Source organism: Pseudomonas sp. TCU-HL1 (genome assembly GCF_001708505.1).
GTDB lineage: Bacteria > Pseudomonadota > Gammaproteobacteria > Pseudomonadales > Pseudomonadaceae > Metapseudomonas.
In genome coordinates, this window is sequence record NZ_CP015992.1 from 1,246,523 (window position 1) to 1,359,299 (window position 112,777).

A 112,777-nucleotide genomic window follows, 5' to 3' on the forward strand; every position below is an offset into this window, starting at 1 on the left:
GATCGAGGAACACACCAGCATGAGCATCCGCCGCCCTGCGCGAGTCTGGGCCGGTCTGCGCTCCTTCTTCCCCGATGGTGACCTGGTGTCCGGCTACGATCCGCGTACACCTGGCTTCTACTGGGTGGCGGGGCAGGGCGGCTACGGTATCCAGACGTCCGCGGCCATGGGCGAGGCCAGCGCCTGCCTGATCCTGCGCCAGCCGCTCTCGGAGCACCTGGCTCACTTCGGCCTGACCGAAGCCATGCTGTCCCCCGCGCGGCTGGGATGACGGCGCAGGCGCTTTGCGCCACACTCGCTGCGCCGGGCCTCGTGCCCGGCGCCGATTTTCCCGCTCCAGGAGCCGCTCCATGACCCCTCGCCCAGACCTCGCCCTGGACAACTATCGCGCCATCGCGGATGCCATCGCCACGTTGTTCTTTCCCCATGCCGAGGTGGTGCTGCACGACTTGCGTACACAGAAGATCGACTACATCGCCAACAACATCTCCAAGCGCTGCGTCGGCGACGACGCGGCACTCGAGGACATGCTCAGCGAGGACGTGGACGAGCGGAACATTGGTCCTTACGAGAAACTCAACTGGGACGGCCAGAAGATCCGCTCCGTGAGCACCGTGCTGCGCGATGTCCAGGGCGCACCGCTTGCCGTGCTCTGCATCAACCTGAACATCTCCATGTTCGAGGCGGCCAAGGCGGCCCTCGACCTGTTCCTGTCTTCCAGCAAGCTCATTCCCCAACCCGACGCACTGTTTCGCGACGACTGGCAGGAGCGCATCAACACCTTCCTGCACAACTGGTTACGCCAGCGCCAACTCGGCCTCAACCTGCTGACCCGCGAACACAAGCGAGAACTGGTCCTGGCGCTCCACGCCGAAGGTGCCTTCAAAGGCAAGAGCGCCGCCAACTACGTGGCCAACGTCCTCAACATGGGGCGCGCCACCGTCTACAAGCACCTCAAGGAACTCAAGGAAGAATCGGTCTGACATTCAGACGTCGACATTGTAGGAGCGAGCTCTGCTCGCGATTGCGAGGCCAATTCGCGAGCAGAGCTCGCTCCTACGACAGATTTCTCAGCGATCTTCTCGCAAGCGCCTCCTGAACGCCCTTGGCGTCTCCCCGCACAACTGCTTGAGCAACTTGGCGAAGGTCGCCAATCGCCGTCCTTCCCATTCCGGTCAATACTTCATGCCATACCGCCCTTTGCCGGAGTTGCCCATGGTTCACCCCAACGCCGAACTCATCACACGCTTCTACCAGGCCTTCCAGCGTCTCGACGCCGAAGCCATGGCCGCCTGTTACAGCCCCGACGTGCATTTCAGCGACCCGGTGTTCACCGACCTCAATGGCCGGGAAGCCGCCGACATGTGGCGTATGCTCGCCAGCCGCGCTCAGCAGTTCAGCCTGACCTTCGAGGGCGTCGAGGCCGACGACCTCACCGGTCGCGCCAATTGGGTCGCCACCTACCTGTTCAGCCAGACCGGGCGAATGGTGGAAAACCGCATCCAGGCGCGCTTCCTCTTTGCCGACGGCAAGATCATCGAGCACTACGACAGCTTCGACCTCTGGCGCTGGGCGCGGCAGGCCCTGGGTGCCAAAGGCCTGTTGCTGGGCTGGCTGCCGGCGGTACAGAACGCCATTCGCCAGCAGGCCGCACGAGGCCTGGCCGCCTACCGCACGGGGGCGTTGAAAGACTTGTCTTGATGGGCGCCGCCATTGCCTAATGCCGCGGCTTTCCTTCAGGACGCCGCAATGCCCGAACCCGTCGAAGCCATCCCCGCCGCCAAGCCCTGGTTCGTCTACCTGGTGCGTGCGGAGAACGGCGCGCTCTATTGCGGCATCAGCGACGACCCGCAGCGGCGGTTTGCCCAGCACCAGAGTGGCAAGGGCGCGCGCTTCTTCCACTCCAGCCCGGCCAAGGCGCTGGTGTTCGTCGAAGCCTGCGCCGACAAGCGCGAGGCCCTGCGCCGCGAGCGCGCGATCAAGCAATTGCGCAAGGCGGCCAAGGAGCGCTTGGTCGCCCTCCATCCAGCGGGCTGATGCCGCGCTATCAGGCACAAGGCATGGGCCGCCCCGGTTGCGCCGGGTAAGCTGCGTTATCCACAGACCTGACGCGGAGACCGTCATGCATGAGCTGATCCTGCACCACTACCCGACCTCGCCCTTTGCCGAGAAGGCCCGCCTGATGCTGGGCTTCAAGCAGTTGTCCTGGCGCTCGGTGATGATTCCGCCGGTAATGCCCAAGCCCGACCTCGTCGCGCTGACCGGTGGATACCGCAAGACGCCGGTGTTGCAGGTCGGGGCCGATGTCTATTGCGATACCGCGCTGATCGCTCGCCGGCTGGAAGCGGAAAAGGCGACGCCGGCGTTCTTCCCGGAAGGCCAGGAACTCAACGTTGCCAGCTTTGCCCTGTGGGTGGACTCGGTGGTGTTCCAGCACGCCGTGTCCCTGGTGTTCCAGCCGGAATCGGCGGCGGTACGTTTTGGCAGGCTGCCACCGGAAGCCGTAAAAGCCTTCATGGCCGACCGCGCCGGGTTGTTCAGTGGCGGCAGCCTGACGCGCCTGCCGTTGGAGCAGGCCAGGCACAACTGGCCGGCCATCATGGCGCGTGCCGAACAGCAACTGGCGCGCAGCGAGGGCGATTTCCTCTTCGGTGAAGCGTCCATCGCCGACTTTTCCCTGGCGCACTGTCTGTGGTTCCTCAAGGGCACCCCGGTGACCGCACCGCTGGTGGACAACTACCCGGAGGTGACCGCCTGGCTGGGACGCGTGCTGGGCTTCGGTCATGGTGCACCGTGCGAGCTGGCTTCCAGCGAAGCGGTGGAGATCGCGCGCAACTCCGCTCCGGCGGCGCTGCCCGTTGAAGACTTCGTCGACCCCAACGGCTTCGCGCCTGGCCAGAAGGTGGCGGTGGCGGCCACGGACTATGGCGTCGATCCGGTGGAAGGTGAGCTGGTGTTCGTTGGTTGCGAGGAGATCATCCTGTGCCGCCAGGACGAGCGCGTCGGCGTGGTGCATGTGCACTTCCCGCGACTGGGATTCCGCATCGAAGCGCGTTGAGAGACGCCCACACGAAAAACAAAACCCGGCATCTGCCGGGTATTGCCATTCTCAGTCCTTGCGCCGTTTCAGCTGATCCTTCAGCTGGGTCGGCAACTGGCGGATGATCAGCATGTCGCGGCTTTCGTCGTACTCGATCTTCGAGCCCAGCAGGTGCGCCTCGAAGCTGATCGACAGGCCTTCGGCTCGGCCGGTGAAACGCTGGAACTGGCTGAGGGTGCGCTTGTCCGGCGGAATTTCCGGAGACAGGCCGTAATCCTTGTTGCGGATGTGTTCGTAGAAGGCGCGCGGACGGTCTTCGTCGATCAGGCCAGACAGCTCGTCCAGGGTAATCGGCTCGCCCATCTTGGCCTGGGTGGTGGCGTAGTCGACCAGCGTCTTGGTCTTCTCGCGGGCTTGCTCCTCGGCCAGGTCCTCGCTTTCCACGAAGTCGCTGAAGGCCTTGAGCAGGGTGCGGGTTTCGCTCGGCGGGTCGACGCCTTCCTGGCAGCCGATGAAGTCGCGGAAGTAATCCGACACCTTCTTGCCGTTCTTGCCCTTGATGAAGGAGATGTACTGCCTGGACTGCTGGTTGTTCTGCCATTCGGACAGGTTGATGCGCGCGGCCAGGTGCAGCTGACCCAGGTCCAGGTGCTTGGCCGGGGCTACTTCCAGCGAGTCGGTCACGGCGACGCCTTCGCTATGGTGCAGCAGGGCAATGGCCAGGTAATCGGTCATACCTTGCTGGTAGTGGGCGAGGAGCACATGGCCGCCTGTGGAGAGGTTGGACTCTTCCATCAGTTTCTGCAGGTGCTCGACGGCCTGACGGCTGAAGGCGGTGAAGTCGCGGGCGCCATCCTGGTATTCCTTCAACCAGCCGCTGAAGGGATAGGCGCCGGATTCTTCATGGAAGAAACCCCAGGCCTTGCCTTGCTTGGCGTTGTAGCTGTCGTTGAGGTCGGCCAGGAGGTTTTCCATGGCCTGGGACTCGCCCAGTTCGCTATCCCGGGCATGCAGCGCGGCGGCGCTGCCGTCGGGCTTCTTGTCGATGAAGTGAACGATGCAGTGGCGGATGGGCATGGATCTTCGCTCTCAGGGGCACATCCGGCGCGTGGCGCGCCGGCAGGAAAAGTGCGCCAGTTTACCCGACCTGCTCCTCGGCTGCCTGCCGTCTCTGTACCGCCTGCAGCCGTTCGATCACATAACGCAGGTGCATATGCAGGTCGTACAGCTCGTTGGAGTAAGAGAGCGGCACCTCCACCCTGGCCAGGCGCTGCTCGAGTTTCTCCAGTTGCTCGATCTCGGCGGCGAGTTGCTCCGGCGGAGTGTCCTTGCCCAGCTTGCGATCGATCTCGCGCAGGTCTTTGTACCAGCGGTAGATGCGCGCGCGGATGCGCCAGCGGTAGATGGGGCCCACCGCCTTGGACAGCGGAATCATGATCACCAGCAGCGGGATCAGCAGGATGATGTAACGGTCCGCCAGGGAGGCGATGCGGAAGGGCAGGTAGCGCTGCAGGATCGGCAGGCCCTTCTCGTAGTAGTAGTCGGCTTCGTCCAGGGTCGAGAGGGTTTGCGGCTTGGCGCTGGGGTAGATGCCGGGTGGGTCGAGCAGTGTGCCGTTCTTCATCACCTCGCGGGCGGCTTCGAGTATCAGCGGCGTGAGCGAGGGGTGGAATTCGTCATTGGCCACCAGGGTCGCCACCGGCGCCAGGGTGCGGATGTCCTGGGAGGGGCTGTTGCTGGCCAGGTTGAGCAAGCCTTCGCCGACTTCGAGTCTGGTCAGATAGGGCAGGCGCGCACGGTAGGCCGCACTGCGGCGCAGGCTGAACAGGTCCAGTTCGGGGCTGGCCGCCAGGCGTTGCACGACGGCACTTTCCGCTGGCCCGAGGAAGAATCCCGCATCCAGTTCGCCGGTCAGCAGGGCGCTGGCGGCCGGGGTGCCGCTCACGGGTTGCCATTGCGGCGGGTAGCGTTCGGAGGTGATCTGGTTGGCGCCGAGGATCGCATCGCTGACCGAGCGGGTGCCGCTGTTTTCCGCGCCGATGGCCACTCGCAGCGGCAGCAGGTCGGCCATGCTGTCGATCTGCAGTTCCTTGCGTTTGAACAACCAGAGCGGCTCCTGATACATGACGCCCAGGCCATGCAGTCGCTCGCGTGCCTTCTGGTTCAGGGTGAGTTCCTGGCCGCTCTGCACCAGGGCGATTTCCACCGTGCCGCTCTGCAGCTTGGCCAGGTTGTCCCGAGAGCCAGTGCTGCGCACCAGCTCCAGCTCGAACCCCCGCTTGGCCAGTTCCGCCTTGAGCTTCTCGCCGAAGGCGTGGTAACCGCCGGACGGGCTGCCGGTGGCCAGCCGCGCGTGCATGGGCGGCGGCGGGGCGACGAAGTAGAAGAGGGCGCCCACCAGGGCCGCCATCACCGGGATCAGCCAGAGGTTGGCCAGCAGCATGATCTTGATGTCGCGAAAGAGGCGTTGCATGTCAGTCCTTGTCTGCAGCGAATGCTGGGAAGGATAGCGGCTCTGCGGTTGCCAGGCCGTCCAGGAAATGACAGGGTTGCCGGCATTTCCGTTCCGCCGATGTGGTTCCCGATGCGCATTCTCCATACCTCCGACTGGCACCTGGGCCAGCACTTCATGGGCAAGACCCGCCAGGCCGAGCACCAGGCCTTCTGCCGCTGGCTGATCGAACAGGTGCGCGAGCGGCAGATCGATGCGGTGCTGATCGCCGGCGACGTGTTCGACACCGGGGCGCCGCCCAGCTACGCCCGTGAGCAATACAACCAGTTCATCGTCGAACTGCGCGATACCGGCGCCAGCCTGGTGGTACTGGGCGGCAACCATGACTCGGTGGCTATGCTCGGCGAAAGCCGTACCCTGCTGGCGCAACTGGATACGCGAGTGGTGCCGTCGGTGGGGACTGACTTGGACGAACAATTGCTGGTGCTGAAGCGCCGTTCGGGTGAGCCGGGCGCCATTCTCTGTGCCATTCCCTTCATCCGCCCGCGCGACGTGCTGCAGAGCCAGGCCGGGCAGAGCGCGGCGGACAAGCAGCTGTCCCTGCAGCAGGCGATCCAGGATCACTACCAGCAGCTCTTCGCCCTGGCCGGGCAGCGACGCGTCGAACTGGGCGGCGGCCTGCCCATCGTCGCCACCGGCCACCTGACCACCGTGGGCGCCAGTGCCAGCGAGTCGGTACGGGAAATCTACGTCGGTGCGCTGGAAGCCTTCCCCACCAGCGCTTTCCCCGCGGCGGACTACATTGCCCTCGGACATATCCACAGGCCGCAGAAGGTCGGTGGCCTGGAACACATCCGCTACTGCGGTTCGCCCATTCCGCTGTCCTTCGACGAGGCGCTGCAGCAGAAGGAAGTGCTGCTGGTGGAGTTGGACAGCATCGGTCTGCACAAGATCGAGGCGCTGCCGGTACCGCGCTTTCAAGCCTTGCACTCACTGCGTGGAAGCCTGGCGGACCTGCCTGAGCAACTGGCCCGGGTGGCGCGTGAGGGAACTCCGGAGCGGCCGGTCTGGCTGGAAGTGCAGATCAGCACGGACGATTACCTCAACGACCTGCAGACGCGCCTGGTAGCCCTCTGTAAGGGGTTACCGGTGGAGGTCTTGCGCATCCGCCGCGAGCGCGGCAATACCCAGCCGGGCTTGCAGAGCGAGGCACGGGAGACGCTGGATGAGCTGAACCCGGAAGAGGTGCTGGACAAGCGCCTGGAGGGCGAGGAGCTGGATGACACCTTGCGCAAGCATCTCCAGGGGTTGCACCGTGAGGTGCTGGCCGGGCTGCAGGAGGAACAGGCATGAAAATCCTCAGCCTGCGCCTGAAGAACCTCAACTCGCTCAAGGGCGAGTGGATGATCGACTTCACCGGCGAACCTTTCGCCAGCAGCGGTCTGTTCGCCATCACTGGCCCTACCGGTGCCGGCAAGACCACGCTGCTCGATGCCATCTGCCTGGCTCTCTACCACCGCACGCCGCGCATGGGCACGGTGTCCGCCAGCATCAACGAGCTGATGACCCGCCACACCGCCGACTGCCTGGCGGAGGTGGAGTTCGAGGTGAAGGGCGTGGCCTACCGCGCCTTCTGGAGCCAGCGTCGGGCTCGCGACAAGGCCGATGGCGGCCTGCAGCCCCCCAAGGTGGAACTGGCGCGAGTGCTGGATGGCGAAATCCTCACCGACAAGATCAACGACAAGCTCAAGCTGACCGAGAGCCTGACCGGGCTCGACTTCGAGCGCTTCACCAAATCCATGCTGCTGGCCCAGGGGGGGTTCGCCGCTTTCCTGGAGGCCAATGCCAACCAGCGCGCCGAGCTGCTGGAAGAACTGACGGGCACCGAAATCTACGGGCGCATCTCCCAGCGGGTGTTCGAGCGGACCCGCGAAGTGAAGGCCGGGCTGGACCAGTTGCGCGCCCGCGCAGACGGCGTGGAGCTGCTGGGCGACGAGGCCCGCGCGGTCTTGCAGCAGGAGGCTGAAACCCTGGCCGGCGACGCGCAGCAGCTGCATGTGCGTCAGGCTGACGTGCAACGCCAGCGCCAGTGGCGCGATGAGCTGGATGCCGCCCTGGCCCGCCAAAAAGGCGCTGAGCAGCAGGGCCTGGCTGCCCGTGCAGCGCTGGAGCAGGCCCAGCCGCAGCTGGCGCGCCTCGCCGCAAGCGAGCCGGCCACCCAGTTGGTGCCGTTGCACCGCGATTGGCAACGGGCCCAGCAGCAGTTGAACCAGGGCGAAAGCGAGTTGCGGGTGACCCGCCATGAGCTGCAGACCCTGGCCGAACGCATCCTGGACCAGCTTTGGCAGGGCGCTCAACTGGGCGAGCAGTGGGTGCAGGCCCGGCATCAGGCCCTTGAAGGCCTTCAGGCCGAGCAACAAGCCCTGCAGCAGCGCCTGGCTGCCCATCCGCAGAGGTCCCGTCTGGGCGAGCACCTGGGGGGCTGGAAGGCCGAAATTTCTGCCCAGACCCGACGCCTGCGCGACCTGGCTGAGTTGCAACGTGGCCAGAGCGAGCTGAAACGCCAGGGAGAACTGCTGGAGGCACGTCTGGAGCAGGCCCGAGCGACCCAGGGCATCGCCCAGTCCGAGCAGGGCCAGGCTCAGCAAGCCGAGATCGAAGCGCAACGACTGCTGGACGACCTGCTCGCCGGGCAGGACGATGCCGCCCTGCGTGCCCAGTGGCAACAGCTTCTGGAGCGGGGCGGGCATCTGGAGCGCCTAGAGCAGTTGTCCCAGCAGCGTCGGCAGTTGGCCGAGCGACAGGCTCGCGCCCGTGAGCAACGTCAACCCCTGCTGGATGAGCACGGGTCCCTTTCCGAGCAGCGCGACGCCCTGCGTCGTCGCTTCGCCGAGCTCAAGCAACAGATCGCCGACAAGGAAAAGCTGCTCGAGCAGGAGCAGCGCATCCAGCAACTGGAGGCCTATCGCGTCGCACTGCAGCCGGGCGAAGCCTGCCCGTTGTGTGGTTCCCACGAGCACCCGGCCATTGCCGAATACCAGGTACTCAATCTCTCGGCTACCCAGCAGGCACTGCAAGGCTGCAAGGTGGCGCAGGACGAAGTACGCCAGCAGGGTGAAACCCTGAGCCAGCGCCTGGCTACACTGGATGCCCAGATCGCCCAGCTCGGTGAAACCCTGCAAGGCACCGAGGTCGAGCAGCGCGAGTGCGTCGAGCGTTGGCGCCAGGTGTGCCAAGCGCTCGACTTGCAATTGCCGGACCTGGTCGCCTTGCAGGCTGAGCGGCAGACGCATGCCGAACAGCTGGAGGCCTTGCAGGCGCGCCTGGCGCGCCTGGACCAGTTCAAGGCGGCGCTGAGCAGTGCTCGTGAGCAGCGCCAGCAGCGCGACCAGTCGCTGCAGGAGCGTGGCAGTCAGTTGGCCCTGCTGGAGCAGGAGCAGGCCGGCTTGCGTCAGCAGGAGGCGTCCAGCGCCCAGCGTCTGGAGCAATTGGACAACCAGCAGCGCGAAGCTCGCGACCACCTGGCGGCCAGTTTGGCGCTAATGGGCTACAGCTTGCCGGAGGCCGGGGAAGCCTGGCTGGCCGAGCGCGAGGCCGAATGGTTGCAGTGGCAGCAGGACCAGGCCGCCAGCCAGCAATTGGACGGTCAACTTCGCGACCAGCAACACGCCTTTGGCATCGCCCGCGAGCAGGCACGTCTCTGGCTGGGACGCTGGCAGGCTTCCGGGCAGCCCGCGCAGGCGCCACTGGCACCGGCGGACGATCCTCAGGCCGCGCTGACCGCGGTGCAGGCCGAACTGGAGAGCACCCAGCAACGCCTCAACCAGCTGAAAGGCACCGAGCAGAGCCAGAGCCAGCGGGCCCAGGAGGCTCGCCACCAGCTTCAGTTGCAACTGGACGCCTGGCGCCAGGGGTTGTCCGTCAGCCCCTTCGCTGACGAAGCGGCCTTCCTTGCGGCGCTGCTGGACGATGCCGAACGCACCGCATTGCAGGACCTGCAGCAGCGGCTCAAGCGCGATCTCAGCGATGCCGAGGCCCTGTTGGCTGACGCCGGCAAGCAGGCTGAGCGCTTACAGGCTGCGCCCCAGAGCGAGCTGGACCGCGAGCGGCTGGAGGCCGAATGGCAGGTGTTGGGCGAGCGGATGCGTGAGCTCAGCCAACGGCAGGGCGAACTGCGTGCCCAACTCAGCGGCGACGAGCAGCGGCGGCAGAGTCAGCAGGCGTTGTTCGCTGAAATCACCCGCCAGGAGGCCGAGTACGACCTCTGGCAACGCTTCAATGGATTGGTGGGGTCGGCTGACGGTGCCAAGTACCGCAAATTCGCCCAGGGGCTGACCCTCGACCATTTGGTGCACCTGGCCAACCTCCAGCTGCAACGCCTGCATGGGCGCTACCAATTGGCGCGGCGCCAGGGCGGCGAACTGGAACTGGAAGTGGTGGACACCTGGCAGGCCGACATCGTCCGTGACTGCAAGACCCTCTCCGGCGGCGAGAGCTTCCTGGTCAGCCTGGCGCTGGCGCTGGCCCTGTCGGACTTGGTCAGCCACAAGACCAGCATCGACTCGCTGTTCCTCGACGAAGGCTTCGGCACCCTCGACGGCGAGACGCTGGAAGTCGCCCTCGATGCCCTGGATGCGTTGAATGCCAGCGGCAAGATGATCGGGGTGATCAGCCACGTGGAGGCACTGAAGGAGCGTATCCCGGTGCAGCTCAAGGTGCACAAGGGTGTGGGCATGGGTTACAGCCGGCTGGATGCCTGCTTCGCGGTGGGGGCGTAGATCGGGCAATCACTGTGGGAGCGAATTCATTCGCGATTGAAATTGCTCCCACAACGGACGCCGAGGCTTGGTGCAGGGTGGGCTTCAGCCCACCTCCATCACTACCAGCGTTCCTTGCGCCAGGCTTCGCGCTGCGCGGCATCGAGGAAGGTCCAGGCGACGAAGCGGCTCTGCTTCTGGCCCTGGGCCATCTCCAGCACGCGGATTTCCATGGCGTCGCTGCGGCGCAGGCGGGCTTCCATGCCGGGCAGGTTGCCGCCCTTGGAGACCAGGCTGCTGAACCACAGCACCTGCTCCTTGAACTGCACGCTCTCGTCCACCATTCGTTGCAGGAAGCCGACCTCGCCACCGTCGCACCAGAGCTCAGCGTTCTGGCCACCGAAGTTCAGCACCGGCAGCTTGCGCTTGGGATCGAGCTTGCCGAGGTTCTTCCATTTGCGCTGGCTGCCACGGGTGGCTTCCTCTAGCGAGCTGTGGAAGGGCGGGTTGCACAGCGTCAGGTCGAAGCGCTCGCCGGGCGCGACCAGACCCTTGAAGATGTGCTTCGGCTGGGGCTGATGGCGCAGGTCGATGGCACCGTCCAACTGGTTGGACTGGATGATCGCGCGCGCCGAACCAAGGGCTGTCTGGTCGATGTCGGCACCGGTGAAGTGCCAGCCGTATTCGCTATGGCCGATCAGCGGGTAGATGCAGTTGGCGCCGACACCGATATCCAGCGCCTGGATGCCCTTGCCGTGCGGAATCTGCCCGCCGTTATCCCCGGCCAGCAGGTCGGCCAGGCCGTGCAGGTAGTCGGCGCGACCGGGTATGGGCGGGCAGAGGTAGCCAGCGGGAATGTCCCAATGCTGGATGCCGTAGAACTGCCGCAGCAGGGCCCGGTTGAACACCTTGACCGCCTCCGGGTCGGCGAAGTCGATGCTCTCCTTGCCGTAGGGGTTGGTGATGACGAAGCGCGCCAGCTCCGGGCTGCCCTGGATCAGCTGGGGAAAGTCATAGCGGCCCTGATGGCGATTGCGTGGGTGCAATTGCCCCTTGGTTGGCGCAGCGGGCGGCTTGGCGTTGGCAGGGCGGGGGCGCTTGGATGGTTGCGGCATGTTGGCAGAGTCGGCAAGGGAAACGCGGCATTTTCCCACAGGCGATGCCATCCAGTCAGGTGAGGTTCAGGACTCGCCCCAGGTAGTCGAAAAACAGGCAGTAGACGGCGATGGGGAGCGGCAGGCCGAGCAAGGTCCCCACAAGGTAGTAGCGAAACCGCACGCCGCTGAGGCTGAGCGCGTAGTTGAGGGCCGGAACGGTCTGGAACAGGACCCGCAGCAGCGCAATGACGGTCACCGGGCGTTCGTGGAGGTGGGCGATGATGCGCTGTGCCAATCGGTTATCCAGATTGCGCAGGGCATTGCCGCCCAGCAAGCGGATCAGCAGGAAGGTACAGCAGCAGGAAAAGGTCGCGGCCAGGTAGGTGGTCAGGCCGCCCCAGAGGCGTCCCAGGGCGAGCACCGCGGCGGCGAGGAAGATCCAGCCCGGAATCTGGATCAGGTTACCCACCGCGAACAGCAAGGCGAAGAGCAGCAGGCCCCAGCCCTTGTGGGCCAGCAGGGTGTCATGCAGGTACTGCAGGCTCAGGTTGTCGCGCAGCCCACTTAGCTGGAAGGCGGCCAGCAACAGGCCCAGGAACAGGGCCACCAGCAGCAGGCGGCGGTACTTGTACATGGTAAGGGCTCCAGCGTTGTCCCTTACATTGAAGCCCAATGGGGTAGGGTGCGCCGTGCGCACCGGGTAACGGCGTTGGTTACGTGAATGTCTCGGTTTAGAGCGGGAACAGCAGCGGCACAAACAGCACGCTGACGATCATCACCAGCAGGGTAAAGGGCACGCCTACCTTTACGAAGTCGCCGAAGCGGTACTGTCCGGGGCCCAGCACCAGGGTATTCACAGGCGACGAGATGGGCGTCATGAAGGCGGCGGAAGCAGCCAGGGCGACGATCATCGCGAAGGGGCAGGGCGACATCCCCAATTGCTGGGCCGTGGCAATGGCCACCGGCGCCATGAGTACGGCGGTGGCCGTGTTGGAGATGAACAGGCCGATCACCGCCGTGACGATGAACAGGCAGGCGAGCATGGCGTAGGGCCCGGCATTGCCGAGCAGGGCGACCAGCCCCTTCACGGCCAGGTCGATACCGCCGGTCTGTTGCAGGGCCTGGGCGAAGGGCAGCATGCCGACGATGAGGATCAGCGTGGGCCAGTGGATGGCGCGATAGGCGCTGTCCAGGTCGATGCAGCGGAAGGCGCCCATCAGCAGGCAGCCGATCAGCGCGGCCATCACGTTGGGTACCAGGCCGCTGACCATCAGGAAGATCATCACCGCCAGGCTCAGCAGGGCGTAGGGTGCCTTGCGCGCGGTGGGCGCCACCTCATCCACAGGGCGACTATGACCAGCAGGGCAACCACGTCCATGCGTGGCTTGTTGAGGACGAACAGGGTGATGGCGGCCACGAGCAGGCCCAGCACCATCAGCAGATCGAGGTTCAAACAGGAGCTCCCAGTGACTGGCGGGGGCGGCAGTTTGTCAGGGGTAACCCAGGATGGCCTTGATCTGATGCAAGTTAGCGGCGATCCAGCGCTTGTCGATGGCGCCCCAGTCGCGAATCAGGTAATGCCCGGCATTATTGCGCTCGCCGGCTTCCTGCTCGAAGTGGCAATCGATATCCAGCTCGGCCAGGGCCAGCAGGGTGTCCTGGGCAGTGCGGCGGGGCATGCCGGTGGCGTCCATGATGGCCGGGACGCTGGTGGCGGTGCCGCTGTCGATCAGCCAGGCGACGTAGAGGCGACGGTAGTAGCTGGTCTTGGTTTTGCTGATTTCCATGGGCGGTCCTTGCGCTGCTGGCGATGCAATGAACGAGGCCCGCAATAGCGGGCCTCGTTGGGGGTTACAGGCTGGCGATTCGCGCGCGCTGTTCGGTCAGGTTGGCCAGGGCCTGTTCGGCTTCGGCCAGCTTGGCGCGCTCCTTCTCGATCACGTCGGCCGGCGCCTTGGCGACGAAGCCTTCGTTGCCCAGCTTACCGCCGACACGCTTCACCTCGCCGTCCAGGCGCTGGATTTCCTTGTCCAGGCGGGCGAGCTCGGCGCCCTTGTCGATCAGGCCGGCCATGGGCACCAGCACCTGCATGTCGCCTACCAGGGCGGTGGCGGACATCGGGGCTTCTTCACCGGCGGCCAGGATGCGGATGGACTCCAGCTTGGCCAGCTTCTTCAGCAGCGGCTCGTTGTCGGCCAGGCGGCGACGGTCTTCATCGTTGGCATTGGCGAGCAGCAGGTCGATGCGCTTGGCCATGGAGATGTTCATCTCGCCACGGATCTGCCGCACGCCGAGCATCAACGCCTTGACCCATTCGATGTCGCCTTCGGCGGCGTCGTCGATGCGTGCCTCGTTAGCTACCGGCCAGGGCTCCAGCATCAGGGTGGCGCCGTTCTTGCCGGCCTGGGCCTTGATGCGCTGCCAGATTTCTTCGGTGATGAAGGGCATGAAGGGGTGTGCCAGGCGCAGCGCCACTTCGAGCACGCGGATCAGGGTGCGGCGGGTGCCGCGCTGGCGCTCGATCGGGGCGTTTTCGTCCCACAGCACCGGCTTGACCAGTTCGAGGTACCAGGCGCAGTACTGGTCCCAGATGAACTCGTAGAGGGTCTGGGCGGCCAGGTCGAAGCGGAACTGGTCGAGATGGCGGGTGACCTCGGCCTCGGTGCGCTGCAGGGCGGAGATGATCCAGCGGTCGACGGAGGACAGTTCCACCGGCTCGTCGTTGACGCCGCAGTCCTGGCCATCGGTGTTCTCGATGACGAAGTTGGCGGCGTTCCACAGCTTGTTGCAGAAGTTGCGGTAGCCCTCGACGCGGCCCATGTCGAACTTCACATCACGGCCGGTCGAGGCCAGCGAGCAGAACGTGAAGCGCAGGGCGTCGGTGCCGTAGCTGTTGATGCCCTCGGGGAACTCCGCCCGGGTCTGCTTGGCGATCTTCTCGGCCAGCTTGGGCTGCATCATGCCGCTGGTGCGTTTTTCGAGCAGGGTGTCGAGGTCGATGCCGTCGACGATGTCCAGCGGGTCCAGGACGTTGCCCTTGGACTTGGACATCTTGTGGCCCTGGGAGTCGCGGACCAGGCCGTGCACGTACACGGTCTTGAACGGAACCTGCGCGGTGCCGTCCTCGTTCTTCACCAGGTGCATGGTCAGCATGATCATGCGCGCGACCCAGAAGAAGATGATGTCGAAGCCGGTGACAAGCACGTCGGTGGGGTGGAAGGTCTTGAGGAACTCAGTCTGTTCCGGCCAGCCCAGGGTGGAGAAGGTCCACAGGCCGGAGCTGAACCAGGTGTCCAGCACGTCCTCGTCCTGCTCCAGGGCGATGTCGCCCAGGTTGTGCTTGGCGCGCACTTCGGCCTCGTCGCGGCCGACGTAGACGTTGCCTTCCTCGTCGTACCAGGCCGGGATGCGGTGGCCCCACCAGAGCTGGCGACTGATGCACCAGTCCTGGATGTCGCGCATCCAGGAGAAGTACATGTTCTCGTACTGCTTGGGCACGAACTGGATGCGGCCGTCTTCCACGGCGGCGATGGCGGGTTCGGCCAGGGGTTTGGTGGAGACGTACCACTGGTCGGTCAGCCAGGGTTCGATGACGGTGCCGGAGCGGTCGCCCTTGGGCACTTTCAGCGCGTGGTCTTCGATCTTCTCCAGCAGGCCGAGCTGTTCGAAGGCGGCGACGATTCGCGCGCGCGCCTCGAAGCGGTCGAGACCGGCGTACTCGGCCGGTAGGCTGCCATCGACTTCGTGGTTGACGTTGCCGTCCAGGTTGAACACGTGGGCGTGGGCCAGTACCGCGGCGTTCTTGTCGAAGATGTTGATCAGCGGCAAGTTGTGGCGCTTGCCGACTTCATAGTCGTTGAAGTCGTGGGCCGGGGTGATCTTCACGCAGCCGGTGCCGAACTCGGGGTCGCAGTACTCGTCCGCGATGATCGGGATGCGGCGGCCCACCAGGGGCAGCTCGACGAAGGTGCCGATCAGGTTCTTGTAGCGCTCGTCTTCCGGGTGCACGGCGACGGCGCTGTCACCCAGCATGGTTTCCGGACGGGTGGTGGCGACGATCAGGTAGTCCTTCCCGTCGGCGGTCTTGTGGCCGTCGGCCAGCGGATAGCGCAGGTTCCACAGGCTGCCTTTCTCGTCGTGATTTTCCACTTCGAGGTCGGAGATGGCGGTGTGGAACTTGGTGTCCCAGTTGACCAGGCGCTTGCCGCGGTAGATCAGGCCGTCTTCATGCAGGCGCACGAAGGCTTCCTTGACCGCTTCGGAGAGGCCGTCGTCCATGGTGAAGCGCTCGCGCGACCAGTCCACGGAGGAGCCGAGGCGGCGGATCTGGCGGGTGATGGTGCCGCCGGACTGTTCCTTCCATTCCCAGACCTTGTCGAGGAACTTCTCGCGGCCGAGGTCGTGGCGGCTGACACCCTGGGCGGCCAGTTGGCGCTCCACCACCATCTGGGTGGCGATGCCGGCGTGGTCGGTACCCGGCTGCCACAGGGTGTTGCGACCCTGCATGCGGCGGAAGCGGATCAGCGCGTCCATGATGGCATTGTTGAAGCCATGACCCATGTGCAGGCTGCCGGTCACGTTCGGCGGCGGGATCATGATGGTGTACGGGTCGCCGGAACCTTGCGGGGCGAAGTAGTGGTTCTTCTCCCAGGTCTGGTACCAGGAGGTTTCGATGGCGTGGGGCTGGTAGGTCTTGTCCATGGTTCGGCGGGGACCCTAGAGGCGTCTGAACGGGAAAACGAAAGAGTATAACGGCAACGGACCGTCGAAAGCATTGGCGCGCGTTGCAGGCGGTGCCCGGTGGTTACCGGGCGGGGTGGATCACTGCCGGCGCGGAGGCAGAAGGCGGGTCAGGCGGGCCTCGAGGCGTCGCTTGAGTTCGGCTTCGATCTGCGGCACGAAGTCGTCGATCACGTCTTGCAGGATCAGCTGCGCGGCGGCGCGCAGCTCGCTGTCCAGGCGCACCAGTTCGGGGTTGCCGGCGGCCGTCATGCGCTGGCGAATGGCATCGGCCAGCGGCTGCGTGGACGCCAGGGGCGGCGCGTCCGGTTCCGGTGACGGGACGGTGGCAGCCTGAAGCGGGGCGGGCGGTGGGGTGGCCAGGACAGGCGCTGCCTGTGGTGCCGGGGGCGGCTCGACGATTTCAGACAGCAGCGGAATGCCGTCGGCATCCAGACTGTCGGTCAGCAGAGGCGGCTCATTGCCGCTGGGCTCATCGCCAAGCAGTGCGCGGATGGATTCGAGGTCGTCCAGCAGGTGCGCTGGCTCAGGGGGGATCTTCGGGGTGTCCATGGGGCGGTTACGACTAGAGTTCGACTCGTTTCGGATCATAGCCCCGCTGCCGGTAGGCGCGGAAATTCTCCCGGCAGGCGGCGAGCAGGTCGGGTTCCTGGTTGACGATCTCGATGACCCGGCTGAAACGCTCGACGTGAGGCGAAATGCTCGAAGCGAGGTTGATCAGCAGGCCTTGCGGGACCGCGGGCTCTTCGTCCAGGGCCAGCACTACCGGAGCGTTGGCGTCGTCGTCGATGAGGCTGTGAGGAATGAAGCTTTCGGCGCGAAAGCGCCAGAGCAGCTGGTCCAGCTCGTCGCGCTGGGCGGCATCGCTGCAGCGCAGCAGGACCGGCAGTCCGTGCCGCCAGCCCTTGGCCGCCAACTGGCAGGCCGCGCGAAGGCGGTCCGCCGGGTTGGTCGAGGAGAGTACGTAGAACTCTATCCTCACTTGATACGGTCCAGCAGGAACTGCGTGAGCAGGGGTACCGGGCGGCCGGTGGCGCCTTTATCCTTTCCGCCGCTGATCCAGGCGGTACCGGCGATGTCCAGATGCGCCCAGTGGAACTTCTTCGCGAAGCGCGACAGGAAACAGCCAGCGGTGATGGTGCCGGCCTTCGGACCACCGATGTTGGCGATGTCGGCGAAGGGGCTGTCCAGTTGCTCCTGGTACTCGTCGAACAGCGGCAACTGCCAGGCGCGGTCATCGGCGTATTCGCCGGCCTGGAGAATCTGCTTCACCAGGCCGTCGTTGTTGCCCATCAGGCCCGAGGTGTTGCTACCCAGGGCGACGATGCAGGCGCCGGTAAGGGTGGCGATGTCGATCACTGCTTGCGGCTTGAAGCGCTCGGCGTAGGTCAGGGTGTCGCACAGCACCAGACGGCCTTCGGCGTCGGTGTTGAGGATTTCCACCGTCTGCCCGCTCATGGTGGTGACGATGTCGCCCGGACGGGTAGCGCCGCCGCTGGGCATGTTCTCGGCGCAGGCCAGCAGGCCTACCAGGTTGATCGGCAGTTGCAGCTCCAGCACGGAGCGGAAGGTACCGAGCACGCTGGCGGCGCCGCACATGTCGTACTTCATCTCGTCCATGCCGGCCGCCGGCTTGATGCTGATGCCGCCGGTATCGAAGGTGATGCCCTTGCCAACCAAGGCGAAGGGTTTGTCGTCCTTCTTGCCGCCCTGGTAGTTGAGCACGATCATCCGCGGCGGTTGCTCGCTGCCCTGGGCCACGGCGAGGAAGGCACCGGCGCCGAGCTCCTTGAGCTTCTTCTCGTCGAGCACTTCGACCTTGAGATTCTTGTGCGCCTTGGCGAGGGTCTTGGCTTCCTCGGCGATGAAGCTGGGGTGGCAGAGGTTCGGCGGCAGGTTGCCGAGATCGCGGGTGAAGGCCATGCCATTGGCGATGGCCTGGGCGTGCAGGCTGCCACGCTCGACATCGGCCTGGTGGGCCTTGTCCACCAGCAGGGTGACTTTCTTCAGCGCGTTGGGGTCGGCTTTCTGGCTCTTGAAGCGGTCGAAGACGTAGGCGCCATCAGCAAGGGTTTCCACCATCAGGCGGGCCTTGCCATAGGCGTCGCGGCCTTTCACGGACAATTCGTCCAGGGCCAGGGTGGCGTCGCTGCCGCCAAGACCTTTCAGCACGCCGTTCACGGCGGCGATCATTTTGCGGAACTGGCGGTCAGAGAGTTCGCGCTCCTTGCCGGTGCCCACCAGCAGCACGCGTTCGGCCTTGAGGTTGGGGAGGCTGTGCAGAAGCAGGGTCTGGCCCACTTTGCCGGCCAGGTCGCCACGCTTGAGCAGGGTGGAGATGGCGCCGCCAGCGGCAGCGTCAAGGGCCTTGGCCGCATCGCCGAGCTTGCGCCCTTCGCCGACCGCGACGACCAGCGTGGCGGTTTTCAGGGTTTCCAGACGGGCGCTTTTGACGAGGAATTCCATGACATGTGTCCCCAAGACAAAGAACCGGGATTAACGGATAATGCCGGCTATTTTTTCAGTGGCCCGTCAGATCGGCGGGCTGGCCATAAAGCGGCTAGTTTGAGCGTAGCCGCCCGAGCCTGACAACCCTGGAGTGTCTGGTTTTGATTGTCTTCCGTTATCTCTCCCGCGAGGTCCTGGTTACTCTGAGTGCGGTCAGTGCCGTGCTGCTGGTAATCATCATGAGCGGCCGTTTCATCAAGTACCTGGCGCAGGCCGCACAGGGTGCGTTGGACCCCGGTGTGCTGTTCCTGATCATGGGGTTCCGGATTCCCGGTTTCCTCCAGTTGATCCTGCCCCTGGGGCTGTTCCTTGGTTTCCTGCTGGCCTATGGCCGTCTCTATCTCGAAAGTGAAATGACTGTGCTCAGTGCTACCGGCATGAGTCAGCAGCGGCTGATGGCCTACAGCCTGGCACCGGCTTTGCTGGTCGCCTTGCTGGTGGCCTGGCTGAGCCTGGGCCTGGCGCCACAGGGTGTGAGTCAGGTGGCGCGCATCCTGAATGAGCAGGATGCGCTGACCGAACTCGATACGCTGGTGCCCGGGCGTTTCCAGGCGCTCAAGGGCGGCGGCCGGGTGACCTACACCGAGACGCTCTCCGCTGACCGGGGCGAGCTGGGAGGCGTGTTCATCTCCGAGAAGCGCTTGTCGCGCCAGGATGGCAAGGACCGTGGCATCGGCGTTCTGGTGGCGGAGAAGGGCCACCAGGAGATCCAGCCGGATGGCAGCCGCTATCTGATCCTCAAGAATGGCTACCGTTACGACGGCAATCCCGGCAAGGCCGACTACCGCATCATCCAGTACGAAACCTACGGCGTGCTGTTGCCCAAGCCGGAAATCACCTCCGAAATTGGCGAGCGTGAGGCGGTGCCCACGTCATCGCTGATCGGCAGCGACGATCCACGTTACCAGGCCGAGTTGCAGTGGCGCCTGTCCATTCCGCTGCTGGTGTTCGTGGTCACCCTGCTGGCGGTGCCGCTGTCCAGGGTCAACCCGCGCCAGGGCCGCTTCCTCAAGCTGCTGCCGGCGATCCTGCTGTATATGGCGTACCTGGCCCTCCTGATCGCCGCTCGCGGCCAGTTGGACAAGGGTCGGATTCCCATGGCGCTCGGCTTGTGGTGGGTGCATGGGCTGTTCATCGCGGTCGGCCTGCTGTTGTTGTACTGGGAGCCTCTGCGCCTGAAGTGGGCGGCTCGTCGTGATGCCCGTGAGGTGGCCCATGGTTAGGTTGGATCGTTACATCGGTACCAGTGTGTTCTTCGGCATCCTCGCGGTGCTGGGGGTCATCGTCAGCCTGGCGGCGCTGTTCGCGTTCATCGATGAGCTGGGCGACCTCGGCGGCGATTATGATGTGTTCGCGGCGGCCTGGTACGTGTTCCTGACCCTGCCGCGCCGGATCTACGACATGCTGCCCATGGCGGCGCTGATCGGTAGCCTGATCGGCCTCGGCACTCTGGCGAGCAGCAGTGAACTGACCGTGATGCGCGCTGCTGGCGTTTCTATCGGCCGTATCGTCTGGGCGGTTATGAAGCCCATGCTGGTGCTGATGCTGGCAGGGGTGCTGATCGGCGAGTACGTGGCTCCGTGGAGCGAAAACCTCGCCCAGGCAAGCCGCTCCCTGGCCCAGGGCGGAGGTGAAGCGCAAAGCTCCAAGCGCGGCCTGTGGCATCGTCAGGGCGAAGAGTTCGTGCACATCAACGCCGTGCAGCCCAATGGCGTGCTCTACGGCGTGACCCGCTACCGTTTCGATGGCGAGCGTCACATGCAGTCCGCCAGCTTCGCCAAGCGTGCCCTGTACCAGGGCGACCACTGGCAACTGGAAGATGTCGCCACCACCCACTTCCGTGGGGACCACACCGAGGTGGTCAGCAACGTCACCGAGCGCTGGGATGTCCAGCTCAATCCGCAGCTGCTGGGTACGGTGGTGATGGAGCCCGAGGCGCTGTCCATCACAGGGCTTTGGCGTTATACCCACTACCTGGCCGAGCAGGGCCTGAACAACGGCCGCTACTGGCTGGCCTTCTGGACCAAGGTGTTGCAGCCTCTGGTGACGGGGGCGCTGGTGCTGATGGCGATCTCCTTCATCTTCGGCCCTCTGCGCTCGGTTACGCTTGGGCAGCGGGTATTCACCGGTGTGGTGATCGGATTCGTGGTGCGCATCAGTCAGGACTTGCTTGGGCCGTCGAGTCTGGTGTTCGGCTTCTCGCCGTTGTTCGCGGTGCTGGTGCCTGCAGGTATCTGTGCCCTGGCGGGTCTGTGGTTGCTGAGGCGCGCGGGCTGATCCGCGATCGCGCTATGAAAAAGCCGGCATTTCGCCGGCTTTTTCATGGGTTCATTTCTTGTGCGCCGCCTTGGGGAGGTGGACTACCTGAGTATCGGAGTAGATGTCGTGCCAGGTGCGTTTCTCCTTGTCCCACAGGCTCCAGAAGAAGCCCAGGCCCAGGGTCAGCCAGGAGCCGATGGCGATCACGAAGCGCAATAGCGCCTGCCACAGGCTGATGGCCGAGCCATCCTTGTTCTGTACGCGAATGCCCCAGACCTGCATGCCGAGGGTTTGGCCGTTGTGGGTCCAGAACTTGGCAAAGAAACCGAACAGGGCGAACACCAGCAGGGTGGAGAGTACTGGGTCGCCGGAGAGGGCACCCTGGTCGGCCAGCTGGCGCAGGCGCTCGCTGCCGTAGATCAGGCGCAACACGACCTGCTGGTAGAAAAGCGTGACCACCATGAGCAGGGCGACGCAGAGCAGGAAGTCGTAGAAGATCGCGGCGAAGCGGCGAATGAGCCCGGCGGTGGGGAAGTCGCCCTGGGGGCGCAGCTGATGTTTCGGCATTGCAGGCTCTTGGCGTGTGGGAAGCGCGCCATTCTAGCAGCCGATCAGCAGACACAAAAAAGCCCCTGATGTTTCCATCAGAGGCTTTCGGCGAAGCTCAGGATCAGTTAACGACCTGAACCTTGTCAGCCTGCATGCCTTTCTGGCCTTGTACGGCTTCGAAGGTAACCTTCTGGCCTTCTTTCAGGCTACGGAAGCCGGAGCCTTCGATAGCGCGGAAGTGAACGAACAGATCCGGGCCGCTTTCCGGGGTGATGAAACCAAAACCTTTCTCGTCGTTGAACCATTTGACGGTGCCGGTTTGACGATTCGACATATCTTTAATCCTTGAAACTGAAGTTGATGACAGCCTGCTGTTCACTGGTGCGCCAGAAGGGCTGGAACTGGTTGCAAAGAGGTAAGAGAAGTCGAGCGGGATGTAGCGGATCTGGTGATCTACCGCATCAGGTCACGATTCAACAGCGACCCATGCAAACACAGTTGACCAACTCTACGCTAAGTCCTGCGCTAATGCCAAGCCCCGAAGGGGCAAACTTTACAGGCGGGAGAAAAGGCCCGGACGGGCGGGAAAACAAGGGGAGGAGCCTGAAAAAGGCTGAGGATATCGTGGTGCCCCGGGAGAGACTCGAACTCTCACTCTGTCGCCAGAAACGGATTTTGAATCCGCCGCGTCTACCATTCCGCCACCGAGGCACGATGGCGGCGCAGTATAGGGAGGCGCTCTGGCCCGGTCAATCCGTCTTCGTGGTCAGGAACGGCCATTTCCTGTACTATCTGCGCCCCTGCGATACGACCCCCCACCATGCGTGTAGCCGACTTTCACTTCGAGCTCCCTGAAGCTCTCATTGCCCGTCATCCTCTGGCCGAGCGCCGCGCCAGCCGCCTTCTCGTACTGGAAGGTGAAACGGGTGCCCTGAACCATCGGCACTTCGCTGATCTGCTGGAATACCTGCGCCCTGGTGATCTGATGGTGTTCAACAACACCCGTGTGATCCCCGCCCGACTGTTCGGCCAGAAAGCTTCCGGCGGCAAGCTGGAGATCCTTGTCGAGCGCGTGCTGGACAGCCATCGCGTGCTGGCCCACGTCCGCTCCAGCAAGTCTCCCAAGCCGGGTTCGACGCTGCTGATCGATGGTGGTGGCGAGGCCGAGATGGTCGCCCGTCACGATGCGCTGTTCGAGCTCAGGTTCGCCGAAGAAGTGCTTCCGCTGCTGGAGCGGGTCGGCCACATGCCGTTGCCACCTTATATCGATCGGCCGGACGACGCGGATGACCGTGAGCGATACCAGACGGTTTATGCCCGCCATGCCGGTGCTGTCGCGGCGCCCACCGCCGGGTTGCACTTCGACCAGGGGCTGCTGGACGCCATTGCCGCCAAGGGCGTGGAGAGCGCCTTCGTCACCCTGCACGTGGGTGCTGGTACCTTCCAGCCGGTGCGGGTGGAGCGTATCGAAGACCACCACATGCACCGTGAGTGGCTAGAGGTAGGTCAGGATGTGGTGGGTGCCGTCGCTGCCTGCCGCGCTCGTGGCGGTCGGGTGATCGCCGTTGGCACCACCAGCGTGCGCTCCCTGGAGAGCGCCGCGCGCGATGGCCAGCTCAAGGCATTCAGCGGCGATACCGACATTTTCTTGTACCCGGGTCGGCCCTTCCATGTGGTCGATGCGCTGGTCACCAACTTCCACCTGCCCGAATCCACCCTGTTGATGTTGGTTTCGGCCTTCGCCGGTTACCCGGAGACGATGGCCGCCTACGCCGCTGCGGTAGAGCAGGGGTACCGATTCTTCAGTTACGGTGATGCCATGTTCATCACCCGCAATCCCGCCCCGCGCGGACCCGAGGACCAAGCATGACGCGCACCTGCCGGATGAACTTCGAGCTGCTGGCCACCGACGGCAAGGCCCGTCGCGGCCGCCTGACCTTCCCTCGGGGTGTCGTCGAAACGCCTGCCTTCATGCCTGTAGGCACTTACGGAACCGTGAAGGGGATGTTGCCGCGCGACATCGAAGGCATCGGCGCGCAGATCATCCTGGGCAACACCTTCCACCTCTGGCTGCGGCCGGGCATGGAGGTGATCAAGCGTCATGGCGATCTGCACGACTTCATGCAGTGGCAGGGTCCGATCCTCACCGATTCCGGCGGCTTCCAGGTGTTCAGTTTGGGGGCCATGCGCAAGATCAAGGAAGAGGGCGTGACCTTCGCCTCCCCGGTGGACGGCGCCAAGGTGTTCATGGGGCCCGAGGAGTCCATGCAGGTCCAGCGCGACCTGGGCTCCGATATCGTGATGATCTTCGACGAGTGCACGCCTTATCCGGCTGACTTCGACACCGCCAAGCGCTCGATGGAGCTGTCCCTGCGCTGGGCCAAGCGTTCCAGCGTGGCTCACGGTGAGAGCACTGCGGCACTGTTCGGTATCGTCCAGGGCGGCATGCACGAAGAGCTCCGCATGCGCTCCCTTGAGGGGCTCAGCGAGATTGGCTTCGATGGTCTGGCCATCGGCGGCCTGTCAGTCGGCGAACCGAAGGAAGAGATGATCCGTGTGCTGGACTACCTGCCTGGCCAGATGCCGACGGACAAGCCGCGCTACCTGATGGGCGTCGGCAAGCCGGAGGATCTGGTGGAGGGTGTGCGACGTGGTGTGGATATGTTCGACTGTGTGATGCCGACCCGCAACGCGCGAAATGGTCACCTGTTCATCGATACCGGCGTGCTGAAAATCCGCAACTCGGTGCATAAGCATGACGATGCTCCGCTGGATCCGACCTGCGACTGTTACACCTGCAAACACTTCTCCCGCGCCTATCTGCATCATCTGGACAAATGCGGCGAAATGCTCGGCAGCATGTTGAATACAATCCACAACTTGCGGCATTACCAGCGCCTGATGGCTGGTTTGCGCGAGGCAATCCAACAGGGTAAATTGGCCGCCTTTGTCGATGCCTTCTATGCCAAGCGCGGACTACCGACTCCGCCCCTGGACTGATAAAGCCGCATATTTTCCGAGTCGATTTTTCAAATTTCCGCAACAGGAGTGCTAAATGAGCTTTCTGATTCCCGCCGCCTATGCCGACGCCGCCGCACCGGCCGCCGCTGCTGGTCCCGCTGGTACTGGTTTCGAGTGGGTTTTCCTGATCGGCTTCCTGGTCATCTTCTACCTGATGATCTGGCGTCCCCAGGCCAAGCGCGCCAAGGAGCACAAGACCCTGCTCTCCGGCCTGCAGAAGGGCGACGAAGTGGTCACCTCCGGCGGTATCGCCGGCAAGGTCACCAAGGTCACCGATGACTTCGTGGTCATCGAAGTGTCCGACAGTGTCGAGCTGAAGTTCCAGAAAGGCGCGATCGCAGCGACCCTGCCGAAGGGCACTCTGAAAGCGATCTAACGGATCCATGGATCAACACCGACGGGGCGCCATCAGGCGCCCCGCGTCATAACGGGCGGAGTCATGCTCAACAAGTACCCACTGTGGAAATATCTGCTGATCCTGGCGGTGCTGGCGATCGGCCTGGTCTATTCCGCACCCAATCTTTATCCGGATGACCCGGCTATCCAGATCAGCGGCACCAGCACTGCGCTGAAGATCCAGCAGTCCGACCTGGACAAGGCTACCGAGGCGCTGAAGCAAGCCGGTATCGAACTCAAGGCAGCCAGCGTCAGCGAGCGCGGTGGTCTGCTGCGCCTGACCGCGCTGGGCGACCAGCTGCCGGCCAAGGACGTGGTGCGCAAGGCGCTCGGTGACGACTACGTCGTCGCCCTGAACCTCGCTCCGACTACTCCGGACTGGCTGCGCAAACTCGGCGCCGCGCCGATGAAACTCGGTCTCGACCTCTCCGGTGGTGTGCACTTCCTGCTGGAAGTGGACATGGAGAAGGCCGTCGATGCGCGCCTGAAGATCTATGAGGGCGAGGTCCGTTCCCTGCTGCGCAAGGAGCGTGTGCGTTATCGCAGCCTGCCGTCTGTTGAGCACGGTTTCCAGCTCGGATTTACCGACAGCGAATCCCTGGACAAGGCCCAGGCGCTGATCCGCAAGAGCTTCACCGACTTCGACATGAGCACCAGCGAACGGGGTGGTCAGCAGGTCCTGCAGCTGGTTCTGACCCAGGCCAAGCTGGCCGAGATCCGCGAATACTCCATCAAGCAGAACCTGACCACCGTTCGTAACCGCGTCAACGAACTGGGCGTGGCTGAACCGATCGTCCAGCGCCAGGGCGCCAATCGTATCGTGGTTGAGCTGCCGGGCGTTCAGGACACTGCTGAAGCCAAGCGTATCCTTGGCAAGACCGCCAACCTCGAGTTCCGCCTGGCTGCTGAGGCAACTGCGAGCAAGGCCACCACTGAGTCCTTCGAGTTCCGCGAGCCGGGCCGTCCGCCAGTGCCGCTGGAGCGCAGTCTGATCATCACCGGTGACCAGGTAACTGACGCTCAGGCCAGCTACGACGAAAATGGTCGCCCGCAGGTGAACATCCGCCTCGATGGCCATGGCGGCGAGCTGATGAGCCGTGCTACCCGCAACAATGTCGGGCGCAGCATGGCGGTGATCTTCATCGAGCAGCGCCCGGTTACCCGCTACGTGATGCAGGACGTCGATGGCGTCCAGCAGGAAGTGGCGGTACAGAGCTTCAAGGAAGAAAAGAAGATCATCAGCCTGGCGACCATCCAGTCGCCGTTGGGCAGCCAGTTCCGTATCACCGGCCTGAACGGCCAGGGTGAGTCGTCCGAACTGGCCCTGCTGCTGCGTGCGGGTGGTCTGGCCGCTCCGATGTATTTCGCTGAAGAGCGCACCATTGGCCCGAGCCTGGGTGCCGAGAACATCGTCAAGGGCATCGAGTCCACCGAGTGGGCGATGATCTTCGTGTCGCTGTTCATCGTGGCGATCTATCGCTTCTTCGGCGTCCTGGCCACCGTCGCGTTGGCATTCAACCTGGTGCTGCTGGTCGGCCTGATGTCGGTGATCGGCGCCACCCTGACCCTGCCGGGTATCGCGGGTATAGTGCTGACGCTCGGCATGGCGGTGGACGCCAACGTGCTGATCTACTCGCGGATTCGCGAAGAGTTGAACAATGGCCTTTCGGTGCAGCGGGCGATCCATGAAGGTTTCGATCGAGCCTATTCCGCGATCGTCGACAGTAACCTCACCACCCTGCTGGTGGGCGGCATTCTGTTTGCCCTTGGCACCGGTCCGATCAAGGGCTTCGCCGTGACCATGTCGCTGGGGATCATCACGTCGATGTTCACTGCGATCATGTTCACCCGCGGCATGGTCAATCTGATCTTCGGTGGCCGCAACTTCAAGAAACTGTGGATTTGAGGCCTGCCATGATCAAGTCAACCATCCGTTTCATGGCGATACGCAACGTTGCGTTCGCCATTACCGTGATCATCAGCCTGATCGGTATCGGCAGCCTGTTCGCCAAGGGGCTGAACTTCGGCCTGGACTTCACCGGCGGTACCCTGATCGAGCTGTCGTACGAGAAGCCCGCCAACCTCGAGCTGATCAAGCAGGAGCTGGGTCAGGTGGGTTACGAGGACGCCGTGGTGCAGAGCTTCGGCGCGTCGACCGATGTGCTGGTGCGTCTCGCCGGCGAAGACCCGCAGCTCGGCAATAAGGTTGCCGAGGCCCTGCGCAAGGTGGATGCCGAGAGCAGGTTCGAGCTCAAGCGCGTGGAATTCGTGGGCCCGCAGGTCGGCGAGGAACTGCGCGACCAGGGTGGCCTGGCCATGTTGCTGGCCCTTGGCGGCATCCTGCTTTACCTGGCCTTCCGCTTCCAGTGGAAGTTCGGCGTGGGCGCCGTGGCCTCGCTGGTCCATGACGTGATCGTCACCCTGGGTATCCTGGCGTTCTTCCAGGTGCCTTTCGACCTCACCGTGCTGGCTGCGGTCCTGGCGATGATCGGTTACTCGCTGAACGACACCATCATCATCTTCGACCGTATCCGCGAGAACTTCCGCGTGCTGCGTCGTGCAGACCTGATCGAGAACATTGACGTGTCCTGCACCCAGACGCTGCTGCGGACCATTGCGACCTCGGTGTCTACCGCTCTGGCGCTGTTCGCGCTGCTGGTGTTCGGTGGTGATAGCCTGCATGGCTTTGCGCTGTCGCTGTTGGTGGGTGTGGTAGTGGGTACCTACTCCTCCATCTACATCAGCGCACCGGTGCTGATCTGGTTGAAACTGTCCTCCGAGGACCTGATTCCGCCGGCTAACACCGCTGAGGTGGATGAGCGTCCCTGAGGCGTTCGCGCGTCAGGCACGAGGCCCGGCAATTGCCGGGCCTCGTCGTTTCTGGCGAATGAGACTGCCGTCCCATTTATCGGATTATTCCGACGGGTTTGGGAACTTGACCATTTTCCCTTCATCCAAGGCAGGGAGTAGGGCATGAACGCCCGCGAAAGGAAGAGTCAGGAGGTTCGCGTGAACAAGTCGATGCTCGTCGGTGCTGTGCTGGGTGCGGTTGGTGTGACTGCCGGCGGCGCCGTCGCCACCTACAACCTGGTAGGCAATAGCGGCCCGGAGTATGCGGAAGTGCTCGCTGTCCAGCCGATCAATGAAACGGTGAAGACGCCCCGTGAGGTCTGCAATGATGTGGCGGTGACTCGTCAGCGTCCGGTCAAGGACCAGCATCAGATCGCGGGTACCGTTCTTGGTGCGGTGGCTGGTGGTCTGCTGGGTAACCAGGTGGGTGGCGGCACCGGCAAGAAGATCGCGACCGTCGCGGGTGCGGTAGGGGGTGGTTACGCCGGCAACAAGGTGCAGGAGCGCATGCAGGAGAGCGACACCTACACCACCACCGAAACCCGCTGCAAGACCGTCACCGACACCAGCGAGAAACTGGTGGGCTATGACGTGAGGTACCAGCTGGATGGCAAGGTCGGCCAGGTGCGCATGGACCATGATCCGGGTCGGCAGATCCCGGTCAGCGAGGACGGCCAGCTGATCATCACTCAGCAGCAGGCCGGTATCCAGGGGCAGCCCCAGGGTGGTGGTGCCGGAGTCCAGCAGTAAGCTGCATCAGCCAGGCAATAAAAAACCCGGCCGAGGCCGGGTTTTTTATGGTCGTGTGGAGTGCGATCAGCGCTTCAGCGACGGCGGCAGGTGCGGCTGGATGGCGGTGAGGACCGCCTTGAAGCACTTGGTGTTGCCGGCTACGACGTGACCCTTCTCGAGGAAGTCGTGGCCGCCGGTGAAGTCGCTGACCAGGCCGCCGGCTTCCTGCACCAGCAGGGCGCCCGCTGCCATGTCCCATTCGGACAGGCCGAACTCCCAGAATGCGTCGAAGCGGCCAGCTGCAACGTAGGCCAGGTCGAGGCTGGCGGAGCCGGCGCGGCGAATGCCGGCGGTCTGGCCGACCAGGCTGCGGAACATGCCCAGGTAGTTGTCGAGGTTGTCCAGCTGGCTGTCGCGGAAGGGGAAGCCGGTGCCCAGCAGTGCACCTTCCAGGCTTTTGCGCGGGCTGACGCGCAGGCGGCGGCCGTTGAGGGCGGCGCCACGGCCACGGCTGGCGGTGAATTCTTCCTGGCGGACCGGGTCCAGGACCACGGCGTGTTCCAGGCGGCCCTTGTACTTGCAGGCGATGCTGACGGCGTAGTGCGGAACGCCGCGGATGAAGTTGGTGGTGCCATCCAGCGGGTCGATGATCCACAGGTAGTCGGCGCCTTCTCCCTTGCCTTCCAGTAGACCGCCTTCCTCGCCGAGGATGCCGTGATTCGGGTACGCCTTGCGCAGTGCCTGGACGATGCACAGTTCGGCGGCGCGGTCGACCTCGGTGACGTAGTCTTTCGCATCCTTCTCGTTGATGGAAATAACGTCCAGGCGCTCGATCGAGCGGAAAATCAGTTCACCGGCGCTGCGAGCGGCGCGCAGGGCGATATTCAGCATAGGCTGCATGGGGGGATTCACCTGGGTCGTTAAAGAAGAAAGCCGCACATGGTATCAGAAAAAGCCGGACGCATGCAGGGTAGGCAGCCTGATTCGTGGCGTTGCGTCGGGGCCTCCGGTAATATTCCGTTCCCTTGAGGTTCCGCTGAGAGACTAGAGCGTTGCTGCAGAACATTCGCGTGGTACTGGTCAATACCAGTCACCCGGGCAATATCGGTGGTGCGGCCCGCGCCATGAAAAACATGGGTCTGTCGAAGCTGGTGCTGGTCGATCCTGAAGACTTCCCCAGTCCGGAGGCTCGCGCTCGTGCTTCGGGTGCCGACGACATCCTGGGCAGTGCGCAAGTGGTCAGCACCCTGGAAGAGGCGCTCGTGGGTTGCAGCCTGGCGATCGGGACCAGTGCGCGTGATCGCCGTATTCCCTGGCCGCTGCTAGATCCGCGCGAATGTGGCAAGACGTCCGTGCAGCAGGTGCAGGCCGGCGGCGAGGTGGCCCTGGTATTCGGTCGTGAGTACGCGGGGCTGACCAACGAAGAGCTGCAACGTTGCCAGTTCCATGTGCACATACCGTCGAATCCCGAGTTCTCCTCCCTGAACCTGGCGGCTGCCGTCCAGGTGCTGGTGTACGAGGTGCGGATGGCCTGGCTGGCGGCTGAGGGGCTGCCCAGCAAGGTCGAGAAGGTGGAAACCACTGCGATGCTCAACGCTCAGCCCGTGACCACTGATGAGTTGGAGCGCTTCTATGGACACCTGGAAAGCACGCTGGTGGAGATCGGCTTCCTTGATCCGGAGAAGCCCCGGCATCTGATGTCCCGTCTGCGTCGGCTCTACGGTCGCAGCGGTATCAGCAAGCTGGAAATGAACATCCTGCGTGGCATCCTGACGGAAACTCAGAAGGCGGCGCGGGGCGAAGTAAGCAAGCGGAGTGACACGTGATGTTCGAGCGCATTCGAGAAGACATTCAAAGCGTATTTCACCGTGATCCGGCTGCGCGAAATGCCTTCGAGGTGCTCACTTGCTATCCGGGCCTGCATGCTGTCTGGTTGCACCGCGTGGCTCATGCGCTCTGGATTGCCGGTTGGAAATGGCTTGCGCGCCTGGTGTCGAACTTCAGTCGCTGGCTGACCGGCATCGAGATTCATCCGGGGGCGAAGATCGGTCGGCGCTTCTTCATCGACCACGGTATGGGTATCGTCATCGGCGAAACCGCCGAGATCGGGAATGACGTCACCCTCTACCAGGGCGTCACTCTGGGTGGTACCAGTTGGAATCAGGGCAAGCGCCACCCGACGCTGGAAGATGGCGTGGTGGTGGGGGCGGGCGCCAAGGTGCTTGGGCCGTTCACGGTTGGTGCTGGTGCCAAGATCGGCTCGAACGCCGTGGTGACCAAGCCGGTGCCTGCAGGCGCAACGGCGGTGGGTATTCCTGGCCGGATCATCGTCAAGGCTGATCCTGAGCAGGAGGCCAAGCGTCAGGCCATTGCCGAACGATTCGGCTTCGATGCCTATGGTGTCGGCCAGGAAATGCCGGACCCGGTGGCGCGCGCCATTGGCCAGTTGCTGGATCATGTGCAGGCTGTGGATGAGCGTCTGGATGGTATGTGTAAGGCGCTTACCGCTCTGGGCAGTGACTATTGCGCCAAGGCGTTGCCGGAGCTGCGCGACGAGGACTTCGCGGGCGTCAAGGACGAAGAATCGAAGCCGGTTGCCTGAGTCTGTTCGTCCGGCCTTGGTCGAGGGTCATGGCTGGATTATTAGGATGCTAGCGGGATGTGCCTCTGATATCATGCTCGCCCCTGCAAAGTGCAATCCCGACTGTTTTAATCGGACTTATAGTTGACTTAAATAGTCGGGAATCGCATACTCGCTGCATTCCAGCGATCCCGTGGTACTCACCATGCGACTGACCACCAAAGGCCGATACGCCGTCACCGCCATGCTCGACCTGGCGCTGCATGCGCAGCAAGGTCCGGTGTCCCTGGCAGATATTTCCGAGCGTCAGGGGATTTCCCTGTCCTACCTCGAACAGCTTTTCGCCAAGCTGCGCCGCGGCAACCTTGTCAGTAGCGTGCGCGGCCCTGGCGGCGGCTACCAGCTGTCCCGTGATATGCACGGCATTCATGTCGCTCAGGTAATCGATGCGGTCAACGAGTCGGTGGATGCCACCCGTTGCCAGGGCCTGGGTGATTGCCATTCCGGTGATACCTGCCTGACGCATCACCTGTGGTGCGATCTGAGTTTGCAGATCCATGAATTCCTCAGTGGCATCAGTCTGGCCGATCTGGTCAACCGTCGCGAGGTTCAGGAGGTCGCTCAGCGGCAGGATCAACGCCGCTGTGGAAGCAATGGCAGGATGCCCCACCTCGATAAGATTGAAGCGTCTGCCATTGATTGAGCAGGGCGCCGGCCCGTGATTGGCCCTGATACCTGATAGGAGAGCTCCGATGAAATTGCCGATTTACCTCGACTACTCCGCCACTACGCCGGTGGACCCGCGCGTCGCTCAGAAGATGAGCGACTGCCTGCTGGTGGACGGCAACTTCGGTAACCCGGCGTCGCGTTCCCACGTGTTCGGCTGGAAGGCTGAAGAGGCGGTGGAGAATGCTCGTCGTCAGGTGGCAGAACTGGTCAACGCCGACCCGCGTGAAATCGTCTGGACTTCCGGTGCAACCGAATCCGACAACCTCGCCATCAAGGGCGTGGCGCATTTCTACAGCGGCAAGGGTAAGCACATCATCACTTCGAAGATCGAGCACAAGGCGGTGCTGGATACCACCCGCCAGCTGGAACGCGAAGGCTTCGAGGTCACCTACTTGGAGCCGGGCGAAGACGGCCTGATCACTCCGGCCATGGTCGAGGCCGCACTGCGTGAGGACACCATCCTGGTGTCGGTCATGCACGTGAATAACGAAATCGGCACCGTCAACGACATCGCCGCCATTGGCGAGCTGACTCGCGCCCGCGGAATTCTCTTCCACGTCGACGCCGCCCAGTCCACTGGCAAGGTAGAGATCGACCTGGAGAAGCTGAAGGTCGACCTGATGTCCTTCTCCGCCCACAAGACCTACGGCCCGAAAGGCATCGGCGCGCTCTACGTGCGTCGCAAGCCGCGCGTGCGCCTGGAAGCCATGATGCACGGCGGCGGCCACGAGCGCGGCATGCGCTCCGGCACCCTGGCCACCCACCAGATTGTCGGCATGGGTGAGGCTTTCCACATCGCCAAGCAGGAAATGGCCACCGAGCGCGTGCGCATCAAGGCCCTGGCCGAGCGTTTCTGGGCGCAGATCGATGGCATGGAAGAGCTCTACCTGAACGGTAGCGCCACCTCCCGCGTGCCGCACAACCTGAATGTCAGCTTCAACTACGTCGAAGGCGAGTCGCTGATCATGGCTCTGAAGGACCTCGCGGTGTCCTCGGGCTCCGCCTGCACCTCGGCTTCCCTGGAGCCTTCGTACGTGCTGCGCGCCCTGGGTCGTAACGACGAGCTGGCGCACAGTTCCATCCGCTTCACCTTCGGCCGATTCACTACTGCGGAAGAAGTGGATTACGCCGCCGGCAAGGTCCGCGAAGCGGTGAGCAAGCTCCGTGAACTGTCCCCGTTGTGGGATATGTATAAAGAGGGCGTCGACCTTTCCCAGGTCGAATGGCAGGCGCACTGACGCTCCCCTGATGAGTGAGGAATAGAAATCATGTCGTACAGCGAAAAGGTCATCGACCACTACGAAAATCCGCGTAACGTCGGCAAGCTCGACGCCGAGGACCCCAACGTGGGCACTGGCATGGTCGGCGCCCCGGCCTGCGGTGACGTGATGCGCCTGCAGATCAAGGTCAACGAACAGGGTGTCATCGAAGACGCCAAGTTCAAGACCTACGGCTGCGGCTCCGCCATCGCCTCCAGCTCCCTGGCCACCGAGTGGATGAAGGGCAAGACTCTGGACGAAGCGGCTTCCATCAAGAACACCACCATCGCCGAAGAACTGGCTCTTCCGCCGGTGAAGATCCACTGCTCGGTCCTGGCCGAGGACGCCATCAAGGCGGCCGTCCACGACTACAAGCAGAAGAAGGGTCTGCTCTAAGCGCTCGAACGAGTAAGGAATTGCAATGGCCATCAGCATGACCGAATCCGCCGCCCGTCACGTGCAGCGCTCCCTTGAAGGGCGCGGCAAGGGCGAAGGTATCCGTCTGGGGGTGCGTACGACTGGCTGCTCCGGTCTCGCCTATGTGCTGGAGTTCGTCGACGAGGTGACCTCGGATGACTTGGTCTTCGAGAGCTACGGCGTGAAGGTGATCATCGATCCCAAGAGTCTGAGCTACCTCGACGGCACCGAGTTGGACTTCGTTCGCGAAGGACTCAACGAGGGCTTCAAGTTCAATAACCCGAACGTGCGCGGCGAATGCGGCTGCGGCGAGAGCTTCAACGTCTGAGGCGTGTGTGGGAACTCCCTGTCATTTCGCCCTGTTCGACCTGAAGCCGGGTTATCGGCTGGATCTCGATCAGCTCGCGATGCGTTACCGCGAGCTGGCGCGTACCGTCCATCCCGACCGTTTCGCCGATGCCTCCGAACGTGAGCAGCGTCTGGCGCTGGAGCGTGCGGCGCAGCTGAACGATGCCTACCAGACGCTGAAATGCGCACCGCGGCGGGCGCTGTACCTGCTGGCCCTGAAAGGGCGGGAGTTGCCGCTCGAGGCGACGGTGCAGGATCCGCAGTTCCTGCTGCAGCAGATGCAGTGGCGCGAAGAGTTGGAAGAGTTGCACGACAGCGCCGACCTGGCTGGTGTCGACGTATTCAAGCGTCGGCTCAAGGGAGCCCAGGCCGAGCTGGATGGTGATTTCGCCGAGTGCTGGGACGACCCCGAGCGCCGGGAGGAAGCCGAGCGCCTGGTGCGCCGCATGCAGTTCATTGACAAGCTGACCCACGAAGTGCGCCAACTGGAAGAGCGCCTCGACGATTAACCCGCGATGCCGACCTGGTTGCCGGTACGCCTGATAAATAGACAAGCATGGCCTTACTGCAGATCGCTGAACCCGGGCAGAGCCCCCAGCCGCACCAGCGCCGTCTGGCGGTGGGTATCGACCTGGGTACCACCAATTCGCTGGTCGCCGCCGTACGTAGCGGCGTATCCGAACCCCTGCCGGACGCAGAGGGCCAGGTCATTCTGCCTTCCGTCGTGCGCTATCACGCCGATCGCGTTGAAGTCGGTCGCGGCGCCAAACAGGCCGCATCCAGTGACCCGCTGAATACCATTCTCTCGGTCAAGCGCTTCATGGGTCGTGGCCTGGAAGACGTAAAACTGCTGGGCGAGCAGTTGCCGTACCGCTTTGTCGGCGGCGAATCGCACATGCCGTTCATCGAGACCGTGCAGGGTGCCAAGAGTCCGGTGGAAGTCTCCGCCGACATCCTCAAGGCCCTGCGCCAGCGTGCCGAGGAATCCCTTGGTGGTGAGCTTGTCGGTGCAGTCATCACGGTCCCGGCCTATTTTGACGAAGCCCAGCGTCAGGCCACCAAAGATGCTGCGCGTCTGGCCGGGCTGAACGTCCTGCGTCTGCTGAATGAGCCTACCGCTGCGGCGGTTGCCTATGGCCTGGATAAGCAGGCCGAAGGCGTGGTCGCCATCTATGACCTGGGTGGTGGCACATTCGATATCTCCATCCTGCGGCTGACGCGTGGTGTCTTCGAAGTCATGGCCACCGGCGGCGACAGCGCCCTGGGTGGTGACGATTTCGATCATGCGATCGCGGGTTGGATGGTCGAGCAGGCCGGCCTTTCGGCGAACCTCGATCCGGGCGCCCAGCGCAGTCTGTTGCGCGCCGCCTGTGATGCCAAGGAAGCCCTTACCAATGCCGACAGTGTTGAGCTGGTCTATGGCAACTGGCGTGGCGTGCTGACCCGCGATCGGTTCGACGCCCTGATCGAGCCGATGGTGGTTCGCAGCCTCAAGGCCTGCCGTCGCGCCGTGCGTGACGCCAGCATTGAGCTGGATGAAGTTGAGGCTGTGGTCATGGTCGGTGGTTCCACGCGCGTGCCGCGAGTGCGCGAGGCCGTGGCCGAGATGTTCGGCCGTGAGCCGTTGACCGATATCGACCCTGATCAGGTCGTGGCCATCGGTGCCGCCGTGCAGGCCGATACCCTGGCGGGCAACAAGCGCGGCGAAGAGTTGCTGCTGCTGGACGTGATTCCCCTGTCGCTCGGCCTGGAAACCATGGGTGGGCTGATGGAGCGAGTGATTCCGCGCAATACCACCATTCCCGTGGCCCGCGCCCAGGATTTCACCACCTACAAGGATGGCCAGACGGCCATGATGATCCACGTGCTCCAGGGCGAGCGCGAGCTGATCAAGGATTGCCGCTCCCTGGCACGTTTCGAGTTGCGTGGCATTCCGCCCATGGTGGCGGGCGCGGCGAAGATCCGTGTGACCTTCCAAGTGGACGCCGACGGCCTGCTGGGCGTGACCGCCCGTGAACTGGCTTCCGGTGTCGAGGCGAGCATCCAGGTCAAGCCGTCCTACGGCCTGACCGATGGTGAAATCTCGCGCATGCTGCGGGATTCGTTCCAGTACGCAGGCGAAGACAAGAACGCCCGTGCCCTGCGCGAACAGCAGGTCGAGGCCGAGCGGCTGCTGGAGGCCGTGCAGGCCGCGCTGGAGGCGGATGGCGAACGTCTGCTGGACGACACCGAGCGCGCCGCCATCGCAGATAGCATGCAAACCCTGCGCGAACTGGCTGCCGGCAACGATGTCGCCGCCATCGAGACGCAGATCAAGCGCCTGTCCCAGGTGACCGATGCCTTTGCCGCGCGTCGAATGGATGCTGCTGTGAAAGCGGCCCTGTCCGGCCGCCGACTCAACGAAATCGAGGATTGACCCCAACATGCCGCAGATCATCTTCCTGCCCCACGCCGAGCATTGCCCCGAGGGTGCCGTGATCGAAGCAAAGCCGGGCGAAAGTATCCTGGACGCTGCCCTGCGCAGTGGCATCGACATCGAGCACGCCTGCGAGAAGTCCTGTGCTTGCACCACTTGCCACGTCGTGGTGCGCGAGGGCTTCAATTCCATGGACGCTTCCGACGAACTGGAAGACGACATGCTCGACAAGGCCTGGGGGTTGGAGCCGCACTCGCGGCTGTCCTGCCAGGCGCTGGTGGCTGACGAAGACCTGGTCGTTGAGATTCCGAAGTACACCATCAACCAGGTTTCCGAGGGGCATTGAGCATGAGCCTGAAATGGACCGACGTGCTGGAAATCGCCATTCAGCTGGCTGAATCCAAACCTGAAGTCGACCCGCGCTACGTCAACTTTGTCGATCTGCACAACTGGATCCTGTCCCTGCCGGAGTTTTCCGACGACCCGCAGCGCGGCGGCGAGAAGGTCCTGGAAGCCATTCAGGCCGCCTGGATCGAAGAAGCCGACTGACCGGCGAGCAGCCCCAGGGCTGCGGCCCTACGCATTTCCTCCTAACCCGCGTATAATTCGCGGGTTTAATTTTTCGCTTTAATCCTTGTTTCTGGAGTTTTCCATGTCTGTTGAACGTACTCTTTCCATCATCAAGCCCGATGCCGTTGCCAAGAACGTAGTAGGTGAGATCGTCACCCGCTTCGAAAAAGCCGGCCTGCGCGTCGTTGCTGCCAAGATGGTGCAACTGTCCGAGCGCGAAGCGGGTGGTTTCTACGCCGAGCACAAAGAGCGTCCCTTCTTCAAGGACCTGGTTTCCTTCATGACCTCCGGCCCGGTAGTGATCCAGGTTCTGGAAGGTGAGAACGCCATCGCCAAGAACCGTGAGCTGATGGGCGCCACCGACCCGAAGAAAGCCGACGCTGGCACCATCCGCGCCGACTTCGCCGTTTCCATCGACGAAAACGCCGTACACGGCTCCGACTCCGAGGCCTCCGCTGCTCGCGAGATCTCCTACTTCTTCGCCGCCACCGAGGTGTGCGCTCGCATTCGCTAATCGCGAATGGGAGAGGGTGAAGCCATGACTGAATCGACCGGTAAAGTGAACCTGCTGGGCCTGACCCAGCCGCAACTGGAAAGCTTCTTCGAGTCCATCGGGGAGAAACGCTTTCGCGCCGGCCAGGTGATGAAATGGATTCACCACTTCGGCGTCGATGATTTCGATGCCATGAGCAATATCGGCAAGGCCTTGCGCGACAAGCTCAAGGCCTCTGCCGAGATTCGCGGTCCGGAAGTGGTCAGTCAGGACATCTCCACCGATGGCACCCGCAAATGGGTGGTCCGTGTGGCTTCCGGCAGCTGCGTCGAGACCGTGTACATCCCGCAAGGCGGCCGCGGCACCCTCTGTGTCTCGTCCCAGGCCGGCTGCGCGCTGGACTGCAGCTTCTGCTCCACGGGCAAGCAGGGTTTCAACAGCGACCTCACCTCCGCCGAAGTGATCGGCCAGGTGTGGATCGCCAACAAGTCCTTCGGAACCGTTCCCGCGAAGATCGATCGTGCCATCACCAACGTCGTGATGATGGGCATGGGCGAACCGCTGCTGAATTTCGACAACGTGGTTTCCGCCATGAACATCATGATGGATGACCTCGGATACGGCATTTCCAAGCGCAAGGTGACGCTGTCCACCTCCGGCGTGGCGCCGATGATCGACAAGCTGGGCGAGGTGATCGACGTCTCCCTGGCGCTGTCGTTGCACGCGCCCAACGATCCGCTGCGCAACCAGTTGGTGCCGATCAACAAGAAGTACCCCCTGGCCGTGGTGCTGGATGCCTGCCGCCGCTATATCTCCCGTCTGGGCGAAAAGCGCGTGCTGACCGTCGAGTACACGCTGCTCAAGGACGTCAACGACCAGCCCGAACACGCCACTCAGATGATCGAGCTGCTCAAGGACTTCCCCTGCAAGATCAACCTGATTCCGTTCAACCCCTTCCCGCACTCCGGATACGAGCGGCCGAGCAACAATGCCATCCGCCGTTTCCAGGACCTGTTGCACAAGGCCGGGCACAATGTCACCGTCCGCACCACTCGCGGCGACGACATCGATGCAGCCTGCGGCCAATTGGTCGGCCAGGTCATGGACCGTACCCGCCGCAGCGAACGCTACATTGCCGTGCGCCAGCTGAACGCCGATTCGGAGGCGTCCGGCAACGCCGCGAACCGGAACTAGAGAAGGACAACCCATGACCCTGCGCGCTGCGCTGCTCCTCGTTTCCTCCGCATTGCTCGCGGCTTGCGTATCGACCGGCCAGGTCGATCCAATGAAGACCGACAAGGGCCGCGACGCAGCGCGTGACGCCTATATCGAGCTGGGCATCGGTTATCTCAAGCAGGGCGCCACCGAACGCGCCAAGGTGCCGCTGAAAAAGGCCCTGCAACTGGATTCCTCCAACGCCTATGCCAACGCAGCCCTGGCCCTGGTGTTCCAGACCGAGATGGAACCCGAACTGGCTGACCAGCATTACCGCAAGGCGCTGTCCTCCAACAATGATTCACGCATCCTCAACAACTACGGCAGCTTCCTGTTCGAACAGGGGCGCTACAAGGACGCGTACGAACGCTTCCAGCAGGCTGCCGACGACAACCTCTACCCCGAGCGTTCGCGTGTATTCGAGAACCTGGGGCTGACAGCCCTGAAGATGAACAACGTGGATCTGGCCAAGCAGCATTTCGACAAGGCGCTGCGCCTGAATCGCCAGCAGCCGATGGCGCTGCTTGAAATGGCGCAACTGTCGTTCGACGAGAAGCAGTACGTCCCGGCTCGCGATTACTACCAGCGGTATTCGCAGATCGCCCCGCAAACTGCCCGCAGCCTGCTGCTGGGGTCGCGTTTGGCCACCCTATTCGATGATCGCGACCAGGCCGCCAGCCTCGGTCTGCAACTCAAGCGACTTTATCCCGGCACGCCGGAATATCAGCAATACCTGTCGGAGCAAAGATGAAAGCGTCGCATCCCGAAGCTGTAGCGGCGACCCGCGCCAACCCGGGTGAAACCCTGCGTCAGGCACGTGAGAGCAAGGATTGGAGCCTGGGCGAGGTCGCCCGTAACCTCAACCTTACCGAGCACGCCTTGCGGCAGCTCGAGGCGGGTGATTTCGAGCAGTTGCCGGGCCATACCTTTGCCCGTGGTTATGTGCGTGCCTACGCCAAGCTGCTGGGCATGGAGCAGGCTGCCCTGGTTGCCGAGTTCGATCATTACACTGGTACCGATGCCAAGGGCAGCAGCGTTCACAGCCTGGGGCGCATCGAGGAGCCGGTGCGCCTGTCCCAGAGCGTGCTGCGTATCGTCAGCTTTGTGATCCTGCTGGCCCTTGGCGCCGTTGGTTTCTTCTGGTGGCAGGAGCATTCCAGCCGCAACAACGAAGAAGCTGCCAGCGTGAACATGGAACATGTGGAAGTGGAGAGTGCCGATGGCACTACCCAGATCCACCCGCTGGACGAGCCAGAAGATCAGGCTGTCGCTGAAGCGCAGGAAGGCCAGGCTCCGCTACCGGCCCAGGTACCGCCGGAAGCGGCTGCCCAGCCTGAGCAGCAGCCTGTCGAAGGCGCCCCCGCGGCTCCGGCTGCCGAGGCTGTGCCTGTTGCGCCGACAGTTCCGTCCCAGGCTCCGGCCGTTGCTGTCCAGCCTTCCGCACCCGCCGCGACCCCCAATGCGCCCACGGCCGTTACCCCGAACACTGTAGCTACTCCGACCGCGCCCGCCGCCGAGGCTCCTGCTCCGGTCGTGGCTCAGCAAGGCCAGGGCGTGGTGCGTCTCCAGTTCACCGCCAATTGCTGGACCCAGGTCACCGACGCCGACGGCAAGGTGCTGGTCAGTGGTCTTAAGCGCGCCGGCGAAAGCCTCGAGCTGGCCGGCAAGGCGCCGCTGGAAGTTCGCCTGGGCTTCGCTCGTGGCGTCCAGCTCAGCTACAACGGCCAGTCGGTCGATGTGGCGCCTTATGTCCGTGGCGAAACCGCTCGCCTGAAGTTGGGGCAATAAGCCATGCATTGCGAATCCCCGATCAAACGCCGCGTTTCGCGGAAAATCTGGGTCGGCTCCGTGCCGGTGGGTGGTGATGCGCCCATCGCCGTGCAGAGCATGACCAACACCGACACCTGCGACGTCGCCGCTACCGTGGGCCAGATCCAGCGCCTGGTGGATGCCGGCGTCGATATCGTTCGCATCTCCGTACCGGACATGGACGCTGCCGAAGCCTTCGGCCGCATCAAGCAGCAGGTCCAGGTTCCACTGGTCGCGGACATTCACTTCGACTACAAGATCGCCCTGCGCGTCGCCGAACTGGGCGTCGACTGCCTGCGCATCAATCCGGGCAACATCGGCCGTGAAGACCGCGTGAAGGCCGTGGTCGATGCCGCCCGCGACAAGGGCATCCCGATCCGTATCGGCGTCAACGCCGGTTCCCTGGAGAAGGACCTGCAGAAGAAGTACGGCGAGCCGACTCCGCAGGCCCTGGTGGAATCCGCCCTGCGTCATGTCGAACACCTCGACAAGCTCGATTTCCAGGACTTCAAGGTCAGCGTCAAGGCGTCCGACGTGTTCATGGCTGTCGAAGCCTATCGCCTGCTGGCCAAGCAGATCGTCCAGCCGCTGCACCTGGGCATCACCGAGGCCGGCGGCCTGCGCTCCGGTACCGTCAAGTCCGCCGTGGGCCTGGGCATGCTGCTGGCTGACGGCATTGGCGACACCATCCGCATTTCCCTGGCCGCGGACCCGGTGGAAGAGGTCAAGGTCGGCTTCGACATCCTCAAGTCGCTGCACCTGCGTTCCCGTGGCATCAACTTCATCGCCTGCCCGAGCTGCTCGCGGCAGAACTTCGATGTGGTCAAGACCATGAACGAACTGGAAGGCCGTCTCGAAGACCTGCTGATACCGATGGACGTGGCCGTGATCGGCTGCGTGGTCAACGGGCCGGGCGAAGCCAAGGAGGCCCACATCGGCCTGACCGGCGGTACCCCGAACAACCTGGTCTACATCGACGGCAAGCCAGCGCAGAAGCTGAACAACGACAACCTGGTGGACGAGCTGGAACGGCTCATCCGCGAAAAGGCGGCCGCCAAGGCCGAAGCTGACGCGGCGCTGATCGCCCGTAGCTGAAACAAGGAACCTACGTGAGCAAGACCCTGCAAGCCATTCGTGGCATGAACGACATCCTGCCGGAGCAGACGCCCGCCTGGCGTTACCTGGAAAATACCGTAGCCGATCTGCTGGATGTCTACGGTTACAAGGAAATCCGCCTGCCGATCCTCGAGTTCACCGAGCTGTTCGCCCGCGGTATCGGCGAAGGCACCGATGTGGTCGACAAGGAGATGTACACCTTCCTCGATCGCAACGAAGAATCGCTGACCATGCGCCCGGAAGGCACCGCGGGTTGCGTACGCGCCGTGCTCGAGCATGGCCTGACCGGCGGTGGCCAGGTCCAGAAACTCTGGTACGCCGGCCCCATGTTCCGCTACGAGAAGCCGCAGAAGGGCCGCTATCGCCAGTTCCACCAGATGGGTGTGGAAGTGTTCAACCTGCCTGGCCCGGACATCGACGCCGAACTGATCGTGCTGACCTGGCGCCTGTGGAAAAAGCTCGGCCTGGCCGACGCCGTGACCCTGCAACTGAACAGCCTGGGTTCGAGCGAAGCTCGCGCCCGTTACCGTGATGCCCTGGTGGCCTACCTGCAGGAGCGCTACGACCTGCTGGACGAAGACAGCCAGCGCCGTCTGACCACCAACCCGCTGCGCATCCTCGACAGCAAGAATGGCGGCACTCAGGCCCTGCTGGTGGACGCACCGACCCTTCACGATTACCTCGACGAAGAGTCCCTGGCCCACTTCGAGGGGCTCAAGGCGCGCCTGGATGCCGTGGGCATTCGCTACGAAATCAACCAGAAGCTGGTGCGTGGCCTGGACTATTACAGCCGCACCGTCTTCGAGTGGGTGACCGACAAGCTGGGTTCCCAGGGCACAGTTTGTGCCGGCGGCCGTTATGACGGCCTGGTCACCCAGTTCGGCGGCAAGCCGACCCCGGGCGTCGGCTACGCGATGGGCGTCGAGCGTCTGGTACTGCTGTTGGAAACGCTTGGCCTGGTGCCGGAAGAGCTGAACAGCCCTGCTGATGTTTACCTCTGCGCCTTCGGCGAGCCCGCTGAGCTGGCCGCCCTGGAGCTGGCCGAGCGACTGCGCGATGCCCTGCCGGGCGTTCGCCTGCTGGTCAACGCCGGTGCTGGCAGCTTCAAGAGCCAGTTCAAGAAAGCCGACAAGAGTGGTGCCCGTTATGCACTGATCCTGGGGGACGACGAACTGGCCAAGCGCGTGGTAGGTTGCAAGCCGCTTCGCGACGAGAGCGAACAACAAAGCATTGCCTGGGATGCTCTGGCCGAGCATCTCGCTGCCTGCCTGAAGCAGGCTTGAGCATTCAAAGATCAGGAGTACGGGGTTAAGCATGCAGACTGAAGAAGAACAGATTGCGCAGTTCAGGGACTGGTGGCAGCGCAACGGCAAACCCATGCTCACTGGCGGCGCGCTGGCGCTGGCAGTGGTCTTTGGTTGGCAGGCCTGGCAGAAGTACGAAACCAATCAGGCCCAGGGCGCTTCGATCGTTTACCAGCAACTGCTGGAAACTGCTCTGAATCCGAGCGGTACCCCGGATTCGGCCAAGGTGGCCGAGCTCGCGGGCAAGCTGAAGAGCGATTTCAGCGGCACCCACTACGCCCAGTACGGCAGCCTGTTCGTGGCCAAGGTCGCGGTCGAGTCCGGCAAGCTGGACGATGCTGTCGCCGAACTGAAGTCCGTGCTCGACAAGCCCGCCGACGCCACCTTGGGTGAACTGGCTCGCCAGCGCCTGGCGCGCGTGCTCGCTGCGCAGGGCAAGGCCGAGGATGCCCTCAAGCTGCTGGACGGTGATGCCGACAAGGCTTTCCTCGCCAGCCGCGAAGAACTCAAGGGCGACCTGCTGGTTCAGTTGGGTCGCACCGACGACGCGCACTCCGCCTACCAGAAGGCCAAGGACGCGCTACCGGAAGACGCCGCTGTGGGCGGTCTGCAGATGAAGCTCGACGACCTGGCAAAAGGGGACGCTTGACGTGATGCGCTGGAAGAATGCCGCAGTGCTGGCCCTGGCCGTCCTGGCCGTGGGCTGCAGCAGCAACAGCAAGAAGGAACTGCCGCCGGCAGACCTGCCCGACATCACTGAAGAAGTGAAGCTGGACAAGGGGTGGAGCCGCTCCGTTGGCGATGGCCAGGGCGAGACCTACAACCTGCTGGTGCCCGCCGTCGATGGCGACACCATCTATGCTGCCGACGTCAATGGCGAAGTCATGGCGATCAATCGCTTCAATGGCGACGTGATCTGGAAGCAGGATCTCGAACTGCCGGTTTCCGGCGCCGTGAGCGTTGGTTACGGCCTGGTCATGCTCGGCACCCTCAAGGGTGAAGTGGTCGCCCTCGACGCCACCAATGGTGAAGAGAAATGGCGCGCCCGCGTCAATGGCGAGGTGCTGGCTCCGCCGGCCAACAACGGTGATGTGGTCGTCGTGCAGACCCAGAACGACACCCTGTTCGGTTTCGACGCCGCCACCGGCAACCAGCGCTGGATCTACGAGAACACCCCGGCCGTGCTGACCCTGCGTGGTACCGGTGCGCCGATCGTGACCAACAACCTGGCCGTTGCCGGTCTTTCCACTGGCAAGGTGCTTGCCCTGGACATCCAGCGTGGCATCCCGATCTGGGAACAGCGCGTAGCCATTCCGCAGGGCCGTTCCGAACTGGATCGCGTGGTCGACATCGACGGTGGCCTGCTGTTGTCCGGCGGTACGCTCTACTCCGTGACCTACCAGGGCCGGGTTGCGGCGCTGGACCTGGAAAGCGGTCGCGTGCTCTGGCAGCGCGAAGCATCCAGCTACGTCGGCGTGGCCCAGGGCTTTGGTAACGTCTACGTGAGCCTGGCCAACGGCACCGTCGAGGGTGTGGACGAGCGTTCGGCGTCTGCCCTGTGGAGCAACGACGCCCTGGCTCGTCGCCAGCTGTCGGCCCCGGAGGTCTTCTCCAGCTATGTGGCTGTGGGTGACTTCGAAGGCTACCTGCACCTGCTGAGCCAGGTGGACGGTCATTTCGTCGGCCGCGTGAAAGTCGACGGCGACGGCCTGCGGGCTCGCCCGCTGGTGGTGGGTGACTGGATGTACGCATTTGGCAACGGCGGCAAGCTGGTCGGCCTGACCATCCGCTAAGCTGAAGCCTGATATCCGGCCGCTGCCGTCAAACGGCAGCGGCCTTTGTGTTTTCTGAAATAACGAGTGGAGAGCCTCATGGTTCCCGTAATTGCCCTGGTGGGGCGGCCCAACGTCGGCAAGTCCACCCTGTTCAACCGCCTGACCAAGACCCGCAATGCGATCGTCGCCGAATACGCAGGTCTCACCCGTGACCGCCAGTACGGCGAGGCGAAGTGGCAGGGGCGCACCTACATCGTCATCGACACCGGTGGTATTTCCGGCGATGAAGAAGGTATCGACGCGAAAATGGCCGAGCAGTCGCTGCAAGCCATCGAAGAAGCCGATGCGGTGCTCTTCATGGTCGATTCCCGCGCCGGTATGACCGCGTCCGACCAGATGATTGCCGAGCACCTGCGCAAGCGGAACAAGCGCAGCTTCCTGGTGGCCAACAAGGTCGACACCGTCGATCCGGACATCGCCCGTGCCGAGTTCAGCCCTCTGGGCCTGGGCGACGCCCTGCCGATCGCCGCCGCCCACGGCCGCGGCATCACCCAGATGCTCCAGGCTGCCCTGGGTGAGTTCCCGCGTGACGATGGCGCCGACGAAGAAGAAGGGGCCGAAGCCGAAGTGGTCGCCGAAGGCGAGGAAGCCAAGCGCATTCCCGGCCCGAGCGAGAAGGATGGCATCAAGATCGCCATCATCGGACGCCCGAACGTTGGCAAGTCCACCCTGGTCAACCGTATGCTCGGCGAAGAGCGGGTGATCGTGTATGACCAGGCGGGTACCACGCGCGACAGCATCTACATTCCCTTCGAGCGCAATGAAGAGAAGTACACCCTGATTGACACCGCCGGCGTGCGCCGTCGCGGCAAGATCTTCGAAGCGGTGGAAAAGTTCTCGGTGGTGAAGACCCTGCAGGCCATCCAGGACGCCAACGTGGTGATCTTCGTGATGGACGCCCGCGAAGGTGTGGTCGAGCACGACCTCAACCTGCTCGGCTTCGTGCTGGAAACCGGCCGTGCGCTGGTCATCGCCCTGAACAAGTGGGACGGCATGGAGCCCAGCGAGCGCGACTATGTGAAGACCGAGCTGGAGCGCCGGCTGTTCTTCGTCGACTTCGCCGATATCCACTTCATCTCCGCGTTGCACGGTACCGGCGTCGGTCACCTGTACAAATCGGTGCAGGAGTCCTTCCGCTCGGCCATCACCCGCTGGCCCACCAGTCGCCTGACACAGATCCTTGAAGACGCGGTGCAGGAGCACCAGCCGCCGCTGGTCAACGGTCGTCGCATCAAGCTGCGCTACGCTCACCTGGGTGGTGCCAACCCGCCGCTTATCGTGATCCACGGCAACCAGGTCGAGTCGGTGCCCAAGTCCTACTCGCGTTATCTGGAGAACACCTACCGACGCGTGCTCAAACTGGTCGGTACGCCAATCCGCATCGAGTACAAGGGGGGCGAGAACCCCTACGAGGGCAAGAAGAACACCTTGACCGAGCGGCAGGTGAACAAGAAGCGCCGCCTCATGTCGCACCACAAGAAGGCCGATAAGAAGCGTCGCGACAAGAAGCGCTGATTGACCGGTACGAAAGAGGGCGCCCTGAGCGCCCTTTTTCTTTTCCAGGGCCACACTTTCGGGGGAGTGCGTCTTTCGTAGGAGCGAGCTCTGCTCGCCAATCGGGCAGGCACAATGTTTCGCGAGCAGAGCTCGCTCCTACAGGGGCATCCCTGTGGTCGCGAAACCCCTCAGGGCTTAAGCTATGACCCACTTCCCAGTCGCCAACAGCCGGATTGCAATGATCACCAGCAAGCTGCCCAACGTCGGCACCACCATCTTCACCCGCATGTCCCAGCTCGCCGCTGAAGTCGGCGCTATCAACCTGTCCCAGGGTTTTCCGGATTTCTCCGCGCCAGCCGCCCTGTGCGATGCGGTAGGCCGGCACATCGCCGCCGGACACAATCAGTACGCCCCCATGACCGGCTTGCCGGCCCTGCGCGAGCAGGTCGCGGCCAAGGTCGCGACCTTCTATGGTCGCCAGGTCAGCGCCGACAGCGAGGTGACCATCACCCCCGGAGCCACCGAAGCGATCTTCTGCGCCATCCAGGCGGTAGTTCGCGCGGGTGACGAAGTGATCGTCCTCGATCCCTGCTACGACAGCTACGAACCTTCGGTGGAGCTGGCCGGCGGCCGCTGCGTGCATGTGCCCCTGGCGCTGCCGGGCTTCTCCATCGATTGGCAGCGCATGCGCGAGGCGCTCAGTCCGCGTACCCGCATGATCATTATCAACAGTCCGCACAACCCCACCGGCGCGCTGATTTCCCGCGCCGAACTGGATCAGTTGGCCGAGCTGATCCGGGGCCGCGACATCTACCTGGTGTCGGATGAAGTCTACGAGCACCTGGTGTTCGGCGGCGTCAGCCACGTCAGCGTGCTAGCCCACGACGAACTCTACGCCCGCGCCTTCGTGGTCAGCTCCTTCGGCAAGACCTATCACGTCACCGGCTGGAAGACCGGCTACGTGGTGGCGCCGCCGGCGCTGTCCGCCGAACTGCGCAAGGTTCACCAGTACGTGAACTTCTGCGGTGTCACTCCGCTGCAGTGGGCGCTGGCGGACTTCATGGCCGCGCACCCGGAGCACCTGGCCGAGCTGCCGGCTTTCTACCAGGGCAAGCGTGACCTGTTCTGCGACCTGCTGGCCGGCTCGCGATTCCGTTTCACCCGCGCCGCCGGTACCTACTTCCAGTTGGTGGACTACAGCGCCATCCGCGACGACCTGGACGATGTGGCCATGTCCGAGTGGCTGACCCGCGAACACGGCGTGGCCGCCATTCCGGTCTCGGTGTTCTACCAGCAGCCGCCCAAGGACCTGCGGCTGGTGCGCTTCTGCTTCGCCAAACGTGAGGAGACGCTGCGCCAGGCGGCGGAAAAACTATGCGCGATCTGACCACCTTGCCCGACCTCAAGCTGGCCCTGGTGCAGACCACCCTGGCCTGGCACGACTGCGCTGCCAACCATGCCCACTTCGAAGCGCTGCTGGAGCAGGCGAAGGGGGCTGACCTGATCGTTCTGCCGGAGATGTTCACCACCGGCTTCTCCATGGACTCCGCGGCGCTGGCAGAGCCCGAACTGGGCCCGACCCATGCCTGGTTGTGCGAGCAGGCCAGGCGCCTGGATGCCGTCGTCATCGGCAGCCTCATCATCCAGGCCGCCGACAGCAGCCATCGCAACCGTCTGCTCTGGGCTCGCCCGGACGGCGAGGTCCTGCATTACGACAAGCGCCACCTGTTCCGCATGGCCGGTGAGCACAAGCACTACACTCCCGGCGAAACCCAGGCGCTGTTCGAGCTCAAGGGCTGGCGGGTGCGTCCGCTGATCTGCTACGACCTGCGCTTCCCGGTGTGGAGCCGCGACCCGCACGATACCGATCTACTGCTCTACACGGCCAACTGGCCAGCGGCTCGTCGCCATCACTGGAATCGTCTGCTGCCGGCGCGGGCCATCGAGAACCTTTGCTACGTGGCGGCGGTGAATCGCGTTGGCACCGACGGCAAGGGCCATGGTTACAGTGGCGATAGCCAGGTTCTGGATTTCCAGGGCGAACACCTGCTGGATGCCGCAGACGCCGATGGCGTGTTCATCGCCAGTCTGTCCGCGTCACAACTGGCGGCCTACCGCGAGCGCTTTCCTGCGATGCGTGACGCGGACGGTTTCGACCTGCACCTCTGACAGCGGAGAAGGCCATGAGCGAACACAAGCCGCTTCCTGCCGAGGGCAACCTGCTAGTGGCGGGGGAGCGGGTCTACAACACGCCAGTGGAAGTCACCCTGGCGGTGATCGGCGGCAAGTGGAAGTCGCTGCTGGTCTACCACCTGATCCCGGAGGCGCGGCGTTTCTCCGAGCTCAAGCGGCTTGTGCCGGGCATCACCGAGAAGATGCTGACCCAGCAGCTGCGCGAACTGGAGCGAGACGGCATTGTCTCGCGCACCGTCTATGCCGAAGTGCCTCCGCGGGTCGAGTATCGCCTGACCGAGCATGGCTTGAGCCTGAAGCCGGTGCTGGACTCCATGTGTGCCTGGGGCAAGTGCCACTGGCAGCAACAGGGATAGCCGGACTGGTCCGGATGGCGGTGCGCACGGCGCACCCTACCGGCACGGCTTCTGCGTAGGGTGCTCTGTGCGCACCAGCGTTTTCCCCATAAAAGAAAACCCCGCCGGATGGCGGGGTTTTTCATTGCAGCATCAGCCTCAGGCCGCTTCGGCCTCGGCCTGGCTCATGGCGCGGTTGAGGGCGCTGAACAGGGCGCGGAAGCTCGCCGTGGTGAGGTTCTCGTCGACCCCGATACCGTGCAGGGCGCGGCCGCCGTTGACCCGCAGCTCGATGTAGGCCGCAGCCTTGGCGTTGGTCCCGGAGCCAATGGCGTGCTCGGAGTAATCCATGATCTCGACCTTCACCGGCAGGCTGGCCACCAAGGCTTCCAGTGGGCCCTTGCCCATGCCGCGCAGGTGTTGGGTTTCGCCCTTGACCTGGACTTCGATATCCACGGCGCTGGTGCCGTTTTCTTCCTGCAGGCGATGGCCCTTCAGGGTGAACGGGGTAGTCGCTTGCAGGTATTCGGCGTCCAGCAGCTTGTAGATCTGCTCGGCGGTCATTTCCAGGCCCAGGCGATCAGTTTCCTTCTGCACCACCTGGCTGAACTCGATCTGCATGCGGCGCGGCAGGCTGATGCCGTATTCCTGCTCCAGCAGGAAGGTGATGCCACCCTTGCCGGACTGGCTGTTCACGCGGATCACCGCCTCGTAGCTGCGGCCGATGTCGGCCGGGTCGATCGGCAGGTAGGGCACTTCCCAGAGGGCGCCTTCCTCCTGCTGGGCGAAGCCCTTGCGGATGGCGTCCTGGTGGGAGCCGGAGAATGCGGTGTGGACCAGGTCGCCCACGTAGGGGTGACGCGGGTGGACTGGCAGCTGGTTGCACTCCTCGACCACCTTGCGCACGGCATCGATGTCGGAGAAGTCCAGTTGCGGGTGCAGGCCCTGGGTGTACATGTTCAGCGCCAGGGTCACCAGGTCGACGTTGCCGGTGCGCTCGCCGTTGCCGAAGAGGCAGCCTTCCACGCGGTCGGCGCCGGCCATCAGGCCCAGCTCGGTGGCGGCAACGCCGGTGCCGCGGTCGTTGTGGGTGTGCAGGCTGATGATCACCGAGTCACGACGGCTGACATGGCGACCGAACCATTCGATCTGGTCGGCGTACACGTTCGGCGTGGCGCATTCCACGGTGGCCGGCAGGTTGAGGATGATCTTCTTCTCGGGAGTCGGTTGCCAGACGTCGATTACCGCATCGCAGACTTCGACGGCGAACTCCAGCTCGGTGGAGCTGAAGATTTCCGGTGAGTACTGGAAGGTCCAGTCCGTGCCCGGTTGCTCGGCGGCCAGCTTCTTGATCAGCTTGGCGGCGCTGGTGGCGATGTCGACCACGCCGGCCTTGTCCTGGTTGAAGACGATGCGGCGGAACGACGGCGCGGTGGCGTTGTAGACGTGGACGATGGCCTTCTTCGCGCCACGCAGGGACTCGAAGGTACGGGTGATCAGGTCTTCGCGGGCCTGGGTCAGTACCTGGATGGTCACGTCATCCGGAATGTGGCCGCCTTCGATCAGCTCGCGGACGAAGTTGAAGTCGGTATCCGAAGCGGAGGGGAAGGCCACCTCGATTTCCTTCAGGCCCACCTGCACCAGGGTCTTGAAGAAGCGCATCTTCTTCTGCGCATCCATCGGCTCGATCAGCGATTGGTTGCCGTCACGCAGGTCGGAGCTGCACCAGATCGGCACTTCGGTGATGGTCTTCGACGGCCAGGTGCGATTCGGCAGGTTGATGGCGGGGAAGGCGCGGTACTTGCGGGACGGGTCTTTCAGCATGCTCATGGGCAAATCCTTTTTACTGCGGGCCGTGGTGGAGCGGCCAGGCATAGAAGTCGGCGGATGCAGCGGAGGTGGGATTCAGCCACGCAGTCGTGGGCTGACCAGTCGCAGGCAGGCGTGTTGACGCAGAAGGATGAGGGTGTGTGCAGTTTTCATAAGGGCTAACCCTATTCATCGTGAGTGAATATGGCAAGCATCGTTAATAAAATGGTGAAAAAAAGCGCAAGATTTTGCAGTTGGGGAAATTATTGCGTAATTGGTGACATTTTCTAGGGATGATTGCGCGCCTGCTCTGGGGTGGGGTGGCCAGCCCGCGAAATGCCCTTTGCCGGGCAGTTCGCGGGCAGCTGCGTTGTCATTGCTGGGGCGGCAGGCGCAGCGCTCGCATGTCCGCGCCGCTGGGGTGCTGGAACACGCGCAGGCCGAACTCCGGAAGTATCGCCAGCAGGTGATCGAAGATGTCGGACTGGATGGCCTCGTAGCGGGCCCAGGCCGTGGTGTTGGTGAAGCAGTAGAGCTCCAGTGGCAGACCATCGGCGGTCGGGGCCATCTGCCGCACCAGCAGGGTCATGTCCTTGCGGATGTCCTGGTTCTCGCGCAGGTAGTGCTCCACATAGGCGCGGAAGGTACCAATGTTGGTCAGTTGGCGGCTATTGACCGGCAGGCGCTCGTCTTCCTCCAGCTGGCTGTTCCAGGAAAGCAGCTCGCTCTGCTTGACCGTGAGGTAGCTGTCGAGCAGGCGGAAGTCATGGAGGCGGCTGACGTCTTCCGACGCCAGGAAGCGCACGCTGTTCTGGTCCAGGTAGAGGCAGCGTTTGATCCGGCGGCCACCGGACTCCTGCATGCCGCGCCAGTTCTTGAACGAATCGGTGATGAAGCGTTTTGTGGGAATGGTGGTGATGGTCTTGTCCCAGTTCTGCACCTTCACGGTGTGCAGGGCGATGTCGATCACGTCGCCATCGGCGTTCAGTTGCGGCATCTCCACCCAGTCGCCGACGCGGATGATGTCGCTGGAGGTGATCTGCACGCTGGCCACCAGGGACAGCAGGGTGTCCTGGAATATCAGTAGCAGGACCGCGGCCATGGCGCCGAGCCCCGACAGCAGGATCAGCGGCGAGCGGTCGATCAGGCCGGCGATCATCAGGATGGTGGCGATGGCGAAGATGGCGATCTTCAGCACCTGCACATAGCCCTTGATGGGGCGCAGGTGGGCATCCGCGCGTCGCTGGTAGAGGCTGCTGACGATGTTCAGCGCGGCGCTCAGGGCCAGGGCGACGGTGAGGATGATGAACGCGGCGCAAACGTTGGTGACCACTTCCACCAAGGGCCCTGGCAGGTTCGGCACCACCTGTACGCCGCCGGCCAGCACCAGGGCGGGTACCACGTTGGCCAGGCGCTTGATCAGGCCGTGGTCCTGAACCTGTGCACCGGTGAGGCGGAACAGGCCGCGCAGGAGGATGCGCCGGACTATCCAGTTCGACACCCAGGCCAGGAGGATGAGGACGCTGGTGGAGACGACTGTGTGCAGTTCGTCGTGCTGCCGTAGCCAGGTCAGCCAGTGGCTCAGTTCGCTTTGCATGGGCTGCTCCCTTGATCTATCCAGTGAGCGGGGCGGGCCCCGGAAAGCGCCGGACCATAACAAATCTACCTTTCTGGTCCAAACCCAGGCTGTAAGCGCGGATGTATCTCAGGGCTTGTAGGCACCGATGAAAATGGCCGGGTCGACGCGTACGTCGTTGAGGCTGACGTTCCAGTGCATGTGCGGCCCGGTGGCGCGGCCGGTGGCGCCGACGCGTCCGACCACGCCGCCGCGGGGCAGTTGCTGGCCGGGTTTTACGTCAACTTTCGACATGTGACAGAACATGCTGATCAGGCCCTGGCCGTGATCGACGAATACCGTCCTGCCGTTGAAGAAGTAGTCGCCGATCAGGATCACCTTGCCCGCAGCCGGAGCCTTGATCGGCGTGCCGGCGCCCACGGCGAAGTCCAGTCCGGAGTGCGGGTTGCGCTCCTCTCCATTGAAGAAGCGGCGCAGGCCGAAGGGGCTCGAGAGCGGACCGTTCACCGGCTTGTCGAACAGCAGGTTGCTTGGTGTGCCGGGGCTGAAGCGGCGGTAGGCAGCGGTTTGCTCGGCCAGTTCGCGGTCGATGCGCTTGAGGTCTTCGGGCAGCGGGTTCACCTGGCGGGTGTTGGCCAGCTTGATGCGCTGCTCACGGTAGGTGCGCGGACCGACGCTGAAAGCCAGCTTGCGTCCGTCATTTACCTCGATCTGCTGTTTGCCGGCCTTGGCGCCCAGTGGAATGCCGACTATGGCGATCCAGTCGCGGCCGTCCTCCTTGACCACCAGCACGGGCTTGCCCTGATAGCGCGCCGTGGGTGCTTCGGCGCCGTTGCCAAGTTGGACCACCGCCACGCCGCCCGGTACCGGCTTGTTCAACAGACGGGTGATGAAGCCTTCGGCATGGGCGGGGAGGGCGAGGCAGAAGAGCAGGGCGGCAAACAGGCGCATGGTCAGTCCAGCAGGGAGAGGTTTACGGGGGTGAGGTGGTTGTCCTCGACGCGCACGTCCAGTTCACCCTCACCGAGTCGTGCCTTGAGGCGCTGGCCGGGGCGGGTCTGGCTGGCGGAGCGGACGGCTTGGCCGCGTTCGTCGAGCAGGATGCTGTAGCCGCGTCCGAGGGTGGCCAGGGGGCTGACCACGTGCAGGGTCTGGGCCAGCGCGTCAAGGCGCTGGCGACGGTCCTTGAGGGCGTCGCGGGCGGCGCGGCGCAGGCGATCGGCCAGGCTGTCGAGCTTTTGCCGCAGCAGGGCCAGAGTGCGGCCGGGGTGTTGCGCGGCCAGGCGGGTGTCCAGGCGTGCCAGGCGCTCGTGGCGTATCTGCTGCTGGCGCTCGAAGGCACGGCGCAGGCGCATGTCCAGGTCATCCAGACGCTGGGCCTGCTGGCGCAAGCGTTCGCCGGGGTGGCGCAGGCGCCGGAACAGCCCGTCCAGACGCAGGCGTTCGCGGGTCAGGTGTTCGCGCAGACGCAGGATCAGGCGGCGGTGAAGGCCATCGAGACGCTGCTGCAGGTCACTGGCGTCGGGGGCGAGCAGCTCGGCCGCGGCGGAGGGCGTCGGGGCGCGTACGTCGGCGACGAAGTCACTGATGGATACATCTGTTTCATGGCCAACGGCGCTGACGATGGGCGTCTGGCAGGCGGCTACGGCGCGGGCCACGGCTTCTTCGTTGAAGCACCAGAGGTCTTCCAGGGAACCGCCGCCCCGGGCCAGGATCAGCGCGTCGAATCCCTGGGCGTCGGCCAGGGCCAGCGCACGGACGATCTGCGCGGTGGCCTCGCGGCCCTGCACGGCGGTGGGGACCAGGGTCAGCTGTACGTGCGGCGCGCGGCGGCGGAACACGCTGATGATGTCGCGGATCACTGCGCCGGTGGGCGAGCTGATGATGCCGATGCGTTGTGGATGGCCGGGCAAGGGGCGCTTACGCTCGGCGGCAAACAGGCCTTCGGCGGCGAGCTTTTCCTTCAGCGCCTCGAAGGCTAGGCGCAGGGCGCCGTCGCCGGCTGGTTCGACGGCATCGGCGATCAACTGGTAATCGCCTCGACCCTCGAACAGCGAGACCTTGCCGCGTACGCGCACGGCCATGCCGTCGCGCAGGGCCTGGCGCACGCGCTGGGCGTTCTGCCGGAACAGGGCGCAGCGGACCTGCGCCTGGGCATCCTTGAGGGTGAAATACAGGTGGCCGGAGGCGGGACGGGCAAGGTTGGAAATCTCGCCCTCCACCCAGACCTGCGGGAACACGTCCTCCAATAGATGGCGGGCGCGCTGGTTGAGCTGGCTGACGGTCAGCACCTCGCGGTCGAGGCCGAGCCGTTGGAAGGGATCGTTGATCATGGGCGGAAATGATAATGGCTTTGTCGCCATGCGCCATAGTTGACGAGTGGGGTGCGACAGTTAAGCTGCGCGCCGTTTTCACCGTTGCAGGAGGCCAGAGATGGAATCGAGCCAGTTGATCATCGTGCCGCAGGTTTCCAGCGTGCCCGGCCACCAGGCCCTGGCCGGACGCATGTTGCGCTGGCTGGCGCAGCGCGAGGTGGTCGAGCCGCTGCCGAGCACGTGCGGCCTGCGTGGCAATCGCATGGCCTACGCCATCGCCCCCGGTGCGCGGAACGTGGTGGAGCATCCGGATCGCCTGCCGTTCGGCCTGCCGGTACGTGGGCTGGAGCTGGTGGACAAGCGCTGCATCTATACGCCTACCCGCAATTTTCTCAACGAAGCGGGTTGCCCTGAGTGCCGCAAGGAGGTTGGCGAGCCTCTTTTCGAAAGCCTGGAAGACTGGTGGCCGGGGCGCACGGATAACTTCAGTTGCCCGGAGTGCGGCTTCGAGGACGACATCAACGGCTTTCTGTTCTTGCAGCCTTGCGGCTTTTCCAACCTCGGCTTCATCTTCAACGGCTGGGGCGAGACCGCCTTTACCCGGGCATTTCTCGATGCGTTCGCCGAGCGGCTGGGGTTCGCCGTGCGTCAGGTGCGGACGGACGGCTGACTGGTGGGAGCGATTTCAATCGCGAAACGGGTCGGGGACCTGCCCCCTCGTCCCTTTTGGGACGGTGGTACGGCCCTTTCGCGAATAAATTCGCTCCTACCACAAGAAACCCGATCTGCAGCCCATCGGCTGCGTTGAGCGGAGGCCCAGGCCTCGTTATAATGGCGCGCTTCCAATTTTCCCGCCTGGGAGCCCCCGCCATGCTGCGCATCAGCCAAGAAGCCCTGACCTTCGACGACGTTCTCCTGATCCCGGGTTATTCCGAGATTCTGCCCAAGGATGTCAGCCTCAAGACCCGCCTGACCCGCGGCATCGAACTGAACATCCCGCTGGTTTCCGCGGCGATGGACACCGTGACCGAAGCCCGCCTGGCCATCGCCATGGCCCAGGAAGGCGGCATTGGCATCATCCACAAGAACATGACCATCGAGCAGCAGGCTGCCGAGGTGCGCAAGGTCAAGCGTCACGAGACTGCTATCGTCCGTGACCCGGTGACCGTCACCCCCTCCACCAAGATCATCGAGCTGCTGCAGATTGCCCGTGAATACGGCTTCTCCGGCTTCCCGGTCGTGGATGAAGGCGAGCTGGTGGGCATCGTGACCGGCCGCGATCTGCGCTTCAAGCCGAACGTCGGTGACACTGTCGCCGCGATCATGACGCCGAAAGACAAGCTGGTCACCGCCCGTGAAGGCACCCCGCTGGAAGAGATGAAGGTCAAGCTCTACGAGAACCGCATCGAGAAGATGCTGGTGGTCGATGAGAACTTCTACCTGCGCGGCCTGGTGACCTTCCGCGATATCGAGAAGGCCAAGACCTACCCGCTGGCGTCCAAGGATGACCTGGGCCGTCTGCGCGTAGGCGCTGCAGTGGGCACCGGCGCCGACACCGGCGAACGCGTTTCCGCACTGGTTGCCGCTGGCGTCGACGTGGTGGTGGTAGACACCGCCCATGGCCACTCCAGGGGCGTGATCGAGCGCGTACGCTGGGTCAAGGACACCTACCCGCACGTACAGGTGATCGGCGGCAACATCGCCACCGGCGACGCCGCCAAGGCCCTTGCCGAGGCTGGTGCTGACGCGGTCAAGGTCGGCATCGGCCCGGGCTCCATCTGCACCACCCGTATCGTTGCCGGCGTTGGTGTGCCGCAAATCTCCGCCATCGCCAACGTCGCTGCCGCGCTGGCCGGTTCCGGTATCCCGCTGATCGCCGACGGCGGTATCCGCTTCTCCGGTGACCTGTCCAAAGCCATCGTGGCCGGTGCTTCCTGCGTGATGATGGGCTCCATGTTCGCCGGTACCGAAGAGGCTCCGGGCGAAGTCGAGCTGTTCCAGGGGCGTTCCTACAAGGCTTACCGCGGCATGGGCTCGCTGGGCGCCATGGCGCAGTCCCAGGGCTCGTCCGACCGTTACTTCCAGGACTCCTCGGCCGGTGCCGAGAAGCTGGTTCCGGAAGGTATCGAAGGCCGCGTTCCCTACAAGGGCACCCTGACCGCCATCGTTCACCAACTGATGGGCGGCCTGCGTGCCTCCATGGGCTACACCGGTTGCTCTACTGTCGAAGAGATGCGTACCAAGCCGCAGTTCGTGCGCATCACCGGCGCCGGCATGGCCGAGTCCCACGTCCATGACGTGCAGATCACCAAGGAAGCCCCGAACTACCGCGTCGGTTGAGGCTGACTGAATAAGGGTCTGTTGACGTTTCGCTCGCGGCTGCGCCGAAACGTCAACAGACCCTAACGTGTCACGGGGCTGTTCGATTCAGCCCCGTGTCGTTTGTGAATTCCGTAACGAGAGATGGCCATGTCCCAAGACATTCACGCCCACCGGATCCTGATCCTCGACTTCGGTTCCCAGTACACCCAGCTGATCGCCCGCCGCGTGCGCGAGATCGGCGTGTACTGCGAGATCCACCCGTTCGACATGAGCAACGAGGCGATCCGCGCCTTCGCCCCGCGCGGCATCATCCTCGCCGGTGGCCCCGAGTCGGTGCACGAAGCCGACAGCCCGCGCGCGCCGCAGGCCGTGTTCGACCTCAATGTGCCGTTGTTCGGCATCTGCTACGGCATGCAGACCATGGCTGAGCAACTGGGCGGCAAGGTGCAGGGTTCCGACCTGCGCGAATTCGGTTACGCCCGTGTTGACGTGGTGGGCAAGGCCCGCCTGCTGAACGGCATCGAAGACCATGTCGATGACGACGGCGTACTCGGCCTCGATGTGTGGATGAGCCACGGCGACAAGGTCACCGACATGCCGGCCGGCTTCCACATCCTGGCCAGCACCCCGAGTTGCCCGATCGCCGCCATGGCCGACGATCATCGTGCCTACTACGGCGTGCAGTTCCACCCGGAAGTGACCCACACCAAGCAGGGCGGTCGCATCCTCTCCCGCTTCGTGCTGGACATCTGCGGCTGCGCCGCCCTCTGGACCCCGTCCAACATCGTCGAAGACGCCATCGCCACCGTGCGTGCCCAGGTGGGCTCGTCCAAGGTGCTGCTGGGCCTGTCCGGCGGCGTGGACTCCTCCGTGGTGGCGGCCCTGTTGCACCGCGCCATCGGCGATCAGTTGACCTGCGTCTTTGTCGACAACGGCCTGCTGCGCCTGCACGAGGGCGATCACGTGATGGCCATGTTCGCCGAGAACATGGGCGTACGCGTGATTCGCGCCAACGCTGAAGAGAAGTTCCTCTCCCGCCTGGCTGGCGTTGCCGACCCGGAAGAGAAGCGCAAGATCATCGGTCGTACCTTCATCGAAGTGTTCGATGAGGAAGCCACCAGGCTGCAGGGCATCAAGTTCCTCGCCCAGGGCACCATCTACCCCGACGTGATCGAGTCGGCCGGCGCCAAGACCGGCAAGGCCCACGTGATCAAGTCCCACCACAACGTCGGTGGCCTGCCGGAAGACATGCAGTTCGAACTGGTCGAGCCGCTGCGCGAGCTGTTCAAGGACGAAGTGCGCAAGATCGGCCTGGAGCTGGGCCTGCCCTACAGCATGGTCTATCGCCACCCGTTCCCCGGCCCGGGCCTGGGCGTGCGTATCCTCGGCGAAGTGAAGAAGGAATATGCCGACCTGCTGCGTCGCGCCGACCACATCTTCATCGAAGAACTGCACAAGGCAGACTGGTACCAAAAGACCAGCCAGGCCTTCGTCGTGTTCCAGCCGGTGAAGTCCGTCGGCGTGGTCGGTGACGGCCGTCGCTACGCCTGGGTCGTCGCCCTGCGTGCGGTGGAAACCATCGACTTCATGACCGCTCGCTGGGCGCACCTGCCCTACGAGCTGCTGGAGACCGTCTCCAACCGCATCATCAACGAGATCGAAGGCATCTCCCGCGTCACCTACGACGTGTCGAGCAAGCCGCCGGCGACCATCGAGTGGGAGTGATGTAGGGTCCTTCTGGGCTCATTGAGATGTATCGATAGCCAGTTGCAACGTGTTGATTTAAAAGAAAATTCGTTGCAATGGTTATCGAGGCCTATCGCCGACTAGCAGAACGGATTGGCGGTAGCGGGGACGGTAGTAAACAGCGGTCGGATTGAGACCGTTCTGTTTACTATCCGGACAAAACCGGTCTTTGACGGTAAATCGCTCCTTGGGAAAGCTTGCCCCGTGCGGCTTTCCCGGCATCAACAGGTCTCCTGACCCTTGACGGTAAAAGCCGTCATGAACAGGAGTAAAAACCTCGATGCTTACTGATACCAAACTGCGCAATCTCAAGCCCAAGTCCAAGCTGTACAAGGCTTTCGACCGCGATGGTATGTACGTGACGGTATCGCCTACCGGTACCGTCACCTTTCGCTACGACTACCGTCTCAATGGGCGCCGAGAAACGCTGACCATCGGCCGCTATGGGCCAACTGGCATTTCCCTGGCCATGGCGCGCGAGAAGCTGCTCGATGCCAAGCGCATGGTCGCCCTGGGCAAGTCTCCCTCCCTGGAGAAGCAGCGCGCTAAGCGGCGCCTGAACGCCGCCAAGAATTTCGGTGAAACGCTGACGAAGTGGTTGGCCGGTGCGCGCATGGCCGACAGCACGCGTGCGATGCGTAAAAGCATCATCGACCGCGACATCCTGCCGGTCTTCGAGAACCGGCTGCTGACCGAAATCACCCCTGACGATCTGCGAGCCCTGTGTGCCAAGGTAAAGGCTCGAGGGGCGCCGGCAACTGCGGTCCATATTCGCGACATCGTGAAACAGGTCTACGCGTTCGCGATCTTGCATGGCGAGAAGGTCGAGAATCCGGCTGACGACGTTAAGGCGTCTTCCATCGCTATTTTCGCGCCGAAGGACCGGGCGCTGAGCCCGACCGAAATTCGGCTGGCCTTCCATCAACTGGAGACAATCGCCGCGTATCCCACGATCAAGCTGGCCTTGCGGCTGGTGCTGCTGACCTTGGTACGCAAGAGCGAGCTGATCGAGGCAACCTGGGACGAGGTGGACTTCGAGAACGCCACCTGGACGATCTCCAAGGAGCGGATGAAGGGGCGTAACCCGCATGTTGTCTACCTGTCGCGCCAGGCCCTGGACATCTTCGTGGCCCTGCACACCTGTGCGGCCGGTTCCCGGTATGTGTTGCCCTCGCGCTATGACATCTACCGTTGCATGTCGCACGCCACCCTGAACCGCATCACCCAGCTCATTGCCTCCCGTGCGAAGGAAGCAGGCCTGCCGTTGGAGCCGTTCACCGTCCACGACCTTCGCAGGACTGGCTCCACGCTGCTCAACGAGGTGGGCTTCAACGGCGACTGGATCGAGAAATGCCTGGCTCACGAAGATGGCCGCTCCTCGCGCTCGGTCTACAACAAGGCCGAGTACGCGGAGCAGCGCCGGCACATGCTGCAGGAGTGGGCGGACATGATCGACGCTTGGATCGATGGCCGCACTCATGTTCCCCAACTGCTGCCGGACAGCGTTGTAGTGCCGGTGTTGAGTGCCACGGTTTAAGGAAAGCGAAAGGTTGTCAGTTGACAACCTTGCCCGTCATGCGAATACTGGAGATCACTGATGACCCGTCCTTCTCACTCGAAGAAAGAGGTCGAAGAAGCACTCAAACATGCCGAAGAGCAGGGCTGGCGCATAGAGCTGGGTGGTAGTCACGCGTGGGGACGAATCTACTGCCCCTACAACGATGAAGAGTGTCGCTGCGGCGAGTTCTGCATCACCAGCGTGTGGAGCACACCGAAGAACCCAGGCAACCATGCGCGTGCCCTTCGGCGCGTCGTCGACAACTGCACCACGCACCGTAAACAGCGGCAGATCGCTGAGGGTGCAGAGGAGTAGCGCTATGGAATATATCTTCACCCTGAAATACCAACTGACCGACGATGACCGTGACCCGGAAGCGTTGGTAGAGCGCCTCGGCGAGGCCGGCTGCGACGATGCCCTGATCGGCATTGGCCAGCCAGGCCGGCTGGCGCTGGAGTTCACCCGTGAAGCGGAGAGCGCTGAGGCTGCTGTACGCAGTGCCCTTGCCGACGTGCGGAGTGCCGTACCGTCGGCAAGGCTGATCGAGGTGGCACCGGATTTGGTCGGTCTCACCGATGTGGCGGAGATCGTCGGCGTGTCGCGCCAGAATATGCGCAAGCTGATGTTAGCTTATCCGAGCAGCTTCCCTACGCCGGTGCATGAGGGCAGTGCGTCGATCTGGCACCTGGCGGACGTGCTGACCTGGCTGCAGGCCAAAGGTAGCTATTTGCTGCCTAGCGGTGTCTTGGATGTGGCTCAGGTAGCCCTGCAGGTCAACCTGGCCAAGGAAGAACGACGGCTCACTCGCCCGGCCTTCAAGGAACTGCAAGCCCTTGTCGGATGAGGTCGGCGCCGACTTCATGCTTGGTTTGAGCCCGCCCGGACTGGGCGGGTTTTCCTTAGATAAACATCCGGCTTGCTGATATTGCCCCGAGGCGCCCGCTTGCGTTCCTCGATCCAGGCCTCCACCTCGGCCAGATCCCAGACCACACAACGCGTTGTCAGGTTGAAGCGCCGGGGGAACTCACCGCGACGTTCCATTTCGTAGATCGTGGATTCAGCCAGGGGGACGATCTGTCTCAGCTCATGCTTGCGAATTGTGCGCCGGAAGGGCAGGGGACTGCCCTTCGGGAACTGCGGAAGCGACTCGTAGTCTTCCGTGCCCGGTAAGGGGAGGGAATGGTCAGAGGCGGTATCGAGAGCCTCGGTAGTACGCGAAGAAGTATCCATCTCTATCTCCATGATTACGCTCCACGGGGAGATAGTGGGTTTCAATACCAGGTGAGGCAACTTGCTGTGGCGTAGCCTGGTGTATGGGCTGCTTCCGGCCCAGGCAGTGTTGTAGCTCCCGCTCCGTTCTGGGGGGCGCGTTGCGAACTTTGGCCCAGAGGTCATTAGCCCGCATAAGTACGGCTTGCCCTTTGAGAAAACTGCCTGGCAGCCAACTTCGGCCAGTTTGGCGGGTCTACTTGGTCGTTTAAAAAAGGGCTTGAGCCGTACCTTTTCATGTTGCTAGGATATTTAGGCGCCCCGGCAGGCGTATGACACCCGTCTTTAAAGCTGGAAACGGCACTGCCTTGTAGAAGCATGACCGACTATGAAATCTTCGGTCTTAGGCTTGCGGAGACGGGTGACGCTGCGACAAAGGCCGGGAGAATTTCATGGTTACCATCGTCACCCCTCCGTCTACCGTAGACGGTATCAAGCGCCTTGCTAAAGCAATCAAGCGCGAATTCGGTATTCCTCATACTCAGGCACTTGAAGAGGCGGCTCAAAAGGCGGGCTTCCAAAACTTCATTCATGCCAAACGGGCTATTGCTCAGACCTCATCGCTCAGCTACGTCGTCTACATCAGCGCTTACTGGCGGGACCGTCAAAGTACGCCCGTGAATGCTGGGCGTGAAACGATGCAGGTGGTTCTGTCCAAGCCGCTGACTGACCTCGTGACCTCTCGCCAGGTGCATTACTGTCGTAACCTGAAAGGATTTAAGCTTGAGGCTGCAGATCACCTTGAGCGAATTCAGGATACTGGCAGCAAGGAAAGGGCTGTCGAAGAGCTCCATCGCGCTGCAGACACCCTCAGCTTTCTCCAGACCACCGGATTGATTCCGGCCCATCTGAAGCCGCATTTCGAGAAAATGGAATTAATGCACCGCTTGCCCGGTGCTGACCATGCGTCATGGTGGATTGATCCGCAATCCACTGAGTGGGTTGTCCTAGACGAGCCTTACTTACATCGCTCCAGCCAGGCGCGTACGGACTGGTTTGTTGAACACAATCTTAAGGTGGTTCAGCCGGCTTGGCCGGGGCTTTATTATCCTGGTCAGTCCATCCCTTATCTCATCTCTCAGAGCTCAGCATTGCTCGAGAGACTGCAGCACCAACTGATGGATTTCACTGAAAATAATCTTCTGCCTCGCAAGCTTCATTCAGATAACTACTTCAGCCAGTTCATCAGCCCCACCCGGGCCGTCAGCGGCAAAAAGAGGAAGTCCAGGCCGTTCCCGGCATACGGTGACCGTAATGGAGCGACTCCTTACGGTGGCGCACCTGGTGTGCCTTCTCTTTGGCGCCCAGCCCGGCCCATGCCGCTGGAAGTTCACTCTACGATCGGACCGATTTTTCAGAAGCTCTGCAGTAGCTCGGTCAAGAAAGCAGGCATTACTGGCAGGGTCTACGACAGGCTCAACAATGCTCGCTCACTTCTAGAAGACTGGGCTTACGCAGAGCACAAAGGGAATATCACCCGTGAGATTGAGGAGACGCTCTACTACGTCGCGGGGGTCGAAGAGTGCCAGACGCATCAGGAGGCTGTAGATGCCATTACGGCTGTGCGCATTGGTATTCTGAATGGATATCAGGAGTGCAAGCCCCGGCGCGATTTACTCGTTCTCATTGATGGCGCGTTGAAAGAAGTCATTGCGAGAGCTAGCAAGTAGCATCGAGACCACCTGCATCAGCCGGGCCTACATCACAATGTCAGGCCTGGATTGCATTCCGTCTAGCCGATGAGAGGCTAACCGTTGCCGGCATGAGTGCTTTGTTCGAGATGGCTCAGCGCAACTCCCGTCTACCTGGGGCGGAGGAGTGAAGTGTTTGGCTGGGTTGGTGCCCCATCCGGAGCTATAAGAATGCTGCTGACTAAAGACTTCGATGGATCCCCTGCATGCTAGGTGCTTGGCGCTTTGTGGTAATAGTTGGCTCCGGTCTGATACAGCATTCCATTCTCTGCGCCCTGGAATGCCCCTTACGTGAGCTCAAATGGTATGACTCAGCAGCAAATCTCTTCCCCGCTAAGCTATTTCGACGCCATCAGGGCGGTTGGCACTCCAATCCTCATAACGGGTGATGGAGCAGAGGCCGACGCTGATCGCCTGTTTGTGTCTCGGCGTTGGGCTGAGGCCAGGGAGATCTACTCGACCCTAGAGGTTGATAGTCCCGCGCGGCGGGAGAAGCTGGCGTATTGCATACTCAGTTCGGGCGACTCTCTTACCATGGACCTGATGGGGCAGGGGATTGAAGAGGCTTCCCCCAATGGCCTTCATCTGCACTTGTTAGGTGTTAGTCAAGCTGTACTGGCAGGTAATCGAACCCCTGAAACGAACAAGGCCTTGGTTGCTATTTACCTGCGTGCCAAGGAATGCAGTCTCGCTCGTCAAGAACTGGTGATGACGATTGTGGGTTGTGCCTACCTATTCCAGCGAATGAGCCCACGAGGGCTGGGCGTGGGGGAAAACGATCTCTTTGAATCGGCATGTGCTGACCTAGAGGCTCTTGATTCGTTGCATGCCTCGCCTTTGAGGCTGTACCCACTGCTGCAGGACTACTACCGCTCGCGCAACGATGCGGTTGCCGCCGCGGCCATAAAGGCCGAAATGAAAGAACGGCTGAGCGGGATTCAGCTTGATACCAGTCCCTTGCTGGCTCTCCCGTTCATAGTTGCTTATGAACTGGGCGATCCGGATGTCATGCGATCAGTCGTGGATAACCTTTGCAGGCGCTATGCAACGGATCCGCATCTTGAGGAAACCGTGTCCAATGCGGCGATCTACACCACATCGCCCATGCTTCTGGATTGTCTCCCAGCAGAGTTGAAACAGCGGAGTCTCAACCGGCCAGAAGTGAAATTGTTAATGGCATTGCACGATAAGGATTCCAGCGCAGTGCTCCTGGCTGCGGACTTTCTCGCCACCGACAAATCCTATGATTCTTTGTGCAGGTCCTATTGCGTGGCTGAACCCCTGTTCCGGTACTTAGGCTTAGACCATGAGACGGGGCATTTCATAAATGGCTGTTGGGGCAGCATGTATTTCTGGGAGGCGAGCTTTGCTGATCAACTGATCGAGTGGCTGCCAGCCGGCGCTGGCCGCAAGAAGCTTCTACTGACCTTTCTGCCTTTTGTTTGTATCGATTTGCCTGCTGATGTTGTGAAAGAGCTGGCTGAGCTCTTCGAAGAGAATCCATCCTATGACAGCTATTTAGAGCTGCCTAGCGCTGCCTTCGAGGTTCTGGACCCGCAGGTATTTGCACGGTTCCTGGTTGATGCTGGTCGGATGTCTCCCGATGAAGAATTCTACTTTGGCGGTGATGACTGGTCCTGGGATCGCTTCATCCCGGCGCTAAAGGTCGTCCTTCAAGCGATCGAGTCGGTGGAGCGGGAAGCTCTAGAGCGGCGCCTTGAGGGTTGGGGTGTTCCTGTTCATCCGACCCTTTCACAGAACCTCGCCGGCATGTATTTGCCGGACGACGTGCGCAATGCTTTGGCTGTTCTTGAAGGTAGCCTGGCCAGCCTGGAGCCAGCTCAGTTGCCTTACCTGCAACTAGCACTGACCCGAATTGCCGGTGCTGTACCGGATCTGGTGTCTCCAGCCGTGTCCCATGATGTGTCGATAGTGGCTTACAACAAACTGATCAAGCCTCGATACCTAACTAAGGTGGGTGAGGATCGCATGCAGAAGCTGGCGAAGCGATATGGTGCGGCCGGCGTTCTGCGGGGGATTGAGGCGTTAATGACAAGTTCCGGTTTCGACAGCCAGGCTGAAAACGCCTTTGATGCCCTCTCGATGAAGCTGGTCGAGCTTCAGGGGACCCTGCAGCCCCGCAGGGCCTACTTGGCGGGTGTACTCCGGAAAAGGCTTCCCAAACTAAATACTCACTGGCTCGACCAGCAGGTGGTAGAGGCGATGAGGCGGGGCGTCGACATCGAGCAGATGATCGAGCTGGCCAAAGTCGTTACTAGCTGGGATATGTGGTCCGATGGGATCGAGGATCTCAGGCCGTATTGAGGATTTAGGGAGCTGAAGAATGAAGCGGATCGAAAGGGACTTCATCGCCCTGTTCAATTGTCTCTGGTACCGGGATTTTCCGGTATCCATTGACGAACCTATAGCCAGTCGGTCCGACTGGACGATCCACCTAGGTCTTGTAGTCAGGCAATGCGCGACCCTTCTGGGCGCTAGAGCGCTCTTTGAGTTCGGCGGGCGAACTGACGCCGTCCTCCGCTATCCAGGCGGTGAGTACCTGACATTTGTTGAGTGGGAGTGGGTGCAGGCGCACAGTGGCATCAACGAATTCAAGAAGCTAACGGATCGTGCTGACCAAGCGGTTTTCCAGACCTTCATCGGATACACCAGGCTGGATACCCTCCAGAAGACCTTGTCAGTGATCGAGAGTGAATGGAGCCAACGTGTGAAGCCACTGCTTGCGTTCATGATCACCTACACAGTAGCGGGGCGAAAACGTTGCTTTGAGTCCCTCGATACCTACTACTTCGCCAGGGGGAAGTATCGCCGGGTTCGGCGCCAACCGGCCCTGCCTTGGATGGTCAATCGGCTGAACTTCATTAGCGAGGGTGACTAGCCCGCAGTGCCTTGGCCTGGGTATCAAGGTCGACCACCAAGGTGAGGTATCGGGCTGTAATCCATTTTCTTTCTTGAGCAGAGCTGCTTGATGGTTGGGCGAGCAGGTGACGGGGTGCGGTTGCTTTAGAAACCTTGGCTACGGATTGGTATTGAACCGCGCTGATACCGTCCTCGAAACTCCTTTCGCCGCCATCGAGCAGGCGGTTATTCGGCCCACGGTCTAATTCTAAAGCCGGGCTGGCCGGGGTAATGTCTGTTCCAAACTGATCGCAATGAGGAGTGTTAGGCACGCGCCAAAGCCAGAAATGGCGGGCGTTTGCGCTGTGCAAGGCACGCCTATGCATGCATTGAGTGCCGTCTCCAACCCCCGTACAGACTGCTTTTCGGGCCAACGAAGTGCCGCCACCTTTTATCTTGCCCTCCGCTTTTTCTGTGCCTTTACGCTGCTGAGTTGGGTAATCAGGAGAGGCGGGACGACGATTTCCACAGCCCTTGGTCGGCAGGCGAGGGCAGAAGTATCCGCAACCAGGTGGCCCGCCACTGCGCACGTCGCGTGCATGGAGTCGGCAGGCGGATCGACAGTGAAACGGCCAGCTCATCGACACGACTCCAGCCACAAGGGCTGCACCCGACCGATCACCGCGTCGGCAGATACAGGGCCGAAGTAGCGGCTGTCGAACGACGCCTGCCAGGCTGGTAGCGCGAGACCCTGAGGCGCTTGGCAACAAGGACGTCATCGATGCGCACCTGGCTGCCCCGTATGGACACCTGTTGTGGCGCCATCGTCGCCACGGTCTTCAACGGCGGCACGTTCGTCGGCAGTTAGCCGCGCTGCGCCGCCAGCGACCTAGCCTCCGGTGGCAGGCGAACCAGCGCCAGGTCTCCAGACGCCAACGAGTTGGCCGGTAAAATGCGGTACCAACCGACGGGCACGCTGTCGGAGACGTTGTAGATCAGCCGCGGTGGCGACGTCGCAATCGCTGCCCAACCCAGGGCAAATAAGCTGCAGGCGAGCACTCCCAGTGGCCAGTGCGCTCCGCGAGCACACAACGTCATGGCGTAGCCTCCGGAAACTGCCGCTCCAGCACTTCGCGCAGCATCTCCGCCATGGTCACGCCGCGGTCGAAGGTCGCCAGCTTGATCCGCGTGTGCAGCGCTGGCGTCACGTCCAGCGTCAGCCGGGCGCTGTAGCGCTCGGCCTTGCCGTGGTCGACGACGGCGCCCTGGAGTATCCAGGCTTCGGCCTGCGGATCGGTAAGCGGGCGTGCACCGATACCGATGCGCTTGCCACTCATGGCGACCACCTCAGCAACCCGTCCACCAGGCTGCTGACCTTGCGTGCGGGGGCGCTGTCCGGTGCCAGCTCGCGTGCCAGACGACCGGTCGCCATGCTCTCGGCGAAGACGATGCGCTGGCGTACTTCGGCCTGCAGCGCCGGTAGCGGTTGGTCGGCCAAGGCGCTGCGTGCTTCCCAACCGATCACCGTAGTGCTGACGCGGCGGTTGATGGCAAACGCCGCGCGCAGCGTGGGCCTGAACACCTGCGCTCCGCGGATCAGGTTGACCATCTCCGCGCTGGCCCACAGGTCTTAGGGGCTGGGCTGGACAGGAACCAGCACGCGATCTGCCGCCAGCAACGCCGAGCGGGCGAGGGCGGCGATGCGCGGTGGCCCGTCGATGATCACGTGATCGGCTCCACGAGCCAGCTCAGGCGCTTCCTGGTGCGGCGTCTCGCGTGCCAGGCCTACAGCGCTGAATAGCCTGGGTAAGCCCTGCTGGCTGCGCCGCTGTGTCCAGTCCAGTCCAGTGCCGAGCTTTGCGGGTAGGCATCGAGCAGGGTGACGTTCTGCCCTCGCAGGGCCAGTTCGCTGGTGATATGTGTGCAGAGGGTGGTCTTGCCCACCCCACCTTTCTGGTTGAGCAGGGCGACGATCATGGGCTGCTTCCCCGGCAAAAACACCCCGATCAGCACTTGTCCACAAACAGGCGCTACCCCAATAACAAGTTAGAGCTTTTAAGTTAGTTAAGTTAAGGGGAGCTGAAAGCCCCGTCAGCCTTGGCCTGCAGAGAATTTCGTGCGCCTGATAGCACGATGGGGATGCGCCTCATAGCACGACCCCTGTTGCGCCTGATAGCACGACTGCATTCACAGCTTGTCCGCAAGTTATCCCCGTGCCGTCTACGGCACGCGCTGGAGATCCGGTCGCCTGGGGCATGAGCTGCGATGTTTCAGCGGTTTCCTAGGCTGGGGTTAGCGCCGATGATCGCCCTCCGGGCCTGTGCGTGTTTGCCGGAAACGGTCCAGGAGCGCGTTGAGGCGCTTCAGGCGACTTGGGGCGCAAAGATGGGGTAACGCGGCTGGAGCGTTCTAAGGGCCTCTGGAGGCGTTTCTGGCTGCTGTCGTTGAGCGTGGCTTAAGGGTGAACAGGCGGGCCTGACTGGTAGACCCTGGCCTGCTCGTGTGCGAGCTCGCGTCTCGCAGTCTCGCCCAACGGGCGGCATATGGCGTGTGTGGCTGCAGTCCCCGAAGGTGCGGTTCTACGGCTTTCTGCAAACCGGACAACCGCATCGGTGGGTTTCCGTAGATCCGTGGATACGTATCGACGGATTGGGGCAAAACCGTAAGGCCGTAACGGTCTCAAGCAACTGGCAGCACAACGCGGTTGCTCCAGGCTGATCGCCGGGTGCGCGCGCGCGAGCATCAGCCTTGCGGGTGCGGCGCGCGGCCGGCAGGGCAGGGGAAAAAAGGCACCGGGTTGCCCCGGTGCCTTCCGCTCGGTCTAGCGATTCCAGGACACGTGCAACTGCTCGAAATCGTTCTCCAGGGTGAACAGGTCACCGCCGTACTCCATGTCACGAGCCATGGCGCGGTAGTCGATGTACATGGCCGCTTTGGCAAAGGAGATTTCATCTATGACGCAGCCAAGAACGAGTACCGTTGTCCTGCCGGGCAAAGCCTGATCTTGCTTTTCTCACCCGTCGAGAAAGGGCTAAAGCAGCATCGTTACTGGCGTTCGCATTGCCAGGGCTGTGCGTTGAAGGAGCGCTGCACACCCAGCACAGAGCGACGGGTGAGCCGCTGGGAGCATGAGGCGGGCTCAAGGCGATTGGACCAGACACCGAAGATGATGCGTATCCGCCGCCAGACAGTGGGGGCCTCATTCGGCACGCAGAAGGCCTGGATGGACGCCACCATTCCCTCACCCGAACGCTCGAGCGGGTGAGCACGGAGATGAGCCTGCATGTGCTCGCCTACAACTTCAAACGAGCGCTGAACCTGCTGGGCAATAGTGCGCTGATGGCCGACATTCGGCGATAGCCTGCAGCAGTTCCGGCTTGTCGATCGGCTTGGCGATAAAACCGTCAAGTCCATCGGCCAGATAACGCTCCCTGTCCCCCTCCATGGTGTGCGCGGTGACCGCCACCACCCTGGGGCAACGCTCTCCCAGCAGGGTGCGGATGTGCCGGGTCGCCTCCACCCCGGTCATCTGCGGCATGGAGATGTCCATCAGGATCAGGTCGAACGGTCGCTGCTGGACCAGCTCGATGGCCTGTGCACCACTGTCGGCATAGTGCAGTTCGTGCCCCAGGCCTTCGAGCAAGCACTCGATCACCAGTTGGTTGCTCGGCGAGTCATCCACCACCAGGATGCGCCGGCTCGCCTGTTCGTACGTTGCCGACGTGCTGTCCTGCGACTCGACAGGATCGGCGTCCGCGCAGTCCAAGGGCAGAGTGACGATAAAGCGCGCGCCGCCTAGCGGCGAGTCGTCGATCTCGATATCGCCGCCCATCATCCGCGCCAGGCGGCGGGAAATCGCCAGTCCCAGGCCGACCCCATTATGCTCGCGGGTGAGGGAATCGTCGCCCTGGGCGAAGGCCTCGAACAGCTGGCCGCGCCGGGCCGGCTCGATACCCGGCCCAGAGTCGTCGACGCAGAAGCGCAGAGGCAGCCGCCCCTCTGCCGCCGGCGCGGCAACGACGGACAGGCGAACCAAGCCAGCCGCAGTGAACTTCACCGCATTCGACAGCAGGTTAAAGAGTATCTGCCGCAGGCGCACGGCATCGCCCAGGCACTGCAGCGGCAGCCCAGCGCCGGCCTGGTAGTCGAAGGCCAGACCCTTGCGCTCGCAGCTGGACTCGGCGTAGTTGAGCACCGGCTTCACCAGGTCGAGCACGCGGAACGGAGCGACCTCCAGCTCCAGCTGGCCGGATTCGATGCGGGCCAGGTCGAGAATCTCGTTGACCAGCGACAGCAGGTGCTTGCCGGAACGGTTGGCCACCGACAACCGTCCCCGCTCCTCGAACGAGAGACGGGGGCTCGACTCGAAAGCGGAGAGGATGCCGATCACCACGTTGAGCGGCGTGCGCAGCTCATGGCTGACCGTGGCCAGGAAGGCGCTCTTCGCCTCGTTGGAGGCGTCCGCGCGCCGCTTGGCCTCGGCGAGCTCGCGCTGCTTGGCCTTGAGGTCGCTGATGTCGACGCGGATACCGGCCAGGCCGCCGTCGCGCATGCGCCGCTGGATGACGCGCAGCACCCGGCCATCGCTCAACTGCTCCTCATAGGATTCGCCACGCACATGCTGGTCCAGCTTGATCCCGAGCTGCCCGGCCATGTCCTTCGCGCCCTCGACGGCGGCGAACTGGCCCTGCTCGATGCCGTACTGGATGATATTGCTGGCCGAGTTGCCGGCGCGGATGGCCGGCGCACTGAGCGGGTAGGTACGGCGGAAGTTGGCGTTGCACAGCGCCAGCCGGTCCTCGGCGTCGAAGATTGCGAAGGCATCGGGAATGGCCTCGATGGCATCGACCAGGCGGTTCTCGCTGCAGCGCAGGTTGTCGGTGGCCTCGTCCACCATGCGCCGCAAGCGCGCCGGCAGGCGCAACAACGCATAGAAGCCGCCCGCCAGAAGCAACGCCAGGGCATAGAACAGCACACGCAGCTCCAGCCGGTGACTCCCCGCGACCAACCAACCCGAAGCCGGCACTCCGGCCAGCTGCCAGACGCCGCCGGGCAGCACCACGTCCATGGTTATCGGGGCATTGGTGAACACCTCGGGCTGGCCATACAGTTGCTCGCCGTCGGCCCCCAGGCCGTCCTTGCCGCGAATGGCGATCTCGATGTCGCCGGCGTCGCCCGCCGCCTGGCGCGCCCGCTCGACTATCGAATGCCAGTCGATCAGCACCGTGGCGAAGCCCCAGAATCGCTCCGGAACGCTCGCTCCGGCGTCGTCGTTGACGAAGATCGGGTAGCGGCCGATGATCGCCGTCCCCCCCTGGATCAGCTTGACCGGCCCGGCCACCCACAGCTGCCGTGTGTCGATTGCCCGTTGTGCGGCCTCGCGGCGGGTCGCGTCGCCCAGCAGGTCATGGCCGATGGCACCCTTGTTGCTCTCGTACGGCCAGACATGGGTGACGATGCCGTCGGGCGCCAACTGAAGGCTCTTGATGTGCTGATCGTTGCCGGCCAGCTCCGCGGCGATACGCGCGAACAGGCGCTCGTCGATATCCGGGTTGGCCATCGGCAGGCCGATCAACCCCTTCACTTGGTACAGATCGCCATTGAGGTAGGACTCCAGCTGGGCGCGTACGATCGACAGTTGCTGCAGCACCGCCTGCTCCTCGGCCAGGCGGCTGGCGCGGGCGTCTTCCTGAAAGTAGGCATGTAGGGCAACCAGGTTGGCCGCCCCGAGCAGCGCCGCCAGGCAGACGGCGACCAGCCACTGCTGCCACCAGCGGCGCTGGGGCGCTTGGGCCGGCGGAGTGGCCAAGGGATCACTGGCGGTGCTGGTCATGGGCGTGGTTTCCTCTGTCATGCAGAGGTACATCGCAAAACGCAGGCCAGTTCTGTGACGCCTCGTGCGGCAGAGTGGCAGCGCCCCTAAGTCGTCGAGCGAAAACTTTAAGTGACTGAAATATATATATTTATTCGATTTTCTCGAATGGTCGGCGGCGATTTCGCCTGGCCTTCTCGACCTCCCCGGGCCAGGCGCGGTCAATTCGCTTCGCAAAATGCAAAGCAAATTGACGAGCATTTAGCCAAGCGCCTCATCGACCGCCACCTTCTCCCAGGTCTGGCGTTTGCGGTACAGGGTCGAGGCACTGACCTCCAGCAGGGCTGCCGCCTTCGGCAGATTGCCCCCGCAGAGGGCGATGGCGCGCTCGATGATGCGCTTCTCCTCCAGCCACAAGGGGAGTATTTCCTGATCGTCCCGCGGTTGCTTAGTTATAGCCGGACGTCCTCTGGCCGTTATCGCAGTGCTCGGCTCCTGGGCATTCACCACGCCCTTCTGCAGGAAGGCGTGCAGCGACTCGGGCAACATCTCGGTGGTGAGCTGCTCGCCCTTGCCGAGCACCACCATGTTCATGATGACGTTCTCCAGCTCGCGCACATTGCCGGGCCAGGGGTAGGTGCGCATGATCGCCTCCACTTCCTTGGAGAAGCCCTGGAACGTCTTGTTCTCTCGCACACAGATGTCCTGCAGCAGCTTGCGGGCGATCAACAGGCAGTCGCCGTCGCGCTCGCGCAGCGGCGGCAGACGCAGCGGAATCACATGCAGCCGGTAGTACAGGTCCTCGCGGAAACGCCCGGCACGCACCTCCTCCAAAGGATCGCGATTGGTCGCGCAGACGAAGCGGATATCGACCTGCTGGCTGACGCTGGAGCCGACCTTCTGGAATGTGCCGGACTGGATGAAGCGCAGCAGCTTGCTCTGCAGCTCCAGGTCCATCTCGCAGAGTTCGTCGAGGAACAGCGTGCCGCCGTCGGCCAGGGTGGCCGCGCCGTCGCGCTCGCTATGGGCACCGGTGAACGCGCCCTTCACATGGCCGAAGATCTCGCTCTCCATCAGATCGCGGGGAATGGCGGCGCAGTTGATGGTCAGGAAGGCCTGGCCGGCCCTGTCGCTGAGGCGATGCACGGCCTCGGCGCACAGCTCCTTGCCGGTGCCGCTCTCGCCAGTGATGAAGATGCTGGCCCGGCTGGATGCCGCGCTCTCGATGATCCGGTAGACCCCCTGCATCACCGGCGAGGCGCCGACCAGCCCCTCGAAATGGTCGCGCTCGTAGCGTTGCTGGTAGCTGTCGAGCATGTCCTCGAGGCGATGCTGCTTGAGCACATTGTTGACGGTAACTAGCAGGCGACTGGCGTCTATGGGCTTGGTCAGGAAGTCCACCGCGCCCAGGCTCACCGCTTCCATGGCGACGCTGGCCGAGTCGCTGGCGGTGACCACCACCACCTCCACGTCGATGGCCTTCTCGTTGATGTAGCGCAGAACCTCGAAGCCGTGCATGTCGGGCAAGCTGAGATCCAGAAGCACCAGATGAAAGCATTCCTTGCCCAGCGCCAGGAGTGCGTCGGTACCGTTCGCCGCATGCACCACCCGATGGCCTTGGGTCTCGAGGTATTCGCGGTACAGGATGGCCAGGGGCAGGCTGTCTTCGACCAACAGCACCGAGGCGTTCACTCCACTCTCGCGCATCGCGGTTCTCCCTTAGGCCGGCTGACTGATATTGAAGCGTTGGCGATAAGCCGTCAGGGTAGCGTCCAGAATGTCACTGGTTTCTGGCAGTAATTGCGAGACCCGTTCCCGGTCCATGCGTTTGCAGGCCGACTCGATCTCCCGGGCCAGCGCCGAGAGCTGGCTGGCGCCGAAAGTGGCGGCATTGCTCTTGAGGGTGTGCGCTTCGTCCTCCACACCGTGGCAATTCGACTGGGCCAGATGCGCGTGGATGGCGTCCATGCGCCGCTGGGCCTCGTTGACGAACAGGCCGATCATCCGCTCTAGCATCGCCTCAGAGGTCTCTGCGGCCAGGCGCGTGAGAATAGCCTCGTCCATCAGTTTCAATCCAGCCATGGTGTCTACCTCTGTGTGTGGGAGAGGAACATGCTCCAGGCAGTTGTCGATGGCCTGGAGCAGAGTTTCGCGGGTGAAGGGTTTGCCGACGAAGCCGTTCATGCCCACCGCCAGGCAGCGCTGGGAGTCTTCGCGCCTGGCATTGGCGGTCAGGGCGACTATCGGGATGGCAGCATAGGGCGACTGCCCCTCGCGGATGCGGCGGGTCGCCTCAAGACCGTCCATGGACGGCATGCGCACATCCATCAGAATCAGGTCGAAACAAGTCTGCTCCAGCAGGGTCAGCACTTCATGACCGTTTTCGGCGACCACGACCTGATAACCGGCCTGTTCCAGTTGGGTGACCGCCACCAACTGGTTGGCCGGGCTGTCCTCGGCCAGCAGAATCCGCCCGTGCCGGCGCGGCGCCGGCTCCGCCGCACTGGTGGCCGGGAGTGAAGGCGCAGGGGCCAGCGCGAACAGCTGCAACAGCCGCGAATAGTTCACCGGTTTCTCGATCACCTTGCTCCAGTCGCCGTCCTGGGCCTCGACCGCGGTGGCCAGGCGTTTGCGGTCCGCCATCAGCACCAGGCGGCCGCCGCCCTGACGAAAGCGCTCGAGCTGGCGCCGGGCCGCCGCGTCCAGCGGCTCGGCGGCATCGAGGAACAACCAGCCTACGGCATCTGCCTGGCCCAGCGCGTCCGCCACCCCCGCGGCACCTTGCGCCGTCAGGCCGAGCAGGCCCAGCTGGCGCACCAGCGTGTCGGCCAGTACCGGGTTCGGCGACACCGCCCTGGCCGTGCCCGTCGCCGCTTGCGGCGCAGGCCCGGCCTCGACTATGCCCAGTGGCACACGGAAGCTGAAGCGCGAGCCCTGTCCGAGGGTGCTGTCGAGGCAAATCGCGCCTCCCATGGCCTCGACCAGGCGGCTGCAGATCGATAATCCCAGTCCGGCGCCGCCGTGCAGGGTCGCGTCGGTGCTGTCGACCTGGGTGAAGGCCTCGAAGATTGCCGCCTGCTTGACCTCGGGAATGCCGATGCCGGTATCGCGAACCGAACACTCCAGGATGAAGCGGTCGTCCTGACGCTCGGCCAACTGCAACTGCAGGATGACCCCGCCCTCGCGGGTGAACTTGATGGCATTGTCGATCAGGTTCAGCAGCACCTGGCGCAGGCGTGCCTCGTCGCCCAGGCAGCGACGCGGCAGGGCCGGTTCGTAGAGCAGGGCCAGATCGATAGGCCGGTCGCTGAGCGCCAGTGCCTTGACCGCCAAGGTCGATTCGCACAGCTCCACCAGGTCGAAGGGCGCGCTGACCAGCTCCAGCGCCTCGGACTCAATGCGGGCGAAATCGAGGATATTGTTGATCAGCGCCAGCAGCACGCTGGCCGACTGCTGCGCCGACTCGATGTACAGCTGCTGGCTGTCGTTCAGCTCACTCTCGGCCAGCAGATCGACACAACCCATCATGGCGTTGAGCGGCGAGCGTATTTCGTGGGTGACGTGGGCGAGGAAGTCGGACTTGGCCTGGCTGGCCTTCTCCGCCGCCTCCTTGGCCTGCAGCAGGCCCTGCTCGGCCTGCTGGCGCTCCGCCTCGCGCTGTGCCAGCGCCCGGGACATGCGATTGAAGGCCTGGGCCAGGTCGTGGAACTCTCTGCTGGTGACCGCCCCGAGCGGCGCGTCGGTATGCCCGTGCTCGATCCGGTTGAGGCCGTCGCGCAGGCTGCGCAGGTCCCGGGTCAGCAGCACGCCGATCAGCCATGAAGTCGCTATCACCAGCAGCAGCGCCAGCACGGCGATCACGATCAGCCGGTCACGGGCCTGGCCGAACAGCCGCTCGAATCCCGTGGTGGCCATGCCCAGCTCAAGGTGGCCGACCGGGAACTCGTCGACGTAGATCACTTTTTGCGCATCGAATACACCATCGGCTACTGTCGCCACCGAGATGTCGGGCTCCAGGCTACGCATGTGCGACGGGCTAGAGCCGCGGTCGACCAGTATCCGCTGATTGTCACGGATGCGCAGGTACAGGCTGTCACGGTTGGCCATCACACTCTCGGCAACCGCTTCCAACGCAGCCAGGTCCGAGGACACTACAGCGTCGCGCACCAGCACTGCCAGCTCCTCCGCCTCGGCGTCGAAGCGCTCGGTGAAGGACTGCTCGTTGGACACCCGCAGAAAGTACAGGCTGGTCCAGACCAGACCGATCAGGATCAGGGTCTCGACCAGGGCGATCCCCAGGATGACTTTCAGCCGGAAGGAAATCATGGCGTATGCGCCTCTGCCTCTTCGCTCGGCTCGAGCGTGCCTGGAATGCCCTGCCAGTCCAATGCGGCGACTTCAGCGTAGTCTGCATCGACGGTCGCGGCGAAGGCCTGGAACCTGAGCCTTTCCAGCAATTTGCGCCCGCGCTCGGAGTCGGCGAGGCGGATCAGCGCCTGCTGCACCCGACCCTGCAACGCGAGCGGCACCCGCGGATGCGCGGCGATGGGGTGCGGCGGATAGCCCGGCGACTGCCACAGCACCCGCAGCGCCTCGCGCGCCTCGGGTGTGGTGCTCTTGAGCGTGCGCCACACCCCGCCGCCGGCCGCGGCGAAGCCGCGTTGTACATTGAAGTACACCGAGTCGTGACTGCGCACGAACCGCACCTCGACCGGGATGCCTCGGGCCGCCAGCTCCCGGCGGGTGATCAGGGAGGCGGCGAAGGCCGCCGGCGACGGGAACACCAGGCGCTGGCCGGCCAGGTCCTCGAGGCGCTTGAAACGGCTGTCGCGGCGCACCACGATCAACCCCTTGAGCCGTCCCGGCGCCTGCGCCACCAGGGCGTTGTAGCCACTGCTACGGCTGAATACCGCGTAGTGGTAGGGGTTCATGTAGGCCAGGTCGTAGTCGCCGCGGCGCAGGCCGTCTTCGAAGGCTGGGATATCCACGGCGGTCTTGAACACCAGCTCTATCCCGCTGTCGCTGCGCACCTGCTCGATCAGCGGTTGCCACAGCGAATACAGCTTGGCCGCCGGCTGCTGCGGCACAACGCCCAGGGTCAGTACCTGAGCGTGGCTGCCCTGGGCCAGGCCCAGCGCGAGCAGCGGCGCGGCAAGAAGCCGGAGTGGAAGGCGGTGCATCGGTCTTGGCTGGCGCATGATCGGGACTCGGGCTGCCGGTGTCGAAAGGTACAAAGCAAATTCAGGACCAGCCGCAAAACGCCACGCTATCCACGGAAAACTCCGCATCGGGCCGACTCCATTTGCATTCTGCTTTGCATTTTGCGAGGCCACCCCATCACTCTAGACCCATTTTGCAAAAGTCTCGGCCGAGGCATTTCGCTATTTCGGCAAGCACCTTGGCCAGGCCGGGCCTCTGCATTGCCAAGGGAGGCCCTGGCACGCTTCTCGCTGGCCCCCTGACGGTGTACGGCTAACGAAGGGGAGAAGGACCATGACCGAGTCGGATGCAGGAACCAGGTCACTACGCCCGACGCCGGGCGCGGAGCAACCGCTGTCGGTGCTGGTGGTCGATGACGACGCGCTGATCCGCCTGCACCTGCAGCTGGCCCTGTCCAACGAGGGCCTGCGGATCAGCGAGGCGGCCAGCGGCCAGCAGGCCCTGGAGCTGGCCAGTGGGAAGGTCTTCGACATCGTGCTGATGGATGTGCGCATGCCAGGCATGGACGGCTTCGCCGCCTGCGAGCGGCTCAAGCAGTTGCCCGGCCATGGCGCGACGCCGGTGGTGATGCTCACCGGCATGGAGGATCAGGAGTCGATCCGCCGCGCCACCCAGGTCGGCGCCATCGACTATGTCACCAAGCCGCTGAGCGCCACGGTGCTGGCCAAGCGCGTGCGGCATATCGTCCAGGCCCAGCGCAACCACGCCGAGCTGGACAGCCAGCGCGCCAGCCAGAATGCCCTGCTGCACGCGATCCCCGATACCATTCTGCGCTTCGATGCCGAGGGCATCTTGCTGGCCTCGAAATTTCCGGAAGCCTGTCCGAGCCTGCTGAGAATGCGTTCGGCGATCGGCAGCGGCATCCGCGAGATCTTCTCCGGTGTTCCCCAGTTCGATCCCACCCAGGCCCTGCAGCGGGCCCTGCAGGGCGAGACCACGGCGATTCAGATCGCCTGGCCGGAGGCCGAGGAGAGCGTCTACGAGGTGCGCTTCGTCGCCAGCGCCGCCAACGATGTGATGTGCATCCTGCGCGACGTCAGCCGCCAGGTACGCCAGCAGCGCCGCATCGAACAGCTGTCGCTGACCGACGGCCAGACCGGCCTGGCCAACCGCGCCTGTTTCCTACAGATGGCCCAGCGCCAGCTGGACGCCGCACCTGACCAGGCCCTGTGCATGCTGCAACTGAGCTTCGCCAGCTACCCGAGCGTCAGCAGCAGCGTCGGCAGCAAGGCCGCCGATCAGCTCATCCGTGTGCTGGCCAACACCCTGGTCGAGGCTAGCGGTGCGCGTCGCCAGTTCGACTCCAGCGGCGCCGGCAACCTGCCCATCATCGCCCGCACCGGCGAGGCGGACTTTCATCTACTGCTCGGCAACGAGGGCGAGACCTTGGACGCTCTGGTGTGGCGGGTGAGCCAGGCGGTCGATCAGCCTATCCAGGTCGAGCAGTACGAGTTCCGCCTACCCCTGCGCGTGGGTATCGCCACCACCGAGGTGGCGAGCGGCAACGTCGATGAACTGTTCAAGATGAGCGGGCTGGCGGCGCAGAAAGCCTGCCAGCAGCAGTCGAGCGAGCCGCTGCTGTACTCCCCGGCGTTGCAGCGCGAGAGCCAGCGCAGCCTGCTGCTGGAGTCCTCTTTGCGTCGGGCGCTGGCCCAGGGTGAACTGGAACTGGTCTACCAGCCCAAGGTCTGCGCCCACAATGGCCGGCTCAAGAGCCTGGAAGCTCTGTGCCGCTGGAGCCATCCGGAGCTCGGCGTCATCTCGCCGGCGGAGTTCATTCCCCTGGCCGAGGAGAGCGGTCTGATCCTGCCGCTGGGCGAGTTCGTGCTGGAGCGGGCTTGCCAGCAGATTCACCAGTGGCGCCTGGCGGGACACACCGAGGTGTCGATTGCCGTCAATGTCTCGGGGCACCAGCTCAACCAGCGCCAGGTCGATCGGCAGCTGTTCCGCCTGCTGGAGCGCTGCGATGTGCCGGAGGACGCGATCGAGTTGGAGATCACCGAGAGCGTCCTGGTGGAGCAGGACCATGTGCTGGGGTTGTTGGAGCGGATCAGGGCGCGCGGGGTGCGCATCGCCATCGACGACTTCGGCACCGGTCACTCGTCGCTGAGCATGCTCAAGACCTTTCCCATCGACATCCTGAAGATCGACCGCGCCTTCGTCAGCGAGATCGCCGATGAGCAGCGGGCCTACAGCATCGTCGACACCATCATCGCCCTGGGCCAGGCCTTGAACCTGACCCTGGTGGCCGAAGGCATCGAGACCGAAAGCCAGCTGCACTATCTGCGCGCGCGCGGCTGCCACCTGATCCAGGGCTACCTGACCGGCCGGCCGATGAGCGCGGGCGATATCGAGCGGCAGTTTCTGCAGCCGCAACTGGCCTCTTAAGAAGTCGCCCAGTGCGGGCGCGCCGCACCCGAGGGCGGCCCCTGACAATCCCCTTCGCAACCCTGCTTGAACGGCTGTCGAGTTTGCTGCCAGTCGGCAACCCCTGGTTCCTCGCACAATCCATCCGATTCTACACCGCTCTCCCTATGCCTTGTCCTCCTTACGCCTGCCTGCCGGCAAGTCCTCCCCTGTCCGGCGGCATCGAGATGCCCGGCACGCGGCGGAGACCTGAAGGCCATGAGGTAGTGACGGAGTGCGGGGGATGAGCTGGGCGGGACGAACAGTATGAGCGAACAGGGGGCGCGCACCGAGGCAAGGGCCTCGGGCTAGCTAGCCCCTGAGAGCTGTCTGTCAGGGGGCGAAGGTGCCTTCACCGGTCGGCGGCACGCTGCGCCAGGCGCCGTCGCCGGCAGCCGCCGGCAGGTTCACCCGGAACGGTGCGGTGAAGGCCTCCAGGGCGTTCTGTGTTGGGTCGTTGGGGTCGGCGACCGGCTCGGTTGCCTGCAACTGGACGAAGGCTTCGCAGAGGATGTCGCTCTTGAGCGGCGCCAGCAGATCATCCAGTGTCGCTCTGAGCTGCTGATCAATACGGGCACTGTCTAGCACCTGGGTGATGGCCGAGTACACCGCCGCGTTCACCAGGTCGGACTCCTGCAGTGCCATTGCCTGCGGGCAGCACAGGGTGCCAACCTCGATGGGATCGAGTTGCTGGCCGGTTAACAGCAGCACTGAGTTGAGGGTAACCAGGGTAGTGTCCAGCAGGGCATTGATCGCCGGCAGGTAGTTGTCCAGCACATCGCCTTCGTCCTCGTAGCCGGCCGGGCAGTCGCAAGGCTCCGGAACGCTGACCAGGCAGGCGCTGTAGGCCGGCTCGGTGCCGATGGCGTCGAGGCTGACGGCCTCGCAGGGCGACCCCGCCACCACCTTCTGCGAGACCCAGCGCGAACCAATGTCGGCGATTTCTATCGGGCAGCTCTGCGTCGTCTCGCGAAACAGAGCGCCGGGTAAACCGCTGGCGCCCTGGCCTACCGCGTAGTTGGGTTGACCCTGCAGGGCGTTGAAATAGCTCACACTGCCCGAGCCAGAGATGCCGTCGACACCGCGGTTATCGGTCGACTCGTCGCTGACGGCCTTGATACAGGGATCGCCCTCGCAGCTATTGCCGGCATAGTAGAGCGGCTCGCGAGTGGTGAAGCGATCATCGCGAACGCCGATCAGGGCTCGATAATTACGGTCCTGGCTGCGGTCGATATAGAACAGCCGGGGCGCATCGTGCTCGTCGAAGTCGGCCGCCTCGCCCAGCGCCTTGCCCTGGGCATCGACCACTATGGCCTTCTGTGACTGCTGGCTGACATAGCGCTTAACCAGGGCGTCGCGAATCGCCACTATGCCGACCAGGCTGCCCAGCACCAGGATGGTGATCAGCAACAGCAGTTCGACGGTGATGACGAAGCCGCCCTGGGCCTTGCGCGCCCTGCCGGCGTGCGGGCGGTTCGCGGCATTCGAGCTGGACATGATCATTCTCCTCTCCGTTGATCGGCCGCGGCGGCACGCCGCTCACAGCAGGTGCTTGAGAATCTGCACGGCATCGTAGAGCTGCACTCCCGCGGGAAAGATCACCAGCAGGAGGAACATCGGCAGGCACACCAGGCCCAACGGAAAGAGCATCTCCATGCTCTTGCGGTTGAGCACCTGGGCCGCCTGTGCCCGTTGCTTCTCCAGCAGGATCTGCGATTGCTTTTCCAGGGTCTGCAGGATCGGCGCGCCGACCTGGGTGCCCACCTCGAACACCGCGGCCAGGCGCCGCAGCTCCTGCACCCCGGTACGCTGGCCCATGCCCTGCAAAGCCTTGCGCAGCGACTGTCCGGCGTTCAGCTCGGCGCACACCAGCAGGGCCTCGCGGGCCAGGGGGTGGTCGGCCTTGAAACCGAAACGCGCGGCCTGCTCGAAGGCCTGGGCCAGGGCCGCGCCGGATGACAGGTAGGCGCGCAGCAAGTCGACGAAGAAGCCCAGGGTCCGCTGGATGCGGGCACGGCGGCGCTGGCGGCGGCGCAGCAGCCACAGGTCGAAGGCGAAGAGGCCGAGGATCGAGGCGGCGCACAGCGCCGGCCACTGGCTCCAGGGCCCCTGCCACTCCAGCAGCGCCAGCGGCAACAGTACCGCCAGGGCCAGCTTGCCGGGCCAGTACAGCAGGCGCAGGCGGGCGGGCATGATCCCGGCCTGGCGCATCAGCCGCGCCGGGAACAGCCAGCGGCGCAGTAATCCCGGTCGCCGCTTGGCCGCCAGCAGCCGGGCCTCCTCATCCAGGTTCAGTTCTTGGCGCTGCAGCGCGAAGACCAGCCCGAGGCAGGGCAGCAGCGCGAGCAACAGTGTCAGGTCGAACCACAAGCCATTCATCATTCGTCACTCCGCAGGATGCGCCGCATCCACAACAAACCGAGGATCTGGCAGAGCAGGGCGCCCAGCACCAGGGCCGGGCCCTGCGGATGCTCGCTGAGCGGCAGCAGCCAACCGGGCTCCTTCCACAGGAAGAAGGGGATCAGGATGTAGGGAAAGAAGGCGGCGAACAGCAGCGCATAGCGGGCGCCGGAGAGCTGGCCCTGGAGACGCTGGCGGTAGAAGCTGCGCTCGCGCAGGATGCCGCCCAGGGCCTGCAGCAGTCCGGCGAAGTCGCCACCGGCATGCCAGCGCGAAGTCAGGGTGTTGGCGAACAGCCTGACACCCTCGCTCGCGTACAGGCCGAGCAGCGGCTGGCAGGCATCATCGACCGAGGCGCCGAGCCTGATGCGCCTCACTATGTCCTCCAGGGATTGGCGCACCGAGCCCTTGGAGGCTTCGGCAGCCACCTGCAGGGCCAACAGGGGGGGCGTGCCACCCGCCGTGGCGGCCTGCATCAGGTCCACCACATCGACCAGGGCCGTCTCGAACAAGCGCGAGCGCCAGGCCACCAGGTCGTTCATCAGCAGCAGACTGACCGGCACGAAGGCCAGGCCGGCCACCACGGACAGGCCCAGCTGTGCGGGAAACAGGCTGAGGAAGATCACCCACACCGCCAGGCTGCTGAGCAGCAGACCGGCGACGAACAGCAGCGGGCGCAGTTGAATGTTGAGGATGCGCAGCTTCACCCGCAGGCTGGCGAGGCCGTCTCCCGGCAGCGTCGGCAGTGCCGGCGCCGCCGGGGTGCCAGCCAGGCGACGCAGCAGCAGGATGCCCGAGGCGATCAGGGTCGTGCCGGCCAGAAGCCAGAGAACGAGTTCAGCCATGTCTGGCCTCCGTGGTGCTGCGTTCATCCGGCGCGACGAGGCTGGCCGGCACGGCATAGCCGCGCTGCTCCAGGGTCGCCAGGAAGCTCGGCCGCCGTGCGCCGGGCAGGTGACGGCCACGGCGATTCAGCGCCGGGCCGGACTCGGCGTTGTCCGTGGCGTCCAGTGGCTCGGCGTGGAAGCGAAAGATCTCGCGGACCTCCAGACGTCCCTGGACGCTGATGACCTCACCGATACTGGTGACGCAGCGGCTGCCGTCGCGGAAGCGCGCCACCTGGACGACCAACTGGATGGCCGAGCCGATGATCTCGCGGATCGCCTCGCGCGGCAGGCCGACGTCGGCCAGCAGCGCCAGAGACTCCAGGCGCTTGAGGGCATCGCCGGGGCTGTTGGCGTGCACGGTGGAGAGACTGCCGTCGTGGCCCACGGTCATCGCCTGGAGCATCTCGAACACCTCGTGGCCACGCACCTCGCCGACTATGATGCGATCGGCGCGCATGCGCAGGGCGTTACGCAGCAGCATGCGCAGGTCCACCTGGCCGCGCCCCTCGCTGTTGCCCTGGCGCGCCTCCAGGCTCACCACATGGGGGTGGCGCAGCCGCAGTTCGGCCGACTCCTCGATGGTCACCACCCGCTCCGCCGCCGGGATGAACTGCGAAATGCCGTTGAGCAGGGTGGTCTTGCCGGCCGCCGCGCCGCCGGCGATCAGGATGTTCAGCCCCGCGTTGACCGCCAGCCCGAGCAGGTCGAGCATGGCCTGGCTGAGCATGGCGTTGTCGACCAGGGCCTCGGCGCTGTCCTGGGCCGCGATGAAGCGGCGGATCGACACCACCGGTCCCTTGGCACAGAGCGGCGGAATCATCGCGTGCAGGCGGCTGCCGTCGGGCAGGCGGGCGTCCACGGCCGGGCAGCCGCTGTCCAGGTGTTTGCCCTGGGCCGCCACCAGGCGGTCGAGAAAACGCCGCAGGTGCGCCTCGTTGTCGAACGCCAGCGTGGTCCTGCTGAGCTGGCCGCGGCGATCGACCCAGACCTCGTGGGGGCCGTTGATGAGGATGTCGGAGACCCCGGGGTCGATCATCAAGGGTGCCAGCGGCCCCATGCCCTGGACCTCCTGCAACACCTCTTCGCCCAGGGCCAGGCGCCGGGTCGCCTCCAGGGGGCTGCCCAGGTCGTCCTCGAGCCGCTCGATCAGGCCATCGATGCGCCCGCGCAGCGACGCGCTGTCGACCAGGGCCTCGCTTTCGCCCATCTCCAGCGAATCGATCAGGCGTTGGTGAAGCAGCTGGCGCAGACGGCGCAGGTCCATGCCGGGCGCCTCGAGATCGCGGGTGGCCATGAGCTAGCTCCCCAGGTTGGTAGCAGCCGCGCCACAGGCGCCGCCACCGGACAGGCTGACCAGACGGCTCTCCGGCGCCATGAACTGCGGGTTGCCGGCGCTCGCCAGGCGATACTGCTGACAGGCCGCAGAGTGACGGTTCTGCTCTTCGTAGATCAGGCCGCGATGGTAGGCTGCCCGCCAGCCGGGGGCGCCGACCCGCTCGGCCATCGTCAGGCTGTGCAGGGCCTCGGCATAGTTGCGATCCAGGTACTGCACCGCCGCCAGGGTCTCGTACAACTGGGGGTGGCGGGGGTTGAGACGGATCTGCTGCTTGAGCAGCGTCCGCGCCAGAGCCTGGTTGCCCTCCTCCAGGGCGATCCGGCTGCGCAGCACGGCGGCCTCGGGACGCGGCTTGCGCCCTTCCAGCAGTTGGTCGAGCAGGTAGCCGGCCTGGGCCGCGCGCCCGGACTGGTGGGCCATAACCGCCGCCAGCATGATCACCCGTTCGTTGTGCGGGAAGGCCGCGTACAGCTGCATGGTTTCGCGCAGCAGGCCCTGGCAGTCGACCGGTTCGCTCCAGCCCTGGGTGGCGGTGTGGCAGGCCGCGCCGCTGGCCAGGGTGGCCCGGTAGTGGCTCAGCACCCGGTCGACCTGAACGTTGGGATCCTCGCTGGCCTGGGTACGTTGCTGGCCCAGCGAGCCACAGCCGCCGAGCAGGGTCATGACGAGGGCCATGGGCAATGCGAGTCTGGTATTCATCTCAGTGTTCCTCTTCACGGGGCAAGGCAACGCCGGGCTGCAGGGCCCGCTGCGCCAGGTCGAGGGGGGACGGAAAGGCCCACAGGTGCACGTCGCCCTGGGTTTCGCGGACCAAAGTGGGCGTCACCACGATGATCAGCTCACGATCCTGGCCGCTGTCGCTGGAGGCTTCGGCCAGGCGGCCGAGCAGCGGGATCTGGTTTACCCCGGGAGTGAAGTCCTCCTGGGTCGACTGTTCGCTGGAGACCAGGCCGCCGAGGATCAGCGGCTGGCCGTCCTGCAGGCGGGTGGTGGTGCTGATGCTGCGGGTATTGAAGGCCGTGCTGTTGAGGTTGCTGCCGGTGCTGCCGGAGATCTGCCGGGTCAGTAGGGTGTCCGGTGCCGACACGGTCGGATTGACGTCCAGGGTGATACGGTCGTTCTCGTCGACCATGGCGCGTACCTTCAGTTGCACGCCGAAGGACTTGAAGCTGGTGCCGCTGAACACCCCCGGAGTGTTGTTGCCCACCTCGTCGCCGCTCTTCAGCCCGGTGGGGGCGAAGGCGGTGGGTACCGGCACCTCGCCGCCGACGCTGAACACCGCGGATTCGCCGGCCAGCATCATCAGGGTCGGCCGCGACAGGGTGCGGGAGATGCCCTCCTGCTCCATCAGTGAGAACAGCAGGTCGAAGGCCAGGCGGCTGCTGCCGATCTGCAGGTTGTTGGTCAGCGAACCGCCGATGATCTGCAGGGCATTCTCCACGGTGGAGCTGTCAGGCTGGATCTGGCCCAGGCCGCCGAGGCCGAACAGACCCTCGGTGTTGTAGCCCTGGGTCACCAGGCTCAGGTCCGGACGCCAGCTATACAGACGATTGCGGTTGACCTCGTGGATCTGCACCGCCACCCGCACCTGCGGCAGGTCGCGCACCTCGATCATCGACAACAGGCGGCCGTTGGCCAGCGACAGCAGCTTGGCCCGACCGACATTGGCCCGCAGGTCGTTGTCGTGGATGCCCGCGCCGCCGTCCAGGCCGCTGATCAGCGAGGCGGCCGCCTTGGTCGAGCCACGCTGCTCGAGCAGGCCGCCGGACTCGTCGGCGACCACCGCCACGTCCGACAGTCCACCAGCGAGCCCCTGTTCACCGAGGAACAGGCGTGAGGCGACGTTGAGCACCCGGGTCAGGGTAACCTGGTCGCGCACCTCGCCCTCGAGGATCAGGGTGTCGACGAAATCATCGGCGATGTCGCCACGCATCACCCGACGGATACGCACACCGTTGCCGCCGAGGGGCGCGATGGCATCGCGGATCTTCAACTCCATGCTCTTGGGCAGGGTCTCGACCTGGATCAGGTTGATCACCGCCACCCGGCTGTCGCCGCCCAGGCTCTGCGCGCCGAGGCGAAATGCGCTGTTGGCAGGGTTGCCGTCCTGGGCCGCCACCACCATCTGCAAGGCGGCGGACAGGTTCTGCGCCGGGTCCTGCGCGGTCGCGGCATCGGCCTGCTGACGCACCCCCAGGTAATGGCGGGCGGCCGCCTCGGCGGCGACCTTGTACTTGACTGTGGGCACCTTGCCACGCAGCACCAGGGCCGGGCGATCCGGCGCCGGCTCCAGGCGGATGCCGGAATGGATGTCGCGCAGGGCGCTGCGCAATACCGACAGGTCTTCGCTGACGCTGAACAGGTAGGTTTCACTGCTGCCATCGGCGTACCACACGATCAACGTGGTGCGCCCGACGTTCTTGGCCAGCACCAGCAGTTCGCGACCGCCGAGAATCTCCACCTCCAGGGTCTTCTCCTGGCCGATCGCCACGCGCTTGAGCTCCTTGTCGAACAGCAACCGCGAGTGGGTCCACTGGATCAGGTCGCGGAACCCGGCGGAGCGGCGTCCGCTGGCATCCTCGACGAAGGTCAGGCCGGCCTGGACCGGTACCGGCATGACCAGACCGAACAGCGCTGCGGCGCAGGCCAGCAGCAAACAGCTTCGCGTGCTTTTCATTTCTTCACCTCGGCGTTTAGGGGCGCGGCCATGGGCTGTGCCGCGAGGGGCTGTACGGCCTGCAGGCAGGGCGCTACGGCTTGGCCACTGGTCTCCAGTGGCAGGTAGGTGAAGATCTCCACCCGCCGGTTCAAAGGGGCTACTTCGCTGAGCAGCAGCGGGTGCAGGGGCGCGTGCTCGCCGTAGGCGACGACTCGCAGCTGCTGGGCCGGCAGGCCCTGGCGCAGCAGCTCATGGGCCACGCTGCGGGCACGGCGCTCGGACAGGCGCTGGTTGTAGTCCTCGCCGCCGGCCGCATCGGTATGTCCGGCGACCAGCACGTTGGGAATTGCGCCATGGCTCTGCAGCGCGCGGGCGAGCGTCGCCAGCTCCTGCTGCACCGCAGGGCGCAACTCGCCGGCATCGTGCTCGAAGGGGGTGATCCGGGCGATCAACTGGTAGTGCCCGGCCTGTCCCGTACAGCTGCGCAGCGCCCTGGCGGCCTGGTCGAGCGGGCGGTGGTACGGCCAGTGCTGCGGCTGCCCCGGCTCCCGTGGGTCGCGGTCGTGGGCATAGGCACTCAGGGTTGCCGGGGCATGGCTGCGCCACGTCGGTTCATGGTTCGACTCGGGCAGCGGCCGCGCCGCTTCCTGGCCGGCGCATCCGGCGAGTAAGACGCCTAGTAACAGACTGGCGGTTCTCATTGCAGGACCTCTCTGTCTTGTGACGGCTGGACGATATAGCGCTCGTCAGCCCTGGTCGTCAGAGCCTCTGGATTGCGTGAACAGGGGCGTGGGCGACGGTTTCATAGGAGGTGTTGCACGGCCCGTACCAAGTCCGTAGATCATGTTTTTTATGTTTTATAACAATGACTTATCATTATTTCTCAGCATTTATGGCAATTACCTAAGCAAATGGCTTCCCTGTATTCGCAAAATGCAACGCAATACAGGAATGCTTTGGCAAAGCGCCATCAGCCGGTGCCTCGGCGATGGCAGGCGGTATACATGGAAAGAGGGGGGAGCGACGGGCCGACCTCGACGACTCGGTCGGATCGGATTGCGCGTAATAGGGAACAGATTTGCCGTCAGGCTTAGCGGGGGCCAGTTGGGGCGGACGAGGGAGAGGTGTCTGACTTTCGGCGCTATCGGGTATCGCCCAGACGTGCCCCGGCTCGGCACCATGCCGACAGCCGGGGATAAGTTGAGAACAGCCGGGGTGGAGACAGTGCGTTTACAGCTCCACGGTTACGTTGCGGCGCTTGAGTCCGGACAGCAGCTCGACCTGGCGGTGAGTCGGCTGGGGCTCGATGCGCTGACGATCGGGGCCGGCATCCCCCGCGCTATGCAGGACGATGGTGACCTTTTCGCGGGGAGCGATGCTGGCCAGGGGATAGACCTCCTCGGGGGCGATGGCGATCACCAGCGGCGCGCCCTCGGCCGGCTTGTCCCGCATCTGTGCTGGCAAGGTCAGGCTGCTCAGTCCCGTCACTGCGGCGACGTTCGGTGTGCGCGGCGCTAGGGCGCCGATCAGCCGTGCGTCGCGCGCCACGGTCCTGACCCCGTTGCGGCCGGCGACCAGTACATCGAAACGGTCGCCATTGCGCAGTTGAGTGTGGGGTATCGATCCCTTGCGCGGGGTAAAGGTGTAGAGCACCTTGCTCTCGGGTATCTGCTGAGCCAGCCAGGATTTCGCCGGTCTGACCAACTCGGCGGGCCAGATGGCCTCGCCATCCTGCTTGTCGGTGGCCAGTCGCTTGCCGATCAGCAGGCGAGGGTCCTCGACCCCGGGCCGGTCCTTGTCGACGCGCACCTTGCGCAACAGTTCGGGACGCAGCAGGGTGCCGACCGGCCAGTCGCCGTTGATGCCCCAAACCTCCTGGGTGTTGTATCGCTCGACCTGACGAGCGCCCAGTACACTGACCAATAGCCCAGAAACCAGGAAAGTAGCCATGGCCGCCGTGGTACTGCCGGAGTATTTGCGCTTCATGCGGAACCCCCTGAGTTCATCGAGGATTGATTTCGCTCAACAGGCCGTCACCGCTAGGCCTGCCGACGCAGGTGGATATCAATGGTCTGTTGACGCGGGCGCGAGCCCGGCACTGAAGCCAGGCCTGCGCGGGCGTCGCGGGTTGGGATCAAGGCGCGGAGACGGTACCGACGGCCTGTGCGGATTGCCCGCCATTGGAGTTGACGATCACCCCGCCGCCCTCGATCGGCGCCGCCGCCACGAAGGTGAAGACATCGCCGTCGCCGGCCGCGGTATCGACGTTGTCGCCGAACACCGAGCCCGACACCGCCGCGGTCTCCTCGAAGTTGGTGATGCCGTTGAACTCGTAGGACTGGTCGAGCTGGCCGATCGCCTCGGCGACATCCTCCATCTCGGCGGTGATCGCGTCGCGCATGGTCACCATGCCGGCCATCAGGCCGATGACCATGGTCGTGGTGATCAGCACCAGTTCGCTGGTCATCACGAAACCACCTTGCTTCTTGCTAGCGAGCTTCTTGTCGATTGTTTTCATGGTGCACACCTCAAAGGTCGGTAATGTTTGGTCCTAATAAGCGAGAACCCGTTCTCACTTGACCTTGCACCATCAAGAGCTGTGCCAAAGTTAATTTTTATATATAAAACAGTTATTTAACTAATTAATAGCTGGCCTCTGACTATCTTGCTCCGAGGGTAAGCCGTTTTATGCTTCGCATATTGCAACGCAAGATGGAGGGGGCCGATTTTTTTAACCGGCTTATGAGCGACAGTGTCGCTCCGAACCGGAGACACCATGAGCAAGACGCAACACCCCATCGTCGGCGAGCTGCTTGATCAGCTCCTGACCAACTACCAGAAACTTGAAGACCTGATCGGTACTGACGGCATCCTCATCGAATCCTCCTGAAAAACAGATTAGAAGGTGAAAACCCTGTTCAGGACGGGACGGGCCAAAGAAATAAATTAAACGCACTGGCTTCCCCAGAGATCTCGAAGCATCAAAAGAAGGCAAACTCAGGCACGGTTCGAACAGTCCGCTTTGGCAGTTCTCGGTCTGTTCTAGGGCGCCCGCCTTATGGGTGCGGCCCAAAAATTTGACGACAAGCGACGGTAAGCGCGAGCCGGCAAGGCCGGCTCGCGAACATCCGCTTTACAGCTCTATTGAAAGGGGGTTAGCCGACTGGCCGCAGCACCTGGGTGAGCATATGCGCTGGTGGAGGCGGCTGAGGAAGCCTACTTCAAAGGCTCTCCGTTCTATTGCGCATGGCAGTAAGTCGCGCTCGGCTATCATCACTGCCCAGAGCCAGCCGCTGCGAGCATTATCAAGCCAGTTCTGAGCCAGTGTGGCGCCCTGATCGAATGCCTCCCTGCAGTCATAGGCCCAGACGATCTCCACCCCTGGGTGGCCATCATGAGGAGGAAGGCAGGTCATTACGCCTTTGCTCATCTCGCACCTCCTCGCGCTTCGGATAGTGCGCGACGATAGAGCACGACCATCTCATCTAGCAGATCCAGAGCTGAGTAAGCAGCGATCCGCACGCGCAGATCTTCCGGCTGTAGCCCATCTGGTTCAGCCAGTTGATCCAGCAGGTTGCCGAGCATGACACCGCGTAGTTCAGCTGCAGCTTCAGTGGCTAGGGGAGAGCGTTCGGATTCATGCAGCGGGCTTCGCTGCAGTGGAAAAGGTACGACGCAGGATTCGAACTCAGCCATGGCGCACCTCAAGGTCAGAGGTGTGCAGCAGCACCAGAAGCCCAAGGCGGAGCTCTCGGGTAAAAAGGGGGTAGCGCATTTTCCTTATGCTCCTCGGTTTGATTAAGGAGCTGCCACCCACCGTTCTGACGCAGTATGGTGGCAGACCGTACGGGGGTCAGAAACCGGTAACCGAGGGAACCGGCCAGGCAAAAGCCTGCCCCGCACGGCCTGCCATAGAAAAGCGATAGCAAACACCGGAGTATTTGCCGCTTCGCCATGAGCAACCGCGCCCTCGATTAATCGGGTTCTGACGCCCGGTCGTGGGATTTACCACGACGGGCGCACTCTAGCCCGAGGGTTTTACGATGGCAACCTACTGTGGCGTAGGTGAGATTGAAGACGGGTAACACCTGGGCCCCCTGATTCGGCGATGGCATGTTCGGGCTCGTCTCGGGGGCGGGGTGCGGATAATATGAAGGCTGATTGATGATGGCGTTGCCAGATCCGTCGCCCCGTAAATTGGTCTATCTCCCGCGTCAGTAAAAGCCCTGCGCGAATGACGGTAGAGGCGACGGTATTGCTCCATTGCAATCACAACGAATCCCTTTAGCCAAGCGGGCTCGGGCGGCTTGTTGATGATCGAGTGGGAGTGATGGGCGCTCCGGCGTCCACGCGGTAAAGCAACCGGCCAGGCCTCAAAGCCTGGCCGGTTTTGTTTTGGGGAGCAGCTCTGAGGGAGTAGGGCTGGCCGTAGGGTGCGCCGCGCGCACCGCTTTTCCTGCATGAGAGTCCTAGTGCGCTCGGCGCACCCTACGGAACGAGTCCGCATTCAGCTTCAGTTTTCAGGTATTGGCGCGGGTATCCACCACCAGCGTCAGTCGCGCCACGAAGCCCTCGCCATCCTCCAGCAGTTCGGCGATGGACTGCTCGCCCTGCTGCCGACGGAAGACGTAGTCCTGCTCAAGTGGCGTCCAGACCTGGCCGGGATGCGCGTAGGGCGGTCTTGCCATGGCGGGGCGGATGGCCGCCTCGGGGAAGTACAGCTGACCGGTGTGGATATCCCGCTCGCCCAGGTGCAGCTTGAGGTGCACGTGGTTGGTGCGGCCCGGGTAGTAGCCGGGGAGGATGCTGCGAAACTCCGCGTGGCCGTCGTCGTCGGTGATCTGTACGCCACGCAGGAAGCGGCTCGCCGAGTCGCTCCCCACGCCGGAGTAGGCGCCCTGGGCATCGCAGTGCCAGATCTCGAGCGCGGCATCGCCCAGAGGCAAGCACCCGTCCAGTTGCAGCGCCTGGAACTGCAGCCGCAAAGGCGTACCTGGCTTGCCGTCGGTGATGTCCTGGCGCAGCAGCGCATCCTCCAGGTAGAAGGGCCCGGCGGTCTGTACCGGGCTGAGGTGGCAGGCTCTGGCGTTGTCGGCCCGCACGAATCGTGGCCAGCTCAACAACACCAAGCCGCCGAGGCCGAGCTGCATCAGTTGGCGGCGAGTGGGATGCATGGGACTTTCCTCTGAGAGAGGGGCGCACCCTCCATCCTACGCCCGGCCGAGAAGGGCGGCTGCGCCCATCGGTCGCGGCCAATGCGGATGCTTTCACTTATCTTTCACAGTCTCCGGGTGTATCTTGTGCGCCCCGTAAGCCGGCCCGACAGAGGCTGGTTCGATTAGCCGATGGGACAGCCCCGTTCTTCCCCAGAGGAGCCTGACCCCCATGTCCTTCACTCGCAGACAGATTCTTGGCGGCCTGGTCGGCCTCGGTGTGGTCGGCCTCGGCGCCGGCGGTGCGCGCTACTGGCTGGGGCGCACCCTGGATGCCAAGACCCACGATTACGAGCTGATCGCCGCACCAGTCGATCTTGAACTGGTCACTGGCCACATTACGCCGGCCTGGGCCTACGGCGGCCAGGCGCCTGGCGTCGAACTGCGCTCGCGCCAGGGCGATTGGCTGCGGGTACGCTTCATCAACAAGCTCGACGAGCCCACCACCATCCACTGGCACGGCATTCGCCTGCCTCTGGAAATGGATGGCGTGCCTTACGTCTCGCAGTTACCGGTGCTGCCTGGCGAGTACTTCGACTACCGCTTCAAGACCGATGACGCCGGCAGCTTCTGGTATCACCCGCACCTGTCCAGCGCCCATCAGTTGGGGCGCGGCCTGGTCGGTCCGCTGATAGTCGAAGAGCGAGAACCCTCGGGCTTCAGGCACGAGCAAGTGCTCAGCCTGAAAACCTGGCACGTGGACCAGGACGGCGCCTTCACGGCGTTCAGCGTGCCCCGCGAAGCCGCGCGGGAAGGTACCCGTGGCCGCCTGACCACCATCAATGGCAAACCCCTGCCAACCCTGGACCTGTCCGCCGGGCAAGTGGTGCGCCTGCGTATCCTAAACCTGGACAACACCGTCACCTATCGGCTCAACCTGCCGGGTGCCGAGGCACGTATCTACTCCCTCGACGGCCACCCCGTGGAACCCCGCGACCTGGGCAAGGAGTACTGGCTGGGGCCGGGTATGCGCATCGAACTGGGCATCAAGGTGCCGGCCGAAGGGACCGAGTTGCCACTGCGCAACGGTCCGCTACGCCTGGCGACGCTGAAGAGCGTGGCCAGCAACGAAGCGCCCGGCGATTGGCCGGCCCCGCTACCGGCCAACCCGGTGCCGGAGCCGGACCTGGAGAAAGCCCAGGTGCTGCGTTTCAACTTCGAGTGGGCCGCGACCCTGGCCAGCGCCGCCGGGCGGCCGAGCAACTATTGGCAGATCAACGGCAAGGCGTGGGATATCAACGACAAGACCTGCGCCGACCGCCCCATCGCCAAGCTGAAGAAGGACGGCCACTACATATTCGAGCTGCGCAACATGGCCCAGTACCTGCACCCCATCCATCTCCACGGCATGGCCTTCAAGGTGCTGGACTCCGATCGCAAGAACATCATTCCGTACTTCACTGACACCTACCTGCTGGGCAAGAACGAGACCGCGCGCATTGCGCTGGTAGCGGATAACCCCGGCGTGTGGATGTTCCACTGCCACGTCATCGATCACATGGAAACCGGCCTGATGGCCGCCATCGAGGTTGCCTGAGCCGACTATGCGCCATCCGCAGATCATCGACCGCAGCCAGGACGAACACTTCATGCGCGAAGCCCTCGAGCTGGCCCGGCGGGGGGCGGCGCTGGGCGAGGTGCCCGTGGGGGCAGTGCTGGTCAAGGACGGGGAAGTCGTCGGGCGTGGCTTCAACTGCCCGATCTCCGGACACGACCCCAGTGCCCACGCCGAGATGGTGGCGGTGCGCGACGCGGCCAGCCGCCTGGAGAACTACCGGCTGGTGGGCAGCACCCTCTACGTGACCCTTGAGCCCTGCAGCATGTGCGCGGGGCTCATTGTTCATTCGCGGATCGCCCGCGTGGTCTACGGCGCCACTGAGCCCAAGGCCGGCGTGGTGGTCAGTCGCGGCCAGTTCTTCAGTCAGGAATTCCTCAATCACCGGGTGCTGGTGGAGGGCGGGGTGCTGGCGCAGGCGTGCAGCGAGATGCTGTCGGGTTTCTTCCAGGCTCGTCGGGCGGCGCGCAAGGAGTAGCGCGCGTAGGGTGGGTCCCTGCCCTGCATCAGATGTAGGTTGGGCTTCGCTCAGTACCAACCTACCGGGCAAGAGAACTCAGAGCTTTTCGTCCCGTTGCTCGTCGGTGGGGCGGGTCTTGTTGATGCCGGGCAGGTGGCTGGCGTTTTCCGCCAACTGGCTGCCTTCCATCTGCGGCTGGGTCACCCAGGTCAGGATGTCGTAATAGCGGCGGATGTTCTGCACGAAGTGCACCGTCTCGCCGCCTCGGGCATAGCCGTAGCGCGTCTTTCGGTACCACTGCTTCTGCGACAGGCGCGGCAGCATCTTTTTCACGTCCAGCCACTTGTTCGGGTTCAGACCCTCGGCCTCGGCCAGCTTGCGCGCGTCGCCCAGATGGGCGATGCCGATGTTGTAGGCTGCCAGGGCGAACCAGGTGCGGTCCGGCTCCTTGAGGTCGTCGGACAGGCCGTCCTTGATCATGGTGAAGTACTTGCCGCCGCCGTGGATGCTCTGGCGCGGGTCCAGGCGGTTGGAGACACCCATGGCCTTGGCGGTGCCCTCGGTGAGCATCATCAGGCCGCGCACGCCGGTCTTGGAGGTGGCGGTGGGCTGCCAGAGCGACTCCTGGTAGCCGATCGCGGCCAGCAGCCGCCAGTCCACTTCGTTTTTCTGCGAGGCCAGGCGGAAGTGCTGTTCGTACCTGGGTAGGCGCTGCTGCAGGTGCTTGGCAAAGGTGTAGGCGCCGACGTAGCCCAGTACGTCGACGTGGCCGTAGTAGCGGTCTTTCAGGCGCTGCAGGGTCCCGTCCTTGCGTGCCTTGTCGAGGAAGGCATTGACCTCGTTATACAGGCTGTCGTCCTCACCCGGCGCCATGGCCCAGGCCAGGCTGGTGGCGTCGCCCAGGTCGAAGGCCACGCGCACGTTGGGGAAGTACACCTGGTTCATCGCCAGCTCGTTGGAGTCCACCAGGGTCAGGTCGATCTGTCCTTCGTCGACCATGCGCAGCAGGTCGACCATTTCCACTTCGTCAGATTCTTCGTACTTCAGCCCCGGCAGCGTGGCCTTCAGCGCTGCCAACTGCTCGGCATGACTGCTGCCCTTGAGCACCATGATGCGCTGGCCAACCAGGTCGTCGGGACGGGTAGGGCGGCGCTCACCGTTGCGGTAGATGACCTGGGGGGTGACATCCAGGTAGGAGTGGGAAAAACGCACCTCGTCCTTGCGGGCGTCGCTGGCCACCAGGCCGGCGGCTGCCAGCACCGGGCCGTTGGCATGGCCCAGGCGGGAGTAGAGGTCGTCCAGTTTGTCGGCGGTTTCGATCTGGAGCTCGACGCCCAGGTCCTCTGCAAAGCGCTTGACCAGTTCGTACTCGAAGCCGGTTTCGCCGTTGCGGTCCTCGAAGTAGGTGGCCGGGCTGTTACGGGTAATCACACGTAATACGCCCTCCTCCTGAACGCGCTCGAGCGTAGTGGGCTGCTTGCAGCCGACGAGCATCAGGAAGAATCCGGTAGCCAGGGCCCAGAAAGCCCGACGTGTGCCGAACACGTGGTGATTTAGCATCCACGGAGTATACGCAAAGCCTGGCGGGCGCCATATCTCGACAGTCGGCATCTTCTCTGCTAGCTGTCAGGCGACGCGAGGCGCCTTCAGAGGTGCCGGAAAGCGGCGCTTTGCGCTAGAATGCACGGCCTCCAAGCACACCCCTTCCCCAGAGGCTGTCCCGAAGATGTTGATCCTGCGCGGTGCTCCCGCCCTTTCCGCTTTTCGCCACGGCAAATTGCTCGAGCAACTGACCCAAAAGGTTCCCGCCGTCAGCGGACTCTACGCCGAGTTCACCCACTTCGCCGAGGTGACTGGCGTGCTTACCGGGGAGGAAGAGCAAGTCCTGGCCCGCCTGCTCAAGTACGGCCCCAGCGTTCCGGTGCAGGAGCCCAGCGGCCGCCTGTTCCTGGTGGTGCCGCGCTTCGGCACCATCTCGCCCTGGTCGAGCAAGGCCACCGACATTGCCCGCAACTGCGGTCTGGCCAAGATCGAGCGTCTCGAACGCGGCATCGCCTACTACGTGGCCGGCGAACTCAGCGACGCCGATGCCCAGCTGGTCGCCAGCAGCCTGCATGACCGCATGACCCAGCTGGTGCTGGCCGGCCAGGAAGAGGCCGCGAGCCTGTTCAGCCATGCCCAGCCCAAGCCGCTGACCGTGGTCGACATCCTCGGCGGCGGCCGCGCCGCGCTGGAAAAGGCCAACGTCGAACTGGGCCTGGCGCTCGCCGAAGACGAAATCGACTACCTGGTGAAGAGCTTCAACGATCTGGGCCGCAACCCCCACGACGTCGAGCTGATGATGTTCGCCCAGGCGAACTCCGAACATTGCCGCCACAAGATCTTCAACGCCAGCTGGGACATCGACGGCCAGGCGCAGGAGAAGAGCCTGTTCGGCATGATCAAGAACACCTACGAGATGCACCGTGAAGGCGTGCTGTCCGCGTACAAGGACAACGCCTCGGTGATCGAGGGGTCCACCGCTGGCCGCTTCTTCCCGGACCCGGCAACCCGTCAGTACGGCGCCACCCAGGAGCCCGTGCACATCCTGATGAAGGTGGAAACCCACAACCACCCGACCGCCATCGCCCCGTTCCCCGGCGCTTCCACCGGTTCCGGTGGCGAGATCCGCGACGAAGGCGCTACCGGCCGCGGCGCCAAGCCGAAAGCCGGCCTGACCGGCTTCACCGTTTCCAACCTGCAGATCCCCGGTTTCGAGCAGCCCTGGGAGAAGCCCTACGGCAAGCCCGAGCGCATCGTCACTCCGCTGGACATCATGATCGAAGGCCCGCTGGGCGGCGCCGCGTTCAACAACGAGTTCGGCCGTCCGGCCCTGACCGGTTACTTCCGTACCTTCGAACAGGCCATCGAAACCCCCCACGGTGAAGAAGTCCGCGGCTACCACAAGCCGATCATGCTCGCCGGCGGCATGGGCAACATCCGCGCCGAACACGTGCAGAAGGGCGAGATTTCCATCGGCGCCAAGCTGATCGTCCTCGGTGGCCCGGCCATGCTCATCGGCCTGGGTGGCGGTGCGGCCTCCTCCATGGCCACTGGCGCCAGCTCCGCTGACTTGGACTTCGCTTCCGTACAGCGCGACAACCCGGAAATGGAGCGTCGTTGCCAGGAGGTGATCGACCGTTGCTGGCAGATGGGTTCGGAAAACCCCATCAAGTTCATCCACGACGTGGGTGCGGGTGGCATCTCCAACGCCCTGCCGGAACTGATCAACGACGGCGGCCGTGGCGGTCGCTTCGAACTGCGCGCCGTGCCCAACGACGAGCCGGGTATGAGCCCGCTGGAAATCTGGTGCAACGAATCCCAGGAGCGCTACGTGCTCTCCGTGGATGCCGCTGACTTCGAGCGCTTCAAGGCTATCTGCGAGCGCGAGCGCTGCCCGTTCGCTGTGGTCGGCGAGGCCATCGAAGAGCCTCACCTGACCGTGGCCGACAGCCACTTCGGCAACAAGCCGGTGGACATGCCGCTCGAAGTCCTGCTCGGCAAGCCGCCGCGCATGCACCGTTCGGTCAGCCGTGAAGCCGAGCTGGGCGATGACTTCGCCGCTGCCGAACTGGACATCGACGAAGCCGTGGGTCGCGTACTGCACCACCCGGCCGTGGCCAGCAAGAACTTCCTGATCACCATCGGCGACCGCACCATCACCGGCCTGGTGGCGCGCGACCAGATGGTCGGCCCCTGGCAGGTCCCGGTGGCCGACTGCGCCGTTACTGCCACCAGCTTCGACGTCTACACCGGCGAAGCCATGGCCATGGGCGAGCGCACTCCGCTGGCCCTGCTGAACGCGCCGGCATCCGGCCGCATGGCAATCGGCGAAACCGTTACCAACCTGGCCGCCTCGAAAATCGAGAAGCTGGGCGACATCAAGCTTTCCGCCAACTGGATGGCCGCTGCTGGCCACCCGGGCGAGGACGCGCGCCTGTACGACACCGTCAAGGCCGTGGGCATGGAGCTGTGCCCGGCGCTGGGCATCACCATCCCGGTGGGCAAGGACTCCATGTCCATGAAGACCCGCTGGCAGGATGAGGGCGCGGACAAGTCCGTCACCTCGCCGCTGTCGCTGATCGTTACCGGTTTCGCGCCGGTCACCGATGTGCGCAAGACCCTGACTCCGCAACTGCGCCTGGACAAGGGCGAGACCGACCTGATCCTGGTCGACCTCGGCCGCGGCCAGAACCGCATGGGCGGCTCCATTCTCGCCCAGGTTTACAGCAAGCTCGGCCAGCAGGTTCCGGACGTCGACGACGCCGAAGACCTGAAAGCCTTTTTCGCTGTGATCCAGGGCCTGAACGCCGACGGCCACCTGCTGGCCTACCACGACCGTTCCGACGGCGGTCTGCTGGCTACCGTGCTGGAAATGGCCTTCGCTGGCCATTGCGGCCTGGACCTCTACCTCGACGCCCTGGCCGACAACCGTGAGGGTGTGGCTGCCGTTCTGTTCAACGAAGAGCTGGGTGCGGTCATCCAGGTTCGTCAGGACGCCACCCCGGAAGTGCTGGCCCAGTTCAGCGCCGCCGGCCTTGGCGATTGCGTGGCCGTCATCGGCCAGCCGTTCAACGGCGCCAATGTCGCCATCAGCTTCAACGGTGAAGCCGTATTTGGCGGTGAGCGCCGCCTGCTGCAGCGCCAGTGGTCCGAAACCAGCTATCGTGTCCAGCGTCTGCGTGACAACGCCGACTGCGCCGATCAGGAATTCGATGCCCTGCTGGAAGAAGACAACCCGGGCCTGTCCATCAAGCTCGGCTTCGACGTCAACCAGGACATCGCCGCGCCCTACATCAAGAAGGGTGCGCGTCCGCAGGTGGCGATCCTCCGAGAGCAGGGTGTCAACGGCCAGGTGGAAATGGCCGCTGCTTTCGACCGCGCCGGCTTCTCCGCCATCGACGTGCACATGAGCGATATCCTCGCCGGCCGCGTCAGCCTGGAAGACTTCAAGGGCCTGGTGGCCTGCGGTGGCTTCTCCTACGGCGACGTGCTTGGTGCCGGTGAAGGCTGGGCCAAGTCCATTCTCTTCAACGCTCGTGCCCGCGACGGCTTCCAGGCCTTCTTCGAGCGCAAGGACAGTTTCGCCCTCGGCGTGTGCAACGGTTGCCAGATGATGTCCAACCTGCACGAGCTGATTCCCGGCACCGAGTTCTGGCCGCACTTCGTTCGTAACCGCTCGGAGCAGTTCGAAGCGCGCGTGGCCATGGTCCAGGTGCAGGAGTCGTCCTCGATCTTCCTGCGTGGCATGGCCGGTTCGCGCATGCCGATTGCCATCGCCCACGGTGAAGGCCATGCCGAGTTCGAGAGTGAAGAGGCCCTGCTGGAAGCCGACCTGTCCGGTTGCGTGTCCCTGCGCTTCGTCGACAACCACGGCAAGGTCACCGAGGCCTACCCGGCCAACCCGAACGGCTCGTCCCGTGGCATCACTGGCCTGACCAGCCGCGACGGCCGCGTGACCATCATGATGCCGCACCCGGAGCGCGTGTTCCGTGCCGTGCAGAACTCCTGGTGCCCGGACGAGTGGCAGGAAGACGCCGGCTGGATGCGCATGTTCCGCAACGCCCGCGTCTGGGTGGATTAAGAGCAGGCCGAAGGCCAACTGATGACCCTCTCCCGCTTGCGGGAGAGGGTGCCCGAAGGGCGGGAGAGGGCTCAAGTTGGCTCACTCGGACATCGACGGCGAAAGGCGGGAGAAGGCAATCTTCTCCCGCCTTTTTCGTTTCCGAGCCCACCCATGCCGGACCCGATCCTTCCTGAAGTCCGCCTGCTCCAGCCCGGCGATTGCTGCCGGCTTTGCCGTTGCGGTCGTTCGCCGCAACTGCCTGATTGCCCGCCCGATTGTGCTGACGGCTTCGAGCTGACCGCTCGCCGTGAGCAGCGGCTGCTGCTGTGTCGCTGCGGACAGTCGGCGCGATTGCCCTGGTGCGATGGCAGCCACAGCCCGCCCACCCCCAGCCTCGGGCAACGCTGGCGACGCTTCTGGAAAGGTGAGTAGCAGGTCACCTTTATCACCAGACGCACTATTTCCGCGCAGAACGCTTTGCTGCGCTCCGGGTCCAAATCGCGTATGTGAACCGTGCCTCGGCAAAATGACGTCAAAATGCCATCATTCGTGGCATCATTTCCCGTGCATGAACCGCAGTCTGAGCCACTGGGAGGACTCGATGTACAAGCTGTGCTTCTACGTTCCGGAGAGCCATCTGGAACCCGTGAAAAAAGCCATTTTCGCCGCAGGCGGCGGGCGCATCGGCGCCTATGACAGCTGCTGCTGGCAGGCTCTCGGCCAGGGCCAGTTCCGCCCCCAGGAGGGCAGCAATCCCTACCTGGGCCAGTCCGGAATAGTCGAGCAGGTCGCCGAGTGGAAGGTGGAAATGGTGGTGGCTGACGAACTGATCCATGAGGCGGTCAAGGCCCTGAAGAAGGCGCACCCCTACGAAACCCCGGCCTTCGAAGTCTGGCGACTGTCCGACCTGGTGTTCTGATCAGCGGAATGCCGCCCTGAAGACCCCTGGCGTGCCGCCCACCGCCGCGCGAAAGCGATTGCTGAAGTGGCTGGCGCTGGCAAAGCCGCAAGCCAGGGCGACTTCCCCCAGTGGCAGCTCGGTCTCGCGCAGCAACTTGCGTGCGCGCTCCAGGCGGCGCGCCAGCACGTACTGGTGCGGCGGCATGCCGAAGCTCTCACGGAACATCCGCGCGAAGTGGTACTCCGAGAGTGCCGCGAAGGTCGCCAGTTCGCCCAGGCTGACGGGCTCGGCCAGGCGGTTCTCGATGTAGTCCACCAGGCGCTTGCGCAGTGCGGGCGCCAGTCCCCCTTTCAGGCGTAAGCCATCCCGCATTCCGGCCTGGGTCAGCAGGCTGTGGTGGATCATGTCAAAGGCCAGGCTAGTGGCGCGCAGGCGCTCGCCGGGCTCGTCCCAGTCCAGGCTGATCAGTTGGTGGAAGTTGTGCGCCTGCTGCGGGTCGTCGAGAAAGGTCCGTTCGCGCAGCTGCAGTTCGCGGGGCTCACGATCCAGCAGGGTCACCGCCGCCTGCGCGAAATGCTCCGCGCTGAAGTAGAGGTGGGCCAGGCGGATTTCGCCGTTGATAACCCAGGAAGATTCATGGCCCGCCGGCAGGATGCACAGCTTATCCGGCGCGCCCTTGGTATCCGGGCGTTCCCGGCGGAAGGTGCCGGTGCCGCCGTCCAGGTAGCAGGACAGGGTGTGGAACTTCGGCCCCTGGTAGTCCCGCGCATCGTGGTGGTTGCTCCAGAGCGCCGCGCCCAGGCCGTCGCCCAGCTCCGCGCTGTGCTCAAGGCGAGCATGGGGCGAACTGCTGAGGGACTGGAAGACCTGGTTCTGTTCGAGTAGCGACATGGGCGGAGCGTGCCGGGGTGCGAATGGGGTTCATCCTAGCGCGCGGGTCAACGGCAGGGCAGCTCTCCGACGAGATAAGCGCAAGTTTGTGCAAGCGGTGGCAAGGGAGCGGGCGGACACTGATGCCATTGAAATCGGAGTCGCCGCGATGAACCTGTCCCTCTACCTGCTCACCGTCCTGATCTGGGGCACCACCTGGATCGCCATCAAGCTGCAGATGGGCAGCGTCGCCATTCCCGCGTCCATCGCCTACCGCTTTGCCCTCGCGGCTGCCGTGCTCTTTGCTCTGTTGCTGCTCAGCCGTCGGCTGCAGAAGCTCGATGGCCGCGCCCAGTTGATCTGCCTGGCCCAGGGCCTGTGCCTGTTCTGCGTCAACTTCATGTGCTTCTACACCGCCAGCCAGTGGATACCCAGCGGGCTGATCGCGGTCGTATTCTCCACGGCCACCTTGTGGAACGCCCTCAATGCGTGGATCTTCTTCAGCCAGCGCATCGCCCCGAACGTGCTCGCCGGCGGCGGCCTTGGCCTGCTTGGCCTGGGGCTGCTGTTCTGGCCGGAACTCTCGCACCACGCCGCCAGCCGCGAGACCTTCATCGGCCTGGGGTTGGCTCTGCTCGGCACCCTGTGCTTCTCCGCCGGCAACATGCTTTCCAGCCTGCAGCAGAAGGCCGGGCTCAAGCCGCTGACCACCAATGCCTGGGGCATGCTCTACGGTGCCCTGATGCTCAGCGCCTGGTGTCTGGCCAGTGGCACGCCCTTCGGCATGGAATGGAACACCCGCTACATCGGCTCCTTGCTCTACCTGGCGATTCCCGGCTCGGTGATCGGCTTCACCGCCTACCTGACTCTGGTCGGGCGCATGGGACCGGAACGCGCCGCCTACTGCACGGTGCTGTTCCCAGTGGTGGCGTTGAACATCTCGGCCTTCGTCGAAGGCTACCAGTGGACCCTGCCGGCCCTGTTCGGCCTGGCCCTGGTGATGGCGGGCAACGTGCTGGTGTTCCGCAAGCCCAAGCCGGTCATGCCGGACGCCGCCGCGACGGGGCGGGCATGAGCGTCGGGCGCGTGGTACGCAGTCGCGACTTCACCGCGGAGCGGGCGTGGGGCGCGTTGGATCTGGTCAACCTGGACGGCACTACGGTGCGCTTGCACTGGACCGACCAGCCCTACATCTGGCACGTCAACGACGGGTCTGAAGTCTTCGTGGTACTCGATGGCGAAGTAGAGATGCGTTATCGCGAGGAGAGGGAAGAGCTCCGGGTGTTGCTGCGGACGGGGGATATCTTCTGTGCCGAGGTGGGCTGCGAGCATGTGGCCCATCCGCTTGGCGCCGCCCGCGTCCTGGTCATCGAGCGGGAGGGGAGCATCTAGTCGCTCCCGGTCTTCTTTACCCCTCGCATGTTCATCGCCGCGAGGCAGAGCTGCAGCACGATCAGTGCATAGGCATGGGCATACAACCCCCAGGCGATCCACAGCGCATTGCTTACCATGAACACCCAGAAACCGGCATTGCGCCGTGAGTCCCGATTGGAACCGATCAGCCAGGCGGCCAGTACGGTCACCAGCATCGCCGGCCATTGCAGCAGGTCCAGATAGTCCATCGCCAACTCCTCGCACACCTTCTGCTTAGTGGCGAGCGATGGAGCGGCAGTTCCCTCGAATCAGCCGTAGAGCGGATGGCTCAGGTAGAGGGCGATTTCCTCGGCCGCCACTTCCGTCGGGTCGTAGAGCATGGTGTTCAGTCCGCAGAAGGTGAAGCCTGCACGTTGGTAGAAGCCGATGGCCGGGTGGTTGCTAGTCTGGGTTTCCAGCCACAGGCAGCGCATCGCTTGGCTGCGGGCATAGGCCATCGCCCCTTCCAGCAGCGCACGGCCGATGCCCTGGCCCTGGTACGCAGGGGCAACGAACAGTGCGCTCAATTCGGCGCTGCGGTTCCACGGCACCAGACGCACACAGGCAAACCCGGCGAGGCTGCCGTCGCGGGCTTCTGCCGCAAGGGCGAAGTCGGCATCGGCCACATCATCGGGAAACCCGGCGGCGTCATACGCCTTGTGGAAGGGCTCGGAGAGTTGCTCCTCGACCAGGCGCATGGCCAGGCCATCGGCCTCGACGCGCCAGATGTGGGAGGTGCTGTAGGAGGCGTCGAAAGCGGCGAGCCGATCGCTATCGGCCGGCACGCGCAAGGGGCGGTAGTTCATGGTGGACATCCTTGTTGGCCGTCAGTGGGTTTTGGTGAACACCCGCTTCGACAGCAGCAATGCGGCCATCACCGGATAACAGAGGTAATGGACCAGGAACAGCAGGACGCCCATGGGGCTGGGCGTGTCCTGCAAGGTCATCATCGCCAGCAGTCCAAGGTACAGCAGCCCGAGCAGCCCGCCGTAGCCGAGGACGATGCGCCAGCGCTCGCCGGGCTCCGGCGCGCGGCGTTGGATGAAGCGGAAGGCCAGGGCCAGCAGGGTGGCCGTGGCAGCGGCGATCAGCAGGGTGGCGAAGATGCCGCCGACCTTCACGATGCTGCGCAGGAGCAGGTTCAGGACGATGGCCAGGGCCACGCCGCCGACGGCGTAGCGCAAGGGAAGCGACATGGGGGTTCCTCGGGGCCAGGATGGGGATAACTTTAGCTGCTCGGCCATGAACGTAGGTTGTGGCGGGCCACGCTGGTCTGAGCGGCGCGAAGCCCATCACCTGTTAGCTGGAAATGGTCCGTCACGTTGGGCCTCGCTGCGCTCGCGCCAACCTACGGGGGCGTCACAACTCCGCGCCGAGGCCGAAGCGCTTTTTCAGCACCCGGTCCATCAGCGCCCGCGGCACCCAGCGCGCGAGCAAGGGCAGGGCGCGGCTGCCATTGCCGATGCGCACCAGTGCCGGGCGCGGCGTGTGCTGCACGGCTGCAAGCAGGCTGCGGGCGAAGTCCTCGGCAGGGGTGGGATTGTCCTGGGAGGCGCGGGCGCGAGCGCGGATGCCTTCGCGCAGCGGCCACCAGGGCGAGCCTTCGGCGATCAACGCTTCCGCCTCACGGGTGGCGTTGGTGCCGAAGCTGGAGGCGATGGCGCCGGGCTGCACCTCCATCAGTTCGATACCGAACGGCGCCAGCTCCAGGCGCAGGGCTTCGGAAAGTGCATGTACGGCCGCCTTGGACGCACAGTAGGCACCGGCGAAAGGGGTGACCAGTACACCGGAGACACTGCCGATGTTCACCACCAGGCCCCGGCGCTTTCGCAGCAGTGGGAAGCAGGCGCGGGTTACATCCACCAGGGCGAAGACGTTGGTGTCGAACTGCTTGCGCAGGGCATCGACGCCACCGTCCAGCAGTGGGCCCATGGCGCCATAGCCGGCGTTGTTCACCAGCACGTCGAGGCCACCTTCCTCCCGCTCCAGGCGCTCGGCGAGCGCAGCAACGGCGGCCTGGTCGTTCACGTCCAGCGCAACGGCGGTGAAGCCGGCAGCCTCCAGGGCGGACAGGTCCTGCGGCTTGCGGGCAGTGGCCCAGACGCTGTAGCCGGCGCCCTTGAAGGCGTCGGCCAGGGCGCGGCCGATGCCGCTGGAGCAACCGGTGATCAGGGCGGTGGGAGTGGGCATCTTGAGTCCTTTGCTTGTGTGGCGTCCGGTGGCCCTCTCCCCCGGCCCCTCTCCCTGAAGAGGAGAGGGGAGCAAGCAGCCCGTGCGGAGTTCGATCACCGCGCGGACAACTCCCTCTCTCGCTTGCGGGAGAGGGTTGGGGAGAGGGTGCTCTTGGTTCAGTCGACGAATTTGCCACGCAGATTGGCGGCGCGAAACTCCAGGGATTGTGCTCGATAACCCTGGCGAATGGGCGGCAGGGCAAGGCAGTCCTGCCATTGGGCGCCGGGTTGCAGCTCGGAAGGGCCCAGGTAGCGTGGATGGTCGTAGCTCGGCTGGGCCAGGTTGATGGTATCGCCGGGGCGGAAGGCCTGGACCTGCCAGGCGAAATCGCGCAGCACGGCATCGCCGTCGTTGCGTAACTGTATCGCCAGCGGGCGGTCGGCGGGGCAGCTTTGCGGGGAGTAGCTGAGCTGGATATCGAGGCGGGCGAAGCGGCGTTCCTCGCCGCGTTCTTCCCAGAGTACCCAGACGGCAATCAGGGCGACCCCGAGCACGGCCGCCAGGGACAGCGGCAGGGCTTTGGCCGGGTAGCGCACCAGCAGGATCAGCCAAGTCAGGAAGAGAACAGCGCCAATGAGCATGGAAAGACCTCCTTGAGGCCTTCCATGCTAGCAAGAGCGTCCACGGCCGCCGAGGGCGATGTAGGAGCGAGCTTGCTCGCGAAAGGTTGCCCCTTCGCCAGCAAGCTGGCTCCCACAGGTCAGCGGGCGACGCTGTGCACCGTCGCGGACTGCGGGGCGCGACCGTAGACATCATCCAGACGCTCGATATCGTCTTCGCCCAAGTAGCTGCCGGATTGCACCTCAATGATCTCCAGCGGGATCTTGCCGGGGTTGGCCAGGCGGTGCACCGAGGCGATCGGGATGTAGGTGGACTGGTTCTCGGTGAGCAGGAACACCTTGTCGTCGCAGGTCACCTGGGCGGTGCCGGATACCACGATCCAGTGTTCGGCGCGGTGGTGGTGCATCTGCAGCGAAAGCTGCGCACCGGGCTTCACGGTGATGTGCTTGACCTGGAAGCGGCCGCCCATGTCCACCGAGTCGTAGGAGCCCCAGGGGCGGTACACGGCACAGTGGTTCTGGGTTTCGCTGCGGCCGTCGGCGTCCAGTTTGTTGACCAGCTTCTTCACGTCCTGCACGCGGTCCTTGTGGGCGATCATCATGGCGTCCTTGGTCTCGACCACCACCACGTCGTCCAGGCCGATCACCGAGACCAGCTTGCCGTTGCCGTGCACCAGGCAGTTGTGGCTATCCTGCACCACCACGTCGCCCTTGGTGACGTTGCCGTCCTGGTCCTTGTCGTGCACTTCCCAGATGGAGCTCCAGCTGCCGACGTCGTTCCAGCCGGCGGAAAGCGGTACTACGCAGGCGCGGGCGGTCTTTTCCATCACCGCGTAGTCGATGGAGTTGTCCGGGCAGCAGGCGAAGGTGGCTGAGTCGATGCTCACTGCTACGCCGTCGCGCTTGCTGCGCTCCAGGGCCAGCAGGCAGGTGTCGTAGATGTCCACGTCATGGTGCTTCAGCTCTTCCAGGTAGCGGCTGGCACGGAACAGGAACATGCCGCTGTTCCAGAAGTAGTCGCCGGACTCCACATACTGGCGCGCCCGTTCTTCGTTCGGCTTCTCGACGAATTCGGCGACGCGGCTGATGCCTTCCGGCAGGGCGTCGTCGGACTTGCTGCGGATATAGCCATAGCCGGTTTCCGGCCGCTCGGCGGGCACGCCGAAGAGCACCATCTCACCCTTCTCGGCGGCGCTGGCGGCCAGCGTCAGGGCGTGCTGGAAGGCCTGCTGGTCACGCAGCACGTGGTCGGCCGGGAGCACCAGCATCAGCTCGTCGCGGCCTTCAGCGACCAGCTGCATGGCCGCGATGGCCACGGCCGGCGCAGTATTGCGGCCGAAGGGTTCCAGCAGCATGGTCCGAGCCTGCAGGCCGATGGCGTCGAGCTGTTCCTGCACAATGAAGCGGTGGTCCTGGTTGGCCACCAGTACGGCCGGCTGCATGCCATCGAAGTTCAGGCGCTGCAGGGTCTGCTGGAACAGGGTACGGTCGCCGGTGAGGGCGAGGAACTGCTTGGGATACTGCTTGCGCGAAAGAGGCCAGAGACGAGAGCCGCTACCGCCAGAGAGGATCACGGGAATCATGGTGTTTCTCCTAACTCGTTGAGGGGTTGTAGGCACTGCTTCCATCGATCACATTTCTTTCTTTCCCGCCCTCTGCGTGGCAGGTAATGACCGGCGTGGTTCAACCCACGCCGGTTGTTTCTTCGTTGCTGGTCAGGACTCCGCCGGGCGCTTGACCCAGACCGGGGAGAGCTTGCCGCCACTGCCGGTGATGTAGAGGCAGACCACTTCGCCGCGCTGCAGGGAAACGGGCTTGAGGTCGCTGACCTTGCGGTCACCGTCGAACAGCGCCAGGCCCACTTTCACCGGGTTGATCTCGCGCTCGCCGCGGCCTTTCGGGGCCACGTCCTCGACGACCGGGGTCTTGCCGTCGGCGGTCTTCAGAGTGAGCTTGGCGTCGGACAGGTTTTGCACGCGCAGCAGGGCTTTCTGCTTGTTGCGGAATGGCGGCTCTTCCACCAGTTGCGGGGCCTTGCCGGCCTGGTTGACCAGGGTGTAGTAGCGGTCAGCCTCGAGCTTCACCGAGAGGCTGCTGCTGCCGACCTGGGCGCTGTAGTTGCCCGCTGGAAGGAACTTGAAGTCGCTGGAGCCGAGCGGCGGTACGTCGGTCAGCGCGGTGTTGCCGACATTTATGCTGAGCTCGTTGCTGCCGGCGTTGTAGGCGCGGACGAAGGCGGAACCCTTGGGCGCCTGTGGGCCGTACAGGCCACCCTCGTCGGCCTGGGCCTGCAAGGCGCCGAGGCCGAGCACCAGGGCGCAGGCATAGGACGTCCAGCCGCGGTTGTTCTGTCGGTTCATGAGGTGTACCTCCATCTTTTCTCTTGATCGGGCCGCGTGCGGCCCGGCTTTCCCCTCGAAAGGGGGATTCAGTTGCCCGAGCGGGAAGCCAGGCGTTCGTCGGTACCAGCGCCCTTGCGCAGGCTGGCGACCCATTCGGGGTCGAACTCGGACAGGTCGCTCAGCATCGGCAGGTAGCGTTCCGGGAACTCCCAGATCACCAGCTGCGGCGCCGCGTCCTTCAACTCGTCACTCTTGAGGTACTTGAGCATCGGCAGGATCGGCCCATGGCCGTCCTCGGCGTGGTTCACCAGGTCGCGCTGCAGGGCCTGGCGCAGGGCACCGGCGAAGTTCCACTTGTCGTTGGCGCTGTAGCTGGTGCCCACCAGCACCACGGGCACCTCGCTCTCGGCGAACAGGGCGTCGTCCCCCGCGGTGTCGTCGTCCTGGCTGCGGGTGTTGCGCTTCTGCAACTGGTCTGGGGCGGGCATCAGGTTCTCGAACAGCGGGTCCAGGGGCAGGAAGCGGGTCAGGTCGCCCTTGTAGGCATCCACGCCCCGGGTTTCGGTTACGAACTGCTGAGGGGAACCCCGCAGGGTCATGGCCTGGCCCACCGTCTGGCCCAGGCGGCCGGCCACCGCCTCTGCACCCAGCGGGGTCCAGTGGGTGTCGGTACGCAGGAAAACCTGGCCCTGGTTCTTGGCGCTCTCCAGGGTGGCGAGCAGGTCGGGGGCGATGATCCCTGCCTTGCGCGCGGCGCCACGGAAGCGGTCGTAGAGGTCCTGGTGCAGGGCGGTGGGCGTGGCTTCGCCCAGGTACTCGGGGTAAAGGCGCGACTTGGACGGGATGATGGCCAGTACCAGCTCGACGTTGTGTCGTGCCAGCTCATCGCGCACGCCCTGGATCAGCGCCAGGTTGTCACGCATGTGGCGAGAGCCCTCGGCCACCGGGTCGAACTCCTCGTCCGAGTAGAGCCAGCCGTCCTGGCCGATAACCACGCCCTGACGGCCTTCGCCGAACAGCGTGTAGTCCACCAGCGCCCAGAGGTTGGTGCCCAGTTGCTTGACCGGGAATTCCTCGTCGTAGTTCTTCTCGAAGGCCAGGGCAAGCTTGCCGTCCAGCACGCTGGTTTCCCTGGCCACGGAGAAGCCGAAGACCGCGCGCATGGACCACAGGCTGAGGGCCAGCAGCAGACCGCAGAAAAGTACGATGTAAAGCAGGTTCAGGGCTCTGTTCATGGTCGGCTCCACTCAGAACTGGAAGTACAGGAAGGGGGAGAAGCTCTGCGCCGATAGCTTCAGCACCGAGGCGGCGAACAGCAGGAGCACGGCGGCGTGGAAGGCCAGGGCGCCGATCTGCACGCGGACGCGGGGCAGGGCTGCGCTGCCGTCGGCATTGATGGCGATGCCATCGTCTTCTTCACGGGCCTTGGCCTTCGGCGCGCCAGCCAGCGGCTGGGCATGGAACTGGCGGATACCGCAGACGGCCAGCACCCCATAGGCCAGCAGCAGGGTGGCGATCTGCAGGCTGGTGAGTTGCGCGCGGTTGAGTTCGGAAAGCTGCCAGTCGCCGAAGCTGAACATGGCGGCGTACATGCGCCAGGCGACGTCGAGGTTCTCGGCACGAAAGGTCACCCAGCCGATCACCACCAGCAGGAAGGTGAAGGCCCATTTAAGAGGGTTGATCACTCGCGGCGCGGCGTTCACGCCCAGCGCGCGCTCGATGGCCAGCCAGGCGCCATGCCAGGCGCCCCAGAGGATGTAGGTGAAGTTGGCACCGTGCCAGAGACCGCCCAGCAGCATGGTGAGGAACAGGTTGCGGTAGGTCTGGAAGGTGGTGCCACGGTTGCCGCCCAGGCTGATGTACAGGTAGTCGCGCAGCCAGGTGGAGAGGCTGATGTGCCAGCGCCGCCAGAACTCGGTGATGGACTGGCTGATGTACGGCTGGTTGAAGTTCTCCATGAAGCGGAAGCCCATCATCAGGCCGAGGCCGATGGCCATGTCGCTGTAGCCGGAGAAGTCGAAGTACAGCTGCGCCGTGTAGGCCAGCGCGCCAAGCCAGGCGTCGCCCGTGGTGGGGTCGGAAAGCGCGAAGCAATGGTCGGCGATGGGCGCGATGCTGTCGGCGATGAAGACCTTCTTGATGAAGCCCTGCATGAAGCGCGTGCAGCCCTCGGCGAACTTGTCCACCGTGTGGGTACGGTGGTTGAACTGGTCCACCAGGTCCTTGAAGCGCAGCACCGGGCCGGCGATCAGGTGCGGGAAGATCGCCACGAAGGCCGCGAAGTCCACCAGGTTGCGCGTGGCCGGGGTGTCGCCACGATAGACGTCGATGATGTAGCTGATGGATTCGAAGACGTAGAAGGAGATCCCGATCGGCAGCAGGATGTGCGTGAGCACGAAGGGCTCCATGCCGAACGAGGCGATGATGGCGTTGAGGCTGTCGACGCCGAAGTTGGCGTACTTGAAGTAGCCGAGGACGCAGAGGTCCACCGCCACGCCGAGAAGCAGCCATTTCTGCGCTGTTTTCGTGCGCACGCCGGCCGCGCCGATGCGCAGGCCGATCCAGTAGTTGAACACTGTCACGACAGCGAACAGCGCCAGGAAGTCGATGCGCCACCAGGCGTAGAAGATGTAGCTGGCGACCAGCAACAGCAGGTTTCGATAGCGTGTCCCGACCAGGTAGTACAAGCCGAGGAAGATCGGCAGGAACAGGAACAGGAACACGTTGGAAGAAAAGACCATCCGAGTCTCTCCAGTGAACGTCTAGTAACAAGGCCAGTGCCGGCTTTCCAGCCTGACTTCTGGCCCGCCAATCCCTCCCCAGGGTGTGGCGAAATTCTTGGCCTCCGCCCCGTCTATTGCAGGGTCAGAGAACCCTCTCCCCCGGCCCCTCTCCCTGAAGGGAGAGGGGAGGAAAGCGGTCCGCGCGTGATTCGAAGACGGCACGGACAGCCCCCTCTCCCGCTTGCGGGAGAGGGTTGGGGAGAGGGTGCTTTTGCTAGCTCCCACCCTCCTTCTTCGGGTGGAACACCTGGGTCACATCCCCACCGAGGCGGAAGCTCTTGTAGGGGCCCATTTCGTCCTTCCACTCGAGGGTTTTGGCCGAGCAGGCGTAGAGCGAGCACCAGGGCTCGAGCCAGGAGAACTTGTCGTGCTTCTTCAGCTCGCTCATGTCCTGGTCGTCACCGGTCTTCTCATCGAAGGCGTCCTGGTCATCCACGCCGGCGATCACCTTCTCGCCGAGACGGCGCAGGGCCGCGTCGTTCTCTTCGCGCAGGTCCACGTCGTTGGCCTGGGCGAACGCCGCGATCATCGCCAGCGGTGGCAGGCTGTAGTTGTGGTAGGCCAGTGCGCGCTGCTTGCGCTTGAGCTCGTTGGGCAGGAAACCGTCCTTGTCCACCTGGCCGGCGGCGACGCGGTACTGCGCCACTGACCAGTCGAAGAGGTCCTTCCGGTTGGTCGCCACGGCGGTGGCCATCACCGACCAGGCGGCCCAGTAGGAGTGGTTGTTGATCTTCTTCAGTGGCAGGTTGCTCCAGTCGTGCACCACCTGGTCGGCCAGGCGCGAGAACCAGGACTCGATTACCTGGGTCTGCGCGCGGTAGGGCGCCAGCGGCTGCGACTCGGAGAACTTCAGGCGCAGGTAGGCCGAGGTCATGCTGCCCAGGGCCCATTTGCGCATCGACTTGCCGGTGTGGTTGTACTCGGTGCTCAGCAGCGCGTTGGCCTGCGCCCAATTACCCAGCCACTGCAGGGTGCATTCGAGCTGGGTGCGCTGGCCCTTGCGCATGTATTCCATGACCATCTTGCTGACGCCGCGCTCCATCTCGGTGATGCCGGCGGTCTTGTCGCGGAAGGCTTTCTCCGCCTGGGGATTCAGCGTGGCGCGGGCCTTGTCGGAGCCTTCGTACTTGCTGCGGAACTCCAGCTTGGCGGTGTAGGGCGCGGGTGGCGTCTTGCAGGTGCTGGCGGACCTGGCGTCGATATCCACAGGCGCGTAGTAGCCTCGCGGCGGCACCAGGTCGGCGGCTTGGCTCTGCCCCGCGAGCAGGATGCCCGCGAACAGAGGGGCGATCAGCCAGGGTCTGGTAGTCATGGATACCTCCTTCCTCACTCGGCCTTGGCCGTGAGGTTGTCTCCACCCTTGCCAGGGCGTGCGCAGAGGCTCACGTCGACGCTGAGGTCGGCGGAGATCTGTTCGGGGCTGTGGATTTCCAGGGCGAGCATGTTCAGATCGGCCCAGTCGGGCTCGTTGCGCAGCTCGAAGGCGTAGCGGCCGCCCGTGTCGATCCGGTCGCTCTGTTCCAGCTTGAAATTCTCGCGGCGGCCGTTGAGGTACCAGACGGTGGTCTTGAGCTCATGGATGGACGGATCGCTGAGGCGCAGGTCCACCTGGTAGTCGCGGCCACGCAGGGGGACGCCATTGCTGTTGACCAGCACCTCGTTGGCGCCGGGCTTGAGCCTGACCTTGTTCTTCAGTACCGCCGGCCGGCCTTCGCAGCCGTTGTTCACCATGGGCACGGCCTGGCGGTAGAAGCTCGCTTCGGCCATGTCGTAATGGGTAGCGAATTCCCAGATCAGCACCTTGGGCGGGTTCTGATGGAATTCCGGGCTGCTCATGTACTGCATCAGGGCGCTTTCGAAACCGCCGCCGCTGACCGCCATGTTGAGCACTTCGGCACCGCTGTGTTGCTGAAGGAAACCGGCGAAGTTGTAGGCCGGACCGCTGTTACTGGTGCCCACCAGGGTCACCTTGGGATTGGATTCGTCGCCGAACAGGCTGTCGCCGCCATCGCCCGCCGCCTCGGTCTCAAAGCGGTCGACGTACTGGGTGGCGTAGCCGGTGCCGCAGAACTGGGCCGCTGTCTTGTGCAGGGTGCCGGCCTTGGGCAGCAGGCCAACCACCTTGCTCTGGTAGTCCTGCTTCGGGATGTCGCTGAAACCGGGAATCTGCTTCAGGGTTTCGGCCACCAGCCTGGCGGTGCGGTCGGCGCCCGCCGGGGTCCAGTGGTGGTCGGCCTTGAAGTAGTAGTCGGTTCCCACGCCTTGCTCGTCGAACAGCGGCGAGAGGTCGGTGACCCAGATGCCGGCCTTGCGGAACTGGCCCACGGCGGCCAGGTAGTTCTTCTTCGCCAGGTCGTAGTTGAAGTGGGCCTTCTCGTCCGGGGTCAGTTTTTCGCGATTCACCAGGCCTCGGGTGGGTTGATAGACCACCATCAGCTCGACGCCCTTGGCTTTCAGTGC

102 protein-coding genes, 1 tRNA gene and 5 pseudogenes (2 of these 108 cut by a window edge) are annotated in these 112,777 nt (G+C 63.9%); 55 read left to right on the plus strand and 53 right to left on the minus strand.

Features of this window, described 5'->3' with window-relative positions:
• From THL1_RS05770 to THL1_RS05790, 5 genes are all read left to right on the plus strand, one after another.
• A protein-coding gene (locus THL1_RS05770; RefSeq protein WP_069082363.1) for an NAD(P)/FAD-dependent oxidoreductase crosses the window boundary here: on the plus strand, positions 1–271 show its final stretch. Its footprint begins 854 nt before the window's first position; only the last 271 of its 1,125 coding nucleotides appear in the window; its start codon lies beyond the left edge, outside the window; it ends in the stop codon at positions 269–271.
• 79 nt (positions 272–350) lie between these two features.
• Positions 351–983 carry a helix-turn-helix transcriptional regulator gene (locus THL1_RS05775; RefSeq protein ID WP_069082364.1) on the plus strand — a complete coding sequence of 211 codons (633 nt, stop codon included), beginning with the start codon at positions 351–353 and terminating at the stop codon, positions 981–983.
• A gap of 232 nt (positions 984–1,215) precedes the next feature.
• Positions 1,216–1,701, plus strand: coding sequence for a nuclear transport factor 2 family protein (locus THL1_RS05780; RefSeq protein ID WP_069082365.1), 486 nt, complete (start codon positions 1,216–1,218; stop codon positions 1,699–1,701).
• Between the two features lie 48 nt (positions 1,702–1,749).
• Positions 1,750–2,037 carry a GIY-YIG nuclease family protein gene (locus THL1_RS05785; protein ID WP_069082366.1) on the plus strand — a complete coding sequence of 96 codons (288 nt, stop codon included), beginning with the start codon at positions 1,750–1,752 and terminating at the stop codon, positions 2,035–2,037.
• A gap of 85 nt (positions 2,038–2,122) precedes the next feature.
• Positions 2,123–3,058 (plus strand): glutathione S-transferase family protein, encoded by a 936-nt coding sequence (locus THL1_RS05790; protein WP_069082367.1) that lies wholly within the window; start codon positions 2,123–2,125, stop codon positions 3,056–3,058.
• A 51-nt stretch (positions 3,059–3,109) separates the two neighbouring features.
• Here THL1_RS05790 and yejK read toward each other — a convergent pair whose 3' ends face one another.
• A complete protein-coding gene (yejK, locus tag THL1_RS05795) occupies positions 3,110–4,117 on the minus strand; it encodes a nucleoid-associated protein YejK (protein ID WP_069082368.1) in 1,008 nt (335 codons plus the stop codon).
• A 61-nt stretch (positions 4,118–4,178) separates the two neighbouring features.
• Positions 4,179–5,513 (minus strand): TAXI family TRAP transporter solute-binding subunit, encoded by a 1,335-nt coding sequence (locus THL1_RS05800; protein ID WP_069082369.1) that lies wholly within the window; start codon positions 5,511–5,513, stop codon positions 4,179–4,181.
• A 111-nt stretch (positions 5,514–5,624) separates the two neighbouring features.
• Between THL1_RS05800 and sbcD the strand changes: the two genes are divergently transcribed.
• Together sbcD and THL1_RS05810 are read left to right on the plus strand one after the other, a co-directional pair.
• A complete protein-coding gene (sbcD, locus tag THL1_RS05805) occupies positions 5,625–6,845 on the plus strand; it encodes an exonuclease subunit SbcD (RefSeq protein WP_069086423.1) in 1,221 nt (406 codons plus the stop codon).
• Positions 6,842–10,270: an AAA family ATPase gene (locus tag THL1_RS05810; RefSeq protein WP_069082370.1), complete on the plus strand. Its 3,429-nt coding sequence runs from the start codon at positions 6,842–6,844 to the stop codon at positions 10,268–10,270. Before sbcD ends, THL1_RS05810 begins: the two co-directional genes overlap by 4 nt.
• A gap of 101 nt (positions 10,271–10,371) precedes the next feature.
• Here THL1_RS05810 and rlmF read toward each other — a convergent pair whose 3' ends face one another.
• The 9 genes and pseudogenes from rlmF to THL1_RS05850 all read right to left on the minus strand — a co-directional run bounded on the left by rlmF (position 10,372) and on the right by THL1_RS05850 (position 18,552).
• Positions 10,372–11,364, minus strand: a complete 993-nt coding sequence (gene rlmF, locus THL1_RS05815; protein WP_069082371.1) for a 23S rRNA (adenine(1618)-N(6))-methyltransferase RlmF — start codon at positions 11,362–11,364, stop codon at positions 10,372–10,374.
• Positions 11,365–11,419: 55 nt separating this feature from the next.
• On the minus strand, positions 11,420–11,980 hold the full coding sequence (locus tag THL1_RS05820) for a TVP38/TMEM64 family protein (protein ID WP_069082372.1): 561 nt from the start codon (positions 11,978–11,980) through the stop codon (positions 11,420–11,422).
• Positions 11,981–12,077: 97 nt separating this feature from the next.
• Positions 12,078–12,689, minus strand: a pseudogene (locus tag THL1_RS05825) (SLC13 family permease); the annotation flags it as partial.
• Positions 12,641–12,799, minus strand: coding sequence for a hypothetical protein (locus THL1_RS30070; protein WP_161490958.1), 159 nt, complete (start codon positions 12,797–12,799; stop codon positions 12,641–12,643). The pseudogene THL1_RS05825 and the gene THL1_RS30070, both read right to left, overlap by 49 nt.
• Before the next feature lie 37 nt (positions 12,800–12,836).
• Positions 12,837–13,133, minus strand: a complete 297-nt coding sequence (locus THL1_RS05830) for a winged helix-turn-helix domain-containing protein (protein WP_069082373.1) — start codon at positions 13,131–13,133, stop codon at positions 12,837–12,839.
• A 64-nt stretch (positions 13,134–13,197) separates the two neighbouring features.
• Entirely contained in the window at positions 13,198–16,047 is a 2,850-nt protein-coding gene (locus tag THL1_RS05835; protein WP_069082374.1) for a valine--tRNA ligase, read from the minus strand.
• A gap of 120 nt (positions 16,048–16,167) precedes the next feature.
• Entirely contained in the window at positions 16,168–16,638 is a 471-nt protein-coding gene (locus THL1_RS05840; RefSeq protein ID WP_069082375.1) for a DNA polymerase III subunit chi, read from the minus strand.
• 13 nt (positions 16,639–16,651) lie between these two features.
• Positions 16,652–17,068 carry a DNA polymerase III subunit chi gene (locus THL1_RS05845; RefSeq protein WP_069082376.1) on the minus strand — a complete coding sequence of 139 codons (417 nt, stop codon included), beginning with the start codon at positions 17,066–17,068 and terminating at the stop codon, positions 16,652–16,654.
• A complete protein-coding gene (locus THL1_RS05850) occupies positions 17,065–18,552 on the minus strand; it encodes a leucyl aminopeptidase (RefSeq protein WP_069082377.1) in 1,488 nt (495 codons plus the stop codon). Before THL1_RS05850 ends, THL1_RS05845 begins: the two co-directional genes overlap by 4 nt.
• Positions 18,553–18,695: 143 nt before the next feature.
• Between THL1_RS05850 and lptF the strand changes: the two genes are divergently transcribed.
• Positions 18,696–19,817: an LPS export ABC transporter permease LptF gene (gene lptF / locus THL1_RS05855; protein ID WP_069082378.1), complete on the plus strand. Its 1,122-nt coding sequence runs from the start codon at positions 18,696–18,698 to the stop codon at positions 19,815–19,817.
• Positions 19,810–20,871 carry an LPS export ABC transporter permease LptG gene (gene lptG / locus THL1_RS05860; protein ID WP_069082379.1) on the plus strand — a complete coding sequence of 354 codons (1,062 nt, stop codon included), beginning with the start codon at positions 19,810–19,812 and terminating at the stop codon, positions 20,869–20,871. The genes lptF and lptG overlap by 8 nt, the downstream gene beginning before the upstream one ends.
• A gap of 51 nt (positions 20,872–20,922) precedes the next feature.
• Here lptG and THL1_RS05865 read toward each other — a convergent pair whose 3' ends face one another.
• From THL1_RS05865 to THL1_RS05875, 3 genes are all read right to left on the minus strand, one after another.
• Positions 20,923–21,420, minus strand: coding sequence for an RDD family protein (locus tag THL1_RS05865; protein ID WP_069082380.1), 498 nt, complete (start codon positions 21,418–21,420; stop codon positions 20,923–20,925).
• Between the two features lie 103 nt (positions 21,421–21,523).
• Positions 21,524–21,736 (minus strand): cold-shock protein, encoded by a 213-nt coding sequence (locus THL1_RS05870; protein ID WP_016491057.1) that lies wholly within the window; start codon positions 21,734–21,736, stop codon positions 21,524–21,526.
• Positions 21,737–22,027: 291 nt separating this feature from the next.
• Positions 22,028–22,113 (minus strand) — tRNA-Leu (locus THL1_RS05875).
• A 109-nt stretch (positions 22,114–22,222) separates the two neighbouring features.
• Between THL1_RS05875 and queA the strand changes: the two genes are divergently transcribed.
• The 6 genes from queA to THL1_RS05905 all read left to right on the plus strand — a co-directional run bounded on the left by queA (position 22,223) and on the right by THL1_RS05905 (position 28,419).
• Complete coding sequence (queA, locus tag THL1_RS05880) at positions 22,223–23,272, plus strand: tRNA preQ1(34) S-adenosylmethionine ribosyltransferase-isomerase QueA (RefSeq protein ID WP_069082381.1); 1,050 nt, start codon at positions 22,223–22,225, stop codon at positions 23,270–23,272.
• A 14-nt stretch (positions 23,273–23,286) separates the two neighbouring features.
• Positions 23,287–24,402, plus strand: a complete 1,116-nt coding sequence (gene tgt / locus THL1_RS05885; RefSeq protein ID WP_162493746.1) for a tRNA guanosine(34) transglycosylase Tgt — start codon at positions 23,287–23,289, stop codon at positions 24,400–24,402.
• Between the two features lie 55 nt (positions 24,403–24,457).
• Positions 24,458–24,799: a preprotein translocase subunit YajC gene (yajC, locus tag THL1_RS05890; protein WP_069082383.1), complete on the plus strand. Its 342-nt coding sequence runs from the start codon at positions 24,458–24,460 to the stop codon at positions 24,797–24,799.
• Positions 24,800–24,862: 63 nt separating this feature from the next.
• Complete coding sequence (gene secD, locus THL1_RS05895) at positions 24,863–26,725, plus strand: protein translocase subunit SecD (RefSeq protein WP_069082384.1); 1,863 nt, start codon at positions 24,863–24,865, stop codon at positions 26,723–26,725.
• A gap of 8 nt (positions 26,726–26,733) precedes the next feature.
• The gene (gene secF, locus THL1_RS05900; protein WP_069082385.1) at positions 26,734–27,648 is read left to right on the plus strand and encodes a protein translocase subunit SecF; all 915 of its coding nucleotides are present in this window, start codon (positions 26,734–26,736) and stop codon (positions 27,646–27,648) included.
• A gap of 180 nt (positions 27,649–27,828) precedes the next feature.
• A complete protein-coding gene (locus tag THL1_RS05905) occupies positions 27,829–28,419 on the plus strand; it encodes a glycine zipper 2TM domain-containing protein (protein ID WP_069086424.1) in 591 nt (196 codons plus the stop codon).
• 66 nt (positions 28,420–28,485) lie between these two features.
• On the opposite strand, the gene suhB is transcribed toward THL1_RS05905, so the two are convergent.
• Entirely contained in the window at positions 28,486–29,301 is an 816-nt protein-coding gene (gene suhB, locus THL1_RS05910; protein WP_069082386.1) for an inositol-phosphate phosphatase, read from the minus strand.
• 152 nt (positions 29,302–29,453) lie between these two features.
• Here suhB and trmJ point away from each other — a divergent pair, with 152 nt between their 5' ends.
• The 22 genes from trmJ (at position 29,454) to THL1_RS06020 (ending at position 48,539) form a co-directional block, all read left to right on the plus strand.
• The gene (trmJ, locus tag THL1_RS05915; RefSeq protein ID WP_069082387.1) at positions 29,454–30,227 is read left to right on the plus strand and encodes a tRNA (cytosine(32)/uridine(32)-2'-O)-methyltransferase TrmJ; all 774 of its coding nucleotides are present in this window, start codon (positions 29,454–29,456) and stop codon (positions 30,225–30,227) included.
• On the plus strand, positions 30,227–31,003 hold the full coding sequence (cysE, locus tag THL1_RS05920) for a serine O-acetyltransferase (protein WP_069082388.1): 777 nt from the start codon (positions 30,227–30,229) through the stop codon (positions 31,001–31,003). The genes trmJ and cysE overlap by 1 nt, the downstream gene beginning before the upstream one ends.
• 184 nt (positions 31,004–31,187) lie before the next feature.
• Positions 31,188–31,685: a Fe-S cluster assembly transcriptional regulator IscR gene (iscR, locus tag THL1_RS05925; protein ID WP_069086425.1), complete on the plus strand. Its 498-nt coding sequence runs from the start codon at positions 31,188–31,190 to the stop codon at positions 31,683–31,685.
• Between the two features lie 49 nt (positions 31,686–31,734).
• Positions 31,735–32,949 (plus strand): IscS subfamily cysteine desulfurase, encoded by a 1,215-nt coding sequence (locus THL1_RS05930; protein ID WP_069082389.1) that lies wholly within the window; start codon positions 31,735–31,737, stop codon positions 32,947–32,949.
• 30 nt (positions 32,950–32,979) lie between these two features.
• Positions 32,980–33,366 (plus strand): Fe-S cluster assembly scaffold IscU, encoded by a 387-nt coding sequence (gene iscU / locus THL1_RS05935; protein ID WP_069082390.1) that lies wholly within the window; start codon positions 32,980–32,982, stop codon positions 33,364–33,366.
• A gap of 25 nt (positions 33,367–33,391) precedes the next feature.
• Positions 33,392–33,715: an iron-sulfur cluster assembly protein IscA gene (gene iscA / locus THL1_RS05940; protein ID WP_069082391.1), complete on the plus strand. Its 324-nt coding sequence runs from the start codon at positions 33,392–33,394 to the stop codon at positions 33,713–33,715.
• 7 nt (positions 33,716–33,722) lie between these two features.
• Positions 33,723–34,244 carry a co-chaperone HscB gene (gene hscB / locus THL1_RS05945; protein WP_069082392.1) on the plus strand — a complete coding sequence of 174 codons (522 nt, stop codon included), beginning with the start codon at positions 33,723–33,725 and terminating at the stop codon, positions 34,242–34,244.
• Positions 34,245–34,291: 47 nt separating this feature from the next.
• Entirely contained in the window at positions 34,292–36,151 is a 1,860-nt protein-coding gene (gene hscA, locus THL1_RS05950) for a Fe-S protein assembly chaperone HscA (RefSeq protein ID WP_069082393.1), read from the plus strand.
• 7 nt (positions 36,152–36,158) lie between these two features.
• Positions 36,159–36,497 (plus strand): ISC system 2Fe-2S type ferredoxin, encoded by a 339-nt coding sequence (fdx, locus tag THL1_RS05955; protein WP_069082394.1) that lies wholly within the window; start codon positions 36,159–36,161, stop codon positions 36,495–36,497.
• A gap of 2 nt (positions 36,498–36,499) precedes the next feature.
• On the plus strand, positions 36,500–36,700 hold the full coding sequence (iscX, locus tag THL1_RS05960) for a Fe-S cluster assembly protein IscX (RefSeq protein WP_069082395.1): 201 nt from the start codon (positions 36,500–36,502) through the stop codon (positions 36,698–36,700).
• 103 nt (positions 36,701–36,803) lie between these two features.
• The gene (gene ndk / locus THL1_RS05965) at positions 36,804–37,235 is read left to right on the plus strand and encodes a nucleoside-diphosphate kinase (RefSeq protein ID WP_069082396.1); all 432 of its coding nucleotides are present in this window, start codon (positions 36,804–36,806) and stop codon (positions 37,233–37,235) included.
• Between the two features lie 24 nt (positions 37,236–37,259).
• Positions 37,260–38,408, plus strand: coding sequence for a 23S rRNA (adenine(2503)-C(2))-methyltransferase RlmN (gene rlmN, locus THL1_RS05970; RefSeq protein ID WP_069082397.1), 1,149 nt, complete (start codon positions 37,260–37,262; stop codon positions 38,406–38,408).
• A 13-nt stretch (positions 38,409–38,421) separates the two neighbouring features.
• On the plus strand, positions 38,422–39,180 hold the full coding sequence (pilW, locus tag THL1_RS05975) for a type IV pilus biogenesis/stability protein PilW (RefSeq protein WP_069082398.1): 759 nt from the start codon (positions 38,422–38,424) through the stop codon (positions 39,178–39,180).
• Positions 39,177–40,217, plus strand: a complete 1,041-nt coding sequence (locus THL1_RS05980) for a RodZ domain-containing protein (protein ID WP_069082399.1) — start codon at positions 39,177–39,179, stop codon at positions 40,215–40,217. Before pilW ends, THL1_RS05980 begins: the two co-directional genes overlap by 4 nt.
• 3 nt (positions 40,218–40,220) lie before the next feature.
• Entirely contained in the window at positions 40,221–41,333 is a 1,113-nt protein-coding gene (gene ispG / locus THL1_RS05985; RefSeq protein ID WP_069082400.1) for a flavodoxin-dependent (E)-4-hydroxy-3-methylbut-2-enyl-diphosphate synthase, read from the plus strand.
• 14 nt (positions 41,334–41,347) lie between these two features.
• Positions 41,348–42,637 (plus strand): histidine--tRNA ligase, encoded by a 1,290-nt coding sequence (gene hisS / locus THL1_RS05990; RefSeq protein ID WP_069082401.1) that lies wholly within the window; start codon positions 41,348–41,350, stop codon positions 42,635–42,637.
• Between the two features lie 31 nt (positions 42,638–42,668).
• On the plus strand, positions 42,669–43,307 hold the full coding sequence (locus THL1_RS05995; RefSeq protein WP_069082402.1) for a YfgM family protein: 639 nt from the start codon (positions 42,669–42,671) through the stop codon (positions 43,305–43,307).
• Between the two features lies 1 nt (position 43,308).
• Positions 43,309–44,451, plus strand: coding sequence for an outer membrane protein assembly factor BamB (bamB, locus tag THL1_RS06000; RefSeq protein ID WP_069082403.1), 1,143 nt, complete (start codon positions 43,309–43,311; stop codon positions 44,449–44,451).
• Between the two features lie 78 nt (positions 44,452–44,529).
• Positions 44,530–46,008: a ribosome biogenesis GTPase Der gene (der, locus tag THL1_RS06005; RefSeq protein ID WP_069082404.1), complete on the plus strand. Its 1,479-nt coding sequence runs from the start codon at positions 44,530–44,532 to the stop codon at positions 46,006–46,008.
• 220 nt (positions 46,009–46,228) lie between these two features.
• Positions 46,229–47,377, plus strand: coding sequence for a pyridoxal phosphate-dependent aminotransferase (locus THL1_RS06010; protein WP_069082405.1), 1,149 nt, complete (start codon positions 46,229–46,231; stop codon positions 47,375–47,377).
• Positions 47,365–48,159: an amidohydrolase gene (locus THL1_RS06015; RefSeq protein ID WP_069082406.1), complete on the plus strand. Its 795-nt coding sequence runs from the start codon at positions 47,365–47,367 to the stop codon at positions 48,157–48,159. Before THL1_RS06010 ends, THL1_RS06015 begins: the two co-directional genes overlap by 13 nt.
• 14 nt (positions 48,160–48,173) lie before the next feature.
• Entirely contained in the window at positions 48,174–48,539 is a 366-nt protein-coding gene (locus THL1_RS06020; protein WP_069082407.1) for a winged helix-turn-helix transcriptional regulator, read from the plus strand.
• A gap of 138 nt (positions 48,540–48,677) precedes the next feature.
• Here the strand turns inward: THL1_RS06020 and leuA are convergent, their stop codons facing one another.
• From leuA to xseA, 4 genes are all read right to left on the minus strand, one after another.
• Positions 48,678–50,348: a 2-isopropylmalate synthase gene (leuA, locus tag THL1_RS06025; protein ID WP_069082408.1), complete on the minus strand. Its 1,671-nt coding sequence runs from the start codon at positions 50,346–50,348 to the stop codon at positions 48,678–48,680.
• Between the two features lie 352 nt (positions 50,349–50,700).
• Entirely contained in the window at positions 50,701–51,924 is a 1,224-nt protein-coding gene (locus tag THL1_RS06030; RefSeq protein ID WP_069082409.1) for a mechanosensitive ion channel family protein, read from the minus strand.
• Between the two features lie 108 nt (positions 51,925–52,032).
• Positions 52,033–52,854: a peptidoglycan DD-metalloendopeptidase family protein gene (locus THL1_RS06035; RefSeq protein WP_069082410.1), complete on the minus strand. Its 822-nt coding sequence runs from the start codon at positions 52,852–52,854 to the stop codon at positions 52,033–52,035.
• A gap of 2 nt (positions 52,855–52,856) precedes the next feature.
• Entirely contained in the window at positions 52,857–54,236 is a 1,380-nt protein-coding gene (gene xseA, locus THL1_RS06040) for an exodeoxyribonuclease VII large subunit (RefSeq protein ID WP_069082411.1), read from the minus strand.
• 100 nt (positions 54,237–54,336) lie between these two features.
• On the opposite strand from xseA, the gene THL1_RS06045 reads away from it, so the two are divergent.
• From THL1_RS06045 to THL1_RS06070, 6 genes are all read left to right on the plus strand, one after another.
• Entirely contained in the window at positions 54,337–54,888 is a 552-nt protein-coding gene (locus THL1_RS06045) for a sugar ABC transporter ATPase (RefSeq protein ID WP_069082412.1), read from the plus strand.
• Between the two features lie 200 nt (positions 54,889–55,088).
• Complete coding sequence (gene guaB, locus THL1_RS06050) at positions 55,089–56,558, plus strand: IMP dehydrogenase (RefSeq protein ID WP_069082413.1); 1,470 nt, start codon at positions 55,089–55,091, stop codon at positions 56,556–56,558.
• A gap of 129 nt (positions 56,559–56,687) precedes the next feature.
• Entirely contained in the window at positions 56,688–58,265 is a 1,578-nt protein-coding gene (gene guaA / locus THL1_RS06055; RefSeq protein WP_069082414.1) for a glutamine-hydrolyzing GMP synthase, read from the plus strand.
• 301 nt (positions 58,266–58,566) lie between these two features.
• Positions 58,567–59,823 (plus strand): tyrosine-type recombinase/integrase, encoded by a 1,257-nt coding sequence (locus THL1_RS06060; protein ID WP_069082415.1) that lies wholly within the window; start codon positions 58,567–58,569, stop codon positions 59,821–59,823.
• Between the two features lie 60 nt (positions 59,824–59,883).
• Positions 59,884–60,159, plus strand: a complete 276-nt coding sequence (locus THL1_RS06065) for a hypothetical protein (RefSeq protein WP_069082416.1) — start codon at positions 59,884–59,886, stop codon at positions 60,157–60,159.
• 4 nt (positions 60,160–60,163) lie between these two features.
• Positions 60,164–60,688 (plus strand): helix-turn-helix transcriptional regulator, encoded by a 525-nt coding sequence (locus THL1_RS06070; protein WP_069082417.1) that lies wholly within the window; start codon positions 60,164–60,166, stop codon positions 60,686–60,688.
• A gap of 14 nt (positions 60,689–60,702) precedes the next feature.
• Here THL1_RS06070 and THL1_RS06075 read toward each other — a convergent pair whose 3' ends face one another.
• Positions 60,703–61,086 carry a helix-turn-helix transcriptional regulator gene (locus THL1_RS06075; RefSeq protein WP_069082418.1) on the minus strand — a complete coding sequence of 128 codons (384 nt, stop codon included), beginning with the start codon at positions 61,084–61,086 and terminating at the stop codon, positions 60,703–60,705.
• A 419-nt stretch (positions 61,087–61,505) separates the two neighbouring features.
• Here THL1_RS06075 and THL1_RS06080 point away from each other — a divergent pair, with 419 nt between their 5' ends.
• The 3 genes from THL1_RS06080 (at position 61,506) to THL1_RS06090 (ending at position 65,703) form a co-directional block, all read left to right on the plus strand.
• Complete coding sequence (locus THL1_RS06080; protein WP_069082419.1) at positions 61,506–62,783, plus strand: DUF5623 domain-containing protein; 1,278 nt, start codon at positions 61,506–61,508, stop codon at positions 62,781–62,783.
• 327 nt (positions 62,784–63,110) lie between these two features.
• Entirely contained in the window at positions 63,111–65,129 is a 2,019-nt protein-coding gene (locus tag THL1_RS06085) for a hypothetical protein (protein ID WP_069082420.1), read from the plus strand.
• 19 nt (positions 65,130–65,148) lie between these two features.
• The gene (locus tag THL1_RS06090; RefSeq protein ID WP_177343816.1) at positions 65,149–65,703 is read left to right on the plus strand and encodes a hypothetical protein; all 555 of its coding nucleotides are present in this window, start codon (positions 65,149–65,151) and stop codon (positions 65,701–65,703) included.
• A gap of 103 nt (positions 65,704–65,806) precedes the next feature.
• On the opposite strand, the pseudogene THL1_RS30540 reads toward THL1_RS06090, so the two are convergent.
• The 4 genes and pseudogenes from THL1_RS30540 to parA form a co-directional block, all read right to left on the minus strand.
• A pseudogene (locus tag THL1_RS30540) lies at positions 65,807–65,911 on the minus strand (Fic family protein); the annotation flags it as partial.
• Positions 65,912–66,300: 389 nt separating this feature from the next.
• Positions 66,301–66,761: pseudogene (locus THL1_RS06095) on the minus strand (S26 family signal peptidase).
• Complete coding sequence (locus tag THL1_RS06100; RefSeq protein ID WP_069082421.1) at positions 66,758–67,000, minus strand: hypothetical protein; 243 nt, start codon at positions 66,998–67,000, stop codon at positions 66,758–66,760. Before THL1_RS06100 ends, THL1_RS06095 begins: the two are co-directional and overlap by 4 nt.
• Positions 66,997–67,640: pseudogene (gene parA, locus THL1_RS06105) on the minus strand (ParA family partition ATPase). The gene THL1_RS06100 and the pseudogene parA overlap by 4 nt, the downstream one beginning before the upstream one ends.
• A gap of 949 nt (positions 67,641–68,589) precedes the next feature.
• On the opposite strand from parA, the pseudogene THL1_RS29525 reads away from it, so the two are divergent.
• Positions 68,590–69,023: pseudogene (locus THL1_RS29525) on the plus strand (transposase); the annotation flags it as partial.
• Here THL1_RS29525 and THL1_RS06110 read toward each other — a convergent pair.
• The 4 genes from THL1_RS06110 to THL1_RS06125 all read right to left on the minus strand — a co-directional run bounded on the left by THL1_RS06110 (position 68,965) and on the right by THL1_RS06125 (position 76,655).
• Positions 68,965–71,496, minus strand: a complete 2,532-nt coding sequence (locus tag THL1_RS06110; RefSeq protein ID WP_069082422.1) for a response regulator — start codon at positions 71,494–71,496, stop codon at positions 68,965–68,967. The pseudogene THL1_RS29525 and the gene THL1_RS06110 sit on opposite strands and share 59 nt — an antisense overlap.
• A gap of 240 nt (positions 71,497–71,736) precedes the next feature.
• A complete protein-coding gene (locus THL1_RS06115; protein WP_069082423.1) occupies positions 71,737–73,182 on the minus strand; it encodes a sigma-54-dependent transcriptional regulator in 1,446 nt (481 codons plus the stop codon).
• A 12-nt stretch (positions 73,183–73,194) separates the two neighbouring features.
• Positions 73,195–75,801, minus strand: a complete 2,607-nt coding sequence (locus tag THL1_RS06120) for a response regulator (RefSeq protein ID WP_069082424.1) — start codon at positions 75,799–75,801, stop codon at positions 73,195–73,197.
• Positions 75,798–76,655 carry a phosphate/phosphite/phosphonate ABC transporter substrate-binding protein gene (locus THL1_RS06125; protein WP_069082425.1) on the minus strand — a complete coding sequence of 286 codons (858 nt, stop codon included), beginning with the start codon at positions 76,653–76,655 and terminating at the stop codon, positions 75,798–75,800. The genes THL1_RS06120 and THL1_RS06125 overlap by 4 nt, the downstream gene beginning before the upstream one ends.
• A 313-nt stretch (positions 76,656–76,968) precedes the next feature.
• Between THL1_RS06125 and THL1_RS06130 the strand changes: the two genes are divergently transcribed.
• On the plus strand, positions 76,969–79,083 hold the full coding sequence (locus THL1_RS06130; protein WP_083245832.1) for a putative bifunctional diguanylate cyclase/phosphodiesterase: 2,115 nt from the start codon (positions 76,969–76,971) through the stop codon (positions 79,081–79,083).
• A 351-nt stretch (positions 79,084–79,434) separates the two neighbouring features.
• Here the strand turns inward: THL1_RS06130 and THL1_RS06135 are convergent, their stop codons facing one another.
• From THL1_RS06135 to THL1_RS06185, 12 genes are all read right to left on the minus strand, one after another.
• The gene (locus THL1_RS06135) at positions 79,435–80,598 is read right to left on the minus strand and encodes a hypothetical protein (protein WP_069086427.1); all 1,164 of its coding nucleotides are present in this window, start codon (positions 80,596–80,598) and stop codon (positions 79,435–79,437) included.
• Between the two features lie 42 nt (positions 80,599–80,640).
• On the minus strand, positions 80,641–81,483 hold the full coding sequence (locus THL1_RS06140; protein WP_069082427.1) for a type II secretion system F family protein: 843 nt from the start codon (positions 81,481–81,483) through the stop codon (positions 80,641–80,643).
• Entirely contained in the window at positions 81,480–82,346 is an 867-nt protein-coding gene (locus THL1_RS06145; protein ID WP_069082428.1) for a type II secretion system F family protein, read from the minus strand. Before THL1_RS06145 ends, THL1_RS06140 begins: the two co-directional genes overlap by 4 nt.
• Positions 82,339–83,682 carry a CpaF family protein gene (locus THL1_RS06150; protein ID WP_069082429.1) on the minus strand — a complete coding sequence of 448 codons (1,344 nt, stop codon included), beginning with the start codon at positions 83,680–83,682 and terminating at the stop codon, positions 82,339–82,341. The genes THL1_RS06145 and THL1_RS06150 overlap by 8 nt, the downstream gene beginning before the upstream one ends.
• 3 nt (positions 83,683–83,685) lie before the next feature.
• Positions 83,686–84,423 (minus strand): tetratricopeptide repeat protein, encoded by a 738-nt coding sequence (locus THL1_RS06155; protein WP_069082430.1) that lies wholly within the window; start codon positions 84,421–84,423, stop codon positions 83,686–83,688.
• 1 nt (position 84,424) lies between these two features.
• Positions 84,425–86,401 (minus strand): pilus assembly protein N-terminal domain-containing protein, encoded by a 1,977-nt coding sequence (locus THL1_RS06160; protein WP_083245834.1) that lies wholly within the window; start codon positions 86,399–86,401, stop codon positions 84,425–84,427.
• Complete coding sequence (locus tag THL1_RS06165) at positions 86,398–87,084, minus strand: OmpA family protein (RefSeq protein WP_069082432.1); 687 nt, start codon at positions 87,082–87,084, stop codon at positions 86,398–86,400. Before THL1_RS06165 ends, THL1_RS06160 begins: the two co-directional genes overlap by 4 nt.
• 529 nt (positions 87,085–87,613) lie before the next feature.
• Complete coding sequence (locus tag THL1_RS06170; protein WP_069082433.1) at positions 87,614–88,369, minus strand: hypothetical protein; 756 nt, start codon at positions 88,367–88,369, stop codon at positions 87,614–87,616.
• Between the two features lie 148 nt (positions 88,370–88,517).
• A complete protein-coding gene (locus THL1_RS06175) occupies positions 88,518–88,901 on the minus strand; it encodes a hypothetical protein (RefSeq protein ID WP_069082434.1) in 384 nt (127 codons plus the stop codon).
• Positions 88,902–89,516: 615 nt separating this feature from the next.
• Positions 89,517–89,813: a LasR-specific antiactivator QslA gene (locus THL1_RS06180; RefSeq protein ID WP_069082435.1), complete on the minus strand. Its 297-nt coding sequence runs from the start codon at positions 89,811–89,813 to the stop codon at positions 89,517–89,519.
• Positions 89,810–90,079, minus strand: coding sequence for a hypothetical protein (locus tag THL1_RS28805; protein WP_083245835.1), 270 nt, complete (start codon positions 90,077–90,079; stop codon positions 89,810–89,812). Before THL1_RS28805 ends, THL1_RS06180 begins: the two co-directional genes overlap by 4 nt.
• Positions 90,080–90,903: 824 nt before the next feature.
• Positions 90,904–91,557 carry an intradiol ring-cleavage dioxygenase gene (locus tag THL1_RS06185; RefSeq protein WP_069082436.1) on the minus strand — a complete coding sequence of 218 codons (654 nt, stop codon included), beginning with the start codon at positions 91,555–91,557 and terminating at the stop codon, positions 90,904–90,906.
• Positions 91,558–91,768: 211 nt separating this feature from the next.
• Between THL1_RS06185 and THL1_RS06190 the strand changes: the two genes are divergently transcribed.
• A complete protein-coding gene (locus THL1_RS06190) occupies positions 91,769–93,133 on the plus strand; it encodes a multicopper oxidase family protein (RefSeq protein WP_069082437.1) in 1,365 nt (454 codons plus the stop codon).
• A gap of 7 nt (positions 93,134–93,140) precedes the next feature.
• Entirely contained in the window at positions 93,141–93,629 is a 489-nt protein-coding gene (gene tadA, locus THL1_RS06195) for a tRNA adenosine(34) deaminase TadA (protein WP_069082438.1), read from the plus strand.
• 78 nt (positions 93,630–93,707) lie between these two features.
• Here the strand turns inward: tadA and mltF are convergent, their stop codons facing one another.
• Positions 93,708–95,171, minus strand: coding sequence for a membrane-bound lytic murein transglycosylase MltF (gene mltF / locus THL1_RS06200; RefSeq protein ID WP_069082439.1), 1,464 nt, complete (start codon positions 95,169–95,171; stop codon positions 93,708–93,710).
• A 166-nt stretch (positions 95,172–95,337) separates the two neighbouring features.
• On the opposite strand from mltF, the gene purL reads away from it, so the two are divergent.
• The 3 genes from purL (at position 95,338) to THL1_RS06215 (ending at position 100,135) form a co-directional block, all read left to right on the plus strand.
• Positions 95,338–99,234, plus strand: a complete 3,897-nt coding sequence (purL, locus tag THL1_RS06205) for a phosphoribosylformylglycinamidine synthase (protein WP_069082440.1) — start codon at positions 95,338–95,340, stop codon at positions 99,232–99,234.
• Positions 99,235–99,387: 153 nt separating this feature from the next.
• On the plus strand, positions 99,388–99,648 hold the full coding sequence (locus THL1_RS28810) for a CDGSH iron-sulfur domain-containing protein (protein WP_083245837.1): 261 nt from the start codon (positions 99,388–99,390) through the stop codon (positions 99,646–99,648).
• Between the two features lie 169 nt (positions 99,649–99,817).
• Positions 99,818–100,135: a YqfO family protein gene (locus THL1_RS06215; RefSeq protein WP_069082442.1), complete on the plus strand. Its 318-nt coding sequence runs from the start codon at positions 99,818–99,820 to the stop codon at positions 100,133–100,135.
• Here THL1_RS06215 and THL1_RS06220 read toward each other — a convergent pair whose 3' ends face one another.
• Positions 100,136–101,008: an AraC family transcriptional regulator gene (locus THL1_RS06220; protein WP_069082443.1), complete on the minus strand. Its 873-nt coding sequence runs from the start codon at positions 101,006–101,008 to the stop codon at positions 100,136–100,138.
• A 148-nt stretch (positions 101,009–101,156) separates the two neighbouring features.
• On the opposite strand from THL1_RS06220, the gene THL1_RS06225 reads away from it, so the two are divergent.
• Positions 101,157–102,062, plus strand: coding sequence for a DMT family transporter (locus THL1_RS06225; RefSeq protein WP_069082444.1), 906 nt, complete (start codon positions 101,157–101,159; stop codon positions 102,060–102,062).
• On the plus strand, positions 102,059–102,379 hold the full coding sequence (locus THL1_RS06230) for a cupin domain-containing protein (RefSeq protein ID WP_069082445.1): 321 nt from the start codon (positions 102,059–102,061) through the stop codon (positions 102,377–102,379). The genes THL1_RS06225 and THL1_RS06230 overlap by 4 nt, the downstream gene beginning before the upstream one ends.
• On the opposite strand, the gene THL1_RS06235 is transcribed toward THL1_RS06230, so the two are convergent.
• The 11 genes from THL1_RS06235 to THL1_RS06285 all read right to left on the minus strand — a co-directional run.
• Positions 102,376–102,609 (minus strand): hypothetical protein, encoded by a 234-nt coding sequence (locus THL1_RS06235; protein WP_069082446.1) that lies wholly within the window; start codon positions 102,607–102,609, stop codon positions 102,376–102,378. The two genes, THL1_RS06230 and THL1_RS06235, sit on opposite strands and share 4 nt — an antisense overlap.
• A gap of 60 nt (positions 102,610–102,669) precedes the next feature.
• A complete protein-coding gene (locus tag THL1_RS06240; RefSeq protein ID WP_202969625.1) occupies positions 102,670–103,206 on the minus strand; it encodes a GNAT family N-acetyltransferase in 537 nt (178 codons plus the stop codon).
• A 21-nt stretch (positions 103,207–103,227) separates the two neighbouring features.
• Positions 103,228–103,596 carry a hypothetical protein gene (locus THL1_RS06245; RefSeq protein WP_069082448.1) on the minus strand — a complete coding sequence of 123 codons (369 nt, stop codon included), beginning with the start codon at positions 103,594–103,596 and terminating at the stop codon, positions 103,228–103,230.
• A 163-nt stretch (positions 103,597–103,759) separates the two neighbouring features.
• Positions 103,760–104,590 (minus strand): SDR family oxidoreductase, encoded by an 831-nt coding sequence (locus tag THL1_RS06250; protein ID WP_069082449.1) that lies wholly within the window; start codon positions 104,588–104,590, stop codon positions 103,760–103,762.
• A gap of 158 nt (positions 104,591–104,748) precedes the next feature.
• Complete coding sequence (locus THL1_RS06255; RefSeq protein WP_069082450.1) at positions 104,749–105,213, minus strand: multidrug transporter; 465 nt, start codon at positions 105,211–105,213, stop codon at positions 104,749–104,751.
• Between the two features lie 119 nt (positions 105,214–105,332).
• On the minus strand, positions 105,333–106,775 hold the full coding sequence (locus tag THL1_RS06260; RefSeq protein ID WP_069082451.1) for a mannose-1-phosphate guanylyltransferase/mannose-6-phosphate isomerase: 1,443 nt from the start codon (positions 106,773–106,775) through the stop codon (positions 105,333–105,335).
• Between the two features lie 132 nt (positions 106,776–106,907).
• On the minus strand, positions 106,908–107,552 hold the full coding sequence (locus THL1_RS06265) for an alginate O-acetyltransferase AlgF (RefSeq protein ID WP_069086428.1): 645 nt from the start codon (positions 107,550–107,552) through the stop codon (positions 106,908–106,910).
• A 68-nt stretch (positions 107,553–107,620) separates the two neighbouring features.
• The gene (locus tag THL1_RS06270; protein WP_069082452.1) at positions 107,621–108,769 is read right to left on the minus strand and encodes an alginate O-acetyltransferase; all 1,149 of its coding nucleotides are present in this window, start codon (positions 108,767–108,769) and stop codon (positions 107,621–107,623) included.
• 12 nt (positions 108,770–108,781) lie between these two features.
• Positions 108,782–110,275 (minus strand): MBOAT family O-acyltransferase, encoded by a 1,494-nt coding sequence (locus THL1_RS06275; RefSeq protein ID WP_069082453.1) that lies wholly within the window; start codon positions 110,273–110,275, stop codon positions 108,782–108,784.
• A 256-nt stretch (positions 110,276–110,531) separates the two neighbouring features.
• The gene (locus tag THL1_RS06280) at positions 110,532–111,629 is read right to left on the minus strand and encodes a mannuronate-specific alginate lyase (RefSeq protein WP_069082454.1); all 1,098 of its coding nucleotides are present in this window, start codon (positions 111,627–111,629) and stop codon (positions 110,532–110,534) included.
• A 14-nt stretch (positions 111,630–111,643) separates the two neighbouring features.
• Positions 111,644–112,777, minus strand: the 3' portion of a protein-coding gene (locus tag THL1_RS06285) for an alginate O-acetyltransferase (protein WP_069082455.1). Its footprint extends 282 nt past the window's final position; only the last 1,134 of its 1,416 coding nucleotides appear in the window; its start codon lies off the right edge, out of view; the stop codon is at positions 111,644–111,646.

Excerpts from the sequence above, each read along its gene's own strand:
- THL1_RS05775 (WP_069082364.1), top strand. The coding sequence starts at position 351 with ATGACCCCTCGCCCAGACCTCGCCCTGGACAACTATCGCGCCATCGCG.
- THL1_RS05780 (WP_069082365.1), top strand. The coding sequence starts at position 1,216 with ATGGTTCACCCCAACGCCGAACTCATCACACGCTTCTACCAGGCCTTC.
- THL1_RS05785 (WP_069082366.1), top strand. The coding sequence starts at position 1,750 with ATGCCCGAACCCGTCGAAGCCATCCCCGCCGCCAAGCCCTGGTTCGTC.
- THL1_RS05790 (WP_069082367.1), top strand. The coding sequence starts at position 2,123 with ATGCATGAGCTGATCCTGCACCACTACCCGACCTCGCCCTTTGCCGAG.
- yejK (WP_069082368.1), bottom strand. The coding sequence starts at position 4,117 with ATGCCCATCCGCCACTGCATCGTTCACTTCATCGACAAGAAGCCCGAC.
- THL1_RS05800 (WP_069082369.1), bottom strand. The coding sequence starts at position 5,513 with ATGCAACGCCTCTTTCGCGACATCAAGATCATGCTGCTGGCCAACCTC.
- sbcD (WP_069086423.1), top strand. The coding sequence starts at position 5,625 with ATGCGCATTCTCCATACCTCCGACTGGCACCTGGGCCAGCACTTCATG.
- THL1_RS05810 (WP_069082370.1), top strand. The coding sequence starts at position 6,842 with ATGAAAATCCTCAGCCTGCGCCTGAAGAACCTCAACTCGCTCAAGGGC.
- rlmF (WP_069082371.1), bottom strand. The coding sequence starts at position 11,364 with ATGCCGCAACCATCCAAGCGCCCCCGCCCTGCCAACGCCAAGCCGCCC.
- THL1_RS05820 (WP_069082372.1), bottom strand. The coding sequence starts at position 11,980 with ATGTACAAGTACCGCCGCCTGCTGCTGGTGGCCCTGTTCCTGGGCCTG.
- THL1_RS05830 (WP_069082373.1), bottom strand. The coding sequence starts at position 13,133 with ATGGAAATCAGCAAAACCAAGACCAGCTACTACCGTCGCCTCTACGTC.
- THL1_RS05835 (WP_069082374.1), bottom strand. The coding sequence starts at position 16,047 with ATGGACAAGACCTACCAGCCCCACGCCATCGAAACCTCCTGGTACCAG.
- THL1_RS05840 (WP_069082375.1), bottom strand. The coding sequence starts at position 16,638 with ATGGACACCCCGAAGATCCCCCCTGAGCCAGCGCACCTGCTGGACGAC.
- THL1_RS05850 (WP_069082377.1), bottom strand. The coding sequence starts at position 18,552 with ATGGAATTCCTCGTCAAAAGCGCCCGTCTGGAAACCCTGAAAACCGCC.
- lptG (WP_069082379.1), top strand. The coding sequence starts at position 19,810 with ATGGTTAGGTTGGATCGTTACATCGGTACCAGTGTGTTCTTCGGCATC.
- THL1_RS05865 (WP_069082380.1), bottom strand. The coding sequence starts at position 21,420 with ATGCCGAAACATCAGCTGCGCCCCCAGGGCGACTTCCCCACCGCCGGG.
- THL1_RS05870 (WP_016491057.1), bottom strand. The coding sequence starts at position 21,736 with ATGTCGAATCGTCAAACCGGCACCGTCAAATGGTTCAACGACGAGAAA.
- queA (WP_069082381.1), top strand. The coding sequence starts at position 22,223 with ATGCGTGTAGCCGACTTTCACTTCGAGCTCCCTGAAGCTCTCATTGCC.
- tgt (WP_162493746.1), top strand. The coding sequence starts at position 23,287 with ATGAACTTCGAGCTGCTGGCCACCGACGGCAAGGCCCGTCGCGGCCGC.
- yajC (WP_069082383.1), top strand. The coding sequence starts at position 24,458 with ATGAGCTTTCTGATTCCCGCCGCCTATGCCGACGCCGCCGCACCGGCC.
- secD (WP_069082384.1), top strand. The coding sequence starts at position 24,863 with ATGCTCAACAAGTACCCACTGTGGAAATATCTGCTGATCCTGGCGGTG.
- secF (WP_069082385.1), top strand. The coding sequence starts at position 26,734 with ATGATCAAGTCAACCATCCGTTTCATGGCGATACGCAACGTTGCGTTC.
- suhB (WP_069082386.1), bottom strand. The coding sequence starts at position 29,301 with ATGCAGCCTATGCTGAATATCGCCCTGCGCGCCGCTCGCAGCGCCGGT.
- cysE (WP_069082388.1), top strand. The coding sequence starts at position 30,227 with ATGTTCGAGCGCATTCGAGAAGACATTCAAAGCGTATTTCACCGTGAT.
- iscR (WP_069086425.1), top strand. The coding sequence starts at position 31,188 with ATGCGACTGACCACCAAAGGCCGATACGCCGTCACCGCCATGCTCGAC.
- THL1_RS05930 (WP_069082389.1), top strand. The coding sequence starts at position 31,735 with ATGAAATTGCCGATTTACCTCGACTACTCCGCCACTACGCCGGTGGAC.
- iscU (WP_069082390.1), top strand. The coding sequence starts at position 32,980 with ATGTCGTACAGCGAAAAGGTCATCGACCACTACGAAAATCCGCGTAAC.
- iscA (WP_069082391.1), top strand. The coding sequence starts at position 33,392 with ATGGCCATCAGCATGACCGAATCCGCCGCCCGTCACGTGCAGCGCTCC.
- hscA (WP_069082393.1), top strand. The coding sequence starts at position 34,292 with ATGGCCTTACTGCAGATCGCTGAACCCGGGCAGAGCCCCCAGCCGCAC.
- fdx (WP_069082394.1), top strand. The coding sequence starts at position 36,159 with ATGCCGCAGATCATCTTCCTGCCCCACGCCGAGCATTGCCCCGAGGGT.
- iscX (WP_069082395.1), top strand. The coding sequence starts at position 36,500 with ATGAGCCTGAAATGGACCGACGTGCTGGAAATCGCCATTCAGCTGGCT.
- ndk (WP_069082396.1), top strand. The coding sequence starts at position 36,804 with ATGTCTGTTGAACGTACTCTTTCCATCATCAAGCCCGATGCCGTTGCC.
- rlmN (WP_069082397.1), top strand. The coding sequence starts at position 37,260 with ATGACTGAATCGACCGGTAAAGTGAACCTGCTGGGCCTGACCCAGCCG.
- pilW (WP_069082398.1), top strand. The coding sequence starts at position 38,422 with ATGACCCTGCGCGCTGCGCTGCTCCTCGTTTCCTCCGCATTGCTCGCG.
- THL1_RS05980 (WP_069082399.1), top strand. The coding sequence starts at position 39,177 with ATGAAAGCGTCGCATCCCGAAGCTGTAGCGGCGACCCGCGCCAACCCG.
- ispG (WP_069082400.1), top strand. The coding sequence starts at position 40,221 with ATGCATTGCGAATCCCCGATCAAACGCCGCGTTTCGCGGAAAATCTGG.
- THL1_RS05995 (WP_069082402.1), top strand. The coding sequence starts at position 42,669 with ATGCAGACTGAAGAAGAACAGATTGCGCAGTTCAGGGACTGGTGGCAG.
- der (WP_069082404.1), top strand. The coding sequence starts at position 44,530 with ATGGTTCCCGTAATTGCCCTGGTGGGGCGGCCCAACGTCGGCAAGTCC.
- THL1_RS06010 (WP_069082405.1), top strand. The coding sequence starts at position 46,229 with ATGATCACCAGCAAGCTGCCCAACGTCGGCACCACCATCTTCACCCGC.
- THL1_RS06015 (WP_069082406.1), top strand. The coding sequence starts at position 47,365 with ATGCGCGATCTGACCACCTTGCCCGACCTCAAGCTGGCCCTGGTGCAG.
- THL1_RS06020 (WP_069082407.1), top strand. The coding sequence starts at position 48,174 with ATGAGCGAACACAAGCCGCTTCCTGCCGAGGGCAACCTGCTAGTGGCG.
- leuA (WP_069082408.1), bottom strand. The coding sequence starts at position 50,348 with ATGAGCATGCTGAAAGACCCGTCCCGCAAGTACCGCGCCTTCCCCGCC.
- THL1_RS06030 (WP_069082409.1), bottom strand. The coding sequence starts at position 51,924 with ATGCAAAGCGAACTGAGCCACTGGCTGACCTGGCTACGGCAGCACGAC.
- THL1_RS06035 (WP_069082410.1), bottom strand. The coding sequence starts at position 52,854 with ATGCGCCTGTTTGCCGCCCTGCTCTTCTGCCTCGCCCTCCCCGCCCAT.
- xseA (WP_069082411.1), bottom strand. The coding sequence starts at position 54,236 with ATGATCAACGATCCCTTCCAACGGCTCGGCCTCGACCGCGAGGTGCTG.
- THL1_RS06045 (WP_069082412.1), top strand. The coding sequence starts at position 54,337 with ATGGAATCGAGCCAGTTGATCATCGTGCCGCAGGTTTCCAGCGTGCCC.
- guaB (WP_069082413.1), top strand. The coding sequence starts at position 55,089 with ATGCTGCGCATCAGCCAAGAAGCCCTGACCTTCGACGACGTTCTCCTG.
- guaA (WP_069082414.1), top strand. The coding sequence starts at position 56,688 with ATGTCCCAAGACATTCACGCCCACCGGATCCTGATCCTCGACTTCGGT.
- THL1_RS06060 (WP_069082415.1), top strand. The coding sequence starts at position 58,567 with ATGCTTACTGATACCAAACTGCGCAATCTCAAGCCCAAGTCCAAGCTG.
- THL1_RS06065 (WP_069082416.1), top strand. The coding sequence starts at position 59,884 with ATGACCCGTCCTTCTCACTCGAAGAAAGAGGTCGAAGAAGCACTCAAA.
- THL1_RS06070 (WP_069082417.1), top strand. The coding sequence starts at position 60,164 with ATGGAATATATCTTCACCCTGAAATACCAACTGACCGACGATGACCGT.
- THL1_RS06075 (WP_069082418.1), bottom strand. The coding sequence starts at position 61,086 with ATGGAGATAGAGATGGATACTTCTTCGCGTACTACCGAGGCTCTCGAT.
- THL1_RS06080 (WP_069082419.1), top strand. The coding sequence starts at position 61,506 with ATGGTTACCATCGTCACCCCTCCGTCTACCGTAGACGGTATCAAGCGC.
- THL1_RS06085 (WP_069082420.1), top strand. The coding sequence starts at position 63,111 with ATGACTCAGCAGCAAATCTCTTCCCCGCTAAGCTATTTCGACGCCATC.
- THL1_RS06090 (WP_177343816.1), top strand. The coding sequence starts at position 65,149 with ATGAAGCGGATCGAAAGGGACTTCATCGCCCTGTTCAATTGTCTCTGG.
- THL1_RS06100 (WP_069082421.1), bottom strand. The coding sequence starts at position 67,000 with ATGAGTGGCAAGCGCATCGGTATCGGTGCACGCCCGCTTACCGATCCG.
- THL1_RS06110 (WP_069082422.1), bottom strand. The coding sequence starts at position 71,496 with ATGACCAGCACCGCCAGTGATCCCTTGGCCACTCCGCCGGCCCAAGCG.
- THL1_RS06115 (WP_069082423.1), bottom strand. The coding sequence starts at position 73,182 with ATGCGCGAGAGTGGAGTGAACGCCTCGGTGCTGTTGGTCGAAGACAGC.
- THL1_RS06120 (WP_069082424.1), bottom strand. The coding sequence starts at position 75,801 with ATGATTTCCTTCCGGCTGAAAGTCATCCTGGGGATCGCCCTGGTCGAG.
- THL1_RS06125 (WP_069082425.1), bottom strand. The coding sequence starts at position 76,655 with ATGCACCGCCTTCCACTCCGGCTTCTTGCCGCGCCGCTGCTCGCGCTG.
- THL1_RS06130 (WP_083245832.1), top strand. The coding sequence starts at position 76,969 with ATGACCGAGTCGGATGCAGGAACCAGGTCACTACGCCCGACGCCGGGC.
- THL1_RS06135 (WP_069086427.1), bottom strand. The coding sequence starts at position 80,598 with ATGTCCAGCTCGAATGCCGCGAACCGCCCGCACGCCGGCAGGGCGCGC.
- THL1_RS06140 (WP_069082427.1), bottom strand. The coding sequence starts at position 81,483 with ATGATGAATGGCTTGTGGTTCGACCTGACACTGTTGCTCGCGCTGCTG.
- THL1_RS06145 (WP_069082428.1), bottom strand. The coding sequence starts at position 82,346 with ATGGCTGAACTCGTTCTCTGGCTTCTGGCCGGCACGACCCTGATCGCC.
- THL1_RS06150 (WP_069082429.1), bottom strand. The coding sequence starts at position 83,682 with ATGGCCACCCGCGATCTCGAGGCGCCCGGCATGGACCTGCGCCGTCTG.
- THL1_RS06155 (WP_069082430.1), bottom strand. The coding sequence starts at position 84,423 with ATGAATACCAGACTCGCATTGCCCATGGCCCTCGTCATGACCCTGCTC.
- THL1_RS06160 (WP_083245834.1), bottom strand. The coding sequence starts at position 86,401 with ATGAAAAGCACGCGAAGCTGTTTGCTGCTGGCCTGCGCCGCAGCGCTG.
- THL1_RS06165 (WP_069082432.1), bottom strand. The coding sequence starts at position 87,084 with ATGAGAACCGCCAGTCTGTTACTAGGCGTCTTACTCGCCGGATGCGCC.
- THL1_RS06170 (WP_069082433.1), bottom strand. The coding sequence starts at position 88,369 with ATGAAGCGCAAATACTCCGGCAGTACCACGGCGGCCATGGCTACTTTC.
- THL1_RS06175 (WP_069082434.1), bottom strand. The coding sequence starts at position 88,901 with ATGAAAACAATCGACAAGAAGCTCGCTAGCAAGAAGCAAGGTGGTTTC.
- THL1_RS06180 (WP_069082435.1), bottom strand. The coding sequence starts at position 89,813 with ATGAGCAAAGGCGTAATGACCTGCCTTCCTCCTCATGATGGCCACCCA.
- THL1_RS28805 (WP_083245835.1), bottom strand. The coding sequence starts at position 90,079 with ATGGCTGAGTTCGAATCCTGCGTCGTACCTTTTCCACTGCAGCGAAGC.
- THL1_RS06185 (WP_069082436.1), bottom strand. The coding sequence starts at position 91,557 with ATGCATCCCACTCGCCGCCAACTGATGCAGCTCGGCCTCGGCGGCTTG.
- THL1_RS06190 (WP_069082437.1), top strand. The coding sequence starts at position 91,769 with ATGTCCTTCACTCGCAGACAGATTCTTGGCGGCCTGGTCGGCCTCGGT.
- tadA (WP_069082438.1), top strand. The coding sequence starts at position 93,141 with ATGCGCCATCCGCAGATCATCGACCGCAGCCAGGACGAACACTTCATG.
- mltF (WP_069082439.1), bottom strand. The coding sequence starts at position 95,171 with ATGCTAAATCACCACGTGTTCGGCACACGTCGGGCTTTCTGGGCCCTG.
- purL (WP_069082440.1), top strand. The coding sequence starts at position 95,338 with ATGTTGATCCTGCGCGGTGCTCCCGCCCTTTCCGCTTTTCGCCACGGC.
- THL1_RS28810 (WP_083245837.1), top strand. The coding sequence starts at position 99,388 with ATGCCGGACCCGATCCTTCCTGAAGTCCGCCTGCTCCAGCCCGGCGAT.
- THL1_RS06215 (WP_069082442.1), top strand. The coding sequence starts at position 99,818 with ATGTACAAGCTGTGCTTCTACGTTCCGGAGAGCCATCTGGAACCCGTG.
- THL1_RS06220 (WP_069082443.1), bottom strand. The coding sequence starts at position 101,008 with ATGTCGCTACTCGAACAGAACCAGGTCTTCCAGTCCCTCAGCAGTTCG.
- THL1_RS06225 (WP_069082444.1), top strand. The coding sequence starts at position 101,157 with ATGAACCTGTCCCTCTACCTGCTCACCGTCCTGATCTGGGGCACCACC.
- THL1_RS06230 (WP_069082445.1), top strand. The coding sequence starts at position 102,059 with ATGAGCGTCGGGCGCGTGGTACGCAGTCGCGACTTCACCGCGGAGCGG.
- THL1_RS06235 (WP_069082446.1), bottom strand. The coding sequence starts at position 102,609 with ATGGACTATCTGGACCTGCTGCAATGGCCGGCGATGCTGGTGACCGTA.
- THL1_RS06240 (WP_202969625.1), bottom strand. The coding sequence starts at position 103,206 with ATGAACTACCGCCCCTTGCGCGTGCCGGCCGATAGCGATCGGCTCGCC.
- THL1_RS06245 (WP_069082448.1), bottom strand. The coding sequence starts at position 103,596 with ATGTCGCTTCCCTTGCGCTACGCCGTCGGCGGCGTGGCCCTGGCCATC.
- THL1_RS06250 (WP_069082449.1), bottom strand. The coding sequence starts at position 104,590 with ATGCCCACTCCCACCGCCCTGATCACCGGTTGCTCCAGCGGCATCGGC.
- THL1_RS06255 (WP_069082450.1), bottom strand. The coding sequence starts at position 105,213 with ATGCTCATTGGCGCTGTTCTCTTCCTGACTTGGCTGATCCTGCTGGTG.
- THL1_RS06260 (WP_069082451.1), bottom strand. The coding sequence starts at position 106,775 with ATGATTCCCGTGATCCTCTCTGGCGGTAGCGGCTCTCGTCTCTGGCCT.
- THL1_RS06265 (WP_069086428.1), bottom strand. The coding sequence starts at position 107,552 with ATGAACCGACAGAACAACCGCGGCTGGACGTCCTATGCCTGCGCCCTG.
- THL1_RS06270 (WP_069082452.1), bottom strand. The coding sequence starts at position 108,769 with ATGAACAGAGCCCTGAACCTGCTTTACATCGTACTTTTCTGCGGTCTG.
- THL1_RS06275 (WP_069082453.1), bottom strand. The coding sequence starts at position 110,275 with ATGGTCTTTTCTTCCAACGTGTTCCTGTTCCTGTTCCTGCCGATCTTC.
- THL1_RS06280 (WP_069082454.1), bottom strand. The coding sequence starts at position 111,629 with ATGACTACCAGACCCTGGCTGATCGCCCCTCTGTTCGCGGGCATCCTG.